Raw genomic sequence first — 115,343 nt, forward strand, 5'->3', positions numbered from 1 at the left:
TTTACGCTGGGCAAGCTTGGTGAGCGCTTCCGACCCGTCAGCCGCGTCGTCCACATCCTGAAAGCCAAGCTGCTTTAACAGGTTTCTTATGATTCTGATCATCGTTTTATAGTCGTCGACAACAAGTATGGGCATTGATAGGTCAAGAGACATCGATCGCTCCAGCAAAAACGCGGTTGCAGCATTTCGCCTGACAGAAGTTATTAGACATATATTTCTCGACAAACTAAATGACAGTTATCGCTTGCGTGAAGCTTGCATCCAGTGCTTTGCGAATATTGCAGCATGGAGATATATCGTCTATTAGAATGCTCGTAGGAAGCCACATTTTATGGAGTGATGCCGATGCCGGTTGATCGTCGGCCGTTCCGGATCGAAAAGGGCCATGTGCCCGGTGACGGGGAGCGGGAGTTGCGTGCGGCGGATGAGCCGGGAGACTACGGGCCCCTGTTCGCGAAGGTGTTTGACGAACTCGCGGACATCCGAAGTCTCCTTCAGCAGGGGGGCGGTGTCAGCCGGTTCCCGCAAGGCGGGGACGAGGACGCCGAAGCTCTGCGGAGTGCCGATGTCATGGCCGAGATCGAATCGATCCATCAGGCCATTTCACAGACAAAGCGGGAAATCCTCAGCATTCAGGTGAAGGGCCTGAGGGGCGGGGAGGCATCCAGCCGGGCTTTCGACGAGCTGGATGCTGTCGTGAACGGCACCGAAGCCGCTACCGATACGATCCTCTCGTCCGTCGAAAACATCGAGGACGTGACGGCCAAGTTGCTGCCGCGCCTGCAGGGCAGCGAAAGCGCGATGGTGCTTGATATCCATCGCAATGCCGTCAAGATTTTCGAGGCCTGCAACTTTCAGGATCTGACCGGCCAGCGCATCAGCAAGGTCGTGGAAGTGCTGCATTTCATCGAGGACCGCGTCAATATCATGATGGCCATCTGGGGTGGCGAGGACGGTTTTTCGTCCATCCCCGTGACGGACGACAAGGTTCCGGACCAGAAGACCGGCGATGCCGCGCTTCTCAACGGGCCGCCGTTGCAAACGGATGAAAACGTCGTGTCGCAGGATGACATCGATTCGTTGTTCGCTTGATAAAGCCCCTGTCGATCCGGCTATACTGGACGGATCGACAGGATTTTCATCAAAATAAACAGCTTACGGCTTATTTTCCTTCAATGAAGCAGGGGCGCGCTCCGCTGAGGGCCGTATCAACGATGTGCGCATGCCGATATAGGGTGTGACTGCACAAAATTATTCAAAGAAATTTTTGTGATGACAGTAATTAGTATTGGTACTGGCTGGAATAGCGCTGCTATTCCGGCTGCTGCCGATATGGCTGCGCCTGTGTTGATGCAGCGCATATTCATTTAGCCGTTACGTCTGCCTATTATGGTGCCATGCAGCGAAGGGTGTTCTTCGCTTTCCGGTGATCGTTCTGGAGGCTTCCATGGCAGAGCAGTTCGCGACAGCGCTTCCCCCCGGCATTCCCGGCGCAGGAGGGATAGGCGTTGACGACGACGCGATCCTGCTGGCGCGCTTCGTTCAGGGAAATCGCTCCACCATCGAGAAGCGCGCGCTTCAGCTGCGGTCCCAGCTTTCGGATTATTCGCTGCTTGGCGACCTGACGACCCAGTCCTCCAGCCATTACGCCAACAGCATGGCCTCCGACCACAGCGCCCGCGCGCGCAATGCCGTGGATCGTCTGGATTCCATTACGCGGCAGGCTCTGGGCGGCCCGGACGGGTGGCTCAACCTTGCGCGCGCCGCGGCCGCTTATGGCATCGACCGCGCCCAGCGGATGGTGCTCTACGCCGATACGATGCGCGAGCGCGGCGATATCTTTGTGACTCACGAGGCGGCAGGCTGCCCGCCGGTGCTGGTCTACGATTACGAGTTGGAACTGGACGGTGCGGACCAGCCACGCCCCACCAACTATGTGTTGCTGAAGGTATTGCCGCCGCCCGGCGTGTCGACATTCGCGTGGAAGCGCCCGTATATCATTATCGATCCGCGTGCCGGGCAGGGCGCTGGCATCGGCGGCTCCCAGCTCGACAGCCAGGTTGGCGTGGCGCTGCGCGACGGGCACCCGGTGTATTTCGTCAGCTTCCGCCGTGATCCCGAGCCGGGTCAGACGCTGGCTGATGTGACGCGCACCGAGGCAGCTTTCGTGCGCCACGTGCAGGCGAAGCATCCCGACTCGGCCAAGCCAGTCGTCATCGGCAATTGCCAGGGCGGCTGGGCGACCTTGCTGCTGGGGGCGAGCAACCCGGATATCACCGGCCCGCTGGTGCTCAATGGCGCGCCGGTGGAAACGTGGTCGGGCGAGATCGGCCGCAACGTCATCCGCTACAACGCCGGTCTGATCGGCGGGCAAATCATGCCGATGATGCTGTCCGACCTCGGTTATGGCGTGTTCGACGGCGCATGGCTGGTGCTGAACTTTGAGCTGCTCAACCCGGCGCGGAATTACTTCCGCAAGTATTATGACTACTTCAATGAAGTCGATACCGGCCGCCAGCGCTTTCTGGATTTCGAAAAGTGGTGGGGCGGCTTCTTCTTGATGAACGAGGAAGAAATCGTCTGGATCGTGCGCGATCTGTTCATCGGCAACCGGCTGGCCCGCAACGAGGCGCGGCTGGAGCATGGCCGTAACCTCGATGTGAAGCAGATCCGCTCGCCGGTGATCGTGTTCACCAGCCTCGGCGACACCATCACGCCGCCGCAACAGGCGCTCAACTGGATCAGCGACACCTACGCCGACGAAACGGAAATCAAGATCCGCGGTCAGCGCATCGTCTATATGGTGCACGACAAAGTGGGGCATCTCGGCATTTTCGTTTCCTCGTCCATTGCCCGGCGCGAGCATACCGAAGTGGCCTCGACGATGAAGACCATCGAGGCGCTGGCGCCCGGTCTTTACGAGATGGTGATCGAGGACGTCGTTGGCGTCGGGGCCGAGCAGCGGTTTCAGGTGTCGTTCGTCGAGCGCAAGACGTCGGATCTTCCCAGCGCCGCTGGCGGCCGGCGTGAGGAAACCGCCTTCGCGGCAGTGGCGCGGTTGTCGGAATTGCAGGGCGATTTTTATGACATCGCGGTGCGGCCTTACGTGCAGATGGCGGTGACGCAGGCGACGGCGGAGTTGTCCCGCACATTGCACCCGCTGCGCTTGCAGCGCAGCCTGTTTTCGTCCCGCAACCCGGTGTTGCAGCAGTTGCGCCCGGTAGCGGAGCAGGTGGTGGAGAACCGCGCCGCCGCCGCTGCCGACAACCCGTTCGTGCAGCTGGAAAATCTGTGGGCCGACACCTTCGAGCAATCCGTCGACATCATGCGCGACCTGCGTAACGCGTGGTACGAGCGGATGTTCTTCTCGATTTACGCAACGCCCTACATGCGCTGGTTCGGCCGCCGCTATGCCTATGAGCGCACGCGCAAATCCAAGGACGAACTGTTCGCGCTGCCGGAAGTCCAATCCGCGTTGAGCCACATCAGCCGGGGTGGATATGCCGATGCGGTGATCCGCATGCTGATCCTGCTGGCGGAATCGCGCGGCAACGTGCGCAAGGACAGGCTGGAGCGTTCAACCCATCTGCTCAACAAGACGGAACCGTTCAGCGCGCTCGGCGCAACCCAGCGCGCTGCGATCATTCACGAGCAGGGGCTGAACGTTCAATTTGCGCGTGAGCAGGCGCTGGAAACCTTGCCGGATCTGCTGCACACGCAGGAAGAGCGCCAGCAGGCTGTCGAGGCCGTGCACTATGTGCTGGGGCCGCTGGAAGACGCCGACCCGAAGGCGGCTGCGACTTTCGAGGCTTTCCGGCGGGTGCTGGGTCTGGATACTCCCGTCACGCGCGACGATGACACGCGGGAAGTCGCTCACTGATCGACTTTTTGGCTGTCGACCCGGATGAAGACAAGATCGCCATAGAGCATGATCTTGTCTTCTCCCGGCTGAGTGCCGGTAAACACCACCGCGCGCGCAGGCGTGGGGCCGCCGCATGTGTTGCTGCCGCGTTTGCCCACACCGCCATCTGACCACCGGCCGATAGTCATCGGTGGCAGGTTCGCCAGCGTATCCTGCCACGAAGGCGGCTGCTCGCCGCAGTCGCCGCGATTGCCGTGAACAATCAGCGATTCTCCAACCGCTACCCGCACCGTGCTGCGCATGTAAAACAACGTTCCGTCAACGTCGACGGCATCAGGCATGGATGCCAGCTGAGAGCTGTCAGGTTGTGACAGATAGTGGTGCACTGCCGGAGCGATCAGGGCGGCGGCAATTGTCACCGCGAGTCCAGCGGCAAGCAGGCCGGTGCCGCGCCAGCGCGGAAAAGTTTCCGGCAAGGGTTCCTCCGGAAGCTGAAGCATCTCGGCCTCCGTCGCCGGCTTGCGGCGCTGTGTCTTCTGATAAAGCGCGTTCCAGTCGTCCCATGCTTCATCGCGCTCCTGAATGCCGAGAATCTGCGTCAGGATGCGGAAATTGCGCCGGCTGGGCGCATGACTGCCGGAACGCCAGTTTTCCAGATTCTTGAGCGCAGATGCGTAATCGCCTGCCGTCTCTTTTTTTGCGGCGGCACAATAGGTGCTCGCCAGCGATCTGTTGTCGGCATGGCCTTTTTCAACGCACAATCTGTCCAGCAAAAGTGACCACTGTTCGTACCTGGCGGGGGCATCGGCGCCTGATTCATCCGGCGGCGAGACATCTCTCATTATCATGGACGGTCCATCTGGTCGCAATTCAACGTATTGATATGAAAGGAATATTATCTTGTTTTTCTAATTTTTCCTGAAGTTTTCACATTTCCTTCTATCATTCCAAGTTCATAGAATGTAACAAGCCGGATCTGACGAATAAAGAAAATTTTATTATGTAATAATTTGATATATATAATGACTAACTCAATTATATACAAATATAATATAATAATTTTTAGATAAAATTATTTGATTATAGTATATCTTTCGTCATCATGTGGAGATTATTAATGGGACTGCGCGGTTATTTGGCTCTAAGTGGGCTGATTTTTGCGGTGTCGTGCGGCGGCGTTTCCGCCGAGGGTATTCCCTATCGGCGCAATGTCACGCTCAAGGTTGGGGAAACGGTTGTTCTGAAGGGCGTTCGGGGAGACTGCGGTGCGCCGCCACCTTCCTGGAGCCAGTTGAGTTCCAGTCTGCCGCCAACGGCGCTCGGGCGATTTTCGGATGGAGGGCCGGGCGAGGTCAGCAGCAAAAGCTGCAAGGGCATAACGCCAGCCAGAGCCGTTCGCTTCACAGCAACGCAGAAGGGCAGTGAAACCCTGCTCATCTTCGAGGACAAGGTGTCTGTAACAGTTCAGTGATCATCGGAGCTATGAAAATATGACGACCATCAGATTATGTATGTTTGCCGCTGTGGCGCTTGCGCTGGCTGGCTGTAATGCTAATCAAGCCGGCTCTGCCGGCAGCGCGGCTCCGCAGGAACTGTCCGTCGCATTCAACTGGTGCGGAGCAGCCTCGCCGTCGTTCCGGATCGGCAACATTCCGGAAGGGGCAAGCAAATTGCGCCTGCGCATGACCGACAGGCACGTTCCGTCTTATAATCACGGCGGAGGAGAGGTTCCGGTTGCTGGCGGCAGCACCGCGTCCATTCCCTGCGGGAGGCTCGTTGGCAGCTATAACGGTCCCAACCCGCCTGCGCCGCAAGTCCATGATTATGAGTGGACTGTCACCGCGCTTGACGCCAACGGGAAAGTCATCGCGCGCGGATCGGCGCTGCGCAAATTCCCGGAATAGGTTTGCCCTGCGCGCCATAAACCGGAGAGCGCTCGGACTGCATGCCTAGAGCATTTCGGCATTTCGTTGAAACGCAGAAATGCTCTATCTTATTGGTTTTACGCGTTTTCTTCACGCAAAGCGGTATCCGCTTTGCTTAAAAACGCTTTAAGGCATTGCAACATTTATTGAAATGCCCTGCGCCGGAACCGTTTGTTCAGGCGCAGGGCATTGATGTGTTTTCAGCGCTGGGCGAGGAAGAAGTCGATACCGGCCTGGGCACAGTCCTGATCCTGCCCCGGCGTGCCGGAGCTGATGCCGATGCCGGCCACCACTTCACCGTCGACCACGACAGGCAGGCCGCCCGGCACGACCATCAGCCGCCCGTGAATGGCGGAGTTGATGCCGTAGGCGGGGCTGCCGGGCTGGCTGGCGGCGCTGTATTCGTGCGTGGCCTTCTTGGCGGCGGCGGCGGTGAACGCCTTGTCGATGGCGATGGTGATGCTGGTGATCTTGCCGCCGTCCATGCGCTCGAAAGCGACGAGGTTACCCGATTCATCGGTAATGGCGATGCACATCGGCACGCCGATGGCTTTGGCGCGCTCGCGCGCACCTTCGATCAGCAGGCGTGCGTCCGCCTGATCGATCCTGCGAAATGTCAGCATGGTTTTCTCTCCCGGAATGATCGCGTCGCCTCCCTATAGCCTACCCATGCCGAAAGTGAATGCCGCTTTTCGGAAAAGGTCATGTGCTGAAAGGGAAGCAAATCCAGAGCGCCGGATGTTCTGACTCAGTCGGAACAAGCGCTCAAAACTCTATCTTTTACCGCAACTTGCGCTCAATCCGATGGGTCGGCTTGAGCGCAAACTGCTCTGGACGGCTGCCCGCTACTTCACCGGATAATCGGCGGCGACCTGATCTGCGATGAGCTGCGAGGTGGCGGCGGAAAGCGTCCAGCCCAGGTGGCCGTGGCCGGTGTGGTAGAAGATGCCCTTCTGCTTGCCCCGGCGCACGCGGGGCATCATGTCCGGCATCATCGGGCGCAGGCCCGTCCAGGGCACGACGCGATCGGTCTCGATGCCGGGGAACTCGCGGCGCACCCAGTCGATCAGCGGCTGGATGCGATCCGAGCGGATGTCGCGGTTGAAGCCGTTGTATTCCGCCGTGCCGGCCACGCGCAGGCGGCCGACGCCGAGCCGGCTGGTGACGATCTTCGCGGCTTCGTCGAGCAGGCTGACGGTGGGTGTCGCGGCCTGCGACTCCGGCAGGTCGGAATTGACGGTGATTGAATATCCCTTCACCGGATAGATGTTGACGCGGTCGCCCAGCTGTTTTGCCAGATCACGGCTGGCGGAGCCGGCGGAAATCACCACCGCGTCCACCCGCACCGTTTGCTCGGCCGGGGTGGGGAACTCCGCAAGGCCGGCATCCGGCAGCGAAGGCTCGAAGCGGATAACAAGGCCGGAGGCTTCGCCTTCGCCATCCCGCGTGACGCTGGTGACGATAGCATCCTGAATGAAGCGCACGCCATGCCGCTGTGCTGCTTCGGCGAGGCCGCGCGTGAACTTGTGGATGTCGCCGGTGGAATCCGAGGGTGTGAAGAAGCCGCCCACGTAGTCGCCGCGCAATGCCGGCTCGATGGAGCGCATTTCCTCGTTCGTCACCGCGTGGCGCTCAAGGCCGCCTTCCGCCAGCAGCTTGTTGACGCGCGCGCTGGCGTCGTAGGTTTTCTTGTCGCGGAAGATGTGCAGGATGCCGCGCTGTTCGAGATCGAAGTCGATCCCCTCTGCTTCCGCGATGGAGAACAGGTATTGGCGGGCGGCGATGGCAAGGCGCGTCGTTTCGATGGTGTTGGCGCGATAGTGCGGAATGGCGGCGACGAACTCGGCCATCCACGAATACTTGTGCCAGCTTGGCGACGGGTTGACGAGCAGCGGCGCATCCTTGCGCAGCATCCACTTCAGACCCTTGATGATCGTGCCGATGCTGTTCCACACCTCGGCATTGCAGGCCGAAAGCTGGCCGCCGTTGGCGAAGGACGTGTCCATGGCGGGGTAGCGGCCACGGTCGATGACGGTGACATCATAACCGCGTTGGGCAAGGGCGTAGGCGGCGGTCACGCCGGAAATACCGGCTCCGATGACGGCGATACGGGGCATGGCCCGGGCTCCTGTACGAAATAAGGCAGCACGACAGGCGAACGGCCTGTCTCGCGCCCCATCTGTACATGGACCTGAGAGCTTGAGCCGCGCTCACACCAACGTCGCGCGCTGGCATGAATGCGTCATCCCCTTCGGTGGGCCAGTCCGGTTGCCCGGCGGGCCTCTCTCCAGATTGTCCTGACGGAATGGTCCCTTGTGCCTGAGAGTTTCCGGGGCGGTTGCTCCATCGGCGCCGGCTTGAAGCCGGTCTCTCCCGATCCATCATTCGGACGTTACAAATGTAACAGAAGGAGCCGCCTCCGGCAACGGTCAAGATCGCATATCGTCGCACCATCCGCGAAAGTCAGCTCCAGCCCTTACGGCCAGCCGAGGAAATGGATCGCGACGATATAGAGTATCACCAGCAGCTCATAGGTCTGTGCGTTGCCGTTGTAGATGAGCCGCAAACGCCCTGCGGCCGCAACTGTCACCCCGGCGACGCCGGTCCACGCGGCTGTTGCCGTGGGCAGGCGGTGGACGAGAGGGATAGTCCGGGCGAGAGCGGCAAGGCTGGCAACCACATCACGCCCATCGCCAGCCGGCTTGGGGGCCTGCGCGCGCAGGACAAGTGCCAGCACCCCGGCAGCAAGGAGCGACAGCACCACGGCTGCGCCCATCACGGGCAGCGGATCGAGCGAATCATAGATCTCCCGCAGCGGCATGCCTTGCCACACCAGCGACGACGCGAAAGCTGGATCGATGGCCTGCGACAATGGTCCGAACAGGGGCGAGGGATACAGCGTCAGCACCAGAATGCCGACCACCAGCAAAAGCTGCGGCACGAGCAGCGCGGCGGGTGCTTCCCGGACGTGGTGGTTGGCATTCTTCTGCTCGCGCGGCCCGAGGAACACGCTCCACGCCAGCCGGATCATATAAAGAAAGCCGACGAAGGTGGCCAGAAAACCGGCGGCGGCGAGCAGATACCATTGCTTGTCGAGCAGGGTGCCGATCAGCAGCCATTTCGAGCCGAAGCCCGTCAGCGGCGGCAGACCAGCCATGGCGACGAGCGCCACGAGAACGGCGGCGAAAGTCACCGGCATTCGCGCGCCGAGCCCGCCCAGACTGGTGAAGACGCCGGTGCCAGCCCGAAGAATGACCCCGGCAACAGCCAGAAACAGCACGCCCTTCACCAGCAGATGGCTGGCGGTGAGATACAGCGCAGTTACCCAGCCGATATGGTCCATCAGCGCGATGGCCGTCACGATATAGCCGAGCTGGCTGATGCTGGAATAAGCCAGCAGCCGCTTGGCATCACGCTGGAAAAGCGCCTGCACGCCGCAAACCAGCGTCGTCGCCATGCCGATCCACGCCAGCAGGATTGACAGATCCGGCCCCGATTGTGAGCGAATGGCGAGATAGGCGGCGGTCAGGAGGCCGAAGATCGCCACTTTGCTGATGACGGCGGAAAGCAGGGCGGACAGATCGTCGTCGGCGAGCGCGTAGGTGCCGGGCACCCACACATGCACGCCCAGCGCCCCGGCCTTGATGAGACAGCCGATGGCGATCAGCACGAAGGCCGCCGTTGCCTGCACGCTCCCGCCATCAAGGACGGAGCGCAGCGTCGCCAGATCGACGCCGCCGCCGGTCGCGTTGAACTGGCCAAAGCCTGCCAACAGGAAGAAGGCCGCCGCCAGCGAGAACAGCAGATAGCGCAGCGTCTGCGAGCCGGTCTGCCGCCCATGCGCGAGGAGGAAATAGGAACCGAGGGTGACAAACTCCCACGCGACGAAGAATTCAAGAGTTGTGCTCGCGCCGGCCAGCGCGGGCAGCGCCAGCAGCATGGCCGCCAGCAGCGGGTAATAGCCGGTGCGCGTCTCGGAGCGGTAGAGCGCGCCAAGACCCACCACGAACCCGCCGGCGATGAACAGAACGCCGAACAGCAGCGGCAGACCCTGCATCTCAGGCAGCAGGAAAGGCCCGATGGCAGGCAGTGCGATGAGCGCCAGCGCGGCTTTCGCCCGCCCCGGCAAGCCGGGCCAGAGCGCTTCCACGAGGGCGAGCATACCTCCCGCGATCAACGGTGTGACGATCCACAGCGATCCCGGCGCGGCGATGAAGGCAGCCAGCAGCCCCGCCAGCGCCAGCAGAACCACGATGGTCGTCACCGGCGCGATAGCGCGCCAGTCCAAACGTGGCAGGTCCACACCTGAAAGGCCATTATTCGCCGGTGCATGGACGGAGCGGCCGAACCAGCGGAACATGTAGGCCGCTTCCAACAGCGATCCGATAGCGATGGCGGCGATGGTCCAGACATATCCGGCGGAGGACAAGTGCAGCACCAGCGTCCACTTGGCCCAGAAGCCGGGGAAGGGCGGCAGCCCTGAGATCGCCACCACAAGCGCCCCAAAGAGGAACAGCAGCAGGCGGCTGCGCGCGATGGGCGACCATCCGGAAATCGATTGGCGGTCCACGAGATCCGCCAGCCAGAAAAGCCCCGCCTTGGCCAGCAGATGGTTGAGGATGAGGCCGCCCACAACCAACGGCATCAGCTGGGGCGCGCCGGTTTTTTCGAGCAAGGCCAGCGCCAGAGTCGCAAGGCCGAGCTGGCCCACAGACGAGTAGCCCAGCATGCGGCGCACGCGAATCTGCCGCAGGCCGATGAGGTTCGACGCCACGAAGGTCAGCCCGCCGGACAAGGCGATGAGATCCAGCCACGGCCCGAACAGCGGCAGCAGCTTGTAGAGCGAGAAGAATACGCCTGCCGAAACGCCGACCGACACGAAGGCGGCAATGCCGCCCGGCGCTGTCTCATAGACATCGAGGCCCCAGCCGTTGGCGGGAAAAGGTTTCAACTCGATAAGGATGGCGGCCAGCAGCAACAGCAACGCGGTGGTGGCGATGGGGCCGGAAAGCGGTTGCGGCAGTTGCAGCAGCTCATCGATGAACAGCGTGCCGGTGACAAAGTAAACCAGTGCCGTGGCCAGCAGGAAGAAGGTGGAGGCGATAACGGTGGCGACAATATATTTGAACGTCGCTGACAGCGACCGCGTCGTGCCGGCCAGCCCGAGCAGGCCATAGGTGGCGATGGAGACGATCTCCAGAAACACGAACAGGTTGAACAGGTCGCGCGTCATGATCATGCCGTTGATGCCCATGACGCCGATGAGATAAAGCAGCAGCGCGCCATAATGCTCGCGCAGGCGCGGCCACAGATGAAGCGCACCCAGCAGCGACACCACATTGACGGATACGCAGAAGAATCCTTCCGCCACGCCCAGCCGCAGGCTGATGGATACCGGCGGCGCGATGCCTGCGGTTATCACCTCGAAGGGGGGAGCGCCGCCAAGCACCCGGATGAATGCAACGGCGCTGATGAGGGTGATGCCGGTGAGCGCGAGGAAGAACACCGGCGCGAGCCAGCGCTTGGCGACCCTGTATAGCAGCGGGATGAGGAAGCCGCCTCCCAGCCCGAGGATATAGATGTTGAGGGGGTGGAAAAGCGCGCTCACCCTTTCGACTCCGTGAATGCGTCGATGTCGAGCGTGCCCTTGGCCCGGTAAAGGCGGATGGCGTAGGCCAGCATGACGGCGGTGACGGAAAAGCCGATGACGATGGCGGTGACGACCAGCGCCGAGGGAATGGGATCGACCGAATGCAGCGCCGCCGCGCCCGGCCCGAGCGCCTCATCGAGGATGGGAGCGGTTGCGCCGGTGATGTAGCCGGTGGCGACCAGCACGATATGGACGCCCGTGTCCAGCAGGGAGAAGCTGATGATGATGCGCAGGATATGCCGGTTGGACAGCAGGCCCCAAACACCGATGAGGCACAGCAGGAAGCCGGTCACCAGCGCAAGGTGCGATACGGAAATTCCCATGACCTCTCCCGATTAGCGGCGGAACCTGTCGACGACGACGGATAGCTCCGCACCAACCTTGATGCCGAGCAGGATGGAAATGGCCGGAATGGCTCCCGCGCTGATGAACGCGCCGAATTGGCCCGCCGGCAGGAAGCGGCTGTCGAGAAAGCCCCCGGCGAACACAATGCCGGCGATGCCCAGCAGCACATAAAACACGCCCGCCAGCGATTCCGTGATCGCCAGAAAGCCGAGCGGCAATTCGGCGCGTGGACGCGCCAGAAGCAGCAGCACCACGCCGGACGCCACGATCGCACCGCCCTGAAAACCGCCGCCCGCCGACAAGTGGCCGTTGGCGATGACGTAAGCGCCGAACAGGAAGATCGGCGGCAGCAGCGTCGCGGCGCCGGAGGTGACGATCTCGCCTGCCGGACGGGTCTGTGGATTGGAGTGCGTTTGCGTTTCGCCGGTCTCTCGCAGCAGCAGGCCGACGCTGGCGGCGACCATGAACAGCACGGCGACCTCGCCCAGCGTGTCGAAACCGCGCCAGGTGATGAGAATGCCGGTGACGATGTTGGGAAGCCCCAGCATCGTCGGAGTCTGGGTGACGTAGAACTCCGCCAGCGGACGCAGGAACTGGCGCTCCTGATACGCCAGCGCGATAGTGGCGAACACGGCGCCCAGCAGCAGCACGGCCAGTGCATTGACGATCTTGCGCCTCATGCCCGGCCTCCATCGGCGCGCGTGTCTGTGTCAGTGCCCGAGCTCGCGTCGGCTGAATCGTTGCGCCGCTCCGCCTCGCGCTGCTCGTCGTCGCGCAGGGCATCGGTGACAGTGCTGCGCGCCATGGGGATGCCGATGCGGTGCGCGGCGCGGGAAAGGGCGTGCGACGACACCGGGTTCGTCATCAGCACGAAGCCAGCGATCAGCAGCAGTTTCAGCGCCCAGTCGGGATTATGGATGCCCAGCCCCAGCAGCACCAGCAGGTTGCCGAGCGTCGTCGCCTTGGTGCCGGCCTGAATGCGCGTATAGGCATCCGGCATGCGCAACACGCCAAGCCCCGCCGAAAACAGAAAGAACGCCCCCAGCAGCACCACGAGGCTGCCGATGATTTCGCGGATGGCGATGTCGGTCATGGTTCAGACCTTCCCCGCCCCGGTCTTGTGGATGGTATAGAGCAGGATGAAGGTCGCCAGTCCCGATCCGATGGCGGCTTCCGCCATGGCCACGTCCGGGGCCGCAAGCAGGATGAACACCACCGAGGCCGACAGGCTCGCCAACCCGGCGCTGACGGCGGCGGCGAGAATATTGTTCAGCGTCACCGCCAGCACACCGCTGACCAGAATGCTGATCGATATAAGGATCGTGAGCAGGTCGAGCATGGTTACAACCCCCGTTCCAGATAGCGGGCGATTGCCAGCACGGCCAGAAAGCTGAGCAGGCCGTACACCAGCGCCACGTCGACATAGATGAAGCGGCCGGAGATATGCGCATAGAGCGCAATCAGCGCGATGGTGATGACGGTGAGCATATCGACCGCGACGACGCGATCGACGACCGTGGGGCCGATGGCGAGCCGCGCCACCGAAAACAGGATGCCGAAAAAGATCAGCACCCCGGAAAGCGTGAGAAGCGCGTCAGCCAAAGGCCTCCTCCAGATGGTTCTCGAAGGGGCCGGCAATGATGCGCGATGCTTCGGCACGGTCCGTGGTTTTGACGTCCAGCCAGTGGATGTAGAGCGTATCGCCGTCGAGCCCCAGCACCAGCGAGCCGGGTGTGAGGGCGATGGAGTTGGCCAGCGCCAGGCGGCCCATGGGCGAGGACAGGCGCGTCGTCACCCGCACGACGCCGGGGTGAATGTCGATCCGGCGCGCATAAACGTATCGCAGCATGGAGATATTGGCCCGCACAAGCTCGACGACGAAGACGCCCAGATAGGCGATGAAATGCCATAGCGCCCGCGGCGTTACGCGGATTGAACGCCATATGGCGCCCGTCCATGAAGTGTTGTCGCCGGAGGCAAGGTGCGTGACCGCCAGAGCCACCGCGACACCCGCTAGCAGGAGGATCGGCGCGAGCGAGTCATTGATGACGCACCAGAGCGCGACCAGAAAGAAAAACAGAACAGGAGATCCAGCGTTCGTGAAATATTTCACGTTCAATATTACGGGTTTCGGCATGGTCCTGATCCGTTTTGCGACAGAAACAAATATACATATTGTGATTCAAGATCAATAAAACTGATGCAATCATCATCAATCAACCGTTGAAGAATGACTTCGGCCGCGCTGTGAAATGGCCGTTGACGGCTGTTCAAGGGCCTGCCATAAGCGAGAATGAACGATCATTCTCACATGGATTCAGTCTTGCCTGCCCGACCCGCTTCTTCCGATGACGCAGGCCGTTCCCTGCCACGTGGCGAGCGTCACGAAGCCATTCTGCACGCCGCAGGGCGTTGTTTCGTCCGTTACGGTTTTCATCGCACCACGATGCAGCTCGTCGCCAGGGAAGCAGGCATGAGCCCCGGCAACATCTACCGATACTTCCCCTCCAAGAATGCCATTGTGGCAGGCATGGTCGAGGCCGACCGCGACGAAGCGCGCAGGCGCTTCGACCGCATCGACAGGACGCGCCCTTTCTGGGAGCAGTTCAGGCAGCTCGGTGAGGAGTATTTCGTCGGCGATGCCCACAGCCGGGCCGTGCTGTGTCTGGAAATCTGGGCTGAGGCCACCCGCAATCCGGAGATCGACGCCATCAACCGCCCGTTCGAGGCGGAAATCGTCGATCAACTGGCCGAGCTGCTCGAAAACGCGCGCCAGCGGGGCGAGATCGCCGCCGATGTCGATGCGGTGGCCGCGGCGCATATCATCCTGACGCTGACGAATGGCCTGTACGTGAGCACTGGCCTGCATCGCGACGATGACAGCCGTCAGACTTTCCAATGGGCCTTGCAGGCCGTTTACGGCCTTCTCTCCGGCATGCCCGTACTGCGCAAGCGGGCGGACGACGACACTTCTTTCCCGATACCGAGTTCCCCGCAGGAGCCTTCAGCATGAAAGCCAGCCAGCTTATCGCCGGCCTGATCGTCGTTTCCGCCGCTGTCTGGATTGGCTCCGGCCTGCTGGGCCGTGATGAAGACGCCGCCGCGACCGCCGCGCAGCCCGTGGCGGAGCAGCGCCTGTTCCGGGTGGGCGTTCAGGATGTCGCGGCGGAAGATCACGCCCGGCGTGTCATCCTGTCCGGTCGCACCGAGGCGGATCGGCGGGTGAGTGTCGTCGCGCGCACCAGCGGTATTGTGGAAGAACTGCCGATCCGGCGCGGTTCGGTGGTGAAGCAGGGCGAGGAACTGGCCCGCCTCTCCGATGAGGCGCGCGAGGCGCTTGTGGAGCAGGCCAAGGCGCGGTTGGAACAGCGGCGCGCGGAACTCAAGGCCCGGCTGCGGCTGATCGAGACCGGCAATCTGCCCACGTTGCAGAAGCCGGCACTCGAAGCGGAACTCAGCGCCGCCGAAGCAGGCTTCGCCCAGGCCGAGGCCGAGCGGGACCGCAACGTCATCCGCGCACCCTTCGATGGCGTGGTGAACGCGCTGCATGTGCGTGAGGGGCAGGCGTTGCAGGTGGGGTCCGCCATTGCGGACGTCGTGGCGCTGGAGCCGATGCTGGCGGTGGTGGAGATCGCCGAGCGTGAGCTGGGCGGTGTGAATGTCGGCGACCCCGCCGATGTGGCCATCGCCAACGGCAGCAGGGTGCGCGGCCAGGTGCGCTTTGTGTCCGCCGTCGCCAGCCCGGAGACGCGGACCTACCGCGTCGACATCGAGCTGGACAGCAACGGCATCGCCGTTCCGGACGGCGTGACCAGCGAGGTGACGCTGACGCTGGCGCGTGTGCAGGCGACATCCGTGCCCCGCTCGGCGCTGGTGTTTTCGGCTGCGGGGCAACTCGGGCTGCGCTCTGTGGATGCTGATGGCGTCGTCGGCTTCCTGCCGGCGCGGATCGTCGAGGATGGGCTGGAGCGCGTCTGGGTCGCCGGGTTGCCGGAGACCGCGCGCATCATCGTGCAGGGGCAGGATTTCGTTTCCGAGGGGCAGAAGGTCGCCCCTGTTAACACCGTGACCGGGCAGGCGAGCTGACAATCATGGCCAATCCTGTCGACTACGCCATTTCCCACGCCCGGCTGACGCTGGCGATCCTCATCTTCCTCATGATTGCGGGCGCCATGGCCTATGTCTCCATACCCAAGGAGGCGGAGCCGGACGTCAAGGTGCCGATCATCTACGTCAACGTCACCCAGCGCGGCATCAGCCCGGAGGACGCCGAGCGCCTGATCCTGCGTCCGATGGAAACGCAGCTCAAGACGGTCAACAACGTCAAGGAGATGCGTGCTTCCGCCTATGAGGGCGGCGGCTATGTCATTGTCGAGTTCGAGGCCGGTTTCGACTCGGATGTCGCAATGGCGGACGTGCGCGCCAAGGTGGATACGGCCCGCAGCGACCTGCCGCGCGACGCGGACGAGCCGATGGTGCATGAGGTCAACCTGTCGCTGTTCCCCGTGATCGTCGTGGCGCTGGGTGGCGATGTTCCCGAGCGCACCCTGCTGCGGCTGGCGCGTGACACCCAGACCGCGCTGGAGCAGATCCCCGGCGTGCTGTCCGCCGATCTGCGCGGCGCGCGCGACGAGGCGGTGGAGGTCATCGCCGAACCGATGCTGCTGCGCAGCTACGGCATTTCGCCCGGCCAGCTTGTGGAATTGTTCGCTGCCGGTAACAGCCTCATCGCCGCCGGCGCGCTGGAAGGTTCGGCCGGGCGTTTTGCCGTCAAGGTGCCCTCGCTCATCGAACGGCCGGAGGATGTGTTCACCTTCCCCATCGCTGCCTCGCCCTCGGCGGCGGTGACGCTGGGGGACATCGCGGAGGTGCGGCCGACATTCAAGGATCCGACCTCCATCACGCGCATCAACGGCCAGTCGGCGATCACGCTGGAGGTGGTCAAGCGCACGGGCGCGAACCTCATCGAAACCGTGGATGCGGTGAAGAAGGTGGTGACGGAGTTGCAGCGCGGCTGGCCCGAAACGGTGCAGGTGACCTTCACGCAGGACAAGTCCGTCGAGATCCGCTCGCTGCTGCATGAGTTGCAGAACAGCGTCATCACGGCAGTGCTGCTGGTGCTCATCATCATGCTGCTGGCGCTGGGCGTGCGCGCCTCGCTGTTCATCGGCATCGCCATTCCGGCGTCGTTCCTCGCCGGTATTCTCGGGCTGCAACTGGCAGGGCTCACGGTCAATATCGTTGTGCTGTTCTCGCTCATTCTTGCGGTGGGCATGCTGGTGGACGACGCCATCATCGTCTCAGAATTCGCCGAGCGGCGGATGGCGGAGGGCATGCCGGCCAAGGCCGCCTATTCGCTGGCGGCGCGGCGCATGGCAGGGCCGGTGATCTCGGCCACGCTGACGCGCATCGCGGCGTTCTCGCCGCTGATGTTCTGGCCCGGCATCGTCGGCGAGTTCATGAAGTACATGCCGCTGACACTCATCGCGACGCTGACGGCCTCCCTCGTGGTGGCGATGTTCTTCACGCCGACATTGGGCGCTCTGCTGGGCGCGGCCTCGCACGTGAAAGACGAGCACGCGACGGCGCGCATGGAGGATCGCGGCTTTTACATGCGCGTGGTCAAGCTCGCGCTGCACCATCCCGGCGCGACGCTGCTGCTGGCGGTGGCGCTGCTGGTCAGCGTGGTGTTTTCCTATGGCCGGTTCGGCAACGGCGTTGAGTTTTTCCCCGCGGTTGAGCCGGAATATGGGCTGGTGCAGGTGCGGGCGCGTGGCAATCTGTCCATCACGGAGAAGGACAGGCTGGTGCGGCAGGTGGAGGAGCGACTGGCCGGGATGCCGGAGTTGGAAACCATCTATGCCCGCGCCGGCGAGGGACAGCGCGGCTCGGACGAGGTGACCGAAGACACCATCGGCACCGTGCAGTTCGAGTTCGTGGACTGGCGCAAGCGGCGCAAGGCGCATGAAATCCTCGCGGAGATCCGCCAGAAGACCAGCGATATTCCCGGCGTCATCATCGAGGTCAACGAACCGCGCGCCGGCCCGCCCACGGGCAAGCCGATCACCCTGGAAATTTCAGGCACCGATCCGGACGCCATCTTCGCCACCGCGCGCAAGGCCGCCACCGCCCTGCGGGCGCGTGGCGACACGCGTGACGTGGATGACGGCCTGCCGCTGCCGGGCATCGACTGGCGGCTGACGGTCAACAAGGCCGAGGCGGCGAAGTTCGAGATCAACCCGCTGATCGTCGGGACGGCGGTGCAGCTTGTCACCAACGGCGTCAAGATCGCCGAATACCGCCCTTCGGACACCGACAAGTCGGTGGACATTCTGGTGCGTTTCCCGGAGGCGCGGCGAAATCTCGATGAGCTGGACAACCTGCGCATCAACACCGCGCGCGGCTCGGTGCCGGTGGGCAATTTCGTCACCCGTGAGCCGGAGCCGCGCGTGGGCATGATCAACCGCGTCAACAGCCGGCGCGTCGTGACCGTCACGGCCAACGTGGCCGAGGGCGTGCAGACGGCTGCGGTGCAGAAGGCGGTGATGGACGAGATGGCGGCGTCCGGCCTGCCGCCGGGCATCACCTATCGCATGAAGGGTGAGGACGAGGAACGCGAGAAGGCCGGGGCATTCCTTGTCAGCGCGTTCGGCGCGGCGATCTTCCTGATCTTCGCCATCCTGCTGGCGCAGTTCAACAAGTTCTCCAGCGTGTTCCTCGTGCTGACTGCGGTGGTGCTCTCCACCATCGGCGTGCTCATCGGCCTCATGGTCATGGGGCAGGCGTTCGGCGTGGTGATGACCGGCATCGGCATCATCGCCAACGCCGGCGTCATCGTGAACAACAATATCGTGCTGATCGATACCTACGAGCGGTTGCGGGACGAGGGTGTCGCCGCCTATGACGCCATTCTGGAAACCTGCCGCGAGCGCGCCCGCCCGGTGGTGCTTACGGCGGTGACCGCGCTGCTCGGCGTGCTTGCCATCGCGTTCGGCATCAATCTGGATTTCGTCGCCCGCACAGTGGATGTCGGTGCGCCATCGACGCAATGGTGGACGCACCTTGCCACCGCCATCGTCTTCGGCCTCGGCTTCGCGACCATCCTGACGCTGGTGGTGACGCCCGCAGCGCTGATGGCGATTGCCAACCTCGGTGCCCGGAGAGACAGGGCACGCTCCAGAAGGATGGCCTGACGGGAACAACCGGACGGAAACTGCCGGACGCAGGGTGCCGGGGAGGCAGCAGCCTCACCGGCACCGGATGATGGCATCAGACCTTCGTAACGTTGCCGAGGAAGCTGGTGATGGCTGTGTCCAGCGCATTGGCGTCATCGGCCAGCTTGTGGGCGTGGACCTCGACGGACCGCGACACGCTGCCGGTGGCGGCCAGCGACGCCTCGACACGGTTCATGGCATCCGCGCCTACCTGCGACTCGTTGGAGGAATGCGCGACGCTCGCGGCGATGGATTGCACGGCGGCCGCCTGTTCCTCGATGGCCGTGGCAACCGCCAGCGCGATGGCGGACATATCGCTGATCGTGGCGTTGATGTGCTCGATGGCGCCGACGGCGTGGCCCGATGCGTTCTGAATCGCCGTGATCTGGCTGACGATTTCCTGCGTCGCCTGAGCGGTGCGCGTGGCAAGGTTCTTGACCTCGCTGGCTACCACGGTGAAACCGCGTCCGGCCTCGCCGGCGCGTGCGGCCTCGATGGTGGCGTTCAGCGCCAGCAGGTTGGTCTGCTCGGAAATGGTGCGGATCAGGTTGACGATTTCGCCGATCTGGGCCGCTGCCGCCGCAAGCCCCTCCATGGTGTTGACGGTCTGTGTGGCTTCCTCAACCGCCCGTCCCGCCACCGCATGCGAGCGGCTGGCCTGCGAGGAGACCTCCTGAATGGATGCCGCCAACTCTTCCGCCGCACCGGCGGCCACGACGACGCTTTGCGACGCATTGCCGGTGGCCGAGGCGGCGCGCCGGGTTTCGCTCGCCATGTCGTCCGATGCCTCGGATAGCTGAGAGGACGCGTCATGCAGATCGCGGGCGGCGGCATGGACATTGCCGATAGCGTCCTTGCTCTGCCGCTCGAAAGCAGCCACCAGCGTTCTGATGCGCTCGGCCCGCTCGACATCGCGCCGGATCGCCTGCTCCTGCTGCCCGGCCAACTGCGCCCGCTCGACGGCGTTGTCCCGGAAGATGCTGACCGCGCGCGCCATGGTGCCCACCTCATCGCGCTGATTGATGGCGGGGATGTCGACCGCGTTGTTGCCGCTGGCGAGCTTGTTCATCGTCTGCACAAGCCGGCCAATGGGGCGGGTGATGGACGCGCCGATGCGTGAAACCAGAATGACGCCGATCAGCGCACCCGCGACCTGCGCGCTCACCGCCCAGCCGAAAAACCCGCTGGCGGCGGCTTTGACATCGGCGCTGATCTCCTGATTGAGATGCTCCACGTAGTCGATGTAAGCGTTGATGGATGCAAGCCAGTCGATGAACAATTGCGCGACGGGATCGGCGATCAACCGGGTCGCCTCGTCGATGCTCGCGATATCATAACGGTTTTCGGTGAGCGCGATGATGCGGCTGATATAGGCATCGGTATCGGTGCGGATCTTGATGATCTCCGCGATGATTTCCTGCTCCTTCTCCGTGCCGCCGCCCTGCTGGCTGACCATATCCAGCAGTTGCTTGCCGTTCAGAACGTAATCGTTCCGCAGCTTCTCGATGCGGGCGATATTCTCCTGCCGCGCCTGCGGGCTATCCAGCAAAACGATATCGCGAATGCCGATGGACCTGTCATGGACGCTGCCGCGCAGATTGATGACATAGCGCTGCTTAACTGTATTGATGTCATTGATGACACTGATGTTGTCATTAAGTTTTGCTATCTCGATGGCGGATATACCGACGATCATTGCTGATATCGCCAGATTAAGGAAAAACGAGAGATATATTCTGTATGGTATGCTGTAATTACTGAAGTAAAACATTTCACGGAAATTCGTGAAAAACATGAATTTCTTGAACATAATAATGATCCTGAATGCAGTATAATTGTATGTTTTATAATTACGTTTTTTAAAAAAATTATGATGCAATTTTATTTTATATATATGAAAAAATACAAATAACTATTTAATTTATTTTACGTATTAATCATATTTAACATGAAAAATTATTAGTTTATTATTATTTTGAGCGCGATATAAAAAATAAATATATCGGAATTCAGTATATTGTGATTTTTTTCAGCAGAAAAAGGATATGATACTTCGTCGACTGACCTGCATTGAAAATCTCCATAATTTTGATAGAAATTATGATCTAATGACCGATCACAGAGGCCGTATCGTGAGATCCGGCTGTCGAAGTCGGTGCCAGAAACAGGAAGCAATCATGTCAGACCAGCCCGCGTCCCTTCATCCTCAGACGCTTGTCCTGCACGGCGGCAGCTACCGCTCCGACCCCGCCACAGGTGCCGTCGCGGTGCCGATCTATCAGACGACATCCTATCAGTTTCAGGATACCGGCCATGCGGAGCGCCTGTTCGCGCTGGATGAGCTTGGGTTCATCTATTCGCGCGTGGCCAATCCCACGACGGACGCATTCGAAACCCGCATTGCTGCTGTGGAAGGCGGCGCGGCAGCGCTGGCCCTTGCATCGGGACAGGCGGCATCGGCCTATTCGGTGCTGAACGTTGCGGGCGCAGGCGATAACATCGTCAGCTCGACGGATCTTTATGGCGGCACATGGGCGCTGTTCGCGGCTACGCTCAAGCACTTTGGCGTCGAAGTGCGTTTTGTCGATCCCGCCGATCCGGAGAACTTCCGCCGCGCGACAGACGCGCGGACGCGCGCCTATTATGCGGAATCGCTGCCGAATCCGAAGCTGGAGGTATTTCCCATCGGCGAGGTCGCGGCTATCGGGCGGGAGCTTGGCGTGCCGCTGATCGTCGACAACACGGCCGCCCCGCTCACCATCCGGCCCTTCGAGCATGGCGCGGCGGTGGTCGTCTATTCGGCCACCAAGTATATCGGCGGCCACGGCACTTCGATCGGCGGCGTCATCATCGACGGCGGTAACTTCCCGTGGGCGGAGCATGCCGACCGTTTCCCGACGCTGACCCAGCCGGACCCCAGCTATCACGGTGCGACATGGCTGGAAAAGGCGGCTCCGCTCGGGCCGGTGGCTTACGTGTTGCGTGCCCGCGCCGTGCTGTTGCGCGATATTGGCGCGGCTGTGGCGCCGCAGAACGTCTTCCAGTTCATTCAGGGGCTGGAAACGTTGCCGCTGCGCGTGCGCCAGCATAACGAAAACGCCATCGCGGTGGCGAATTTCCTCAAGGATCGCCCGGAAGTGTCGCACGTCATCTTCCCCGCGTTCCAGACCGGGGAAAACGCCCGCCGCGCGCAGGCTTATCTGCATGGCGGCTATGGCGCGCTGGTCGGCTTCGAGCTGAAGGGTGGCAAGGAAGCGGGGCGCAAGTTCATCAACGCGCTCAAGCTGCTGTATCACGTGGCCAATATCGGCGATGCCCGCTCGCTGGCCATCCACCCGGCAACCACAACCCACTCGCAGCTTTCCGAGGCAGATCAGTTGCTGACCGGCGTCACCCCGGGCTACGTGCGGTTGTCGGTCGGCATCGAATATATCGACGACATCGTCAACGATCTGACACAGGCGCTGGAAGCCAGCGGGGCATAAAGCCAGGCACACGATTTTTCCGTCACGCATTACCCCCGGCGAGCAATTGCCGGGGGTTCTCAGTCTGATCCATCAAAATTTGCTCAAGATCACAAATCAGGATCATTCGCAGGTTTCCATCGCAGGTTTCCATCGACCTGGCGAACAGTCCGCAGCACGTCATCGATTGACAGTATCCATCAGCGGATGTCATGATTGCGGGGCGGGGGTCGTGTCTATCCGGCCACTGTGAAAGGATGAAAAATGGCGGCAAATCGGCAATTGAAGCTTGGCGCTTTCATGCGTCCGGTCAGCATTCACACCGGCGCATGGCGTTATCCGGGCGCGCGGCGGGACGCGAATTTCAGCCTTGAGGCGCTGACGGAATACATCCGCAAGCTTGAGGCGGCGAAGTTCGATGCGTTCTTCATGGCCGATCATCTGGCCGTTCTGAACATGCCGATCGAGGCGCTGCGGCGAAGCCACACCGTGACCTCGTTCGAGCCCTTCACGCTGCTATCCGCGCTGGCCATGGTGACGAGCCATATCGGGTTGGTGGCGACGGCATCGACCACTTTCGAGCAGCCGTTCAATCTGGCGCGGCGGTTCGCCTCGCTGGATCATATCAGCAGCGGCCGCGCGGGCTGGAACATCGTCACCACCTCGAATCCCGACGCGGCGCTCAACTTCGGTCTCGATGAACATGTCTCTCACGCCGACCGTTATGCACGGGCGCGGGAGTTCTACGATGTCGTCACCGGGCTGTGGGACAGCTTCGCCGACGACGCTTTCATCCGCGATGTGGAAAGCGGCATCTATTTCGACCCGGACAGGATGCGCCCGTTGAACCACAAGGGGCCGCATTACAGCGTGCGCGGACCGCTGCATATCGCCCGCCCGGTACAGGGCTGGCCGGTGATCGTGCAGGCGGGGGCGTCGGAGCCCGGACGCCAGCTCGCAGCAGAAACCGCTGAGGTAGTGTTCGTCGCGCCCAACACGCTCGACGATGGCCGGCGGTTCTATGCCGATGTCAAAGGCCGCCTTGCGGCGCTTGGGCGCGAGCGCGACCACCTCAAGATTCTCCCCGGCGCGTTCGTCGTGGTCGGCGATACTGTCGAGGAAGCACGCGCCATCCGCGCCCGGCTCGATTCGCTGGTTCATGCCGAGAGCGCCATTGCCTCGCTGTCGATTGCGCTTGGCCATGATGTTTCGGGATATGATCCCGATGGATATTTGCCGGATATTCCCGACACCGAGCACAGCAAATCCAGCCGCGAGCGCGCATTGGCCATCGCTGAACGTGAAAAACTCACCATCCGCCAGTTGGCCCAGCGGCTCGGCGGCTATGCGGGGCTGGCCATTGTCGGCTCGCCGCAGAGTATCGCCGATGACATGCAGGAATGGCTCGAAACCGAGGGGTCTGATGGCTTCAACCTGATGTTCCCCTATCTGCCCGGCGGCCTCGATGCCTTCGTGGGCAAGGTCGTGCCGGAATTGCAGCGGCGCGGCATCTTCCGCACCGAATACGAGGGCACCACCCTGCGCGAAAACCTCGGGCTGCCGAGGCCGGGCAACAGGTTCTTCCCGGATTGAAATCGAAAGTTCCGGTTTTTTAGCCGCAATACTATAGATTATGTAGCTTTGTCGGGGTGTGTGATATAGACTGTGCTTTATGACAAAGGGGTCTCGTCACCGGGTCGCATGGGGGCGAGGCTATCCGCAATATGCGGCAGGGGGGCTTTCGGGGCTCGCCGCCGCCAACCCGGAGATTGAAGGCATGTCGGTTCAGCTTGGCCAGATCGCGCCGGACTTCGTGCAGAAGAGCACCGAAGGCGAAATCCATTTCCATGAGTGGCTTGGCGATTCATGGGGAATCCTGCTCAGCCACCCGCGCAACTTCACGCCCGTCTGCACCACGGAGCTGGGCGAAGTGGCCCGGCTCGCGGATGAGTGGAAGAAGCGCAACGTCAAGGTGATCGGCCTCTCGGTCGATCCGCTCGATGCCCACGAAAAGTGGGGCGAGGACATTGCCGAGACGCAAGGACACGCGCTCAATTTTCCGCTGCTTGCCGATGACGACAAGAAGGTGTCGGAGCTTTACGGTCTCATTCACCCGGATGCCGATCCCAATATCACCGTGCGCGCGGTGTACATCATCGATCCGAACAAGAAGGTGCGCCTCACGCTCACCTATCCGCCGAGCGCCGGACGTAACTTCTCCGAAATTCTGCGCGTCGTCGACAGCCTGCAACTGACCGACGGGCAGAAGGTGTCGACGCCGGTGAACTGGAACCCCGGCGATCCGGTCATCATCGTGCCGTCGGTTTCGGATGAAGAGGCCAAGGAGCGGTTCCCGCAGGGCTTCAAGACCCTCAAGCCCTACCTGCGCGTGGTCGAACTGGATAAGCAACCCGGCAGCTAAAACGCATGCTGGCGTGATCGGCAGCGCTTCCCGGGTTATAAAGGCCGGCGAGGCGTTAAAGAGTGGATGACGGCGGCCGGTTCGTCTTCATCCAGTTTGAGTTTTCTATAGAATTAGTTAGTGTCCAGCAGTGAGCCGGGCAGGGGGCGGTCGACTGTGCGGATGATGGAAATCGAGGCAGGCCAGCCGTCCGAAACGGACGCGGTGCGGTTTAGCGGACGCCTGCAGGCGGGTATTGGAGTCGAGCAAGTGACTGATACAGTGAGCGTTGTTCCGTTTCCGGGCGAGCGTCGGGCGAACGCCGTCGAGAATGGAACCATCCATGAAGCCGTGGAGCCGGCGCTTTTCAAGCAGGGCATGCGGCGTCTGGCCTCGGGGGTGTCTATCATCGCCACCGATTTCGAGGGAACGCGCCACGGCCTTGTCGCCACGGCTGTCAGTTCGGTTTCGGCGGACCCGCCCACGCTGCTGATCGGTGTTTCGCAGACGGCTTCCGCTCACGATTACATCGTTCGCTCGCGCCGGTTCAGCGTCAATGTGCTGGGTGCGCATGATCGCGGGCTGGCGGAGAAGTTTTCCGTGCCGGCCTTCCGTGCCCGCCGTTTCGAGTTCGGCGAGTGGACGACCCTCGGCACCGGCGCTCCCGTGCTGAAAACCGCGCTTGTCGGTTTCGACTGCATCCTGACGGAAGAGGCCCGGATCGCCAGCCATACGGTGTTCTTCGGCCGCGTGGTGAGCGTGCATGTTCCGGAAGGGGAGATCGATCCGCTGTTGTTCTGGAACGGCGCTTATCGCAGTGGGCAGCCGGGAGAGTCCTGACGGGTTTCGTCAGCAAGCGTATTTCATCCGGCTTCGGCAGTGTGCTGGATGCCGTTCAGCAGTCAATGATTGATGGGGGTCTCCATGGGGTTGGTTGATAGTGTGAAACCGGCGAGCGTCAAGCAGCGCGTGTCCCGCGTGCTGGCTGCCTCTCTCGTTGCGGCGGGGGCTCTGATGGCGACGGCGGCTTATGCCGGCCCCACGCTCGACAAGATCACGTCGCGCGGTTCGATCAAGGCAGGTGTCGGCACGACGCCCGGTTTCTTCTCTCCGGACAGCAGCGGCCGCTGGCAGGGGTTCTTCGTCGATATCGGCCGGGCGCTCGCGATTACCGCGCTGGGCGATCCGGAAAAGATCGAGTTCACCTCGTCGTCGCCGCAGCAGCGTTTGCCGGCGCTTCAGGCGGGCGAGTTCGATATCCTGCTTTCCGGCGTCACCATCACGCCGACACGCGCGCTGCAACTTGGCTTCCACTTTGGCCCGACGGTGTTTTATGACGGGCAGGGGCTTTTGGTGCGCAAGGATCTGGGCGTAACGAGCGCTGCCGAGCTGGATGGCGCGACCATCGGCGTGCAGAGCGGTACCACGGGCGAGTTGAACCTCGCGGACTTCTTCCGCAAGCAGGGCAAAAGCTTCAAGCCGCTGACCATCGAAGATACGCGCCAGTTCAATGCCGCGCTTGAGGAAGGCCGCGTCGACGCCATCACGCAGGACAGCGCCGATCTCGTCGGCAAGCAGAGGCAGCTCAAAAACCCCGAGAACTACGTGCTGCTGCCGGAGCGTCTCTCCAAGGAGCCGCTGGCGCCCGCCATCGCAGGCGGTGACGATCGCTGGCTGGAGCTGGTGAACTGGACGGTGTACGCGCTCATTCAGGCAGAAGAGCTTGGCATCACCTCCGAGAATGTCGACACGTTCCTCGATTCGCAGGATCCCTCCATCCGCCGCTTCCTTGGTGCCGATCCGTCTCTGGCGCAGGCCATCGGCCTCGATCCCAAGTGGGCGTACAACATCATCAAGAACGTCGGTAACTACGGCGAAGTGTTCGAGCGGCACCTGAAGCCCCTCGGCTGGGAGCGTGGTTACAACAATATCTGGACGAACGGCGGCCTGCTGTATTCGCCTCCCTTCCGCTGATCGCGGCAGGTATCGATGACGGCCACTGCCGATAGTCCACCGACCGGGGCCGTGCGCCCCGGTTTTGCCGCGCGCATCAGGCTGTGGCTGGGGCCGCGTATCGGCACGCAGATCGGTATTCTCGCCGGCGTCGGCCTGTTGCTCTACATCCTTGGCGCCAACACCGTCGCCACCATGGACCGGATCGGCATCAATCCCGGTTTCGGCTTCCTGACCCGCTCCGCCAATTTTGAGATCGGCGAAACGCTGATTACCTTCAAGGCTGGCGACACGTATCTTTATGCGATGTTCGTTGGCCTGCTCAATACGTTGCGGGTGGCGTTTCTCGGCTGTCTGCTGGCAACCCTTTTGGGCGTCTCGGTGGGCATTGCCGGTTTATCGCGCAACCTGCTGCTCGCGGGGCTGGTGCGCTGGTATATCGAAATTATCCGCAACACACCGACGCTGTTGCAGCTTTTCTTCTGGGTGTCCCTCAGCAAGGCATTTGCGTCACCGCGACAGGCGCAGCCTGTGCTGGAATCAATTTTCCTCACCAATCGCGGCATCTATCTGCCCGGCGTAACGTTGGCAGGCGGATCATGGCTGACGCTTGTCCTCGTCGGTGTGTCGATTGCGGTGTTCGTGGCCTTCATCCTGATCGCCCGCCGCCGTGCGACGTTGACCTTCCTGCGCGGTCTCGCGGCCTTTGCTTTGCTGGCGGCGGCGGTTACCCTCGCGGGCTGGTTGACTGGCGTCCAGACAGCTCTCGATATTCCTGAACTGCGGGGCTTTAACATTCAGGGCGGCATGGTGCTGTCGCCGGAGTTCGCAGCGCTGCTCGTTGGCCTGACGGTGAAGTTTTCGGCGATCATCGCTGAAATCGTTCGCGCGGGCGTGGAATCGGTGGGGCAGGGGCAGTGGGAGGCCGCGCGGTCGCTAGGGCTGCGGCGCAGTCAGATCATGAATCTCATTGTGGTGCCGCAAGCGCTGCGGGTGATCACGCCACTCATCACGTCGTCGTATCTCGATCTTACCAAGGATTCGAGTCTGGCTGTGGCAATCGGCTATCCAGATCTGGTCAGCGTCATCAACACCACTGCTAACACAACTGGGCAGTCGCTCGAAGCCCTCATCATCCTCATCGCGGTGTTTCTCACCATCAACCTGTCGGTTGCGGCGCTGATGAACATCTACAATGAGCGCGTCGCGCTGCGCGGGAGTGGGGGACGATGACCACTGTCGATGACGCACTGGCCTCGATTCGTCGCGAGCGTGAGGCGGAGCGCCGGCCCGCAGCGGGCGAAAAGGGTGTGGCGGCAGGGCTGGCGCGTCTTCGCAAACTGCGGAATGGTTTGTTCGGAACGTGGGTGAACACCCTCATCACCCTGCTGACGGTGCTGGCACTCTGGCTCATTGTTCCCCCGTTTGTGCGGTGGGCGATCATCGATGCCGTCTGGACCGGCACTTCCGAGGATTGCGCGCAGGCGGCGGGGGCTTGCTGGGCGTTTATCGGCGCGAAGTTCAACTTCATCATGTTCGCGTTCTATCCGCCGTCTCTGCACTGGCGGCCGTTCATGGTGCTCGTCGTCATCGCAGCCCTGCTGGTCGCAACCGCCACGCCGCGCCTGTGGCGGCGAGAGCTGCTGCTGGCGTGGTTCGTCGGCATCGTCGGTTCATGGTTGCTGATGGCCGGAACGTTCTCGCCGCCCACCGTTGCGTCGAACCAGTGGGGCGGCCTGCCCGTGACCATGCTGGTGTGGACGGTTTGCTTCGGGCTGGGCACGCCGCTCGCCATCGGGCTGGCGCTGGCGCGGCGGTCAAACATGCGCGGCGTCCGCGTGCTGGCTATCCTGTTTATCGAACTGATGCGCGCGATTCCGTTTATCGCGATTCTGTATGTCGCAATGCTGATCCTGCCGATGGCCGTGCCCGGCGGCGCGCTGATCGACAAGACGATCCGCGCCATGATCATGATAACGTTGTTCTGGTCAGCCTACATCGCGGAGGTTGTGCGCGGCGGCTTGCAAACCATCCCCGCAGGGCAGGAAGATGCTGCCAAGGCGTTGGGGCTCGGCTACTGGCGCACCACGCAACTCATCATCCTGCCGCAGGCGCTGCGGACTGTCGTGCCCGCTCTGGTCAATCAGGCAATCGGCTTCCTGCTGGCCACGTCGCTGCTGGCCACCATCGGCATTTTCGATCTGCTGAATGCAGCAAGAGCATCCGCGACCGATCCCAAGTGGCTGGGCTATTATGATGAAGCCTATATGCTGGTGGCCTTTATCTATTTCATCCTGTGCTACGGCGGCTCGCGTTACAGCATATGGCTGGAGCGGCGGCTGAACGTATCACATCGGCGATAAACCAGCTTCAGCGGATGAGCGCGCATCATAACATGCGGCGCTCTCAACGCATTTCAGGCAGGATTTATTGTACGGGGAATTGAATGGTACAGCTGGCCCGGTTCGAACGGGCGACCTCTTGATCCACAATCAAGCGCTCTAACCAACTGAGCTACAGCTGCAAAACCATGACGGAAGTCGAACGTTTCCGCCGACCGATTCACGTCGTGAGATGCTTTGGAAGAATCGGATGATGTCCAATAGCAAGCACACGCCCATGACGCAAGTGAAACAATCGCTGCAACCGCGATATTAATAACAAACCCGTGCATCGCAGGCGTTGCAGGGCTAAAGGATGCGGCTCTAGCATACAGCGTCGTAAAAAAACTGCCGCCGGACATAATCCGGCGGCGGGATGTAACCTCTTGCGGTGTAACGCAGACTCACAGCGTCAGTGACGCGTGTCCTTGTCGTCCTGGCGGGACGGGGAGAGGACATCCGTCAGCAGGCGGTTCGAGGTCTGGGCGATATCCTTGAGCTGGGTGGAGGTCGTCTCAAACTGGCGGCGCAGCTCACGGGTATGCAGCTCAACGGCTTCGGCCAGCGAGCCGGCGCTCAGCAGACGACGCCACAGATCGATAGCGCCATCGGTCTGGGTGCGGACAAGATCGAAAAGCTTGGTGTTGAGTTCGGTCACGCCGCGCGTCGCGATGGAGACGTTCCGCGTCCAGATCTCGCTCTGATCGTTGATCGTCTTGTAGCCTGCCCGCTGGCGCTGAGCGGCAGCCGGGTGGGTGCGAAGCTGGGCGACAGCTGCCAGCCCAAGGCTCACGGCAGCCTTCTCCACAGCCTCGGCCGCAACGGCGGCGCTTGCTGCGATGGCCGGCTTTTCGATTTCAGCCTGCTTCGGCTCAACCGGCGCGGCCGTATCGCGGGCGATGCCGGTGACGGGCGTGCGCTCGTCGAACAGGCCGCTGGAATGGGCATGCTTGTCGGTGGAAGGGGCCACAGTTCCCGCAGCAGGAGCAGCCTTGGCCCTCGTATGAGCAGGAGCGGGCTTGGCAGTCGCAGCCTTCACGCCTTCCGCCTTGCCAGCCTCGGTGTGGGCAGCTTCGGCAACGGGCGCAGGGGAAGCAGGCGGATTGGCCGCCGCAGCAGGTTTCGCAGCTTCAACAGGCTTGGGGGCCTCGACGGGCTTTGCAGCCTCGACGGGCTTGGGTGCCTCAACAGGCTTGGCGGCCTCAACGGGCTTCGGAGCTTCAACAAGCTTCGGGGCTTCGGCAGCCTTTGTTTCGGAAACTTCAGCTTTGTGTGCTTCAGCCTTGGGAGCTTCCTTTTCGGAATGCTCGACCTTGGGGGCGCTGGCTACGGACGTTTCAGCCTTGGCTTCGTCGGTTTTCAGCTGGCTGGATGTCGGCGGCGTTTCGGTCACCTTGGCGGCCTGTGCCAGCGCACGGGTGGAGGTGGCTGCTGCGCGGGGTTTCGCTGCTGCCGGGGCAGCGGCTGCGGCGGGAGCAGGGACAGGAGCGGCAGCAGGGGATGCGGCTGCGGCGGAGGTCGTGTCCGGCGTAGCGGCGGCAACGACCGGGGCCTCTTTATTTGCCGTGGTCGTCGTTGCGGTTTTTACCGGGCTCGTCCTCTTCCTGCCGCCAGTTGCGGGGGGCCCACCTGCCTTGCGCGTCGTCATGGAAATCCTGCTCCGTCTAATAAATGCCAACCCTAGTATCGCCATGAACCGGGAGGGCCGTCAGGGATCTAACGCGGCCGATCACTGGAGAGCCGCGACACGGCCGGCGAACATCCCGTCGATATGCCAGCGTCGCGTGACGCCGCGATGTCCCTATGGGACATATCGAACTTGCCGTTCCGTTCCTGCTTCAGGGCAGGTCCGGTTTCGGCTGAAAGATTTGCGGACAGATCCCACTATTGAGCCACATGCCCGCCGTCATTCATACGGGGTCGTCGCAAAACTTCTGGACGATCCGGCCTGACATCCGTCATTCACAGGATATCCCCGGAATTGAAAGATGAAATGATGCATTTGTCCATAGCTGTGATGGATAAATGCAAAAAACAGTCGCATTCATGTCCGCGCGTTGCTCAATCGATACGGTCACGCGGACTGTGCATGATCGGCCCGGCTGCGTCCGGAGCTGTCGCCCCGGCGCAGCCGGCTCACGATCACGCGTGGGAGTTGATCAAGCGTGGGACTTCGTCGCGTCCTTGGCGGCATCGGTCACAGCCTGCGTGGCTTCCGTTGCCTTGTTGGTCGCTTCCTTCACGGCGTTCTGCACGTGCTGGGTAGCTTCGCTGGCGGACTTCTGGACAACCGAACCGAAGTCACGAGCCTGTTCCTGCAGAGCAGCGAACTGGTTCTTCAGGTACTCGTTCTGGTACTGCGAAACTTCGCGCAGATCCTTGGCGCGCACCAGCTTCTCAGCCAGGTCGAATGCAGCGCCAACGTTCGTCTCGGCGTAGGAGAGCGTGCGGCGAGCAACTTCGTGCGTGTTGAAAGGAACCGGCGTGGACTGGTTCTCGAACGCGGCGACAGCCTTGTGAGCGGCGCTGAGGTAGCCGTCGAAAGCCTTGCGAGCCTGCTCGACGCTCTTTTCTGCGAACTCGCGCAGTTCTGCGGGGATTTCGTAGTTCGGGGTGGTGTTGGTCATCGTAGGGCTCCTAGGAAAATACTGGATACACTCGATACAGGATTTGCGACACAAGACTTGTGCATCGCAATGCTTATATGTTGCGGCGCAACATTGCAAGAGCAACGTCTTGAAGAAACGTTGCTCTGTCAACTTTTCCGGCCTGTCCGTCAGAAGGGTGACAGCCCTTCCGGCAGGGCCGGGGTTGACGCCGATGACAGGCTGACGGGCGATGGACATACCCCGCCCGGCATCGGGATGCAGACCAGCCGCGATCGCTGCTCCACGATGGCGCACGAAACATCGCCCCCGGGAAGCAGTTGCCCAAGAAGCTCCTGCCGCAGCATTAACGCTGATTCCAGCTTGCGCCCGACAGGATACGCAGTTTTCGTGACGTTCTGCGTACAAGGGTATATTAACGTTTCGTTAGTCATATGTCGCGTCGCTTGTTCAATAATCTGACGGGCGATTTGCAAGCGGGTGATTCGTATGTCCCGAGGTTCGGATACGGCCGGTCAAAAGCTATGGAACGATCCGGCGCTGGCAGAGCTTGTCGAGCGGGAGACCGCCGCTGTGCTCTGGTCGCTTGACGGGAGCCGCGTGATCGGCGCCTCCGTGGGCACTGCTGGCCTTGCCCCCGCATTGCGCGCGGCAGGGGGTGAAAATCTGCGCGGCCGCCTTCGGCGCGTCGCGGCGGCCCTGTCCGCTGGAAGTGGTGTGCGGCTGGAGCGCGTCACTTTGCCGCAGGGTTACGGCATCACCCGCCTCCTGCTGGAATGCCACCGCGTCGCCACGGGCGATGGCGAGTTTCTGCTCACCATCCTGCGTGGCCCGTTGCCGCGCCTTCCGCGTGTCGTCGTCGAGCAGGAGCCGATCTCCGGCGATGCTGCGCCCGTTGCTGCTGAGGCTGTTGCGGTTCGTCCGCATGATGATGTGCCGGATGCGGCAGCGGGGCGCGCGGATCAGTTCGGGCGGCTGTTTGCGTTTGCCGGCAGCAGGCCGACAGTTCGTTTCATCTGGGAAAGCGACACGGACGGATGCCTGACGCGTGTATCCACAGAGCTTGCAGCGCTTGTCGGCCATGAAGCCGGCGCGATTGGCGGGCGCACCTGGCCCTCGCTTGTAGACGCGGGGATCGTTGTCGATCCCGGCGACGGCGTTGCGGCCGCCTTGGCGCGCCAAGCCACATGGAGCGGCAAAGAAGTGCAATGGCGCGTCGGCGACGATGCCGACATGCCGCGCCTTATCGTGGAAATGGCCGGGATTCCCGTGCACGATGGCCGCCGGCGGTTTCGGGGCTATCGCGGTTTCGGCATCGCGCGGGTGGCGCGTCTTCGTGATAGCATGCAGGACGTCGACATTCAGGAGGCTCTGACCGCGTCTCGTCGGGACGAGCCACGCGAAACGCCTGACACACGACCGCGTGACGAAGGACATCGCGCCGGATTGAGCGATAACGAGAAGCAGGCGTTTCGCGATATTGCCAAGGCGCTTGGCGTTCTGCGTTCTTCTGCGGCTGCTGAGGCGCAGGAGCCAGCCCGTTCCGAGGCAAGCGCGCCAGCAAAGGCGGATAAACCCCAGAAGCCAACCGGACGTGGCGCGGCTGGCCTGCGGCTCGTGCCCGATGAGACGGAAAAAGCGCAGCCCGAGGTTAAGCTCCCGCCTGCACCCGCTGCGGAGGCAGAGCAGCCCGTCGTCGCGGAACGCGATGCATCCATGAGTGCTGTCAGCGATTCTGAAGTATCGCATGCAAAGTCGAATGATGCCGCGCCCGCGCCTTTCGGGACGTTGAGCGATCATATGTCGCATCGCAAAAGGCTGCTGCTGCGTCCGGTCGATGACTTCGATGAGACAGAGACGGAAACGGCTGCTCCGCCAGAGGAGGAGATGCTCCCCCCGCTGGCCGATACGGGCTCGCCGGACCCGCTTCCCGAAAAGCCGGAACCTCGACCTGCAATCGCCGGTCTGGAGCCGGTCTCTGCGGAGCTGGACACAGAAGGCCCCTTGGCTGCAATGCGCCCTGATCCGGTCGACGACGAGCCGGAGCCGGTGGAAACGCCCGCCGTTGCATCTATCGCTGTTCCGCCGCCCGACGTGGTGGTTCTTCGGGAGGTGACTGCTGCTGACACGGTGGTTCCGGACACTGTGGTCCCGGATGTCATGCCGGCAGTCGCCCGGTTGCCTGTCTCTGCTCTGCCACCTGCGGCAGAAGCGCATGAAGCTGCATCGTCCGACGCGCGTGTCGATGTTGGTCTCGATGTGAGTGATTCCGTTGCCCTCATCGCCAACCGGCTTCCCATCGGCATGATTGTCAGCCGCGATACCGAAACCTTGTTCGTCAATCGCGCGCTGCTGGACCTGCTCGGTTACGAGGATGCTGCGGCCTTCCGCAGCGCTGGCGGGTTGCGCTCGCTGTTCGTGAGCACGCCCGGCGGCGGCGATGCCCCGCTGGCGCTGCGCACGGCTTATGGCGCGCCGGTGTCTGTCGATGCGCGCATGACGACCATTCCGTGGGCGGATCAGGACCGGCCTGCGACGCTGATTTCCTTCCGCCGTGCCATTGAGCCGCGAACGGAAGCGCATCTGCGCGCGCTGGAGCGGGAGTTGCGCCATCAGGAAGCGCGTGTGCGGGCGCTTGACACAATTCTGGACACGGCCACCGATGGCGTCGTCACGCTGGACGGTCTCGGGCGGTTGCTGTCGATGAACCGTTCCGCCGAGGCTCTGTTTGGCTGCGAGGAAACTGACGTTGTCGGCGGCACCTTCTGGCATCTGCTATCGCCGGAGAGCCGCTCGGTCGCCACCGCTTACTTCGAAGGTTTGCGCGCTGGCGGTCTTGCCAGCGTGCTCAATGACGGGCTGGCGGTGCGGGCGCGTGCGCCGGCGGCGGCAGGGCCGGGGGCGGACGAAATCCCGCTGACGATGATCATGGGCCGTCTCGCGCCGGATCCCGGCGATGGCGCACCCGGCACGGGGCGTGGGCATGCCGGGCGTTCGCAACGCTTCTTCGCCATCCTGCGGGATGTGAGCGGGAGTGCGCCGGCCGCGGGCCATATCGCCGCGCCGGCGCGGCTGGAATCGGGCGATCAGGCCCAGTTCCTGGCGCGGGTGAGCCACGAGATCCGCACGCCGCTCAACGCCATCATCGGCTTTGCCGAGGTGATGCTGGAAGAGCGCTTCGGGCCCATCGGCACCGAACGTTACCGCGAGTACCTGCGCGACATCCACAGTTCCGGCGGGCAGGTCATCAGCCTCGTCAACGACCTGCTCGACCTTGCCCGCATCGAGGCCGGGCGTCTGGAGCTTGCACCTGCCGATGTGCTGTTGAACCATGTCGTTTCGGCCTGCGTCGGCCTGATGATGCCGCAGGCCGAGCGTCAGCAGGTGGTGCTGCGCACGAGCCTGCCGCAGGGCCTGCCGAGCGTGAACATCGACGAACGGGCGTTGCAGCAGATCGTGCTCAACCTGCTGTCGAATGCGGTGAAGTTCACCGACGCGGGCGGGCAGGTGATCGTGTCGACGGCGCGGACCGATGACGGTGGAGCGGCTCTGCGGATTCGCGATACCGGCATCGGCATGACGCGCTCGCAGGTGACGGCGGCGCTGACACCGTTCGCGCAGCTCAACACGACGCATCTTGGCCGGGCAGATGGGGCAGGACTCGGTCTGCCATTGACGCGTGCACTCGTTGAGGCAAGCGGCGGTCGGTTTTCCATCACCAGCACACCGACGGAGGGAACGCTGGTGGAAATCGTGTTCCCGCGCACCGCTGCCGCGCAGGGCAAGACGCCTTCGGCCGGCGTTCAGGAAAGGGCTAATCCCTCATCCCAATAAGGGGTTGGCCCGAAAATCTCGGCGAGATAGTCCACGAACACGCGCACCTTCTGTTCCAGATGGCGGCGGCTGGGATAAACGGCGTAGACCGCCACCCGGCGCGATGCGCCATAGCCGGGCAGAACCGCCCGCAGGCTGCCGTCGCGCAGTTCCGGGCCGATATCCCATGTCGAGCGCAGCGCGACCCCCATGCCGGCGATTACCGCCTCGCGCACCACCTCGCTGGAATTGGTGCGCAGCGGGGCGTTGATGCGCACCACGTGCTGCCCGTCCGGCCCCTCCAGCCGCCAGTGGTCGGTGTTGTGGGCCAACAGCGTATGGTGGGGCAGGTCGTCGATGTGCGCAGGCGTGCCGGCGCGTTCGAGATAGGCCGGCGCGGCGACCAGCAGGCGGTGGTTGGGCGCCAGTCGACGCGCAACGAGGCTTGAATCCGCCAGATCGGCGATGCGCACGGCAACGTCGAATCCCTGCCCGACGACATCGACGAATTCGTCCGTAAGGTTGAAATCCACGGTCAGGCCCGGATGCCGTTGCAGAAATGTCAGCAGGCGCGGTGCAACGTGCATCCGGCCAAAAGATGTCGGGGCCGATACTTTGAGGACGCCGCGCACCTCGGCGCTGCCGCGCGCCACCCAGGCCTCCGCTTCCTCGACGCTGGCGAGGATGGCGACGGCGCGCTCATAAAGGCCATGGCCAGCTTCCGTGAGAGTGATCTGCCGCGTTGTGCGTTGCAGCAGACGCACGCCAAGCCGCTCCTCAAGACGCCGGATGCGCTTGGAAATAACCGCCGTTGACAGGCCCATGTCGCGCCCGGCCGCCGACATGCTGCCCGCCGCAACGACCTGCGCGAATGTATCGAGATCACCCATTCTATCCATGGCGGCAGAATGGGCGATTATCAGCTTTCAGGCAACAGTGGCGATCAACTTGCGGCGCTTTATCGCCGTTCGCGAAAAAAATCCTTCAGCAAAGCCGCTGATTCGCCCGCGCGCAAACCACCATAGACGTCCGGGGCGTGGTGGCAGGTGGGGGCGCTGAACAGCCGCACGCCATTGTCGACCGCGCCGCCCTTGGGGTCTTCCGCGCCGTAATAGAGCCGCCGGATGCGGGCGAACGAAATCGTCGCCGCGCACATGGGGCAGGGCTCCAGCGTGACGTAGAGATCGCAGTCGGGCAGGCGCTCGCTCGCCAGTTCACGGCACGCGGCGCGGATCGCCAGCACTTCGGCGTGGGCTGTGGGGTCGTTGTCGCGGCGGGTGCGGTTGTGGGCGCGCGCGATGATGACGCCGGCCCGCACCACCACCGCGCCGACGGGCACCTCGCCCGCCGAAGCCGCCAGCCGTGCCTCGTGAAAGGCAACGGACATCGGGTCCGTATCCCCGCGATCATCGGGCGCACGGTCAGCGGGAAACCGGCTATCGGAGGGGCATTGCGGTGACATCAGGATGCAAAGGTTGTCCGGCATGAAATAAAAGCGAGCGTGCCGCCCGTTATTGTGCCTTGATGCTCTCGCGTCAATGCGATCACTCTGCTATGAGCAGCCAATGACCGACAAATCGAAGAACGAGCGCGGCCCCGCTCGACGGCCCGGCGGCGATGCCGCGGGCCCGTCCAAGGGCAGAATCAGCCGTGGCGGACCTGCAAAGGGTGCGCCAAAATTCGGTGCCCCGAAGTTCGGAGGCCCGCGTCCGTTTGCCGGCGGCAAGGACGGCGATGCGAGATCCTCCGGGCGCAAGTTCGGTGAGCGGAAATTCAGCGAACGCAGCTCTGGCGAAGGCAGGTCCGACGGCGGCAAGTCGTTTGCTGGCAAATCCTTTGGCGGCAAGTCGTTCGGTAGCAAGTCGTTCGGCGGCAAATCCTTTTCCGAAAAGTCTTTCGGGAGCAAGCCCGCAGGCGACCGGTCCTTCGACAGGAAGAAGGAAGGCGGCAAGCCCTTCTCTGATAGACAGTTCTCCGGCAAATCATCGTCCGGGAAGTTCGGTGATGAGCGCCCCGCTCGTGCTGGCCGTCCGCGCGATGCCCGCGATGCCGAAGCTGGTGTGCGTCAGGATGCCGGCGCGATCAGCCGTTCGAATGCGCCGGAGCGTATTGCCAAGGCCATGTCCCGCGCCGGCATCGCCTCACGGCGCGATGCCGAGGTGATGATCGCCGAGGGCCGGGTTGCGGTGAACGGCAAGGTGATCGACACCCCTGTCACCCTCGTCTCGCCCCAAGACCGCATCGTGATCGACGGTGCCCCGATGCCCTCGCGTGACCGCACGCGGCTATGGCTCTACCACAAGCCGCGCGGCCTCGTGACCACAGCCCGCGATCCCGAGCGGCGGCCGACGGTGTTCGATGCGCTGCCGGAAGAGCTGCCCCGCGTGGTGGCGGTGGGCCGGTTGGACATCAACACCGAAGGGCTGCTGCTGCTCACCAACGATGGTGGCCTCTCCGGCGTGCTGGAGCACCCCGAAACCGGCTGGCTGCGGCGCTACCGCGTGCGCGCCTACGGCGACACCGATCAGGCCCAGCTTGACGCCTTGCGCGATGGCATCACCATCGACGGCATGCATTACGGCCCGGTGGAGGCCCTGATCCAGCGCCGGCAGGGCGACAATATCTGGCTGACGCTGGGCTTGCGCGAAGGCAAGAACCGTGAGGTCAAGCGCATCCTCGAACATCTCGGCCTGCGCGTGAACCGGCTGATCCGTATCTCGTTCGGCCCGTTTCAGCTCGGCGATCTGCATGAGGGCGAGGTTGAGGAAGTGCGCACGCGCGTTCTTCGCGACCAGCTTGGCGAGACACTGGCTGCCGAGGCCGGCGCCGATTTCGACGCCGGTTCCTTCGAGCCGAACGCGGCGGTGCGGTCACAGCGCGCGGGGGGCGAAAACCCGCCGGCCCGGCGCGAGGAAGCTTTCGAGGAGCGCTCGCGGCAGCGCGCTGTGTGGCGCGACGACCAAACGGAAGGCGAGCGCCCGCGCGGCAAGCGCATTCCCCGTCGCGGTGCAGATGCGCAGGTTGCCCGTCAGCACAGCGGCGAGCGTGTGCACGCTCGCGTCGGCGTCGTGACCGATCCCGGTGGGCGTAAGGTGAAGGTTGAGCGTATCGTCAACCCGCCCAGGCTGGCGGAACGAACCGTTCGCCCGGAGCGTGACGAACAGGATCGCGGCGGCTTCGCACCGCGCGGCGAGCGCCCGGCGCGCCGCTTCAGTGATGGTCCGCAGCAGCAGCGGCAGAGCTTCGGGGATCGCCCCCGCCGCTTCTCGGATCGCTCCGAAGGTTTTTCGGATCGCAGCGATGACCGCCGCCCCCGTCGCCCCGAAGGCGGTGCGGACGGCGAGCGCCGTTTCGAGAGGCGCGGCGAGCGTCCTGCGGGCGGCCGTGGTTTTGGTGACCGGAGCCGTCCCGAGGGTGATCGTTCATTCGGCGGCAAGCGGTTTGCCGATCGTTCCGAGGGCTTTTCGGGTCGCGGCGATGACCGCCGCCCCCGTCGTCCTGAGGGCGGTGCGGACGGCGAGCGTCGTTTTGAAAAGCGTGGTGAGCGTCCTGCGGGTGGCCGTGGTTTTGGTGATCGGAGCCGTCCGGAGGGTGATCGTTCGTTTGGCGGCAAGCGCTTTGCCGATCGCTCTGAGGGCTTTTCAGGTCGCGGCGATGACCGGCGCCCCCGTCGCCCTGAGGGCGGCGCGGAAGGTGAGCGTCGCTTTGAGAAGCGCGGCGAGCGTCCTGCGGGCGGTCGTGGTTTTGGTGACCGGAGCCGTCCCGAGGGTGATCGCTCATTCGGCGGCAAGCGGTTTGCGGATCGTTCCGAGGGCTTCTCGGGTCGCGGCGATGACCGCCGCCCTCGTCGCCCCGAGGGCGGTGCGGACGGCGAGCGCCGTTTCGAAAAGCGCGGCGAGCGTCCGACGGGTGGTCGCGGTTTTGGTGACCGGAGCAGGCCAGAAGGCGGTCGGTCTTTCGCTGGCAAATCGGAGGGCCGTCCTTCCGGTGGTAGGCCATTCGGCGGCAAACCATCTGGCGATAGGCCATCAGGTGGTCGCCCATCTTCCGACCGGCCGCGTGGCGGGTCGCGTCCGCCGCGTAAGTCCTGACGGTTCATCCCGTGCGTATCGTTGCCGGTCGTTTCAAGGGCCACGCGTTGGCTACCCCGAAGTCGGATGCCATTCGTCCGACTTCGGATCGCCTGCGCGAGGCCATCTTCAACGTTCTCGCCCATGCCTACGACGATCCCGTAGCGGATGCCCGCGTGCTCGACCTGTTCGCGGGTACGGGGGCGTTTTCGCTGGAAGCGCTGTCGCGTGGTGCTGCATTCGCACTGTTGGTTGACGAAGGTGCGGAGGCACGCGGCCTCATTCGCACCAATACAGATGCGCTGGGTGTCGGCGGCCTGACACGTATTTTTCGGCGGGATGCCACGAAGCTCGGTCCCGCAAAGCCGATCGAACCGTTTTCACTGGTTTTTTGCGATCCGCCTTATGGCAAGCAACTGGCTGAAAAAGCCCTTGCCTCTGCTATCGAGGGGGGATGGCTCACGGCCGATGCCCTCATTCTGGTGGAGGAGGCCGCGACGGCGGATTTTGCCTTTCCAGCCGGCATCGATGAAATCGAGCGGCGCGATTATGGCGATACGCGGCTTTACATTGGCCAGCGCAACATCGGCTGACGCAATTCAGCTTCGGCCAAATAGCCTCTCGATGTCGGACAGTTTCAGTTCGACATAGGTCGGGCGGCCGTGGTTGCACTGGCCGGAGAACGGGGTCGCTTCCATCTCGCGCAGCAACGCATTCATCTCGTCCGGGCGCAGCCTGCGCCCGGAGCGCACCGAACCGTGACAGGCCATGGTGGCCAGCACATGGTCGAGGCGTTCTTCAAGCGCCCGGGCATCGCCCCATTCCGTCAGCGTGTCCGCAACATCGCGCACAAGGCCCCGGATATCGCCGCCGGCCAATGCTGCGGGCACTTCCTGCACCGCAATCGCACCCGCGCCGAAACCGTCCACCACCAGCCCGAGTGACGCGAGCGTTTCCGCGTGCGCCAGCAGCCTGTCTGCTTCCGAAGGGTCGAGTTCCACCACCTCCGGAAGCAGCATGAGTTGCCGGGCAATGCCATTCGCCGCGCGCTCGCGCTTCAGCCGTTCGTAAACCAGGCGCTCATGTGCCGCATGCTGATCGATGATGACGATGCCATCCGCCGTCTGGCTGATAATATAGTTGCCATGCACTTGCGCACGCGCTGCTCCGAGCGGCTGGACTTCATCTTCAGGGGCAACAGGCGCGGCGTCAGCCCGTGTATCCGCCGCCACCGGGGCAAACGCGGGGTTTGCGGAGGGCGCGGAATCGGATGGGCCAGCTTCGGCAAAACCAGCGGCTCTAGGGGATACAGGCGTGCGATCAAAAGGCGCTTGCCAGCCGGCAAAATCAGGTGCGACCGGGGCGGGGCGGGGCGGCGGTTCGAATGGCGCGGTGTGCAGGCCCGTATGCAGTCGAAGCTGCGTTTCCGGCACGCTTGCCTGTGCCCGTAGTGCTGCAAGCGTGCGCGCCCCGCCGGTTGAGGACGCCAGATGCCCCGCCCCGGAAATGGTCTGCTTCAATGCTCCGACGATCAGCCCCCGCACCAGCCCCGGATCGCGAAAGCGCACTTCGGATTTTGCCGGATGCACGTTGACGTCGACAAGGCGCGGATCGCACGTGATGGCCAGTACCAGCGCCGGATGACGGCCGGCAGGGAGGAAATCCATATAAGCCGCGCGCACTGCGCCCGAAACCAGCTTGTCGCGCACCGGCCGTCCGTTGACTGTGGCATGAACATGCGCCGCCGTGCCGCGATGATAGGTAGGAAGGCCAGCAAATCCCCCCAGCGCAACACCTTCGCGCATTGCGTCGACGGGAAGTGCGTTGGGCGCGAAGTCATCGCCCAGAAGGCGCACCAGCCGACGCAGCAGCGCCGCATCGTCAGCGCCCTCGGCGGGCAGGTCGATGGTGGAAAGATGCTCGCCCGCAACGGTGAAGCGCACGGCAGGATGCGCCAGCGCCAGCCGCTTCACCGTTTCCGCCACGGCCTGCGCTTCGGCGCGATCGGTCTTGAGAAACTTCAGCCGTGCCGGCGTGGCTGAGAAGAGGTCCGTGACCTCGATTCGCGTGCCCCGCGCTGCCGGGGCGGGACGCACAGGCTCCCGGCGGCCGCCGTCAACGATAATAGACCAGCCGTTATCGTCCTCGCTGTTGCGGGTGACGATGGACAGCCGCGCCACGGCCCCGATGGAGGGCAGGGCCTCGCCGCGAAACCCCAATGTACGGATGTCGAAAAGATCGCCGTCGGGAAGCTTCGAGGTGGCGTGACGCTCGACGGCCAGTTCAAGATCCTGCGCGGACATGCCGTGGCCGTCGTCGGTGACGCGGATCAGCCGCTTGCCGCCGCCTTCGATCACCACTTCAATGGTGCGCGCGCCGGCGTCGAGAGCATTCTCAACCAGCTCCTTGATCGCAGCCGCCGGACGCTCGATAACCTCACCCGCGGCGATCCTGTCGATCAGCACGGGTTCGAGGCGGCGCACGGCGGCGGTGCGGCCGGTCATGGTTCAGCCCTTGCCTTCGGCAAGATATTGCTTGGCAAGGATCTTGGCTTCCTCGACGGCCGGCTGGTCGAAGGGGTCGACGCCGAGCGCGTAACCCGCCAGCACCGTTTCCAGCAGGAAGTGCGCCAGCAGCGCGCCGACACTGAACTCATCGAGGCGGGAAAGGCGGATCTGCCGCACAGGCCGGCCATTGCTGGCGAATGTGTCGATCATCGCCAGCCCCTGCGCCGCGACGAGATCGCCGACATGTTTGCCGCCGAAGCCCGCTTGCCCGGCGCGCGCGGCAAGGTCAGCGTCGATAGCCGGCCCTGCGCCCTTTACGTCGAGGGTGATGACGCTGAAAAGCTTGTCATCCGGCCCATCGAGATAAAGCTGCTGCTGGCTGTGCTGGTCCACGGGGCCGAGCGCGCCCACTGGCTGCGAGCCCCTGCCATCCTTGCCAAGGCTTTCCGCCCAGAGCTGGATCCACCACTTGGTGAAGCGCTCCAGCCGGTCCGTGTAGGCCATCAGCACCGTGATGCCTTTGCCCTCAAGCGCCGCCGCGACATTGACCGCCGCACCGGTCGCAGCCGGGATCTCACGCACGTCCTCAGCCGCGAGCGTGTCGATGACGCTTTTTGCCCCGGCACGAATCGCCGCGATGTCCAGCCCGGCAATGGCGGCCGGCAGCAGGCCGACATTGCTCAGCACGGAATAGCGCCCGCCGATGCCAGTGTCGTGATCGAGGAAGCTGACGCCCTCCGGCTCCAGCAGGTCACGCAGACCGTTCGCCTTGCCCTCGCGGCGCGGTTCGGAAATGCCGAGCACCAGCTCACTGATGCGCGGCCGCAGCCCCGCCTTGTCCAGCGCCGTGATAACAGCAATGGTCTGCACCAACGTCTCGCCCGTGCCACCGGATTTCGACACCGCGAGCACGCGCGTCGTGGCGAGAGGAAGGCGCGCCAGCGTCACATCGAAGGTGAACGGATCGAGGTTATCGAAGAAATGCAGGCGCGGTGCGTCCACCCGTCCCAGCCCCGCAACCTGGTTGAAGCCAATCTGCGCCAGCGCCTGCGCGCCGAGGCTGGAGCCGCCGGTGCCGAGGAAAACGATATCCGTGACAGGCCCGTTGCCGAGAAAACGCGCCGCCGCTTCGCGGATGGCGGGCAGGTCATCAGCGCCCGCGGCCACGGTGATGAACGGCAGCCCGCCGGCGGCGACCTCCTTGTTGACCCGCCCCAGCGCCGTGCCGACCGCCGCGAAGGCAGCGTCGATGGCCGTGTCCGGCAGGCCCTTGCCGCCGACGCGGGAAGCCAGAGCCAGCTCGATAGATTGATCGTATGCCTTGTGATCCTTACCGGAATGACCGTGCGCCATGGGATCTCTCCGTCATCTCTTCGAGGAATGGGGTAGTCAGGCAAGCCCTTCCGGCCGTCCGGCCGCGACAACAAGCAACTGGCTTTCGCCAAACAGCCTGTTGCCCACGCGCCGGATGTCAGCCAGCGTCACGGCCTCGATCAGGCCGTTGCGGCGGTCGATGTAGTCGATGCCGAGATCGTCGAGCGCGATCTGCAACAATTGCCGGGCGATCTTGGAGGAGCTGTCGAACTGAAGCGGGTAGGAGCCGACAAGATATTGCCGGGCGCGCGCCAGTTCATCCTCGTCCGGGCCTTTGTCGACGAGCTTTGCGATTTCCTCGCGGATGACCGTCAGCGATTCGGCGGCGCGTTCGTTCTTCGTCGCGGTGCCGCCCACTACGAGGCCGGCGGCGCGGAACGTCGCCAGCGAGGTGGAGACGCCATAGGCGAGGCCGCGCTTCTCGCGCACTTCCTGAAACAGCCGCGACGTGAACGCGCCGCCGCCAAGGATGTGGTTGAACACGATGGCGGCAATGAAATCCGGATCGTTGCGCAGCAGTCCCGGCACCGCGAACCGCAGCGAGGTCTGGGGCACGTCGACATCGATGATGTCGAGGCCGCCCGTGGCCAGCGGTGTTGCGGGCGCGATCGGCTGCAGATTCGACGTTGCCGGCAGGTCACCGAAGACGGCATCGAGGTGGGCAGCAAGCGTATCCGCATCGATGGCGCCGACGACGCTGATGACCAGATTGCCGCGTGTCAGCGCCTGTGCCTTGATGCCGGCAATGATGTCGCGCGAAATGCCCGGAACTGTCTCGACCGTGCCCTTGACCGGAAGACCGTAGGGATGGTCGCCGAAAGTCGTCGCGAACAGAGCCTTGGCTGCCAACGCGTCAGGGTCGTTCGCTTCATGGCGCAAGCCTGCCAGCACCTGCTCGCGCACGCGCTCCACGGCGGAGTCGTCGAAGCGTGGCTCGACGACCGCGAGCCGCAGCAACTCGAACGCGCGGTCCTTGTTGCGCGCCAGCGTCTTGAGCGAACCGCGCCATGCATCGCGGTCGGCGTTGAAGCTCAGTTCAATGGCGTGCTCGGCCAGTTGCTCCTGAAACGCTTCGGAATCGTAGGGGCCGGCGCCTTCGTCCAGCAAGCTGGCGAAAATCCGCGACGCCCCGGCATGCTGCGCCTTGTCATGCGCCGCGCCGCCGCGAAAAGCGAACTCCACCGCGATGAGCGGCACGGCATATTCTTCCACCAGCCATGCCTCGATGCCGCCTTTGGTAACGACGCGCTGCACCTTGCGCGGGGCGGCGTCCTTGCCCGAAATGGAAGCCTTGAGCGGGGTCTGGGAACCTGGATCGACAAGCGACATGCGATAACCTCAAAAACTTGAAACAGACGGCCTGGACGATCCAGAGTATCAGGCAGGCAACAGGTAGCCCGACGTGTGCGGCCGGGTGAGGAAACGGCGCGCCGCTTCCTGCACGGCGGCGGCGTCCACGGCCTCGATGCGATCCGTCCATTGCTGCACATCCGCCACGGTTTCGCCGATTGCCAGCGCCGAGCCATAGATATGCGCCATATGCACCTGGCTATCCTGAGCATAGATCATTTCGGCGATGAAACGGGTGCGCGCGCGCTCCAGTTCCGCCTGCGATACGCCGGTGTCGATCAACTGCCTGATGACGCCGCTCACCGCCTCGTCAAGGGCATCGAGCGTGATGCCCGGTGCGGGAACGGCATAAACGTCGAAGCGCGAATCGTTGAGCATGCTGGCGTGGTAGCCAGAGCCAGCGCCGACCGCGACGCGCTGGTCGAGCACAAGGTGACGGTAGAGCAGGGACGTCTGGCCGCCGCCGAGAATCTCCGACAGCAGCTCAAGTGCATAAGCTTCCGAGCCGGTTTGCGTCCGTGCGGAAGGCACCACCCAGCTTCGCTGAAGGTAGGGCTGTTCCACGCGTGCGTCCGATACCGACACGCGCTTTTCCGCAACCGCGGCAGGCTCCACGGCCCGCTCACGCACAGGGCGTGCGCCGCGCGGCGCGATCAGGCCATAAGTGCTCTCGGCCAGCCGGATCACGTCATCCGCCTCAACGTCGCCGGCCACCACCAGAATGGCGTTTTCCGGCGTGTAGAAACGCTCATAATAGGCGACGGCGTCATGCCGATCGAGCGTCTCGATCTCATGGTTCCAGCCGATGATCGGCGTGCCGTAAGGGTTGTGGGTGTAGAGCGTCGCCGCCACGGCCTCATGCAGCTGGGCGGCGGGGTCGCTGTCCGTACGCAGGCGGCGCTCTTCCAGCACCACGAGCCGCTCCGGATCGACAACGTCGTCGGACAGCACAAGGCCGGTCATGCGGTCGGCCTCATAGTGCATCATCGTGCCCAGGTGTTCCTTGGCGATGCGCTGATAATAGGCGGTGTAATCGTAGGAGGTGAAGGCGTTTTCCTGCCCGCCGAGGCTGGCGACGAGGTGCGAGAACTCCCCGGTGGGGTGGGTCTTCGTGCCCTTGAACATCAGGTGTTCGAGAAAATGCGCGATGCCCGACTTGCGGGCCGGATCGTCGCCAGAGCCGTTGCGATACCACACCATATGCGTCACCACGGGGACGCGCCTGTCCGGAATGACGACGATGTCGAGACCGTTGGCGAGGGTATGGGTGACCACTTCCGCTCCCGCCCCGGCTGTTCCAGCCGCTCCGGTGTCAGCCACCGTGGATGCAAAACGCTTGAGGGAAAGGCTCTTGCTCGCAACTGAACTGGTCATACACAACTCACAATGATGAAGGCGCATACTCAAGGCCGTGCAGCCTCTGGAGAACGATGCCGCCTCACGAGCGGAAGACAGGGCACCCCGGCCCGGCGCTGGAGTTGGCCGGTGTCCGGGGTGCCGTCAAGGTTATCAACTCTATATAGTCACGAATGCCCGGCCGTGTCGCGTGCGGCGGAAATTACTTTTGCCGATTGAGGAAGAAGTACGGGCTGGACGGATCGATCCGCTCGATCGGCGACACTTCCTTTTCCGGAATCGGCGCGTTCGCGGCCGGCATGCGGTAGCCGGTCGGCGGCTGTGTCAGCGTCTGGCGCTCCGGCTCCTGACCGTGTGCGATGACGGGCTGCTGCGAACGGATCGGCCCGGTGTTGCGCAGTTCGCGCGGATCCAGCGGGCGTGCGCTGCACGAATCGCCGTAGCAGGTGTCGAAAGACGGTGCCTGCGGCCCAGCACCCGCGCGGCGTCCGGCGCGAAGCTCATCCGGTGACAGCAAGCGCCCCGTTTCCCGATTGACAGGCACAGGTTCGTTCGCGGCGTCGATGGCGCGCTGACGCGCGGCGACGTCCGGATCGTTCGGCCAGTTGGCCTGCCCTGCCTGAGCACCGCCGGCGCGCGGCGCTGGCAATGCGCCCCCGCCGGGGGGCAATACGAGATTGGGGCGCTCGCGATAATCGATCTGCGGCGCTTCCTTCTCGACGATGCCCAGCGAGCCCAGCACGTCCCTCATGAAAATGCCGCTGTTGTCCGCCGGCTGCTGCGCCATTGCGCCGGATGCTCCGGCAACCAATGCCGAAACCGCGAAACCGGCAGCGATGCCGGCGTTCCTCAGACCGCTGCGTGCGAAATCGATGCGTGCCATATCAAAGCGTGCCATGCCTCATCCCGTTCTCTCGCCGCCCTTCTGGCGGGCCGGAATTATTCTTGCCCGTCTATGCGGCTATTTCCGGGCCGGATATCCGCAACCGGAAGCGGCCTGTTGTGGCGGTCGGTGCCGATCATTGATCGCCACATCTTCAGTTGCCGTCACCTGCGGCCCCGCCCGAATCGTTGCCGGGCGCACCTCGCCGCCGCTCGACGACAAGCGAATCATACAGAAGTCCGACGACTCCGGCAACAATAGCGGCATCGGCGATATTGAACACGTACCAGTTGAACCCGGCGACGTGGAAGTGGAGGAAGTCCAGCACCGCGCCATAGACGCTGCGGTCGATGGCGTTGCCCGCCGCGCCGCCGACGATAAGCCCCAGCGACACGCCGACGAGCACGGTTTTCGCCCGTAAAGCCCATATCGCCAAGGCAATGGCCGCCACGATGGAGACGCCGACGAGCAGCCAGCGTCCCAGCTCCGTGTCCTGTTGCAGCAGGCCGTAGGAGACGCCCCTGTTCCACACCAGCACGATGTTGAAGAACGGCGTCACCTCCACGACACCGCGCGAGGCGATGTCGAAGATGTGATAGACCCACAGCTTGCTTGCCTGATCTAGCACCAGCGTTACCAGAGCGGCGATGATGCCTGCCTGCTGCGGCGATAGCCGTGCCGGCCTGTCTGCCGGGGGAGGGGTCACAGGCGGACTGGCGGACGGGGGAGGCGGCACCGCGCCGGTGTGCATGTTCATGGGTTGCCGTTACCGTTCACTCTTTCACCGTTCACTTGCCGTCCCCGTTCGCGTCGCGCTTGTGCGCGGCATCCCACTCCCGCAGTGCCTCGGCGTCACGGGGGGTGACATCGGGGTAATCGGGGTCGGTGCCGACTTCCGGCAGGATTTTCCACGAGCGCGCGCATTTGCGGCCTTCCGCCCGCGCGAAGACGACGGCCACGCCGGGAACCTCCGGCAGCCTGAACGCATCCTCCGGCCCTTCGCCCGCCTCGACGGTGATGGCGGACGTGATGCAGATGTCGGCGAAGTTCAAACCTTCCAGCGCCTCGCGCAGCTTGTCGTCGGCGATGAAGACGCGCGGCGCGGCCTCAAGGCTCGATCCGATGGTCTTGGCTGCGCGCTGCACTTCCAGCGCGCCCGTGACGACGCGGCGCACGTCGCGCACCTTGTCCCACTTCGCTTTCAGCTTCTCGTTGCGCCATGTCGGCGGGATGATCGGCAGCGTTTCCAGATGCACCGAGCCGGTATCGGACGGGAAGCGTGACAGCCAGGCCTCTTCCGCGGTGAAGGCGAGGATGGGCGCCAGCCATACCGTAACCGTGCGGAACACCTGATCGATGACCGTGAGCGCCGCGAGCCGCGTCTTGCTCGTCCGGGGATCGCAGTAGAGCGTGTCCTTGCGGATGTCGAAATAGAACGCCGACAGATCGGTGTTGAGGAAGGCCGACAGCAGCGAGACCACGCGCTTGTAATCGTAGGTTTCGTAGGCCTTGCGCACCTCCTCGTCCAGCTCCGCGAGGCGGTGCAGGATGAGCTGCTCCAGCTCCGGCAGCGCCTCGTAGACGACGACGCGGCCGGGGTCGAAGTGATGCAGGGAACCCAGCATCCAGCGCAGCGTGTTGCGCAGCTTGCGGTAGGTTTCGGCGAAGGTCTTGACGATCTCCGGGCCGATGCGCAGGTCGTCCGAATAATCGGACGCCGCGATCCACAGCCGCAGGATGTCCGCGCCGGAGGTCTTGATGACGTCCTGCGGGGCAGTGACGTTGCCCTTCGATTTCGACATTTTCTCGCCGCGCTCGTCGAGCACGAAGCCGTGGGTCAGCACCACGTCATAAGGCGCGCGCCCGCGCGTGCCGCAGCTTTCCAGCAGCGAGGAATGGAACCAGCCGCGATGCTGGTCCGAGCCTTCCAGATACATCACGCGGTCCGGCCCGCCGTCGATGACGCGCTTCGTGGCCAGATCCTTGCGCACCTCCAGCGTGAAGGCATGGGTCGAGCCCGAATCGAACCACACGTCGAGAATGTCGCTGATCGGTGTCCATGTAGCCGGATCATCCACCAGCCCGTCGAGGAAGCGGCGCGGGTCGGCGCTGAACCACGCGTCAGCGCCCTCGGCCTCGAAGGCGTCGGCGATGCGCTTCGCCAGTTCCTCGCTGTGGGGAAAATCCGGGCCGGGCGCGAGTTCCGCGACGTTGCCTGCTGCGTCCTCACGCACGAACACGGTGATCGGCACGCCCCAGGCACGCTGGCGCGAGACCACCCAGTCCGGCCGGTTGGCGATCATGCCGGTGATGCGGTTCTCGCCCGAGGCAGGCACCCACTGCGTCTGGGTGATGGCGGTCAACGCCCGCTCGCGCAGGGTCGATCCGTTGCCGCCGCCGATGGGCTTGTCCATGGCGATGAACCATTGCGGCGTGTTGCGATAGATGACGGGCGCCTTGGAGCGCCACGAATGCGGATACTGGTGCTTCAGCCGGTTGCGGGCGATGAGCGCATCGGCCTCGCGCAGCGCGGCGATGACGCGCTCGTTGGCGTCGCCGTCCTTGCCCTTGTCGTCGAGGACGCGCGCGCCCGCGAACAGCGGCACGTGCGGATAATAGGCGCCGTCCGGGCCAACGGTGTGCGGCAGCTCTTCCGTGCCGGCGGCGGCGAACAGCGCCCGGTTGGCGAGGAAGGCGTTGTAGTCGTCCGCGCCGTGTCCGGGCGCGGTATGGACGAAGCCCGTACCGGCGTCGTCGGTGACGTAATCCGTCGCCACCAGCACCACGTCGAAATCATAGCCCTTGCCGCGCAGCGGGTGCGCCGCCGTGCGGATCGCTTTGGGATCGACGGCACGCACCTTGCGGTACCCTTCGACGCGCGCGGCCTTGAACAGGTTCTCGGCCAGCGCGTCGGCGACGACGAGCTTCGCGCCCGTGCGCACCCAGTTGTCCTCGGGCGCGTCCGTCACTTCATAGAGGCTATAGGCGATGTCCGTGGAATAGGCGATGGCGCGGTTGGCCGGGATGGTCCACGGCGTCGTCGTCCAGATCACAATCCGCGCGTCCGCCAGATCCGCATCGTCGGTATCCACCACCGGGAAGGCGACGAAGATGCTCTGCGACGTGTGCTCGTGATACTCGACCTCAGCCTCGGCCAGCGCTGTGCGTTCCACCACGGACCACATGACCGGCTTCGAGCCACGATAAAGTTGGCCGGAGGCGGCGAATTTCATGATCTCACGGGCGATCTGCGCCTCGGCGGGCAGGGCCATGGTGAGATAAGGGGCGTCCCAATCGCCGACGACACCGAGTCGCTTGAATTCCTCGCGCTGCACATCCACCCAATGGTCGGCGAAGGCGCGGCACTCGCGCCGGAACTCCACTACCGGAACGGCGTCCTTGTCCTGCCCCTTGGCGCGATACTGCTCCTCGATCTTCCATTCGATCGGCAGGCCGTGACAGTCCCATCCGGGCACGTAGTTGGCGTCATGGCCCAGCATGCTCTGGGCGCGGACGATCATATCCTTCAGCACCTTGTTGAGCGCATGGCCGATGTGGATGTTGCCGTTGGCATAGGGCGGGCCATCATGCAGCACGAATTTCTTGCGGCCTTCGCCGGCCTTGCGCAACTGCCTGTAAAGGTCGTTTTTGCGCCAGCGTTCGAGGATCTCCGGTTCGCGCTGCGGCAGGCCGGCGCGCATGGGAAACTCGGTCTTCGGCAGGAACAGCGTTTCCGCGTAATCGCGGCCTGTGGCGGTGTCTGTGGAGGTCGTGTCGTTTTTGGTCGTCATGGATGAGGCAACGTTTCTGTGTGCCGCCGCTTCAGGGACGGGCGTTGTCATAAAACAAGGGCGAACGGACCGCGCCGGGCATGTCGCCGTCTCACGCGGTCATCTGTTCCCGACCCCGGTTCATATCGCCGGGGCGGGCGACATGGCGGCCGGAGCCGGGCCGTTAATTCGCCCTGCGCCTGTGGGGCGGGGCTTCCATCCGGCGATGGATGCGTCAGATCCATGGTGCATCATGGCGAGCCTTCTATCAGCCGGAAGGCGGCGACGTAAAGGAGGAATGCGCGCCGTTCGCCGCGCCCGTCATTTCAGCAGCGAAACCGTGCCGTCACCGCGGGCGGCGGCGGCGCGGGCCTGACGGCTGTCATCGTCCATGCGCGCGATCAGCGCATCGATGCTGTCGAATTTCAGCTCCGGCCTGATCCATTCGATAAACTCGACTTCCGGATGCTTGCCGTAAAGATCGCCGGCGAAGTCGAACAGATGCACCTCAAGCAGCGGCGCGCCGTCGTCGAATGTGGGCCGGCGGCCGAAACTGGCAACACCGTTGCGGACGATGCCATCGATGCGCGCCCGCACGGCATAGATGCCGTGCCGCAGCACGATATCCGGCGACAGCTTCATGTTGGCCGTCGGGTAACCAAGCGTCCGCCCGCGCGCGTCGCCGTGGATGATCTCGGCCTGCACAATCCAGCGATAACCCAGCAACGCGTTGGCGGTGGCGATATCGCCCTCGGCCAGCGCCGCGCGGATGGCGGAGGATGACACCGGCAGGTCGCCGTCCGAAACCGGATGGATCACATCCACCGGGAGATCGAGCCCCGCGGTGTGCTGCTTCAAAAAGGCTGGAGAGCCCTGGCGGCCCTTGCCGAAATGGAAATCGTGCCCCACCACGATCCCGGAGGCGCCATAGCGGCCGATGAGGATATCGTCCACGAATTGCGTGGCTGTCAGGGCGGCGAAGGTTTCGTCAAAGGCGAAGACGATGGCTGCATCGATGCCGAACCCCTGCGCGATAGCCGTCTTCAGCGGCGGCGGCGTGATGCGCGCCACGGGACGATCCGGCGTGAAGAACACGCGCGGATGCGGCTCGAAGGTGAGTATGGCGGTGGGGCGTTGCAGTTTGCGGGCCAGCGACCGCGTGGCTGCGATCACTGCCTGATGGCCCCGATGCACACCATCGAAGTTGCCGATGGCGATGACGGGCCGCGACAGGGGCGCGGGCAGCCTTTCGAACCCGTGCACCGCCGGCGCGGGATGCAGTGGCAGATGGGGGGCCGGAAACGGTCCTGACGGAGTATGCGTTTGCGGGGGATGCGCGGCCATGATTCCCGTATCGTACACTGTTAAGTTTGTGCCTGCGGTATGGTCTCTACCATGCCAGACGTTCAATCGCCATCGTGGGGGCGTAGGCTTGCTGCTTCACCCAGCCGGGCAGGTGATCGCGGTTGATGCGGCCAGCCGCATCGAGCGTTTCGCCCGCGTGGATGCCGCGTGCGACGAACAGCGTATCCAGCCCCGCCCGCGCGCCGCCGGCAATGTCCGTGCGGATGGCGTCGCCCACGGCGAGGATCTTGCGCGGTTCAGTCCCTTGCCCGCTGCGGATTGTCGCAGCCGTGGCGATGGCGCGCTCGTAAATGGGACCATGCGGTTTGCCGGCATAAACCGCCTCGCCGCCGCGCCGCTCATAGGCATCCGCAAGGGCGCCAGCGCAATACAGCAGCTCGCTGCCGCGCTCCACCACCAGATCCGGGTTGGCGCATATCATCGTCAGCTCGCGTGCGCGCAGCTTGTCCAGCAGGGTTGCGTAATCTTCCGGCGTTTCCGTGTTGTCGTCGAACAGGCCGGTGCACACGACGTAATCGGCTTCCTCCGGCGTGGTCAGCGACACGTCGAGGCCCGAAAAAACAGGCAGGTCACGCTCCGGCCCCAGATGAAATGCCGGGCGGCCGGTGCGATCGGCGATCTCTCCCCGCGTCACATCCCCGGAGGTGACGATGGCGTCCCACGCATCGGTGCGGGCGTTGAGCCCTTCCAGCATGGCCTGCACGATGCCGTGCGGACGGGGCGCGTTGGTGATGAGGACGACCGTGCCGCCCGCCTCACGAAACCGCGCCAGAGCGTCGCCGGCTTCGGGAAACGCCGAGATGCCGTTGTGCAGCACGCCCCACACATCGCAGAGGATGGTGTCGTATCTGTCGGCGACCGACGCGAGACCGGAAACGATCTCCGTGGGTTTGACGCTGGCTGCTGGCATGCCGGACAACTCCTTGTGGCCGTGTGTGGCTGCGGCTCGCAAATCGCTTCTGGCGCTACAGGCCAATGCCCCGGTCTGTCAAGGGCCGTATGGCACCGACCGGAAACCGGGTGGCGGGCACGGCGCGATATTTTGGCGCTCACGCATATGTTATTGCCCGTTCCCCATTGGCGTGGGCACGTGGAGTTCCTACTTTCCCGCGAGACTGCAGGCGCAACGCCGCGCTGGGTCAATTGAGGAGGATAGCGACGTGAACCCGCAGGAACGTGATGTCATCAACCAGATTTTCGACCGGCTTCAGCAGGCTGAAAACCAGCCGCGCGATCCGGAAGCGGAGGCCCTTATCCGCGAGCGTCTCGCTGCCCAGCCCGGCGCGGCTTATCTGCTGGCGCAGATCGTGCACGTTCAGGAGCAGGCGCTGACCAACCTCAACGACCGCGTCAATGCACTGGAAGCAGAGGCCGAGCAGGCAAGGGCCGCTCCCCAGTCCGGCGGCGGTGGTTTCCTGTCCAGTCTGTTCGGTGGCTCCACGCCGCCCGCCGCGCAGGCGCGTCCCGCACAAGGCTCGGCGCAGCGGCCCGGCCAGCGTCCGGCGGGCGCTCATCCCGCTGCTGGTCGCCCCGGGCCTGCTGCTGGTCCGTGGGGTGGGCAGCAGGGCGCGCAACCTGGCGCGCAGCAGCCCGGTCCATGGGGCAATCGCGCGGCAGGTGGCGGCGGCTTCCTCGCATCGGCCATGACCACGGCTGCAGGTGTCGCCGGTGGTCTGGTGCTCGGTAACGTGCTGATGAACGCTTTCAGCGGTGGCACGGATGCAGCGACGCCTGCGGCCGATCAGTCTGCCGCCGCAGACCAGACAGCCGGGCAGGAAGACGTGGCGCAGGATGCCGGTTATGACGACGCGACCTATCAGGACGCCAGCTATGACGAAGGTCTTGATGGCGGCTTCGATGATTTCGGCGGCGGTGACGACTGGGCCTGATGCTGCATGAACCCGTTTCGATGAGCCATTGAGAAGGGTTCTCTCCACAAACGAAAAAAACCGCCGGATCGATCATACGATCCGGCGGTTTTTGTTTAGAGCATTTCGGCATTTCGTTGAAACGCCGAAATGCTCTATATTCTTGGTTTGAGGCGTTTTCTTCACGCAAAGCGGTATCCACTTTGCTTGAAAACGCTTTAATGGCGATTTCAGTTGCTGTTCAGGGCGATGTCGCTGCCAATGCCTGTTTCCGTCAGTTCGATGCGCCTGTCGTGGAAGGCATTGAGCGTCGAACGGTGGCCGATCGAAACAACCGTTGTGTCCGGAAGCCTGTCGCGGATCAGGGTGTAGATCGCCGCTTCCACCGGCTCATCCAGCGCGGCTGTTGCTTCATCCAGCAGCAGCCAGTCAGGCTTTGCCAGCAATGCGCGCGCAATCGCCACACGTTGCTGCTCGCCCAGTGACAGCGTCAATCCCCACCATTCCTCCTGATCGAGGTAAGGCACGAGATAGCCGAGGAAAACAGCCTCCAGCGCATCGACCACCGCTTCGCGGGAATAGGCGTCAGAGGCAGAGGGATATGTCACCGCCGTCAGCAATGTGCCGATGGGGATATAGGGCCGCTGCGGCAGCAGCATCACGCTCTGGCCTTCCGGCAGGTCGATCCGCCCGGTGGCGAAGGGCCAGATACCGGCGATGGCGCGGAACAGCGTCGATTTACCAACGCCAGAGCGCCCGGCGACAAGTGCGCGCTCGCCGCGATTCAGCGTCAGCTCAGGCAAGGACAGAATCTGCCTGCCGGAAGGCCGGGTCAGATCCACACCGGAGATGACGAGGCCCCCGGCATCCAGAGGCTTATCCGCAGCATCTTGACTCGCGGCGACGGGGCCTTGCGGCAACTGGCGCGCGTTCTCAATTGCATGCTCGAAGCTGGAGAGACGGTCGACCACGGCCTTGTAGCCCGCCACGGTGGAATAGGCCCCGACGAAGAACGTCAGCGCGCCATTGACGCGCGAGAACGAGTCCACCGTCTGCATCATCTGCCCCAGCGTCACCTTTTTCAAAAACAGATACGGCGCTGTGAACAGGTAAGGAATGACGACGCTGGCCTGAAAGAATGAGGCCGTGAACAGGGTCAGTTTCTTTTCCCGGCTCAAGATCGCCATGAAGTTGTCGACGACATGGCGGAACTTGCCGCGCAACTGCTGCTTCTCGCTGGCTTCGCCAGACAACAGCGCGACCTGCTCGCCGTATTCGCGCAGGCGTGCGAGCGAGAAGCGGAAATCCGCTTCATATTGTTGCTGGGCGAAGTTGAGCGGAATGAGCTGCCGGCCGATGATATGCGTCAGCCACGTTCCCAGCACCGCGTAGACCAGCGCCACCCACAGCAGCAACCCCGGCACCGCGATTTCCGTGCCCGGCACGGTGAAGTTCTCGGAGAGGGACCACAGGATCACCGCAAACGACAACAGCGTCGCCACCTGGCTCAGAAGGCCAAGGCTCAACACGCGCGTATTGGAGATGAAGAGGTTGATATCCTCAGCGATACGCTGGTCCGGGTTATCGGCAGCCACGCCCGCCAGCCGCATCTTGTAGTGGATGTTACCGGCCAGCCAGTTGTCGATGTAGCGGAGCGTCATCCACTTTCGCCAGCGGATATGGAAAATGTACTGAATGACGATTTCCAGAATGGCAACGGCGACCCAGATCGTCGCCAGCGGTACGAACACCAGCAGCAGTTGATGCCAGAAGGCATCGGCGTTCATCTCCTGCAAGGCGTTGTAAAGGTCGCGCGAGAAGTAGCTGAGGCGAACGCTCAGCCCAACCTGAAACAGGTTAATGGCTGCCAGAAGAAGAAAAAAGCCGATGCCGATGAAGCGTTCCTGCATCCGGACCTTGCCGATGAGCGGGATTGTCAGTTCGCCCATGTCGCGCGTCGTTGCATAAGGCCGGATCAGTTGCCATATGGTCAGCAGGGCGTGCTTCAGCCCCTGCCGTGAGGTGTCTGCCATGGAGGTCGATGCTTCCCGGTTACGGCGCGTGGTTCAGAACGCCTTGAACGCGATGATTGTCCGTGTATCCGCGATACCGGCGATCGTCTGCACTTTTTCACCGACGAAGTGCCCGATGTCCACATCCGATTCGACGTGGAACTTGGCCAGGATGTCGTAGTTGCCGGCAATGGAATAGATTTCGGAGGCGATCTCCCGGTCTGCGAGGGCGCTGGCGACGGCATAAGTCTGGCCCAGTACGCATTTTATCTCAACAAAGAACGTTTTCATGCTGCCCTCCACGATGTGCGTTTTGTGTATGAAATTCCCCGGCTTTTGACAAGTTGGATAGTTTACTCAAACATGTCCGATATTTAACACCTTCTGCCATATAATCGTTATATAAGGGCGCGGGATCGGCCTCTTCCGGCCAGTTCCATCTGCGAAGATTTCATGCCTGTGCGGCCCGTCCGGCCTGCGCCGTCGGACTGGTATGAGGCAGGGCTGTGACATTATGCCGTGAGGCTGGCGAATAGAAATAGTGTCGCAAGTTCTGCCCCGCTATCGTCATAGTGTGCTTCGCTGGTTAGAGTAATCGAATTAGGGGGCACGCTTCGGCTTGCGGGGGTTCAGGATGATCGGTGGTATTTATGTTCCAAGCCGGCTTGCCAGCCGCCTTGCAGCCCGGCGGGACAAAATTGAAAAACAGAAGGATGCCGCTGGCATCCATGCAGCATGGCGACAAACTTACATCATGCCGGAGAAAGAGGCGCGTTCAAGGGCGAGGGAATGGATGGAGCGTCGCCGCCGTTCCGCCTACGTGACCGAAATGGAAAACTGGCGCGACCTTGGGGACGGGCGCATCGAGTGCACTGTCCGGCGCGTTCCGGCCGACTGAGGCGGCCACCGGGTCTCTCCAGCGCTCTGCCCGCTTACCACAACCGACAAAAAATAACCGGCGCAGACCGAGGTCTTGCCGGTGGGGTATTCTGATTTCCACGCTTCGCCATCACCTGCCACGCATGGCGGCCTGTGATGGCGGAGACATGATCATGCGAACGATCAATCGCCTTACGCGATGTCGTCCTCTTCGTCGTCTTCATCTTCTTCTTCGTCGAGGTCGAGATCGTCCTCGTCGTCGAACAGGATGAGCGTTTCGGGCGGAAGCTGGGTGGTGCGGAAGTTGTCCTCAGCATCGGCATACCACACAACGGATATGCTTTCGCTGCCAACTTCGGTAACGGTGAGGGCAGGGCCGCCCGACTTGAGCATGACGACATCGCCGACGCTGAAGCTCATGTGTTTCTCCTCCACAGGATTGCTTGTCGAACAATCGATAGCAGCGGCATATGACAGCTTTACGGCTCTTGCCGCAAGCGGTAGCCGGTAACATCGTCTGCATGATGGTTATTGACGTTATTCATTAAGATTAATGCATATTATAGTGCGCGTGGCCGCCGGGGTTTTCCACCGCGAGGCTGAATGTCATCTGTGACACCCATGATTTTCCGCGACGACAGACTTTTCCGTAACGCCAAAATTTTCTGTAACGTAAGGGGACGTGCATGAGCCAGAGTACGACGGGCGACATCAGATCGGCGATCCGCTCGATTCCCGATTATCCGCGTCCCGGTGTGGTGTTCCGCGATATCACCACGCTGCTCGGCAATGCGCGCGCCTTTCGCCGCACGGTGGACGAAATGGTTCAGCCCTGGCCGGGCGCCAAGATCGACAAGGTGGCGGGCATCGAGGCACGCGGCTTTATTCTCGGGGGGGCGGTGGCCCATCAACTTGGGGCCGGGTTCGTGCCGATCCGCAAGAAGGGCAAGCTGCCTCACGATACCGTGTCCATCGCCTATTCGCTGGAATACGGACTGGATGAGATCGAAATGCACCGGGATGCCATCGCCGCGGGCGAGCGGGTGATTCTGGTCGATGATCTGATCGCCACCGGCGGCACGGCGACGGCTGCGGTCGATCTGTTGCACAGGATCGGCGCGGAGGTGGTGGCCGCCGTTTTCGTCATTGATCTTCCGGACCTCGGCGGCGCGGAAAAGTTGCGCCGCAAGGGTGTTACCGTCCGCACGCTCGTACAGTTCGAGGGCGAATGACCGCTCCGTTTCCCGATGTTGTCGAGGACAGGCTGCTGGGGGAGCGGCTGCGGCTGCTCCAGCCGCGGCGCGGCCATCGCGCGGGAACCGACGCGCTGCTGCTGGCGGCTGTCGTGCCTTCGGATTTCAACGGTCATATCGCCGATCTCGGGGCCGGTGTGGGCACTGTGGGGCTCGTGGCGGCGGTGCGCGCGCCGGGAGCGCGCGTCACATTGGCGGAACGCCATGCCGGGGCGCTTGATCTGGCCGAGCGCAATATCACCCTCAACGGGTTGGGCGAGCGGGTTTGTGCGGCATCGGTCGATCTCTTTTCAGCCACGTCCCGGCGTGAGGCGGGATTGCGCGACAACGTCGATCTCGTCCTGACCAATCCGCCGTTCCATGACGATTCGCACGTCCGTCGCTCGCCGGATGAAGCACGCCGCGCCGCGCATGTTCTCGCCGGCGGAACGCTTGATGACTGGCTGCGAGCTTGTGCCGATGTTCTGCGGCCTGGCGGAGTTGTGGTCGTCGTGCACCGTTCGGATATTTTGGCTGACTTGCTTGCATGCATGACAGGCCGGTTCGGTGGATTGACCGTGCGCTCCGTGCATCCGCGCGCGCAGGCTCCGGCTGTGCGGGTTCTGCTGGCGGGTGTAAAAGGCTCGCGAGCGCCGCTGCAAGTGCTTCCACCCATTGTGGCGCATGAAGAGGACGGGCGTTTTACACCGGCGCTCGCGGCAATCGGCCGTGGCGAGGGGCAGGTCGCGATCAGCGGCTGAGGCCGCGCGTCGATCCGTCCTGGCGGCGCTTTAGATGCGCCCCTCTCCCACAGCGAACAGAGCCGTCAGGCCCTCGCGATAGGTCGGGTAGGTCAATGAGAAGGCCGGCAGGGCTTTCAGTTTTGCATTGTCCACGCGGCGGTTTTCGAGATGGAAACTGCGCGCCATCGCAGACAACTCCGCCGACTCGAAGGGAATGGGCGTCGGCGGGGCAACGCCCATCAACCTCGCCCCGAACGTCACGACATCGCCTTGCGTCGCCGGCTCGTCGTCAGTCACATTATAGATGCCGCCGGCCACGTCTGCCGGGAATGTAGCAGCCAGCGCCACCGCGATATCGGTGACGTGGGCGCGGTTGAACACCTGCCCGTGCTTGATAACGATGCGGGCATTGCCTTCAGCGAGATCGCGCAGGCTGTTGCGGCCAGGGCCGTAAATCCCCGGCAGGCGGAAAACGAAACCGCGCGCGCCGTGTGCCCGCGCATGATTCAGCCATGCTGCCTCCGCGATGATACGCCTCCGCGAACGGTCGATCCGCGTCAGGGTGGGGGCCGTTTCGTCAACCCACGCGCCATCATGATCGCCGTAGACGCCGATGGTGGAGAGATAACCGATCCAGCCAGCCGACAGTTGCGCACCCGCATCGTTCAGCCATGCCAGCGCCGGGTCGACGGCTTCCGGCGTCTCGTGTGCGGTGGGCGGGATGCTGGCAAGGATGGCGTCTGCCCCTTCCAGCGCCGCGAGGGCGGATGGGCTGCCGAACTCATGCGCATCGATGCCGCGTGCGCGTAATATCCCCGCCTTTTCGGCATCGCGAACCGTGCCTGCAACGTGTGAAAAGCGCCCGGCATGCTGCTCGATAAGGGTTAGCGCGGTGTAGCCAAGGCCAAATGCGAACAGCTTCATGGGTGGTCAAGCTTCATGGGCGGTCAAAAGTCCAGATCGGCATAATTGGCCGCTGGCGGCATGCCGGGAACCCGGTCGGCCAGCAGGGTGCGGAAGGAAGGCCGCGACTTTACTCGCGCATACCAGCTCTTGGCGGTTTCATCCTCATCCCACGGCACGTCGCCGAGGTAATCGACGCAGGAGAGATGCGCCGCTGCCGCCAGATCGGCATAAGTCAGGTCCGGCCCGGTCAGCCAGTTCCGCCGCGCGATGAGAAAACCGATGTATTTCAGGTGGTAGCGCACGTTGACCCGCGCCGCGCGAATGGCGCTCATATCGGGCGGGCCGCCGCCGGCGGCAACGCCGATGAAGCGTTTGTAGATTTTCTCCGTGACGAGATAGCTGGAAACTTCCTCGTGGAACTTGGTCAAAAACCAGTCCATCAGCCGGCGCACCTCGACGCGGGCGGCGGGATTGTCCGGCAGCAATCTGCGGCCGTCGAGGCCCAGTCCGCGCGTTTCGTCCAGATATTCAGCGATAACGGCCGGGCCGGGCACCGCGAACCCCTGTTCCTCCAGAAACACGGGCAGGGTGCCGGCGGGGTTCATGATGAGGAACTCCTGCCGCCGCTCCCATGGTTTTTCCTCCACAAGAGCCGATTCGAGACCCATCTCCGCCATCACCAGACGGATGAAGCGGGAGTGCGGGCAGAAAGGATAGTGAAACAGAGTCGCCATGAATTCAGCCGTGCATGCCGATGGGGCGGGAATGTGGCGCAGCGGTGCGCATGTGGAGGGGGCAGTGGTCAGGTGTGGATAGAACCTTGACAAATCATGGCCCGTCCGCACCGCCTGCATTCATAGAGGCCGCCCGCCATGCGAACAACTGGTTTTGTACAGGGTGCAAGACCAAAACGCTGATGTCATTAAAGGTTCGCTAACGCTACACGCGCACAAGTGCAGCAGGCAGGCCGAATGGCGGCTGGGAGAGGGTTCCCGGGAGAGGTGATCATGATGCAGGTTTTTGCTGGCGGCGATCTGTTCGAAGCAGCCATCCTTGGTGTGGTGGAAGGGCTGACCGAGTTCATTCCCGTGTCGTCCACAGGCCACCTGCTGCTGCTCGGCCACTTCATGGGATTCGAATCCAACGGCAAAACGTTCGAGGTGCTGGTTCAGCTCGGCGCAATTCTGGCCATCGTGCTGGTCTACTTCCACCGGCTCGTCAGCATGGCGCGCAATTTCCGCACCGATCCCGCCGTGCGGCGCTTCGTGCTCGGTGTTTTCGTGGCGTTTCTGCCGGCCGTAGCCATCGGCGCATTCGCGCATGGCTTTATCAAGAACGTCCTTTTCAACCCGTGGATTGTCTGCGTGTCGCTGATCGTCGGTGGGTTCGTGCTCTTCGTCATCGATAATCTGCGCTTGCAACCGAAGTATCACGACGCGACGCACTTTCCGCTGCGCAACTGCGTCATCATCGGCCTTGCCCAGTGTGTCGCCATGATCCCCGGCGTCTCCCGCTCCGGTGCGACCATCGTGGGCGCGCTCCTGACGGGGGCGGACAAGCGCTCTGCGACGGAGTTCTCGTTCTTCCTCGCCATGCCGACCATGGCGGCGGCTTTTTCCTACGATCTGCTGAAAAACTATCAAAACCTCGATGCCAACGATGTCGCCCTCATCAGCATCGGTTTCGTCACGGCGTTCATCGCCGGTCTGGTGGTCGTGCGTTCGCTTCTGTCCTTCGTTTCGCACTACGGCTTTGGTCTGTTCGCGTGGTGGCGCATCATTGTCGGCTCTGCCGGGCTGGCAGGTCTGCTGGTTTTTGGCTGAGCGCCTGAAAGATCTGCCAAAATAGCGCCAGCAGCCTCAAGCTCCGTCCAAGGTAGACGCAAAGTGATTATTGATGTATTTTCAATGTTCATAAGAATGCGAACCGTCAAATTTTTGTGACTTTTGAAATTTGAATGGACGTGTCGGGGAACACATCGCGGCTCTTGCGACATTCTTTTGCTGCAATGGGTCAGCATTGATGCGCGACGGTCCGATACAGACCGCCGGAAATATGGGTAATACAGGAATATAAGACGGCGTCTCGTTTTTTCTCATCGTCTTTTCTGTGTCGCCCCCGGGGTGTGAAAACAAGAAAGATGGAATAGAATGACGGGCATTGCGTCGACGACAGCCAATCTCGCCCTGTGGCGGTTGCAATGGGAGACATTGTTCTCCCTGCCGCACCTGCTCGACGAAAGCGAAATGGACGACGATGAAGGCTGTAGGTTGTCCGAAGTCGAGAGTTTTGGCGGTAATCCCGGTAATTTGCGGATGTTCCGGTATGTCCCGGACAATCTGCCGTCCAATGCGCCGCTGGTCGTCGTGCTCCACGGCTGCACCCAGACGGCGGCGGGCTACGATCGCTCGTCCGGCTGGTCATGGCTTGCGGAACAGAACGGATTTGCGGTGCTGTTCGCCCAGCAGCGTGGCGAAAACAACCCTCGCCGCTGCTTCAACTGGTTCCGGCCCGGCGATATCGCCCGCGATAGCGGCGAGGCGGCGTCGATCCGCAACATGGTCGCTTTCATGGCGGATAACTACGATCTGGATCGCCATCGGATCTTCGTGACCGGCCTTTCCGCCGGCGGCGCCATGTCCAACGCCATGCTGGCGGCCTATCCCGATGTGTTCGCGGCTGGCGCTATCCTCGCCGGTCTGCCTTATCGCTCCGCCAAGACCGTTCATGAGGCCCTGCAAGTGATGCTTGAAGGCGTCGTGCGCTCACGCGAGGCATGGGGGGATGAGGTGCGTGGGGCGTCGCCGCTGGGCGATCTCGCCGGCAGCCGCATCGCTATGCCGTGGCCGCGTGTGGCGGTGTGGCAGGGGCTCACCGACGACGTGGTGAAACCGATCAATGCGGGTGAGATCGTCAAGCAGTGGACGAATGTGCACGGGTTGACCGAATACGCCACCGAAGAAACCGTGCAGGGCGGCATGAAGAAAATGCGCTGGCGCAACGCTGACGGGGAAGTCCTCGTCGAAGCGATCGCCATCGATCATCTTGGTCATGCCGTGCCGATCGACACGTCACGCGCGGATCTGCATGAACAAACCGGGCAGCATTTCGCCGATATCAGGTTTTCGTCTACCTTCGAGATCGCTCGATTCTTCGGCGTGCTGAAAAGCGATCCTCCGCCGCGCGGTGACATCGAGGATGACGAGGTCGTGGTGGAAGAGGTTATCGAACCTGCGGCGACAACAGCCGAGCTTCCCGTATCAATCACACCTGCCTTCGCCGCCCTGCCGGCCAGCACCCGCCGTGCACGGGGGCGGACGCGCGAGAGCGGTGTACGCTCGCGCACCGGCACGCCGACGGTACCTGTGACACCGGACGTTAGCACGCAGGCCGTTCCTGCTCCGGAGCCCGTCACATCGTTCGATGTGCCTGCCACTGTGTCAGATGTATCAGAGCCGGATAACCTGCGTGAGGAGCGCCCTCCGGTTTCTGATGCGTCGCCAACTGCGGAGGCAGTGACAATACAGGCAGCAGCGCGGGAATCTGCGCCGCTTGACGAGCCTGTTTCGGGTGAGACCGAGCCGGTTGCTGAAAGTGAAATCAAGGCCGAGCCGACCGCTGCCCGGCCTGTGCTGCCGTCTATAGCGCGGCCTTTCCGGCGCGCTATGCGCCGCGCCGCCAGGTGGATGAACCTGTTTCGCAAGAATTGATCATCGATTTCATTCTTCCGCCGAAGAAGGCGATGATATAATAATATCGGAATATCAGGCTGAGAGCAGCATAGTCTGCGAGCCGGACGAAATGCCAGACGATCTGGCCTTTTTATTTAAGTAACATGCAACCGGCAGTATCGTGTCATAGAACTGCTGATGGTGCTTTCGTCTTACCAATCAACATAAATCCAGCGTGTAACCGGCCCTGGGACCGGCAGGCACCCGCTCGTCGTCGCCGCCCGATGCGCGCCGGGCGGCACATGCCGGCTATTCAGCCGGCCAGGCGTTCTTCCGTGCTGCCGGGTTCGCGCAACACGTAGCCGCGGCCCCAGACAGTCTCGATGTAGTTTGTGCCCGAAGAGGCATTCGACAGCTTCTTGCGCAGTTTGCAGATGAAGACGTCGATGATCTTCAGTTCCGGCTCGTCCATGCCGCCGTAGAGGTGGTTGAGGAACATCTCTTTCGTCAGCGTCGTGCCCTTGCGCAGCGAGAGCAGTTCGAGCATCTGATATTCCTTGCCCGTCAGATGAACGCGCGCGCCGCTGACTTCGACCGTCTTGGCGTCGAGGTTCACCACGAGGTCGCCGGTGGTGATGACCGACTGCGCATGCCCCTTGGAGCGGCGGACGATGGCGTGGATGCGGGCGACCAGCTCATCCTTGTGGAAGGGCTTGGTCAGATAATCGTCCGCGCCGAAGCCGAGACCCTTGACCTTGTCCTCGATGCCGGCAAGGCCCGAGAGGATCAGGATCGGCGTTTTGACCTTGGCAACGCGAAGGCTGCGCAAAACCTCGTAGCCCGACATGTCGGGAAGGTTCAGGTCAAGCAGAATGATATCGTAGTCATAGAGCTTGCCGAGGTCGACGCCTTCCTCGCCAAGATCAGTTGTATAGGCATTGAAATTTTCGGACTTGAGCATCAGTTCGATGCTTTGCGCGGTGGCGCTGTCGTCCTCTATGAGCAATACGCGCATGGCCTCGTCCCCAACCTCGTTTTCCGAGGCTCCCTGTGCTGTTGGTCCGAAACGGTCAAGCTTTCGGATAGTTTAACCGCCCGGACGGCCGCTCCGCTTACCAATGAAGCTTGCGCGACCCCCAGCATCCGGGCTGGCAGAGTCCAGAGATAACGATCACCGCGTGGCTTAATGCCGGTGCACCGCTTTATCCGAACGTCTTCAATCCGGAACGCTATGTCCTAATGGTTAACAAACCGTGATTCGCACTGGCAAGTTATTTACGCAGAAAGGTTGCCCTCCCGGTGTAAAACTCTGTGCAGTGCGAACCGCACTGGATTCAGCTTGGATTCGTCACTGGACCAAAACTCAGCCTAACCGATTCTATTGACTCAATACTTTTGGATGCCCCAGCCGGCGGTCTTGCTGCCGGTGTGCCTGGGGATGATTGTTAACGAGAGCGGTAAACGAATGGTTGATGACGGCCAAGATTCCCAAATCATCTGGCCATTGGGCGAATCATTCAGCCGGGTGTGGATATCCGACCACATACGCACGTGTTGACGCGCACAGGGCAGGAGCGTCGCCAAACCACGTGTTGCTGCAAAGGGAGGGGGGCTTTCAGCCCTTGATGCCGCCAAGATATGCGGCATAGGCAGTGGCGTCGAACAAGCGCGCCAGTTCTGCCGGATCGGCAAGTTCCATCGCGAAGAACCAGCCCGCGCCCGTTGGATCGCTGTTTACGATGGCCGGATCGGCGACAAGCGAATCGTTAATGGCTGTGACGACGCCGGAGGCAGGCGCGAAGACCTCGCAGGCGGCCTTGACGCTCTCAAATACGGCAATGCACTCACCGGCTCGTGCGACTTGTCCGACGACGGGCAACGTGACGGCAATGATGCCGCCGAGCGCCTCAATGGCATAGGGCGCGATGCCGACGCGGGCGATCTTGCCCGACATCAGGCGGATATATTCATGATCCGGGGTGTAGCGAAGGCCATCGGTCATCGTTTGATCCGTGCCCTGTCCGCGCGGGGCCTGGTCGTGTCCGATCGCACCGGGCGCGGATCAGCGCCGGGTGCTGCGGGCAGGGGCACCGCCAAGGCCGATCTCGATCAGCACGCCCGACGTGGCTTCCGGCAAGCGCAGACCGTCTTCGACGATGCGAACGATCTCCTGCGCCGTCCCGGCGGGGATGGGCACCGAGACCTGCCGTGTGCGGCTGTCGATGACCCTGTCGCCCTGCTTGACGGCAATCCTGAGCGGAGCCGAATACGTGCCCGGTGACCCTGCCGGTCCGAGCAACCCGAGCACTTCCACACCGACATTGACCGTGCGCGATCCATCACCGCCGGTGACGCACTCGCGCGCCGTGTTGCGGATGGAGAGCTGGTAGCGCAGTCCCGCTCCCTCGCCGACGCGCACCGCCGAGCCGCCATCGAAAATATCGAAGCGCGGGCAGTAGAGATCGTCGGTGGGCAGGGGAGCTTCCGGCGGCACGGTCGCGCCGCCATAGAGCGCATAGTTCTTCAACGTCGTTCCCGTGCTTTGCCCTTCCGGCGACTGGCAGCCGGCCAGCAACGATGCGATGCCGACGACCACCGCCGCCAACAATCCGGCCCTGCGCCCTGCACTGTTGCGGGCGGCAGAAACAGAAGCCGGAATGGAGGGCGAAGCGGTTCGGTAGCCGATGCTCGTCATGTCTGGTCTCTCTCAGCTCGCTTTCGTGCAACTCGCCGGCGATCATAACGGCAGGATGGCCGAACAGGAATGCCGCACAGCACAAAAATATCCCGACTGGAATGCAAACTGCTCCGGCGGGCAGGGTTATGGCAGGGTTATGGAAGGGCGTCGAAGCCTGGCGAGAAGCCGTCCAGCGTCACCGGGATGCCGATGCCTTCCTCAGGCGTCTGGAATACGATGAAGGTCGCGGTCTGGCCCTGCTTGAGCCGGTCGAGCAAGGTGTCGTCCATAACGACCTCGGCGATGCAGCCTGTGTTGAGGCAGCGCACGAAACCGGCGCGGCCGACATCCGTCTGGTCGATCTTGAGGCCGAGGCCCGCCGGCAGCAGCACGCCGAGCGGTGCGACCACACGCAGAAGGCGGCTCTTGTTATCCGCCGTCTTGAGCACGATCACGAGCAGCGTGATGTTGGGTCGATCCTCGGCCGCGACGTTCTGCACCAGCGCGCATTGTTCGGCGGAGGCGCCGGGCGGGGTTTCGCAGCGCATCTGCCACTCACCGTGGGTGGCGCGCACAACCCCTTGCGCGGCAGCCGGTGCCGCGCCCGTCATAATGGTGCCGAAGGAAACACCGACAATCGTGGCGGCAAGCGCGGTGCAACGAGCGAGACGGCGGAACATAGGTTTCACTTCCCCGAAATCCACTTTAACATCAACAGGAAACCGGCTTCGCCCGTGGCAGGACGGCCCGTCAGGAAACACGCCTCTGAATTTCGCGGCGGGCACCCGCCTGCCTTTACAGAAAACATCGATCCCGGTTCATTCCTTCCGGATCATGCTCTAAACCATGCCACGCGCCGAGAGTAAAGACGATCCCGTGGAAAGGCGGCGGATTTCCGGCTGTAGACCACTCCAGCATGGGCGGGATGACACCCTGCGGCAGACGTGACGCTTTGTTCTGTTGCTTTGCGCGCGCGGTCATGATCTGTGACGGCGATCTTTCCGGTGACGAATTTGCCAGACCACGCGGCAGCGGGAACGGGAGTATCTGACGGACGATGGAAAAAGCGGTGTATGGCCCGGTGGCGTCTTATGTGCGCCTGCTCCCCCTGCGCGCCGGTGCGGCCGCTCGCGGAGCGCTTCGGGTGTTGTCGTCATGGTTTTGCAGGGCGATCTGGCTTTGCATATCGGTCTTGCTGTTGACCGGGGCCGGCGCTCGCGCGCAGCAAGCCTCACAACAAGTGACAGGCCAACCTGTGACGGGACAACCTGTTCCTTGGCAAATCGGCCTCCAGCCGCCCGTCACCGATGTCGCGCGCTCCGCTCAGGATTTCCACAACCTGCTGTTGTGGATAACCGGCGGTGTGGTCGTGCTGGTCACCGTGCTGCTGATCGTCGTCATCGTCCGCTTCAATGAGAGGGCGAACCCGTCACCGGCGCGTTTCACGCACAACACATGGCTGGAGGTGACGTGGACGGTGGTGCCGATTCTGGTGCTGGCCGTCATCGCTGTGCCGTCTTTTCGGCTTTTGCGCGCACAGCTCATCATTCCGCCAAGCGATATAACCGTGAAGGTCACCGGGCATCAGTGGTACTGGAACTATGAATATCCGGCGGAGCAGGGTGGTTTTACCTTCGATTCCGTCTATGTCCCGGATGACGATCTGACCGGAGAGCAGCCGCGCCTTCTGGCAGTGGATAACGAGGTCGTCCTGCCAGTCGACAGCACGGTGCGCCTGCAGGTCACCGCCGCCGACGTGATCCACGGTTTCGCGGTGCCGTCCTTCGGAATCAAGATCGATGCGATACCGGGACGGCTCAACGAGACATGGTTCAGGGCAGACAGGGAAGGTATCTACTATGGCCAGTGCTCATTGATCTGTGGCCAGAACCACGCCTATATGCCCATCGCCATCCGGATCGTCAGCGCGGAACAATATGCTGCGTGGCGTGAGGAGGCGAAGGCGCGTTTTACGGCGGCAGGCGATTGAGCATGGCAAGGAAAGGCTCGATGAAAGGGATAGACAGGGCATGGCTTCTGCAATGAAGGCGCAGCCGGGCGGCGGGGATGCATCCCCTCGGGATTCCTACCCGAAAGGCTGGCGGCGCTGGTTGCTCTCCACCAACCACAAGGACATCGGAACGCTCTACCTGCTGTTCTCGCTGTGTGCGGGGCTCGTGGGCGGCGGCCTTTCGCTGCTGATGCGCATCGAGTTGCAGTACCCGGACTTGCAGATCTTCGCCAATGGCCAGATCTTCAACGTCGTGGTCACGGCGCATGGCCTCATCATGCTGTTCTTCGTGGTCATGCCCGCGCTCATCGGCGGTTTCGGCAACTGGTTCGTGCCGATCATGATCGGCGCGCCGGAGATGGCGTTTCCGCGGCTCAACAGTATCTCTTTCTGGCTGTTGGTGGTGGCCTTCTGGCTGCTCATCATCTCGTTGTTCGTGCCCGGTGCGCCCGGATCGCTCGGTTTCGGCGGCGGTTGGGCGGCCTATCCGCCGCTTTCGGTGGCCGGCCATCCGGGGCCTGCGTTCGATTTCGCCATCTTCGCCCTGCACCTTGCCGGCGCATCGTCCATCATCGGCGCGATCAACTTCATCACCACGATTTTGAACATGCGCGCGCCCGGCATGACGCTGCACAAGATGCCGCTGTTCGCGTGGAGCATGCTGGTGACGGCGTTTCTGCTGCTGATCTCGCTGCCCGTGCTGGCGGGGGCCATCACCATGCTGCTGACGGACCGGAACTTCGGCACCGCGTTCTTCGATCCGTCAGGCGGAGGCGATCCGGTGCTTTATCAGCACCTGTTCTGGTTCTTCGGCCACCCCGAAGTCTACATCATGATCCTGCCGGCCTTCGGCATCATCTCGCATATCGTCTCCACCTTCGCCCGCAAGCCGATCTTCGGCTATCTGGGCATGGCCTATGCCATGGTGGCCATCGGCGCCGTCGGCTTCGTGGTCTGGGCGCACCATATGTATACCGTGGGGCTGTCGCTCGACACGCAGCGCTATTTCGTGTTCGCGACGATGGTCATCGCGGTGCCCACCGGCATCAAGGTGTTCTCGTGGATCGCGACGATGTGGGGTGGTTCCATCCGCTTTACCGCGCCGATGATCTGGGCGCTCGGGTTCATCTTTCTGTTCGTGGTCGGCGGGGTGACGGGCGTGGTGCTGGCGAACGCCGGCATCGACCGCGAGCTGCACAACACCTATTACGTGGTGGCGCATTTTCACTACGTGCTGTCGCTGGGCGCGGTGTTCGCCATTTTCGCGGCATGGTACTACTGGTTTCCGAAAATGTTCGGCTACATGGTGCCGGAGTGGATCGGCAAGCTGCATTTCTGGCTGGCTTTCGTCAGCGCCAACGTGCTGTTCTTTCCGATGCACTTTCTGGGATTGGCCGGCATGCCGCGCCATTATGTCGATTATCCGGACGCTTACTGGGGGTGGCATTTTGTCGCGTCACTGGGCTCGTATGCCTTTGCATGCAGCCTGCTGGTGTTCTTTTACGGCATATGGGTCGCCTATGCGCGCAAGGCGCGCGCGCCGGATAACCCATGGGGCGAAGGGGCGACGACACTGGAATGGACGCTGTCGTCTCCGCCGCCGTATCATCAGTTTCAGAAGCTGCCGCGCATTCCCGCTGCGGGTTCCTGAGCGCACGGCTGCATTGATGGCCGGGTCGATGCCTGATATGCAACCGAATTCAATGTCTGTGGTTTTCGCAGCTTGCCGTTTGTGGGGCCATTCCCTTATCTGGCCCTCCCATTGGGGCGAGAGCTGTTTCAGAGAGCTGAGAGTATGACGGCGGTTACGGAAGAATGGGCTGAACGGGAGCGCACCGCGCAGGCGGAAGCGCCACCGCTTGTCTCCACCGGCAGCGTGCGGGATTTTATCTCGCTGCTCAAGCCGCGCGTCATGTCGCTTGTGGTGTTCACCGCGCTCGTCGGCATGCTCGTTGCGCCGGGCGCCATCAATCCGGTCGTCGGCGCCATCGCGCTGCTGTCGATCGCGGTAGGGGCGGGCGCATCCGGCTGCCTCAACATGTGGTGGGATGCCGACATCGACAAGGTGATGACGCGCACCCGAAACCGGCCGATTCCGGGCGGGCGCATCACGGGGGCCGAGGCGCTGACCTTCGGCCTGACCCTGTCCTTCTGGGCGGTGTTCGTGCTGGGTGTGGCGACCAACTGGTTCGCGGCGGCCTTTCTGGCGTTTACGATCTTTTTCTACGTCGGCATCTATTCCATCTGGCTGAAGCGCTCGACGCCGCAGAATATCGTTATCGGCGGTGCCGCCGGTGCGTTCCCGCCCATGGTCGGCGAGGCGGCTGTGACCGGCTCCGTCAGCATCGACGGCTTCGTGCTGTTCCTGATCATCTTTCTCTGGACACCGCCGCACTTCTGGGCGCTGGCACTGGTGAAATCCGAGGACTACGCCCGCGCCGGCGTGCCGATGATGCCAATCGTGGCGGGGCAGGCATCCACGCGATTGCAGATTTTGCTCTACACGCTGGTTGTGGTGCCGGTGGCGACCATTCCGCTATGGCGTGACGCCGGCGGCCCGCTTTACGCGTTCGCCTCCATCGCCGGCGGGGCCGGGATGCTGTGGCTGGCGTTCACGCTCTGGCGTTCCGGCGGCGACCGCGTTGCGCTCAATCCCTATGGCGTGCGCACGGCATGGCGGCTGTTCGGTTTCTCGATCATGTATCTGTTCGCGCTGTTCGCCGCGCTGCTGGTGGAGCATGTGACGGGGCTTGGGCCAATCGGCAACTTCCTGCCGGCAAGGGGCCTCTGGTGATGGAAAACCCTGTGGCGAACGGCGGCAGGCGCGACGATGCCGAAGGCGTGAGCCTGACACCGGCTGAAAGCCATCGCCGGCATACGCGGAATGTCGCAATCGGGGTCGCGCTGGGTTTTCTGTTCCTGCTGTTCTACGTGCTGACCATCGCCCGGCTTGGTTCGAATGTTCTGAACCGGCCGCTGTGAGGACCGATGAGCGACGATGCGCCCCATCTTCCTGCGCCGGATGAACGGGTCGCCCGCCGCGCCCGGAACACCGCGCTGATCTGTGTGGGCGTTGTCGCTGGCATGCTGGGCCTCGCCTTCGCATCGGTGCCGCTTTATCGCCTCTTCTGTCAGGTCACGGGGTTTGCCGGCACGCCGCTTGCCGGCGTGGTGGAGAGCGCCTCAGTCTCCGACCGGCGCATCGTGGTGCGTTTCGATACCAATGTCGCGCCGTCGATCCAGTGGCGCATCGTGCCGGAAACGCCAGCAGTCGAAACGCGGCTTGGCGAGACGCAGACGGTTTTCTTCGAGCTGACCAATATGAGCGACACGCCGGTCACCGGCGTTGCGACCTATAACGTGCAGCCGGACCAGCTCGGCGCGTATTTCGTCAAGCTGCAATGCTTCTGCTATGAGGAGAAGACGTTGGGGCCGGGGGAGAGCATGTTCGCGCCGGTGGTGTTCTACATCGATCCTTCTTTCGACGACGAGCGCGATTTCAAGACGCTGGATTCCCTGACGCTGTCCTACACGATGTTTCCAGCAAAAGACGTGCTGCCCTCCAGCGAACTGGCTGGCATCTCCGGGCGAGACGGGCTCTAAAGCGTTTTCAAGCAAAGTGGATACCGCTTTGTGTGAAGAAAACGCGTCAAACCAAAAAGATAGAGCCTTTCGGCGTTTCAACGAAATGCCGAAAGGCTCTAGCGGCTGACGGTGACCATGCAATCCACCGCGAAACAGCACGATTACCATATTGTCGATCCCAGCCCGTGGCCGCTGGTGCTGGCGGTCAGCCTTTTCGTGCTGTCCGTCGGCGCGGTCCTGACGATGACCGACATCCGCATGGGCGAGTTCGCACCGGGGCCATATGTTCTGGGTGTCGGTGTCATCGGGCTGCTCGGAGCGCTGTCGGTCTGGTGGATCGACGTGATCCGCGAGGGCCAGCGCGGCGCGCATACCCGCGTGGTGGCGTTGCACCATCGCTACGGCATGATCCTGTTCATTATCACCGAGGTCATGTTTTTCGTCGCGTGGTTCTGGGCATTTTTCGATGCCAGCCTGTTTCCGGGAGAGGCGATTCAGTTCGAGCGGGTGGAGGCAACCGGTGGGCAATGGCCTCCCGCCGGCATCGAGACCTTCGATCCGTGGCATCTGCCGCTGTTCAACACGCTGGTTTTGCTGACATCGGGTACGATGGTGACCCTCGCCTATGAGGCGCTGCTGAAGGGCGACCGGCGCGGCATCAAGCTCGGGCTCTGGGCAACGCTGGTGCTGGCCGCGCTGTTCATCGTGGTGCAGGCCTATGAATACAGCCACGCGACATTCGCCTTCTCCGGCAACATTTACGGCTCGACATTTTTCATGACAACGGGCGTGCACGGTGTTCATGTCATCGTGGGCACGGTGTTTCTGGCCATTTGCCTGCTGCGGGTCTATCTGGGCCACTTCACGGCCGAGCGACACCTCGGGTTCGAGCTTGCGGCTTGGTACTGGCATTTCGTCGATGTGGTCTGGCTGTTCCTGTTCGCCGCCATCTATGTGTGGGGCGCAGGTGGCTGAAGCGCGCCCCTCCTGGCGGGGCCTGTTCTGGCCGGGGCTGTTCACGCTTCTCGGGCTCATCCTGCTGGTGTCGCTGGGAATGTGGCAGTTGCAGCGGCTGGCCTGGAAGGAAGACCTCATCGCCCGCATTGAATCCCGCACTCACGCCGAACCTGTCGCCGCGCCCGCACAAGGCGAATGGGCTGCGCTGGCGGGGGAGCCGGCAGCGCTGAAAGCACTGGAGTACAGCCCCGTTCGCGTGTCCGGCATCTATCTGCGAGATCGTGAAGTGCTCGTGCATGGCAACGCTACGCTTGGCCGGGGCGGCGTGCGCATGGGCTACTTCGTGCTGACACCGCTTGCGATGGACGGCGGCGGCATCGTATTCGTCAACCGTGGTTTCATTCCCATGGAGCTGCGGCAGGATGCCGACGCCTATGCCGCGTGGCGTCGCGGCGACAGTGTGGCGGGCAATGAAACTGTGAGGGTTGCCGGGCTCTTGCGTGCGCCGGAAAGGCGCGGCTGGTTCGTACCATCCGATGCGCCGGAAAAGGGCGACTGGTTCGTGCGTGACCCCGCTGTTTTCGCCGCGTCGCTCGGGTTGGAACGCGTGGCCCCGTTCACCATCGATACATTCCGCGATTCCACGCGAGAGGGATGGCCGGTTGCGGGGCTTACCGTGGTGCGCTTCCCCAACAACCACCTCGATTATGCCTTTACGTGGTTTGGGCTTGCCATCGTTCTTGTCGTCGTCTTCGTGCTGTTTGCCCGCCGCAGACTGCGGGGGTGATCGCCAAATGGATTGGCAGCTGTGCAAGCAACTTGTGCGAGCAACTTGTGCGAGTGACTTGTTAAAGCCACTGGTTGGGGGTGGAGGTTGCGGCGGGGAAATGCTATCCCCTGCGCCGGAGAACAGGCAGCCGCCGGGTTGGACAACGATGTCATCCCCGTGTGTGGCCGCCGAAACCGGGAGATTTCACATGCGTCGTCTGATCCTTGCGGCTGGTATTGCCGCATCACTCGCCTGTGCGTTTTCGCTGCCCGCGACTGCCCGGTCGCAGTCTTCCGCTCCGGCGGTGGAGCAGCCGCTGGTCGTGGCGCAGGCTGCCCAGCTTGATCCCAAGGACGTTGTGTTGCTCGACACGCCGCACGGCCGCGTCACCATCGGCCTGCGGCCGGACCTCGCCCCCAAGCACGCTGAGCGAATCAGAACGCTGGCCAGCCGGGGCTTTTACGATAACGTGCCCTTCCACCGCGTCATTCCCGGCTTCATGGCCCAGACGGGCGATCCCACCGGCACCGGCACGGGCAGCTCGGATCTGCCGAACCTGCCGGCAGAGTTCTCCAGTGCGCCCTTCAAGCGCGGCACCGTGGGCATGGCTCGCGCCGGCTCGCCCAATTCGGCCAACTCGCAGTTCTTCATCTGCTTTGACGACGCGCCGTTCCTCGAAGGTCAATATACGGTCATCGGCGAGGTGATCTCGGGCATGGAAGCGGTCGACAAGATCAAGGCCGGCTCGCAGGCCAACAACGGCACGGTGTCGAATCCCGATAAAATCGTCCGCATGCGCCTTGCCAGCGACGGGAAATAAAGGCATTCGACCGCCTGAACCGTCCTCTGGAGCGTTTTCCGGTCGGATGGCGCCATCTGATCGACAAGAGTTCGCTCGAAATCAAACAACGGGATCGTTTCTGCGTTTCTAACGAAACGCGGAAATGATCCGGACCCGAAGAATCGGAGATGATGCATCATGAGCACTGATAACGTCGCCACCAACGATCCCGAAAACACGCTTATCCTGGAAACCACGAAGGGCCGCGTCGTTATCGCGCTGCGTCCCGACCTCGCGCCGCTGCACGTTGCGCGGATCAAGGAGCTGGCGCGGAAGAAATTCTACGACGGCATCGTCTTTCACCGCGTGATCGAAGGCTTCATGGCCCAGACCGGCTGCCCGCATGGCACCGGCACCGGCGGTTCCGACCTGCCGGATCTGAAGGCCGAGTTCAACACCGAGCCGCATGTGCGTGGCACGGTCTCCATGGCGCGGGCGCAGAACCCCAACTCGGCCAACTCGCAGTTCTTCATCTGCTTTGATGACGCACGCTTCCTCGACCGCCAGTACACGGCGTGGGGCAAGGTCATCGAAGGCATGGAGAACGTCGACAAGATCAAGCGCGGCGAGCCTGTGCGCGATCCCGACAGCATCATCACGATGCGCGTTGCCGCCGACGCGGCGGAATAAGACAGACAGGACCAAGACAGGCAGCGATGGACGTTTCCCTGTTCGATTTCGACTTGCCGGAAGCCTCCATTGCCCTGCGCCCGGCGCATCCGCGCGATAGCGCGCGGATGCTGGTTGTCGCGCCGGACGGTCTGGCTGACCGGCGCGTGACCGATCTTGCGTCGCTGCTGCGGCCCGGCGACGTGCTGGTGCACAACGACACGCGTGTCATCCCGGCCCGGCTCGACGGCATCCGCGTGCGCGGCGAAGCGGTGACGCGGGTGGAAGCCATGCTGCACAAGCGCGAATCCGCTGACACCTGGCGGGCGTTCGCGCGTCCCGGCAAGCGTTTGCGGGTGGGGGAGCGCATCCGTTTCGGCGGAGAACAGGCAAGTCCTGCTTGCGATCTGGCCGCGTTCGAGGCCGAAATCCTCGAAAAAGGTGATGGCGGCGAGGTGCTGCTGCGCTTCGCGCTGAGCGGCCCGGCGCTGGATGAGGCCATCGCGCGGCTCGGACACATGCCGCTGCCGCCTTATATCGCATCGAAGCGGGCGGAAGACGCTGCCGACCTCGCCGATTATCAGACTATCTACGCCCGCCATGACGGCGCTGTCGCAGCGCCGACCGCAGGACTGCATTTCACGGACGATCTGGTGGAAAAGCTCGCTGCCGCCGGGATCGAGCGCCGTTTCGTCACCCTGCATGTGGGTGCAGGCACCTTCCTGCCCGTCAAGGCGGACGATACACGCGACCACCGTATGCACGCGGAATGGGGCGTGATCGATGCCGCCACGGCCGATGCCCTCAATGCGGCGCGGGCGCGCGGCGGACGCATCATCGCCACCGGCACCACGGCCTTGCGCCTGCTGGAAAGCGCCGCACGTGATGACGGCACGATTGCGCCTTTCGAGGGCGATACCGCAATTTTCATCACACCCGGTTACCGTTTCAAGGCTGTCGATATATTGATGACCAACTTCCACCTGCCTCGCTCCACCCTGTTCATGCTGGTGAGCGCGTTTGCCGGGCTCGACACGATGCAGGCTGCATATGCGCATGCCATCGGCGGCGGCTATCGCTTCTATTCCTACGGCGACTCCAGTCTGCTGTTCCGCAATGACGGGGCGGCGGCATGAGCGCGCCTTTCACCTTCGAGATTGCCGCGCGTGACGGCACGGCCCGCACCGGACGCATCGTGCTGCCGCGCGGTGAGATCCGCACTCCGGCCTTCATGCCCGTGGGCACGGCGGCAACCGTCAAGGCCATGCACACGCATGAGGTGCGTGCGCTCGGAGCCGATATTCTGCTCGGCAACACCTATCACCTGATGTTGCGCCCCGGCGCGGAGCGGGTGGCGCGGCTCGGCGGGCTGCACAAGATGATGCACTGGCCGCATCCGATCCTCACCGATTCGGGCGGTTTTCAGGTTATGTCACTGGCCAAGCTGCGCAAGATCAGCGAGAAGGGCGTCACGTTCCAGTCTCACATCGACGGGGCGCGCTACGAGTTGACGCCGGAACGAGCCATCGAGATTCAGGGGCTGCTGGGCTCGGACATCCAGATGCAGCTCGATGAATGCGTCCGGCTGCCGTGCCCGGATGTTGAGGCAGCCCGCGCCATGCGGCTGAGCCTGCGTTGGGCGGAACGTTGCCGCAAGACCTTTCTCGTGCAGCCGGGCCGGGAGGAATGGGGCAGGGCGCTGTTCGGCATCGTGCAGGGCGCCGCCGATCGGGCATTGCGTGTGGAAAGCGCGCGCGAACTGTCGGACATGGATTTCGAGGGTTACTCCATCGGCGGGCTTGCGGTCGGCGAGCCGCAGGACGTCATGCTGGAGATGATCGAAACCGTAATGCCGCACCTGCCGGACGCCAAGCCGCATTACCTGATGGGCGTCGGCACGCCGGATGACATCGTGGAGGCTGTGCGCCGGGGCGTGGACATGTTCGATTGCGTCATGCCAACCCGCGCCGGCCGGCATGGGCAAGTGTTTTCGCGGTTCGGCAAGCTCAACCTCAAGAACGCGCGCCATGCCGACGATCCGCGTCCCATCGACGAAGCATCAGCCTGGGAGCCAACGCGGACGTATTCGCGCGCCTACTTGCACCATCTGGTGAAGTCCGGCGAAATCCTCGGCATGATGCTGCTGACCGGCATCAACCTTGCCTATTATCAGGAGCTGATGGCCGGGTTGCGTTTGGCCATCGCGGAAAGCCGCCTCGACGACTTCATTGCCCAGACGAAGGAAGGCTGGGCACGGGGCGACTGATAATGTCGTAAAAATCGCTGCCGGGTTGCGGAGCGGCCAGTGCCTCGGCGATCCGGCTTGCGAACGGCAGGCGGTAGTGCAGCGGATCCCAGAAGTTCTCGTCGTTGCGTGTCACTTCCGAGGGCTTGCGGAAATCCAGCACGGTCGCATCGTGCCGTGCGCCGATGTCGGCAAGGGCTGCCTTGCAGGCGCGATCCGTCGCCGCTTCCAGTGCGCCGGGGCGTGGCTGGGCGCTGACGTGTGCGGGTGGAAACACCAGATAAGTGCGCGTGGTCGCGGGCACGGTGCGCAGCAGATCGTCGAGCCAGCCGCCAGCCGGGAATGTCCATGCGGCGCGCTCGGCGTCGGATACGGCCGCCGGTGGATCTTGCGGCACGACGGCCGCCGGCAGGCCCTTCGAGGTGTGCTCGAACCAGATATGGGCGTGCGCCCGCGCCGCGTCATAGGTCTCATCCGGCGGCACGAACACATCGAAGCCATCGCTGCGAATAGATGTTTCGCGCAGGCCTAGCTCATACGACACCAGGCGGATGGCGATTTCCAGCGATTTGAGGTTGAACGTGTCGAGCCAGTCGTTCCAGCGGTTGGCATCGTAAAACCGCTCTGGAAAGGCGCGGAACGTCAGGCGCTTTTCCGGCGCATCCGCCGCCATATCGCACCATGAGCGATCCAGCCCGAAGACCAGCACTTTGGGCGCGGGCTGCGTGCGCAGGAAAAGCTGCGCGAGTTGCATCTGCTCCCACGGGGTGGCGGCGTTCATGGCCAGATTGGCGAATCGCGCCGGCTTTTCCGCCGTGCCGAACAGCCGGTTCAGTTCCTCCGGGTCGAGCAGGCGCAGCGATGACGTGCCCACCACGGCGCTGTCGTAACGGCCGGAGCGCGCCAGCTGTGGATACATGAAGCGTTGGTTGATATCGACGATGGGCCGGGGCGCACCGCCCGCTCCAACGCGGATTCCGTAGGGGTCGACAACGGCTGTGAAAGCCGCCAGCAAACCGACACAGGCGACGAGCGCGACAATGAACGCGATGACGAAACGGCGCCACAGACGCGGCGCGGGATCAGGACCGGGCGGAATGTCGCCACCCGCAGGTATCTCAGGCTTGTCGGTGGAATTCATCGATACCAGTCAGTTGTTTCCGGCCGTCCGACGCCCCCCGGCCGTGACGCGTGTTTCCGGGCAACGTTTGTCCATGACATGTTGATCATGGCGCGTCTATTAAGGCTTTCGCCACCAACTGTCGATGACCGGGCCGAACAAAGGCGTGGTTTCCGGGCGGCCGATGTCGGTCCGGCGGGCCATCCACTGGCCGTCGGCATGGAACAGCGGCACGACATGGAAGCCGGACAGCAGCGCCCTGTCGAGCGTGCGAACGGAATCCGTGAATGCTTCCTCCGATTCCGCTGCCAGCAGGGCATCGATGGCCGCATCGACAGCCGGCGACTTTACGCCCGTGATGTTGAGGGAGCCGGGCCGGTCGGCGGCGGCGGACGACCAGCGGTTGATCTGTTCCGAGCCGGGGGAGGCGGAGACGTTCCAGCGGTAAAGGATGATATCGAAATCGAAGGCCAGCAGCCGCTTCCAGTATTGCGCCTCGTCGACGAGGCGGACATTGGCGGTGATGCCTGCCGGCTTCAGCGACTGGGCGAAGTTGAGCGCCAGCCGCTCCTCATCACGCGATTTCACCATGATCTCGAAGGTCAGCGGCGTGCCCTCGGCATCGCGCAGCGCACCGTCGCGCAGGGTATAGCCGGCGCTTTTCAGCAGGGCCAGACCCTTGCGCGCCTGTGTGCGGTCGCGTCCCGAACCATCCGCTTCGGGCGGTGACCACTCGCCTTCGAGAATATCCTCCCGCACCGCGTCAGGAAATGCGGCGAGCAGTTCCCGCTCCCGCTCCGATGCCGGCACGCCCGCAGCCGACAGCGCCGAGCCGCTGAAATAGCTCCCCGTGCGTTTGTAGAGGCCATGAAACAGCTGGCGGTTGACCCAGGGGGCATCGAAAAAGTAGCCCAGCGCCTCGCGCACGCGCACATCCGCCAGCGGCCCACGGCGGCCGTTGAGCGCAAAACCTTCCATGGGGCGCGGCGTGCCCACCGGCAGCGTTTCGGCCACGATGCGCCCGTCCGCTATCGCCGGGAAATCGTAACCGATGGCCCAGCGCGCCGCGCTTTGCTCGGGCCGGATGTCGTAAAGCCCCGCCTTGAAAGCCTCGAACTGGGTGTTGACGTCACGGTAATAATCGAACCGGATCTCGTCGAAGTTGTAGAGGCCCTGCGTGATCGGCAGATCCTTCGCCCAGAAATCCGGATCGCGGCGGAACGTGATGCTGCGTCCCGGGTCCACCGCCGCCACCTCATAGGGGCCGGAGCCAACCGGCGTCTGGAACGTGGTCTGGTCGAAAGTCTCCGCGTCGATCAGATGCGCGGGCAGCACCGGCATCTGTGCCAGAATGAGCGGGGTTTCGCGGTTGTCGCCATCGAGATCGAAACGCACCGTCAACGGGTTGATCTCGGTCACACCCGTCACCTGCCGGTAGTTGCTGCGGAAGAACGGGCTGCCCTTCTCGCGCAGCAGGTTGAAGGTGAAGACCACATCCTCGGCTGATATGGCATGGCCATCCGAGAAGCGGGCCCGGGGATTAATGTGGAAAACGATGAAGCTGCGATCCGGCGGCATGCGGGCCGAATGAGCGACGAGACCATAGACCGAGAAGGGTTCGTCGGCGGAGCGCGCCATCAGCGGCTGAAACGCCAGCGTATTGATGCCCTGCGCGGCGATTCCCTTGAGCACGAAGGGATTGAGGTTGTCGAAAGTGCCGATCACACTCTGAACCAGCCGTCCGCCCTTGGGGGCATCCGGGTTGACATAGGGCAGGGCGGTAAAGTCCTGCGGCATGTCGGGCTCGCCATGCATAGCCAGGCCATCGCGGAGCGGCAGCTCGCGCCATGCTTCTTCGGGCGCAAGGGCGCGCGGGCTTCTGGCCTCGGAATCAGCGACGAGAAGATGCTCCTCCACTGGCACGTCATGGATGACCGGGCGGGAACTGGCCTGATGGTTGGCGGCAACGAGCAGCAACAGGATCAGCATGCCGTAAAGTTTCACGTGCCGTGGCCGCACGCCGGCTGTGTGCAGTACGCTCATGAAAATGGCGGCCATCAGAAGGGCAATCGCAAAAAAGACAATTACCGAAAACATGCTCATGGAAACGCGGACCCTGTTGCATTGATTCGCGTGCAAGTTTATGCGGTCGCGAACTGTGTTGTGGAAACACTATCGCGACATAAACGTACCAATTGGTGAACGGTGCTGGAAAGCGGCGATGAGACGGGTTAAACACGCATGTCTTTTCCAGCGCGGTCCCGTCGCCCGACGTTCCGCCAACTGAAGGGACTGACGGCACGGAAGATGGGACTTGCTGCCGTGGTAACCAGAATCAAAGAGGATCGGTCGATGACCAGCTTGAAACAATCGGCGTTGAAGCGGGCCGCCAGCGGAGGAATCCTGGCGCTGGTCGCGGCAGTGAGCGCCCTGTCGCCGATTGCGGCTCATGCCCAGCAGGCACAGCAGCCCGCCGCGCAGCAGCCTGCGGCCCCCGCGGCACCTGCCGGCCCTACCGTTGTGCAGTTGAAGCCCGACCAGTCGCAGCCGGACTGGGTGAAGGTTTGCGGCAAGGACGAAGGCGCCAACAAGGAAGTTTGCTACACGACCCGCGACTTCGTGACCGAGCAGGGCAACCCCGTGCTGGCCGTTGCCGTTTATGACGTCGAAGGCGAAGCCACGCGCATCGTTCGCTTCCTGATGCCGCTCGGCATGCTCCTGCGCCCGGGCCTGCGCTTTGGCGCGGACAAGAACGATCCCGTTGCCGGCCAGTACGCGATCTGCTTCCCCAATGGCTGCTTCGCCGAAGCACCTGTGCCCGAGGCATTCATCACGCAGCTCAAGCGCGGCAACGTCCTGAACGTCAGCGCCCAGAACCAGATGGCGCAGGAAGTGACCTTCGCCGTCCCGCTCGCCGGCTTCACGAAGGGCTTCGACGGCAAGCCGATCGATCCGGAAGTGTTGGCGCAGCAGCAGCGTGAGCAGGTTGAGCAGGCTCGGCGCATGGAAGAAGCACTGCAGAAGCGCGCTGAAGAAGCCCGCCAGCGTGGCCAGCAGGGTGGCGCAGCACCGGCCGCTCCGGCAGCGCCCGCCGCACCCGCACAGTAATCAATGGCACGGGCCGGGTGAGCCAGTCTCACCGGCCTTGCCATCGAACTAGCCAGATAATTCCGGCCCCGGCTTTGCAGCCGGGGCTTTTCTTATCCCGAGTGCAGAATTTTGATTTTAACGGGATTTTTCTCAGCCAGACGCACGCTCAAAAATCTATATTCCACGGCAACTTGGGTTCAGCACGATGGATTGACCTGAACGTAAACTGCTCAGGGGCTTGAAGTTGCAGCCGGTGTCTGGTGCCTGTTTTCATCGAGCCGCAGGGGGGCGATCGCATCGGATCTGTCGATGAGGGCGCGGATATCCGGCGTGACGATGGGATAATCCCACGATCCCGTAATTTCTATCGGGAAGCCGATGGCATCAGCCGCTGCATTGGCATCGCCGGGCTGCGAATCGGCAGCTACACGCCGAATGGAGGCGCGCATATCCAGCGTTCGATCCACGAAGCTGATGCCGCCACCGATCCTGCCCGCAATTCCACTCGCGGCCATTGCCCCTTCAAGCTGTCCGTAGCCTCTGGTCACGACGAGTAACGCCTGGGCGGTGTCGAAAGGCGTGCGTCCTCCCTGCCAGTCGAGGGCTGTGGCCAGCGGGCTGCGCGCGGCGCGGTCGATGACATCGACAAGATCGACGCCGATCAGGTTGCCCTTGTCGATGCGCGCCGACACGTTGCCGTCCAGACTCGCAGTCAGTTGGTGCCATGTCGTGCCGTTAGCTGTGAGTGCGATATTGCCGGTGGCGGGGCCGGACAGCAGCGTGAGGCCGAAAAGTTGCTGCACCGTTTTCTGGGCGTCGATTCCCTCGAACACACCGTTGAGGCGGGTCTCGGTATGACCGTTCCCGGGGGCGACCTGTAGGCGTCCCCGAACGGTGCCCCGGCCCAGTTGCGCCTGATTGAGTGCGAATTCCGTACGATCGCTCGATACCAGAATTGCCGCTGCTACGTCCTGCATTTCAAGAGGGCCAACTGTCGCGCGGGAAATCGACAGCCGCACATCCACATCGTTCGGGGCAGGCTCGCCGCTTTTTTCCCTGTGCATGGCGGAGAAACCCGCGCTGCGTTCCATGCTGTGCGACAACGGCGTGAGAACTCGGTTGAGATCCAGCGCGGCCGAGTCGAGCGTGGCGGAAATCAGGATGCGGCCGCTGTCATTGTATCGCGCGGCCATCGCCCCCTCCAGCGTGCCGCCTGCAGCCTCGATTCGCACATCCGGCATGGAGAGCGCACCGGACTTGAGGCTGGCGCTGCTCTTGATACTGACAGGCCCGGCGCTGCGCGCAAAAGTGAGTGGTGTATCCAGCCAGGATGCCGCACGGGACAACGAGCCGGTGCGGAAATTCACCAGCCCGTCGAAAGTCGGCAAAGGCTCCGGATTGATTCGGCCGGCAAACGACAACGACATCGGCTGAGCCGAAACACGCAGAACCAGCTGCGAAGGCAGCCCGGCGGCCAATGCTGCCGGATGCAGCTTGTCGACGCGCAGGTCTACGAGTTCGCCTCGCCAGAGCGCGGTGGCCGTGATATCCAGTTGCCGGCCGGCCGATGGCCATTTGACGGTGGCATCGATCTTCTGCACCCGTGAACGTGATTTTCCGGGCACTGTAATCGTGCCGTCGACGATCATCATTCGTCCCGGCAGGCGCGGAGCCGAGCCATCAGCGGTTGTCGCAAGCGCCATGGTGCGTCGATAGGCCTCGCTCCACAACTCCTGAACCCGAACAGGGCCGTTCCACGTCATGCGCGGGCGCGTCAGCACCACCTGTCCGACCTTGATCCTGCCGAGCAGCAGCGACCATGGCGAGAGCATCACCGAAACCTCGTCGGCCCGTCCAATTGCGGCATCCGGCCCGACAGCGACCTCGACGAAATCGATCCGCGGCACGGGCAGAAACGTGATGAAACTGTCCTCGCCGGAGACTTCATATCCCAACAACTGTTTCATCTGCCGTTCAATTTCCGCATGCACGGAAAGGCTGCCTGCCGGCCATGGAATGGACCCGGCCGCAACAACCGCGATGCCGGCAAACAGCAGGAAGAGATAACGTCGACGCAAAGTCATTGACACCGCATGGTTCGGTCGCCTCGTCGTGACAGGCGATATGCACCATATAGCACGATCGGGGCAAGATCATGCAGTGAACGTGAATATCGCGCAGTGGGGATACGGTGGTCATTGATCCGGTGAATAGGGATGAAGCCGGGATAATGCCCGCATCATGTATCGCCCTGGCAAGTTTGAAGGGGGGAGTCATGCCGTTTTCGTGGCGGTGACGCCCGAATGGGCTTGTATTTCCGGCTGTGGACAATTAATCAGTGATCTTCATGTTCGCGCCGTAGCTGGCACGGGCATTATTTTTGCTGGGCGAGCGACTGCCCTGACGCCGAATCATGGCATCAGTGCAAGGGCAAGCGGTATGCATGTCCGGTGGGGCGTGCGGATCAGGCAAGGCTGCGGGCGCACAGGCCCCGAGAACGAATGACCCGTTAGCGGGCAGGTGGAGAGATATGGCGAAGACAAGTCCGATCCAGTTCATTCAGCAGGTCCGCGCCGAAACCCGGAAGGTAACCTGGCCGACGCGTAAGGAAACCATGGTTACAACGGCGATGGTGTTCGTCATGGTCTTTCTGGCCTGCGTGTTCTTCTTTGCGGTCGATCAGATCATTCAGTTCGGTATCGGCCTGATTCTGCAGATAGGCTGACCCTTTACGGGGTTTCATCGCGCCCATATGAGATTTTAGGGGCTTGCCCGCCACGCCGTCAGAGACGCGAGGGCTTGGCCCATTGATGCCGGAGAGTCTTTGAATGACCAAGCGTTGGTACATTGTCCACGCCTATTCGAATTTCGAGAACAAGGTGGCCCAGTCGCTGCGCGATCAGGCGGAGCAGCGCGGGCTGGAGGACAAGTTCGACGAAATCCTCGTGCCGACGGAAAAGGTCGTCGAAGTGCGCCGTGGCCGCAAGGTGGATACCGAGCGCAAGTTTTTCCCCGGCTACGTTCTGGTCCGCTGCGATCTCACCGACGAAGTTTATCACCTGATCAAGAACACGCCCAAGGTGACCGGCTTTCTGGGCGCGGATAAATCCAACCCGCTGCCGATTCCCGATCACGAGGCCGAGCGGATCAAGGGGCAGGTTGCCGAGGGCGTCGATCACCCTCGTCCGTCCGTCACCTTCGAGGTCGGCGAACAGGTTCGTGTGTCCGATGGGCCGTTTGCCTCGTTCAATGGCGTTGTCGAGGAAGTCGACGACACGCGTTCGCGGCTCAAGGTGGCGGTATCCATTTTCGGTCGCGCTACCCCGGTCGAACTGGAGTTCGGCCAGGTGACGAAGATCTGATCGCGACGATCCATAAAGTCCCGCTGCCATTCTCATTGTAAGGCGCGACTGGCCGAAAGCCGGTTTGCGCTTGCATTCGGCGGTGAATCGGCGTATGGGACGCCCTTCACCGTCATATGACGTTCACCAACGCGGAAGATCCGCCCGGTTTGCCATCCGGGAGTTCGGGTCGCACCGCGGACTGCAACCCCGGCAATCGTGCTTCGATTGCCGGTTTCATCAGGAGCAGCCATCATGGCAAAGAAGATCACGGGCTACGTGAAGCTTCAGGTTCCGGCGGGCGCGGCCAATCCGTCGCCGCCGATCGGTCCTGCGCTGGGTCAGCGCGGCCTCAACATCATGGAATTCTGCAAGGCGTTCAACGCCAAGACCGCGCAGATCGAGAAGGGTACTCCGATTCCGGTGGTCATCACCGCGTATCAGGATCGTTCCTTCACGTTCGAGACGCGTCAGCCGCCGGTTTCCTTCTATCTGAAGAAGGCAGCGGGCCTGAAGAGCGCTTCGAAGACGCCGGGCAAGGGCGGTTTCGTTGGCAAGGTGACCCGCGCGCAGGTGCTGGAGATCGCGAAGGAAAAGCTCGCCGATCTGAACACCGACAACATCGAGGCTGCCGCCGCGATGATCGAGGGGTCTGCCCGCTCGCTGGGTCTTGAGGTTGTGGGCTGAGGAGGCACGCATGGCACATGTTGGAAAGCGCGTCATCGCCTCCCGCGAGGGTATCGACCGCAATAAGCTCTACCCGCTCATCGAAGCTGTGAAGGCTATTAAGGAGCGTTCGACCGCCAAGTTCGACGAAACCGTCGAGATTGCGCTGAATCTGGGCGTCGATCCGCGTCATGCGGACCAGATGGTCCGTGGCGTCTGCCAGCTTCCCAACGGCTCGGGCCGTTCGGTGCGCGTTGCGGTCTTCGCTCGCGGCCCTAAGGCTGACGAAGCTCGCAATGCCGGCGCGGAAGTTGTCGGCGCCGAGGACCTGCTTGAGCAGATCCAGGCCGGCAACATCAACTTCGACCGTTGCATCGCAACGCCGGATCTGATGCCGCTCGTTGGCCGTCTCGGTAAGATCCTCGGCCCGCGCGGCCTGATGCCGAACCCGAAGGTTGGGACGGTCACGATGGATGTCGCCGGCGCTGTCGGCGCTGCCAAGGGTGGCGCTGTCGAGTTCCGCGTCGAAAAGGCGGGCATCGTGCACGCTGGCATCGGTAAGGTGTCGTTCGACGAAGACAAGCTGATCGAGAACATTCGTGCGTTCACGGATGCGGTCGTCAAGGCGAAGCCCTCGGGCGCAAAGGGCACCTACGTCCAGCGCGTGGCGGTCTCGTCGACGATGGGTCCGGGCGTCAAGGTCGATCCGTCCTCCGTTCTGTCGGCATAAGACGGATAAGCTCCTGTCCGGGCGATATGGCTGTTTTTTGACGGTTGCCCGGACAAAAGCTAAATTTTTCGTATAATCCCCGTGTGTGTCCTTGCGTTTTGTGCGCAAGAATAATACATGGACTGATTGACTCGGCTTGCCGGGTCATTCTCGTTAAAGAATCCGGTCATTGACCGGTAGGATGGCGGGCAAAGTGCTTCCTTAGGAGGTTGTTTGCCTGTCAGGTCCTGTCCAAGACTGCAGGTGTGACGCGCTTGTCGCGTAACCTAATCCCGCTTGGGGCCTGCACAGACGGGTAAGGCTGATGTCAGTTGTCGCCGGTGTTGCCGGTGAAGATATGGATCGGTTCGTACCTTTTATATCCGTGCCGCGGCGTCAGCCACGGTTCGGGGACAGGGCTCGCAAACGCCGTTTTCCGGTGTCGGGCCTTTAAACGGGTACCGCACGTCGCGAGGGCGGCATGTGTAGCTGGCGGGGAGGTTTCCGACCCGTCGATTGATAAAGAGAGAGCCCCGTGGATAGAGCGGCAAAAGCAGAGCTCGCGGCATCGCTTGGCGAGGTGTTCACCTCCTCCGGCGTCGTTGTCGTTGCTCATTACGCTGGTCTGAGGGTTTCGGAACTGCAGAAGCTTCGTCATGAAGCGCGGCAGGCCGGCGCTCAGGTGCAGGTTGCAAAGAACCGTATCGCCAAGATCGCTCTCGAAGGCAAGGACGTTGCCGGAATTGCGCCGCTGCTCAAGGGTCCGACCCTGCTGGCCTATTCCGACGATCCCATTGCTGCTGCCAAGGTCGTTTCGGACTTCGCCAAGACGAATGACAAGCTTGTCATTCTCGGTGGGGCAACCGGCTCGACCACGCTTGACGTGGACGGTGTGAAGGCTCTGGCCTCGCTGCCGTCTCTCGACGAGTTGCGCGCAAAGCTTGTGGGCCTTGTCCAGGCTCCGGCGACCAAGATCGCCCAGGTCGTCAATGCGCCCGCCGCCAAGGTGGCTCGCGTTTTTGGCGCCTATGCCAATCGAGATGCGGCCTGAAGGCCGATAACCCATATAAACTGACGAACCGATACAGGAATTATTATCATGGCTGATTTGACCAAGCTTGTCGACGAACTGTCGAGCCTGACCGTGCTTGAGGCTGCCGAGCTGGCAAAGCTTCTGGAAGAGAAGTGGGGCGTTTCCGCTGCTGCTGCTGTTGCTGTTGCTGCAGCTCCGGCTGCTGGTGGCGGTGCTGCTGCTGCTGAAGAGCAGACCGAGTTCACGGTCGTTCTGGCTGCTGCCGGCGACAAGAAGATCGAAGTCATCAAGGAAGTCCGTGCAATCACCGGCCTGGGCCTCAAGGAAGCTAAGGACCTCGTTGAAGGCGCTCCCAAGCCCGTCAAGGAAGGTATTGCCAAGGACGAGGCCAACAAGCTCAAGGAACAGCTTGAGAAGGCTGGCGCCAAGGTCGAGCTCAAGTAATACGGTCGGATGCATCGGCCTTTTATGGTCGAGCGATGACGGTATTGCTTTTCGGGGTGCTTTTTATCCTGCTTGTGCTGGTAGATCTTTGAGAATTGACACCGTTATCCGAATCGAAAACTTTGCGGTTCCGGGAGGGCTCTCCCGGGACCGCGTCGTCGTCCGAGAGGCTGGCATCATAGTGCCGTCTTCTTGGCCGCTGAGCGGCGGAACCGTTCATTGACCTTGCCGCGGAGTTGCGGCCCGGCTGACCAGGCGGCCCCGTTGTCGGCTGCCCTTTTGCCACCTGTGCGGAATTCGCGCCGGTATTGAAGAGACAGACAGAGAGACCGCCTGGTCAGGCGTGCGTTGAGGAGCAAGAGTCCACATGGCCCAGACGATCACCAGCCGGAAGCGTATCCGCAAGTTCTTCGGAAAGATCCGGGAAGTTGTCGAGATGCCGAACCTCATCGAGGTTCAGAAGGTATCCTATGACCAGTTTCTGTTGATCGACGAGCCGGAAGGCGGACGGCCCGATGAGGGCCTTCAATCCGTTTTCAAGTCCGTGTTCCCGATTTCCGACTTTGCCAATACGTCTTTGCTGGAATTCGTGAAGTACACGTTCGAGCCGCCGAAGTACGATGTTGACGAGTGCCGCCAGCGCGGCATGACCTATGCTGCGCCACTCAAGGTGACGCTGCGCCTCATCGTGTTCGATGTGGATGAAGATACAGGCGCGCGTTCCGTCAAGGACATCAAGGAGCAGGATGTTTACATGGGCGATATTCCGCTCATGACGGACAACGGCACCTTCATCGTCAATGGCACCGAGCGCGTGATCGTGTCTCAGATGCACCGTTCGCCGGGCGTGTTTTTCGACCACGATCGCGGAAAAACGCATTCGTCCGGTAAAATCCTGTTCGCTGCCCGCATCATTCCCTACCGTGGCTCATGGCTCGATATCGAGTTCGATGCCAAGGACATCGTCTATGCGCGTATCGACCGCCGCCGCAAGCTGCCGGTGACGACGCTGCTTTATGCGCTCGGGCTCGATGGTGAGGAAATTCTCGATACGTTCTATGAGAAGCTCCCCTACACCCGCGACGAGAGCGGCTGGCGTGTGCCATTCGATCCCAATCGTTACAAGGGTTTCAAGGCGACCGTCGATGTGATTGACGCCGACACGGGCGAGGTCGTGCTCGAAGCTGGCAAGAAGCTCACGGTGCGTGCCGCGCGTCAGCTCGTGGAAGGCGGCCTCAAAGCCCTACGTGCGACCGATGAAGATCTCTACGGTCAGTATATCGGCGAGGATATTGTCAATCCGTCAACCGGCGAAATTTATGCCGAAGCGGGCGACGAGATCACCGAAAAGGTGTTGAAAGAGTTCGATGATGCCGGGATCACCGAGATTCCAGTGCTCGACATCAACCACGTCAACATCGGCCCCTATATCCGCAATACGCTGACGCTCGACAAGAATACGTCGCGCGAGACGGCTTTGTTTGACATCTACCGTGTCATGCGTCCCGGCGAGCCGCCGACGATTGACGCGGCGGAGGCGATGTTCCACTCGCTGTTCTTCGATCCGGAGCGTTACGATCTCTCGGCCGTCGGCCGAGTGAAGATGAACATGCGCCTTGACCTCGATGCCGCCGACACCGTGCGAACCTTGCGCCGCGAGGACATGCTTGCGGTTGTCAAGGCGCTGGTGGGGCTTCGTGATGGTCGTGGCGAGATCGACGATATCGACCATCTCGGCAACCGTCGCGTGCGCTCTGTAGGCGAGTTGATGGAGAACCAGTATCGTCTAGGTCTCCTGCGCATGGAGCGCGCCATCAAGGAGCGTATGTCCTCGGTCGATATCGACACGGTGATGCCGCAGGACTTGATCAATGCCAAGCCCGCAGCGGCTGCCGTGCGCGAGTTCTTCGGCTCGTCCCAGCTTTCGCAGTTCATGGACCAGACCAACCCGCTGTCGGAAGTCACCCACAAGCGTCGTCTGTCGGCGCTTGGCCCGGGTGGTCTGACGCGCGAGCGTGCCGGCTTCGAGGTGCGCGACGTCCATCCGACTCACTATGGCCGCATCTGCCCGATCGAAACGCCGGAAGGCCCGAATATCGGTCTTATCAACTCGCTGGCGACTTTCGCCCGTGTGAACAAATACGGCTTCATCGAAGCGCCTTACCGCCGCGTGCGCGATGGCAAGGTGACGAACGAGGTGAACTACCTCTCCGCCACCGAGGAAATGAAGTACGCAGTCGCTCAGGCAAATGCCGAGGTCGATGGTGAAGGTCGTCTGATCGAGGATCTGGTCGTTTGCCGTCAGGCTGGCGATGTGGTCGTTGTGCCGCCGGACCGTGTTGATTACATGGACGTGTCGCCCAAGCAGCTCGTCTCTGTCGCCGCGGCGCTCATTCCGTTCCTTGAAAACGATGACGCCAACCGCGCACTCATGGGCTCGAACATGCAGCGTCAGGCCGTGCCGCTCGTGAAGGCGGATGCGCCTTTTGTCGGCACTGGCATGGAGGCCGTTGTGGCGCGCGATTCCGGCGCCGCGATTGCCGCGCGCCGCACCGGCATCGTCGATCAGGTGGATGCGACCCGTATCGTTATTCGCGCGACCGAGGATCTCGACCCGACCAAATCGGGCGTGGATATCTATCGGCTGCAGAAGTTCCAGCGCTCGAACCAGTCCACGTGTATTAACCAGCGTCCGCTGGTGAAGGTGGGCGATCAGATTCGCAAGGGTGACATCGTTGCCGATGGTCCGTCGACCGAATACGGCGAACTGGCACTGGGACGTAACGTACTCGTCGCGTTCATGCCCTGGAACGGCTACAATTATGAAGACTCCATCCTGCTTTCCGAGCGGATCGCCAAGGAGGACGTCTTTACGTCGATTCACATCGAAGAATTTGAGGTAGCCGCTCGCGATACAAAGCTTGGTCCAGAAGAAATCACGCGCGATATTCCGAACGTATCGGAAGAAGCACTGAAGAATCTCGATGAAGCCGGCATCGTCTATATCGGCGCTGAAGTGCAGGCTGGGGATATTCTGGTCGGCAAGATCACGCCGAAGGGCGAGAGCCCGATGACGCCGGAAGAAAAGCTTCTGCGTGCGATCTTCGGTGAGAAAGCTTCGGACGTGCGCGATACGTCATTGCGTGTGCCACCGGGCGTGACGGGTACGATTGTCGAAGTTCGCGTGTTCAACCGTCATGGCGTCGACAAGGACGAACGTGCGCAGGCAATCGAGCGCGAGGAAATCGAGCGTCTTGCAAAGGACCGCGACGACGAGCAGGCTATCCTCGATCGCAGCGCCTACAAGCGTCTTGCCGATGTTCTGGTGGGGCAAACGGCCATTGCCGGTCCGAAGAGCTTCCGCAAGGATACTGAAATTACTCGCCAGGCTTTGGCCGACATTCCGCGTTCGCAGTGGTGGCAGTTCGCCGTCGCTGATGACGCGGTGACGACCGAACTGGAGGCAATGCGCAAGCAATACGACGAGTCGAAGAAGCGTCTCGAACAGCGCTTCCTTGATAAGGTCGAGAAGCTCCAGCGCGGCGACGAGTTGCCGCCCGGCGTGATGAAGATGGTCAAGGTCTTCGTCGCGGTGAAGCGCAAGATTCAGCCGGGCGACAAGATGGCCGGCCGCCATGGCAACAAGGGTGTGGTGTCGCGCATCGTTCCGATTGAGGACATGCCGTTCCTTGAGGATGGCACGCATGCGGATATCGTTCTTAACCCGCTCGGCGTGCCGAGCCGCATGAATGTCGGACAGATTCTCGAAACGCACCTTGGTTGGGCATGCGCCAACATTGGTCAGCAGATCGGTCGGGCCGTCGATGCCTATCGTAGGGCACAGGATCTGTCTGTGCTCAAGGATGCGCTAAACGAGGTTTACGGCGATAACGCTGTGTCGGATGATGTGCTGCCGGAAGACCTTGTCGATCTGGGCGAAAGCCTGCGTCGTGGTGTGCCGATTGCAACGCCGGTGTTCGATGGCGCCAAGGAAAGTGATATCGAGATCTTGCTTGAGAGAGCCGGTCTGGATGTCTCCGGTCAGTCCACGCTTTATGACGGGCGCACGGGCGAGGCGTTCGACCGCAAGGTGACGGTGGGCATTATTTATATGCTCAAGCTGCACCATCTGGTTGACGACAAGATCCACGCACGGTCGATCGGCCCTTACTCGCTTGTTACCCAGCAGCCGCTGGGTGGTAAGGCGCAGTTCGGTGGACAGCGTTTCGGTGAGATGGAGGTGTGGGCGCTCGAAGCTTATGGCGCAGCTTACACCTTGCAGGAAATGCTGACGGTCAAATCGGACGACGTTGCTGGCCGCACCAAGGTTTACGAGGCCATCGTGCGTGGCGATGATACGTTTGAGTCCGGCGTTCCGGAAAGCTTCAACGTGCTTGTCAAGGAAATGCGGTCGCTTGGTCTTAACGTCGAGCTTCTGTCGTCCAAGCAGGCACCAGAGGATGACTTCCCGGCGGAGGCTGCCGAGTGAGGCGGTGCTTGACGACAGACAGCCGGACGTGTTGAGCGGCGGTAAAATAAACTTGAAGCGGCATCCGGTCATAAAATGGCCGGGTGTCGCTGCTGTGTTTGGATTTTCAGGCATCGCGCCGCGGGCGGCGGGGCAGGTGCCGGCGGGAGTGACCCGGGGCGGGACTCACGCAGACTTGAGGAGACGGCGATGAATCAAGAGGTGATGAATCTCTTCAATACTCAGGCTCCCGCGCAGACTTTCGATCAGATCAAGATCTCGATCGCGAGCCCTGAGAAAATCTTGTCGTGGTCCTACGGTGAGATCAAGAAGCCGGAGACCATCAACTACCGGACATTCAAGCCGGAGCGTGACGGTCTTTTCTGTGCCCGCATCTTCGGTCCGATCAAGGATTACGAGTGCTTGTGCGGTAAGTACAAGCGCATGAAATACAAGGGCGTCATCTGCGAGAAGTGCGGCGTCGAGGTCACGCTGGCGCGCGTGCGGCGCGAGCGCATGGGCCATATCGAACTGGCGGCTCCGGTCGCGCATATCTGGTTCCTGAAGTCGCTGCCGTCTCGCATCGGCCTCCTGCTCGACATGACGCTGAAGGATCTTGAGCGGATTCTCTACTTTGAAGCTTACGTTGTGCTTGAGCCGGGCCTGACGCCGCTCAAGATGCATCAGCTTCTGACTGAGGAGGAATTTATCCGCGCTCAGGAGGAGTATGGCGACGACAGCTTCACGGCCCAGATCGGCGCGGAGGCCATTCGCGAGATCCTGCGCGCTCTCGATCTTGAGAAAACGGCTGTCGAGATCAAGGAAGAGATCGCGACGACGACTTCCGAGCTGAAGCCCAAGAAGCTGATGAAGCGCCTCAAGATCATCGAGGCGTTCCAGCAGTCGGGCAACAAGCCGGAATGGATGATCATGACGGTTATTCCGGTCATCCCGCCGGATCTGCGTCCGCTGGTTCCGCTGGATGGTGGCCGGTTTGCGACGTCTGACCTCAACGATCTGTATCGCCGCGTCATCAATCGTAACAACCGTCTGAAGCGGCTGATCGAACTGCGTGCGCCGGATATCATCATCCGCAACGAAAAGCGCATGCTGCAGGAAGCTGTGGATGCGCTGTTCGACAACGGCCGCCGCGGCCGCGTCATCACGGGCGCCAACAAGCGGCCGCTGAAGTCGCTCGCCGATATGCTGAAAGGCAAGCAGGGCCGCTTCCGGCAGAACCTGCTCGGCAAGCGCGTCGATTATTCGGGGCGTTCGGTGATCGTGGTCGGTCCCGAGATGAAGCTGCATCAGTGCGGTCTGCCGAAGAAGATGGCGCTTGAGTTGTTCAAGCCCTTCATCTACGCACGCCTGGACGCCAAGGGTCTTTCGGCGACGGTCAAGCAGGCGAAGAAGCTGGTCGAAAAGGAAAAGCCCGAGGTTTGGGACATCCTTGACGAGGTCATCCGCGAGCATCCCGTGATGCTGAACCGCGCGCCGACACTGCACCGCCTCGGTATTCAGGCGTTTGAGCCGGTGTTGATCGAAGGCAAGGCGATCCAGCTTCACCCACTCGTCTGCTCGGCGTTCAACGCCGACTTCGACGGTGACCAGATGGCCGTGCATGTGCCGTTGTCACTTGAGGCGCAGCTTGAAGCGCGCGTGCTCATGATGTCGACGAACAACATCCTGCACCCGGCCAACGGGCAGCCGATCATCGTTCCGTCGCAGGATATGGTTCTGGGGCTTTATTACCTGTCGCTGATGGCCGATGGTGAGCCGGGGCAGGGCAAGGCCTATGCCGACCATGATGAGATCGAACACGCGCTGAATGCCGGTGTGATTACATATCACTCCAAGATTCGTTATCGCTGGATCGGTGTGAACGAGAACGGCGAGACGTATTCGAAGATCTACGAAACGACTCCCGGACGCGTCTTCCTGTCGCGTCAGCTGCCCAAGCACCCGAAGATTACCTTTGACGTTGTCAACAAGTTGATGACCAAAAAGGAAATCTCGAACATGATTGATACCGTCTACCGAAACTGCGGTCAGAAGGAATCGGTCATTTTCTGCGATCGCATCATGTCGCTCGGCTTCTATCATGCGTTCAAGGCCGGTATTTCGTTCGGTAAGGACGACATGGTCGTGCCGGAGAACAAGTGGCAGATCGTCGATCAGACCCGCCATCTCGTAAAGGATTACGAGCAGCAGTATAACGACGGTCTGATCACGCAAGGCGAGAAGTACAACAAGGTCGTCGATGCCTGGGCCAAATGCTCGGACAAGCTTGCCAGCGAGATGATGGCGCGCATTTCTGCCGTGCACAAGGATGAGAACGGCCGCGATAAGCAGGTGAACTCCATCTACATGATGGCGCACTCCGGCGCTCGTGGTTCGCCCGCGCAGATGAAGCAGCTCGCCGCCATGCGCGGCCTGATGGCCAAGCCCTCGGGCGAGATCATCGAGAGCCCCATCATCTCGAACTTCAAGGAAGGCCTTGACGTTCTGGAGTACTTCAACTCCACCCACGGTGCGCGTAAGGGCCTTGCCGATACGGCATTGAAGACGGCGAACTCGGGTTACCTGACCCGCCGCCTCGTCGACGTCGCGCAGGACGCTGTTATCCGCGAAACGGATTGCGGTACCGAGCGCGGTATCTCGATGCGTGCCATCGTCGATGCCGGTCAGATCGTTGCGACGCTTGCATCGCGCATTCTGGGCCGTACGGCGGCGGAAGATCTGGTGGATCAGGCCGGAAATGTCATCGTGCCGACCGGCATCATGATCGAGGAAAAGGATATTCCTGCGATCACGGCTGCTGGCATCCAGCAGGTGAAAATCCGTTCGGTGCTGACCTGCGAGTCGCGCAACGGCGTTTGTGCCACCTGCTACGGACGCGACCTTGCGCGCGGCACGCCGGTTAACCATGGTGAGGCCGTGGGCGTTATCGCCGCGCAGTCCATCGGTGAGCCGGGTACGCAGTTGACGATGCGCACGTTCCACATCGGCGGCGCGGCGACCATTGCTGACCAGTCGTTCCTTGAGACCAACTTCGAAGGTGAGGTCAAGCTGCGTAACCGCAACGTGGCCCGCAACTCCGATGGTGATCTCGTGGTCATGGGCCGCAATGTCGGCGTCATGATCCTCGGGCCGGATGGCAAGGAGCGCGCGGTGCACCGTGTGCAGTACGGCTCCAAGCTGAAGGTCGACGATGGCGACCAGATCAAGCGCGGCCAGCGTGTGGCGGAGTGGGATCCCTATACCCGCCCCGTGCTGACCGAGGTGGACGGCATTATCGGCTTCGAAGATCTGATCGAGAACATGTCGATGTCCGAAACCGTCGATGAGGCGACCGGCATTGCCAAGCGTGTTGTCATTGACTGGCGCGGTTCGGCCCGTACGGCTGATCTGCGTCCGGCGATCGTCATCCTCGATGCTGATGGCAAGGTTGCGAAGTTGCCGCGCGGCGGCGACGCGCGCTATCTTCTGCCGGTCGATGGCATCATCGCTGCCGATCCTGGCTCCAAGGTGAAGGCTGGCGACGCGCTGGCGCGTATCCCGCTGGAAAGCGCCAAGACGCGTGACATCACGGGCGGTCTGCCGCGCGTGGCGGAACTGTTCGAGGCGCGCCGTCCCAAGGATGCGGCGATCATCGCCGAGAAGTCGGGCACGATCCAGTTCGGGCGCGACTACAAGAACAAGCGCCGCCTCACGTTGACACCGCACGACGGTTCGGAGCCGGTGGAGTACCTGATCCCGAAGGGCAAGCACATCCATCTACAGGATGGCGACGTCATCGAGGTTGGCGACTTCATCGTCGACGGCAACCCGGCCCCGCACGACATCCTCGCCATCAAGGGCGTGGAGGAGCTTGCTGCTTATCTCGTCAACGAGATTCAGGAAGTTTACCGTTTGCAGGGCGTGCATATCAACGACAAGCACATCGAGGTGATCGTTCGCCAGATGCTGCAGAAGGTTGATATCACGGATCCGGGTGACAGCCAGTTCCTCTCCGGGGAGCAGGTGGACCGCACGGATCTGCGCGACGAAAACGAGCGTCTGATTGCCGAAAACAAGAAGCCGGCGGAAGGTACGCCTGTGCTGCTTGGTATCACCAAGGCGAGCTTGCAGACGAAGTCGTTCATCTCGGCGGCCTCGTTCCAGGAGACGACGCGCGTTTTGACCGAGGCTGCGGTCAACGGCAAGTCGGACAAGCTGGAAGGGCTCAAGGAGAACGTCATCGTCGGTAGCCTGATCCCGGCTGGTACGGGCGCAATTGCGTCCAAGCTGCGCGAAATCGCCCAGCGCCGCGATGAGCTTATTCTCGGTCAGCGCGCGCGTGAGAACCGCGTTGCCGCTGAAACGGCAGTCGAGCAGGTGACGGCTGAGCGGGTGTTCGAGGCAGCGCCCGTTCCCGTCGAGCCGCAGACGGACGTGTAATCGTCCAACGGCTTCGTAGTGCAATATCAAACCCGCAGCTTCACGGCTGCGGGTTTTTCTTTTTGATCAGTCGCTTGGTGTGAAAGAAGGCTTCAAACTGGATCGCGTCCGTCACCACGCTTCGCAGTGCGCAGGATGACGTAGCCTAAGCAGCCAGCAACCAGTGAGCCAAATAGAATGCCCATCTTGGCCTGATTTTGCAGGGCGGCATCGTCGAATGCGAGCAGGGAGATGAACAGGCTCATGGTGAAGCCGATGCCGCATAGAAATGCGACACCGAGCACCTGCATCCAACCTGCTCCTGCCGGCAGGCTGGTATAACCACAACGGACCAAGATGGCCACAATACCGAAAATTCCCAAAACCTTGCCTATTGCAAGCCCGGAAGCGACACCCAGCGTGACTGGTCCCGTAAGGGCATCGACTCCAAGCTGGGAAAAATTGACGCCCGCATTTGCAAAGCCAAAAATCGGAATGATTATAAAAGCGACCGGCTTGATGAGAGCGCCTTCCAGTCTGTGGAGGGGGCTTTCGTCCGGATGCGCCTCGGGGGTGGCGGGTGTGCGCTTGATCGGAATGCTCAACGCCAGAAGAACTCCGGCGATGGTGGCATGCACTCCCGATCTATATGTAAAAATCCAGAGCGCCACACCCAACAGGAGATATACCAAAAGGTGTTGCACACCGGCCCGGTTGACAACCAGGAGAACGGCAAAAATCAGCCCTGCGAGCGCGAGGTCTGTAACAGACACCCCTGCGGTGTAGAAAATGGCGATCACGATGACCGCGCCAAGATCGTCGATGATGGCGAGTGCCGCCAGAAAAACCTTGAGAGACGTTGGCACGCGTTGCCCCAGCAAGGAGATCACGGCGAGTGCAAACGCGATGTCGGTCGCTGACGGAATGGCCCAGCCATGGGTAGCGCCACTGCCGCGTGTAAACAGCAGATAAATTGCGGCTGGCACCACCATACCGGCGACTGCGGCCGCTCCGGGAAGGACGCGCCGCGACCATGACGCAAGGTGGCCGTCGACCATTTCGCGCTTGATCTCAAGCCCGACCATCAAGAAGAACACCGTCATCAACGCGTCGTTGACCCAATGCTGAAGCGAAAGAGGGCCCAGATAAAGGTGGAGCGCATCGAAATAGGCGGCAGAAAAAGGGGAATTGGCCACGACAAGCGCCAAGGCGGCAGCTGCGATCAGAAGCAGACCGCCGGTGGAGCTGTTGTCGAGAAACGCACGGATAATGTTGTGAATGCGGCCAGCCACGGCAGCCTCCCGGAAATTGGTTGAACCATTCTCCGTATTCGGGCTGTCCCCGGGCGCACGCAGCACACGCCGTTCCGGCATTTAACCACAGGCGATCAGGGGCTTCAATATCTGTACTTGGTTAAGTGCCGCGTGGTTTTGCCCGGGTGGTGGCGGCTGCGCCTGCGGGGTCTTCCGGCCAGACGTGGCGGGGGTAACGGCCGCGCATTTCTGCGCGGACCGCCGTCCATGAGCCGCGCCAGAAACCGGGCAGATCTCGGGTGATCTGGATGGGGCGATGCGCCGGTGAGAGCAGTTCGAGCGTCAGTGGCAGGCGGCCATTCGCGATGGAGGGATGCGTGTCGAGGCCGAACAGCTCTTGCACGCGCACGGCGATGCAGGGCGTGTCGCCGCTGTAGTCGACGGCGATGCGCGAGCCGGTTGGGGCGGTGAAATGGGTTGGGGCCTCTCGCTCAAGCCGCTGCTGCAAATCCCACGGGATCAGCGATTTCAGAGCGGCGTCGAGCAATGTAGCGTCGATACGGGAAAGGCTCGTGATGCCGATGAGATGCGGGGCGAACCAGTCTTCTATCGTCATGGCGAGCGCCTCGTCGGTCGTGGCAGGCCAGACGCTGTCGTCACCTTCCGCGCGGCGCAGGAACGCGATGCGGTTGCGCCATTGATCGAGAGCCTTCGTCCACGGCAGGCACGCCACGCCGATGTCCGCTATGCCACGCGCGAGAATCATGGCCGCTTCTTCAGTTGCGGGTGCGGGCAGGGGCTTTCGATCAAGCACGATTGCGTCCAGTCGTCTGGCGCGGCGGGCGCGCAGTGCGCGTGCTTCCTTGTCGAAGCTGATATCCGTGGTCTCGCGGATGCGTTCGCTGGCGATTGTCTCTACGTCGTCCCGGGTCAAAGAGGCGGCGGAGACGATACGCGAGGAAGCGGCGGAGCCGATGATTTCCGCGACGGCGAGAAACTCCTCTCGCGCCAGCGTAGAGGCGCTGTCGAGGGTTGCACCGCGCCCGTTGGCGAGCAGAAAGGCCGTATCGCGCGAATCGCCGTTTCCCGAAGCGCCACTCTGTCTGGCCTTCGCGATCCTGTCCGGGAAAGCCAGCGCCAGCAGGGGGCCGACAGGGGTCGTGTGAGTGGTGGGCTGGCCGCCCCATTGGCGCGCCAAACGCCGCATATCGGCAGCGCGCGGGGAGCGGTCGCGCCGGAATGCCTGAACGCGCTCGGATAGATCGACCGCATTGCCGCCGAGACCGCGCTCCACCAGAACGGCGGCGATGTCAGCCGCCGTGCCACCTTCTCCGATGCGCCGCGCCTCGATCACCATGCGTGCAAGGCGCGGCGGCAGCGGCAAAGCCTGCAATGCCCGGCCCGTATCCGTGAGCCGGTTGCTTGCGTCCAGTGCGCCCAACGATTGCAGAAGGTTGCGTGCTTCAAGCAGGGCAGGCGCGGGGGGCGGGTCGAGAAACGCGAGGCTTGTCGGATCTTCCACGCCCCACCGGGCGCAATCGAGAACCAGCGGCGCGAGATCGGCGGTGAGAATTTCGGGCGTCGAGAAAGCCGGAAGCGCGCCGGTGGCGGCCTCTTCCCACAGGCGATAGCATATGCCGGGTTCTGTGCGGCCCGCGCGGCCACGGCGTTGATCGGCGGCGGCGCGTGAGGCGCGGACAGTTTCAAGCCGGGTGATGCCGATATCGGGCTCGAAACGCGGCACACGCGCCAGGCCCGAATCGATGACCACGCGAACGCCCTCGATGGTGAGTGAGGTTTCGGCAATCGAGGTGGCCAGCACCACCTTGCGGCGTCCTGGGTGACTTGGGCGAATGGCGAGATTTTGGGCTGACCGCTCCATCTGGCCGTAAAGGGGGGCGATGTCGACGGCCTGCATGGCCGACAATCGCTCGGTCAGCAGGTTTTCAACGCGGCGGATTTCGGCCTGTCCCGGCAGAAAGACGAGGATAGAGCCGGTTTCCTCCGCGAGGGCCTTGCGGATGGCGGCGGCGACATCGTCTTCGATCCGGCGGGCGGGATCGCGGCCGATGTAGCGCGTTTCCACGGGAAAGCTGCGTCCCTGCGATTCGATCACAGGCACCAGCGCATCGCCGGAGCCGAGCAGGCGTGCGACGCGGGCGCCATCCAGCGTGGCTGACATCACGAGAATGCGCAGGTCCTCCCGCAGCGCCGACTGAACATCGAGTGCAAGCGCGAGGCTGAAATCGGCGTCGAGAGACCGCTCGTGGAACTCGTCGAAGATGACGGCGGCGATACCCGACAGCTCGGGATCGTCAACGATCATGCGGGCAAAAACGCCCTCCGTCACCACCTCGATGCGGGTGCGCGGCCCCACTTTCGTATCGAGGCGAGCGCGCAGGCCGACCGTGTCACCGATGCTCTCGCCCAGCGTTTCCGCCATGCGGGCCGCTGCACCGCGGGCTGCGAGGCGGCGGGGTTCCAGCATGACGATGCGACCGTCCCCGCGCCATGTCTCGCCCAGCAGGGCAAGCGGCACGCGGGTCGTCTTGCCCGCGCCGGGGGGCGCGACAAGAACAGCGCTGGTATGCTCCGCCAGCGATGCCAGAAGCGCAGGCATCGTGTCGTCGATGGGAAGGTGAACTGGTGTGTCGCTCATGCAGGAATATCGCAATTTGTTCCATCGATATCACGCGCAGCGGTAACAGGCACGTGCCCATTGTCATTCAACTGTCGAAAGCCTATGCTCTCTTGGCAGGATAGAGCAGTTCCGAATCCGTAACGGCCCGCAATACAATGGCGCCGACGGGGCTGGAGGGGGTTCCGGTATATCCGGGAACGGGCAAGGCAGGATGTCGCACAATTCGTTTTTCCAGACCATCATCCGGCAGGACGCCAACGGGGCTCAAGTCGCGCGGGCAGGGCGCATGCCGGCATTCCTGCAGCCCAAAGTGTGGGGCAATCCCCGCGCTTGGAATTGGGTGCAGAACGGTAAAATGGGCGGCGGGCTGAAACTCGGCGGCATGAAGTCCGGTGGGCTGGACGCCGGCGGCCTCGATCCCGTGCTCGGGCGCATCGGCTCGCTGGAGGTTCGCCTCGCGACCACGAAACGCGAGATTCGCCGTGCCCAGCGGTTGCGCTACCGCATTTTCTATAACGAGATGTCCGCCGTGCCCAATGCCGCCTGCATGCTGGCGCAGCGCGACATGGACGATTACGATCCGATCTGCGATCACCTGCTGGTGCTCGATCACGACGCGCCGCGCAAGCCGTTCCGCGCCCACAAGCCGCGTGTCGTCGGCACCTATCGCCTGCTGCGGCAGGAGGTCGCGAACCGTTATTTCGGTTTTTACACGGCCAGCGAATTCAACGTGCAGCCCGTCATCGATGCCAATCCCGAGCTGAACTTTCTTGAGCTTGGCCGCTCCTGCGTGATGAAGCCCTATCGCAACAAGCGCACTGTGGAGCTGTTGTGGCACGGCATCTGGACCTATGTGCTGCATCACCGCATCGATGTGATGTTCGGTTGCGCCAGCCTTGAGGGCGTGGATCCGGCGAAGCTGGCGCTGCCGCTGAGCTTCCTGCATCACTTTGCGCGCGCGCCGGAGGAATGGAACGTCAAGGCGCTGCCAGAGCGTTTCGTTTCCATGGATCTGCAGGCCAAGGAGAGCATCGACGCCAAGGCGGCGCTGCATAGCCTGCCGCCGCTGATCAAGGGTTATCTGCGGCTTGGCGGCACCATCGGCGAAGGTGCTGTCGTGGATCGGCAGTTCGGCACGACCGACGTGCTGGTGATGCTGCCCGTGAAGGCGATCAATCCGCGCTACATCGGCCATTTCGGCGCAACCGCCAACCGCCACGCGGCGTGAGGCGCACTGATGCGAGGCGAGGGCGTCAGCGCCCCCGCTCCAGCATGCGCGACACGACTCGGGCGGTGTAGTCCACCATGGGCACGATGCGTGCGTAGTTGAGGCGCGTGGGGCCGATGACGCCGACGACGCCGAGAATCGCCTGATTGGAATCATGGAACGGCGCTGCGATCATCGATGAGCCGGAGAGCGAAAACAGCTTGTTTTCCGAGCCGATGAAGATACGCACACCCTCGCCGTTTTCCGCCCGCGACAGCAGATCGATGACGTCCTTCTGCGTTTCCAGATCCGCGAAAAGCAGCCGGATTCGATCCAGATCCTCCGCCGCCCGCAGGTCGTCGAGCAGGTTGGCCTGTCCGCGCACGATAAGCTGACGTCCCTCGCTGGCCCCGACGCTGACCGCAAGACCTGCGTCGATAAGACCGGACACGAGCGAATCAAGTTCACTTTCCATGCTGGCCCGCCGCTCTTCCACCTCGGCCCGTAACTCGGCAAGGGTGAGGCCGCGAATGCGCGCGTTGAGGAAGTTCCCCGCCTCGATGAGGGCACTGGACGGCAAGCCGGGAGGCAGATCGAGCAGGCGATTCTCAACGTGTCCGTCTTCTCCTACCAGCACGACGAGCGCGCGCGCGGGATCGAGACGGACGAACTCGATATGCTTGAGCTGCGGGTTCTGCTTGCCCGTGACGACGACGCCCGCGCCGCGCGTGAGGCCGGATAGCATCACGGTGGCTTCGGCAAGCAGGCTGTCGAGGGACGTACCCGTGGCGGCGGCAGCGACCTGCGCCTCGATGCGGGTGGTCTCTTCCGAATCGAGATCGCCGATTTCCAGCATGGCGTCGACGAAAAATCGCAAGCCGCGCTCGGTCGGCATGCGCCCGGCGCTGGTATGCGGGGCATAGAGCAGGCCGGCAAGTTCGAGATCCGACATCACGTTGCGCACGGAAGCCGGCGACAACTGCATGGGCAATATGCGCGCCAGATTACGCGAGCCGACCGGGTCGCCGCTGGAGAGATAACTCTCAACGACATAACGGAAAATCTCGCGCGATCGCTCGTCGAGTTCGGTCAGCAGCCGGGCGCTGTCGGAGTTATGGATTGTGTGAAACGATCTGCTCATCATGGCCTCGCCATTGTTATTTCATGGCGTGCCGTGACGGTATCACAAGCGGCTTGCCCTGCACAACAAACCGCCGTGGACCGGCGGTGGACGACGCATCGCCCGGCATCATCCGGCATTTGTGGTCGCGGCATGAGGTGTTACAAGCTGCGGCAGTATCGATCATTATCGCAAGGACAGCATCGTGAGTATCGCCACCCGTCCCTCAAAGCGCGCGCCCGACGAGCTGCGCAATGTTACGCTCGAACGCGCCGTCGCCCGCTATGCCGAGGGCTCCTGCCTCGTCCGGTTCGGCGAAACGCATGTGCTGTGCACCGCCTCGCTCGAAGAACGCGCCCCGCCGTGGCTGCGCGGGCAGGGACGCGGATGGGTCACGGCGGAGTACGCCATGCTGCCGCGTGCAACGCTGGAGCGCACGCGCCGCGAGGTCACCTCCGGTAAGCCATCCGGGCGAACGCAGGAAATCCAGCGCCTCATTGGCCGCAGCCTGCGGGCGGTCGTGGATTTGCAGGCCATCGGCGAGCGCCAGATCGTGATCGACTGCGACGTGCTGCAGGCGGACGGCGGCACGCGCACGGCGGCCATCACCGGCGCATGGGTGGCGCTGCACGATTGCCTGGCATGGATGCAGGCGCGCGCCATGCTGTCGAAGAAGGCGCTGAAGGATCACGTCGCGGCGGTTTCGTGCGGCATCTATCAGGGCATGCCTGTACTCGATCTCGATTACGCTGAGGACTCAACGGCCGAGACCGATGCCAATTTCGTGCTCACCGGCTCAGGCGGCATCATCGAGGTGCAGGGCACCGCAGAGGGCGCACCTTTTTCGGAAGATGAACTGCTGCGCCTTCTCACGCTGGCCCGCAACGGGATCTCGCAGCTCGTCGACTTGCAGAAACAGGCGGTGGCATCATGACGCGCGAACGTGCAGGACGAAAGCTTGAGGGCAAACTTGTCGTTGCCTCTCATAATCCCGGCAAACTGCGGGAAATGCGCGAGCTGCTCGCGCCTTATTCCGTGGAAGCCGTTTCGGCGGGTGAACTGGGCCTACCGGAGCCGGACGAAACCGGGACCACCTTCGCGGAGAACGCGGCGCTGAAGGCGCATGCGGCGGCAAAGGCCTCCGGCCTCCCGGCGTTTGCGGACGATTCCGGGCTGTGCGTCGATGCGCTCGATGGCGCGCCGGGCATTTTTTCCGCCCGTTGGGGTGGTCCAGGCAGGGATTTTGCCAGCGCCATGGCGCGTGTCGAGCGCGAGCTGGTTTTGCGCGGCGCGCTGGATGACGAATCGCGCAAGGCACATTTCGTATCGGCGCTGGTCGTCGCCTGGCCGGACGGGCATGAAGAGCTGTTCGAGGGCCGCGTATTCGGCACGCTGGTTTTCCCGCCGCGCGGCGACAAAGGCTTCGGCTACGATCCCATCTTCCGCCCGGACAGACACACCGTGACGTTCGGCGAAATGACGGCGGAAGAAAAACATGGCCAGCAGACCGGCGACGGCCTGTCGCACCGGGCCCGCGCCTTTGCCGAACTCAAGCGGGCGCTGCTCTAAATCCCGCTACTATGATGGGGTCTTGCGTTCAATTCGATACGTCGGTTTGAACGCAAGCCGCTTCAGAGTATCGAGCGTTTTGTGGCCTTATGATTGATTGTCACGTAAAAATGCGGCCACCGCATCGGCAAAGATCTGGCCATAGCGGTTCAGCTTCGCCTCGCCGACACCCTGCACCATGCGCATGGCATAGAGATCGGCGGGTTTGAGGCGCGCCATGTCGATCAGTGTACGATCGGGGAAGATGATGTAGGCAGCGACATCTTCCGCACGCGCCAGTTCGAGCCGCACCGCGCGAAGATGCTGAAAGAGCGCGTTTTCCTCGGGCGATAGATCGCTGGCTGCTTCGGCACGCGGGGTCTCGCGCCGGCGCTTGGGCTCTTCCGCGATGGTGCGCAAGGTCAGCCGCTCGCGACCGAACAAAATATCCTCGCCCTTTTCCGTCAGGCGATAACCGCTGTATTGATCGCCGGTTTCAGCGACCGCGCCCGCCGCGAACAACTGGCGGATGACCGTGTTCCACGCGCGTTTGGTTTTGTCGCGGCCGACGCCGAAGGTCTTGAGCTGATCGTGGCCAAGGCGCGATATCGCCTCGTTTGCAGTGCCCGTGAGAATATCGGCGATATGCGCGGCGCCAAAGCGCTGCCCCGTGCGGGCGACGGCGGACAGCACTTTTTGCGCGTCGATGGTGGCATCGTAGAGGCTGACGCCACCCCGGCACAGATCGCAACCGCCGCAGGGCTCGATTGTTTCACCGAAATAAGCCAGCAGGGACTGGCGGCGGCAGGTGGCGGTTTCGCACAGCTCGATCATGGCGTTGAGCTTGCGCTGCTCCACGCGGCGGCGCTCGTCGTCCACGTCTTTTTCATCGATCTGGCGGCGGCGCAACGCCATGTCGGATGCGCCGTAAAGCGTCAGCGTCCATGCGGGCAAACCGTCGCGCCCCGCGCGGCCGATCTCCTGATAATAACCTTCGACGGTGCCGGGCATGTCCGCGTGCGCGACAAAGCGCACGTCAGGCTTGTTGATGCCCATGCCAAATGCCACCGTCGCCACCATGACGATGTCGTTCTCCTGCAGGAAAAGATCCTGCCGCTTGCTGCGCAGGGCCTGATCGAGCCCGGCATGGTAGGCCAGCGCCCGGATGCCGCGCTGCGAAAGGCTTTCAGCGATCTCTTCAGTGCGTTTGCGTGCCGCCGCATAGACAATGCCGCTTGCGCCGCCGTGGGAGCTGACGAACTCCGCGATCTGGCTCGCCGGGCGGTCTTTCACCGCAAAGCGCAGATCTAGATTGGGCCGGTCGAAGCTATGAACGACGACGCGCGGCTCACGCGGAAACAGTTGCTGCACGATGTCCGCACGCGTGGCGCGGTCTGCTGTTGCTGTGAGAGCGATGGTTTGCGGCGCGCCCAGTTGCTCCCGCACGGTCTTGAGGTTGCGATAATCGGGGCGGAAATCATGCCCCCATTGCGACACGCAATGCGCCTCATCGATGGCGAGCCGGCGGATGCCGCTATCGCGCAGCGCCGCCAGCAGGTTATCGCTCGCGAGCTTTTCGGGCGATACGAACAGCAATCGCAATTCGCCGCGGCGCATCGCCCGCCATGCATTGCGGTTTTCCTCCTCGCCATTGGCGGAATTGATCGTGGCGGCTGCCGCGCCCAGCGCGCGTAACTGCCCCACCTGATCGCGCATCAGCGCCACCAGGGGCGACACGACGAGCGTCAGCCCACCATCGTCGGTGAGCGCCGGCAACTGGTAACACATCGACTTGCCGCTGCCCGTCGGCATAACGGCGAACACATCCTCGCCGTTCAGGACGGCGGCGATAACTTCATCCTGGCCGGTGCGAAAGTCGTCATAACCGAAAACGGACTTCAACACCTCGCGGGCACGTTTCGCCACCTGTGGGTCTACGGGCCGAATCGGTGCCGCCGCAGCGCTTGCCAGCGCGGAAACCGTCATGAGCGCGCTGCCACCGTGACCGCCGCACCCGCCATGATTGCTGCGGTGCCCCGGTTAACGAGTGCCAGCGCTCGCGGGCTTGACAGCAGCCGCCGCGCCCGCGCCGCTGCCAGGACATAAGCCGAAAAGATCATGCCAAGCACCGCGAAGGTTACGCCGGCCAGTTCCGCGAAGGTGAGGGGCGTGACGCTGGCGAGGGGGATAAAGCCCGGCAGCAGCGCCAGATAGAACATCATGGCCTTCGGGTTGGCGAGGCCGACAAACAGCCCGCCAAGCAGCGCCGCGATGCCGCCCTCGCGCACGTCCAACGGAGCGGCGATGATGGAGGTTACGGGTGCGGTCCAGAATTGCCACGCCAGCCACATCAAATAAGCAGCGCCCAGATATTTGATGATCAGAAATACCTCGTGGAATGTCTGCGCCAGCACCGCAAGGCCGGTGACGGCCAGCGTGAGCCAGATAATATCGCTGACAATGATGCCGAGGATGAACGGCGCGAGCCCGCGCGTGCCCCGCGCCAGCACCCGTGCGACAATGGCCGCAACCGCCGGGCCGGGAACAGCCGCCGCGATGGCAAGCGCGCCGGCGAAAAGGATGAGGGCAGCGATATCGATGCCGGGCACGGCAAACTCCTGCGGCATGGCGGATAACGCACGGTTGCGCGTTTCCGCAAATCAGCCGGTTATTGACAGACCCCTTGCATAACGTGTCCCGGCGTGACGAAGCAAGTGAGTGCGGTAACGGGCAGGTCGGCAAATAGTGCAGGGTCCGCGCCGGTCATGAAAATCTGGCTGCCGATGGTTTCCAATGCCGAGAACAGCGCCTCGCGGCGGCGGGGGTCGAGGTGCGCGGCCACCTCGTCCAGCAGCACCAGCGGCGCAATGGCGCTCATCGCTGCGACAAGGCGTGCGTGCGCCAGTACAAGGCCGATCAATAGAGCTTTCTGCTCGCCCGTGGAACAGCGCGCGGCCGGGATGTTCTTGTCTGCATGATCTACGGAGAGATCGCTCGTCTGCGGGCCGTTGAGCGCGCGCCCGGCGGCACGGTCGCGTGCGCGTGACTCGCGCAGCACCCGGCGAAAACGATCCTCGACATCGACCGCGGCATCCAACGCCAACTCCCGCTCCAGCGCACCCTCCAGCCGGATGCTTGCGGCAGGGAAGGGGGAGGCGGGGTCTCGGCTTGCTTCGATCAATGCTTGCAACTGCGCCACGGCGTCGAGCCGTGCCGCGGACACGGCGACGCCAAGCTCCGCGACTTCCTGCTCGATCGAATCCAGCCAACGCGAATCGGACGACTGCTCTTGCAGTACGCGATTGCGCGATGCCAACGCGCGCTCAAACGCGTTCGTGCGCGAGCCATGCGCCGGATCGATGGTGAGCACCATTCTGTCGAGAAACCGCCGCCTGTCACCAGCCGGCCCGGTGAACAGCCCATCAAGGGCAGGCGTCAACCAGACCACGCGCAGATAATCGGCAAAGGCGGAAGGTGAGGGGACTGCGGCACCGTCGATGCGACATTTTCGCGCCGTCGCTGCCGGGTCGAGCCCGGTGCCGAGGCGCGCATCGTCGGTTGTCGCATCAAGCGTGATTGCGATGGCAAAACCGCCATTGCCGCCAGTGCGCGCCATATCGGTGAACGGTGAGCGACGCAGGCCACGCCCTGGCGTGAACAGTGACAGCGCTTCGAGCAAGTTCGTTTTGCCAGCGCCGTTATCGCCGACGAAGGCGACCATGCCGGCGTCGAGCCCGATATCGAGATCGCTGTAACTGCGGAAATCGCTCAGCGTGAGGCGCGAAACCCGTCGCGCGGCGGCACGGACGTCAGACACCCGGCACGCATCAGACCCGCATGGGCATCAGCACGTAGAGAGCGTTACCGCCTTCATGGTCCTGAACAAGCGTGGGCGAACCGGGATCGGCAAGCAGCAGGATAGCGGTGTCACCATCGAGCTGACTGGCGATATCGAGCAGATAACGCGCGTTGAAGCCGATATCGAGCGCTTCCGATTCGTACTCGACTTCGATTTCCTCGGTCGCGCTGCCCGAATCGGGATTGGTGACAGACAACGTCAGCCGGCCTTCGGTCAGCGACAGTTTCACCGCCCGCCCGCGCTCGGACGAGATCGTTGACACACGATCGACGGCGGTCGCGAACTCAGCCCGATCAACGATAAGGCGCTTGTCGTTATTCTGCGGAATCACCCGCTGATAATCCGGGAAAGTCCCGTCGATCAGCTTCGACGTCAGAACCACCGTGCCGGCGGTGAGGCGGATCTTGCTGGACGACAGCTCGACTTGCACCTCGTCGTCGATACCGTCAACGAGCTTCTGGATTTCGGCGACGGCCTTGCGCGGCACGATGATGCCGGGAATATCGCCGGCGCCTGCCGGTGCTTCCGTCTCAACACGCGCCAGCCGATGGCCATCCGTTGCGACAGCCCGCAGCTTTTTCGTACCGTCTACATCAAAAGCGTGGAAGAAAATGCCGTTCAGATAATAACGCGTCTCTTCCGTTGAGATGGCGAACTGCGTCTTGTCGATCAGCTTCTTCAGTTCCGACGCCTTGATGGCGAAGGTGTGCGGCAACTCATCGGCAGCCAGATCGGGGAAGTCGCTTTCAGGCAGCGCTTGCAAGGTAAAGCGGGAACGGCCGGCGCGGATCACAACCTGCGCCCCCTCCTGCACGCTCTCAAGCGAAATCTGCGCGCCGTCCGGCAGCTTGCGGATGATGTCGTAGATCACGTAAGCCGGCACCGTCGTTGCGCCGTCCAGCGCCACTTCGGCGGGGAGCGTTTCGGTCACTTCGAGATCGAGATCGGTCGCCCGCAGCCGCAAGGCGCCGCCTTCGGCGCGCAGCAGCACATTCGACAGAATCGGGATCGTATTACGCCGCTCCACGACGCGGTGGACATGGCCGAGCGACTTGAGGAGCGCGGCCCGCTCGACAGTGACCTTCATCGACACTTCCATTCAACTTGTACGCCAGACAAACCGCCATTCAGGTCAGCTCCGGGCGCGTCTGACGCGCCGCATGACACCAACCAGGCAGGCGGGGAGGGAACAATGGCTTTTCCCGCGCCCGGACGCAAGAGGCGAACGGCCCAGAGGCCGTTTTTCACGAATTATTCAGGGCAATATCCCCAAAGCACACGCTCCGGTAGCCGCATTATTCCTGCAGCATGCGCTTCAGCAGCTCGATTTCTTCTTTCAGTGCCGCATCGTCGCCAATCGTCTTCTCGATCTTGCGCACTGCATGCAAAACGGTCGTGTGATCGCGCCCACCGAAGCGGCGGCCGATTTCCGGCAGCGAACGCAGCGTCAGGATCTTCGACAGATACATCGCGATCTGACGCGGCTTTACCACTGCCGCCGTGCGTCGCTCCGAAAGAATATCGGCACGGGACACATTGTAACGGCTCGCCACGAGCTTCTGGATATCCTCGATCTTGACCCGGCGCGGCTCACGCGTGCGGACGAGATCGCGGATCGCGGATTCGGCCGTCTCCATCGTCAGCGGCGTGCCGGTGAGCGTCGTATGGGCCAGAAGACGGTTGACCGCTCCGTCAAGGTCGCGCCCGTTGGTGGTGATGACGCGCGCTACATAAGCGACAACCGCCTGCGGCACCTGGAACGTCGGGTTGACGGCCTGCACGGCCTCAATGCGCGCCGAGAGGATGCGCGTGCGCAGATCCTCGTCAAGTGCGCTCACCTCCACCACGAGTCCGCCGGCGAGGCGGGAGGACACGCGTTCGTCCAGCGCATCGAGATCGGACGGGGGCCTGTCAGCGGCAACGACGATCTGCCGTCCGGCATCGATCAGCGCGTTGATGGTGTGTCCAAACTCCTGCTGAATGGATTTGCCTTGCAGGAACTGCACATCGTCGATGATCAACAGATCGATGCCGCGCAGCTTTTCCTTGAATGCCAGCGCTGTCTGCGCTTTGAGCGCCGAGACGAAGCCGTACATGAAGCGGTCGGCGGTCAGATAGATGATTCGCTTGCCCTGAAGCTGTGCCTCATGGGCAATGCCCTGAAGCAGATGCGTTTTGCCGAGCCCCACACCCGCATGGATATAAAGCGGGTTGTAAAGCGCCGGGCCGTTCGCGTGCTTGGCCACGCGTTCCGCCGCTGCGTGGGCAAGGGCATTGGAGCTGCCGATAATGAAGCTGTCGAATGTCAGGCGTGCGTCGAGCGGATTGCCACCCAGATCCGCAGTTGATGCAGCCGTAGCCGGAGTGGGGGCCTGAGCCGCAGCGGCGGCCGTGGTCCGCTGGGCAGATTGCCGCGGGCTGGAAGCGCGAGCGGGAGCGGTCGTGCTGTGCGCGGTCTCGGTGTTGCGGGGCTGAGGCGCGGCGGCTGGGGCGGTGTCACGGTTCGCGCCGTTGCGCACGCCGAAAGTGACGCGCGCGATGCCCGGATATTCGGCCTTGTAAAGCTGAAGAACGCGGTCGGCGTAGTTCGATTCGATCCAGCTTTTCAGGAAGCGAGTCGGCACGGTCAGATACGCAACCTGATGGCTGACGGATTCCAGCTCAAGTCGGCCGAACCAGCTTGCGAAAACATCCTCGCCCAGCTCCGCACGCAAGCGCCGCTTGACGCGCGGCCATGCCGCTTCAGGAGTCAGATCCACGTCGGGGATGTCCTCTTCGTCCGCGCATGACAGTCCGTCCAAAGCGCCAATCGGGACGATATCATCGCCATCGACATGGGCCTTAGCATATTTCGCGCTGTCATCCACCTTGAACATGTCCTGATGCTCCGCCTGTACCTGTCGGGGCGCATGCCACGGCTGCGGCGCGCCCATTATCTTTAGTGTTCAATTTAAACAGCCTCGCGCAAGCAGGGCCGTTCAAGCTCAGGCCACTGCAAGAACAGCGACCACTTTTACCTTCATCCATGAGCACTCTCGTGCCGAATGTCGTTAGCAGACGATAACAACTCCGCTCTCTGCCCGAGGCGGCCTGTCAACGTGCCGATCTGTAGCTACCCTTGCCTCATCCGTTCCGGAATGTCCGGAAAAGAGAAGCAAGCGGCGTCCCGCGATAACCCGGGGCTGCCCGTGTTGTGTTTACGCAAACACAATATGAACATCCGTTTGCCCCCACTTGAGGAGGGCGGCGAACGTCCGCAATACTCAAACTGGCCCTCGGCCAAAACAAGGCATCCGGGAACTCCGGCAATAAAATATACGTCCGATCCATTCCGATCGGTCGGGTCAATCACCTGCCTGTGGAGAACCAAGACGAATACACGCGACTTGTAGCGTATTGCAGGGGTCTATATGAAAGTACTTTTGTTCGAAATGATGCTAATCAGAGCCTCATACTCAAAATACGCATACGCTACATGTTATGTTCCCGAATAGATTTAAAAATTACGACAGTTCTATTCGATCTTATATTTCGGGTTGGCTTGCTTCCACTTTTGCGTGTGCAAAAGCTTTAGCTACCAATCTCCCAAGTGGGAGAGACAAAGCTGTCCCGAAGGCAAGCTAACCTTACTGCATTTCCGCCGTCGCATGCAACTGTGTAAAAGCGAAACACCCTTCCGAATTCCTATCCTGTCCGATTCGCTTGCGGCTCTTTTTGCCGGCAGTGCGCTACAACGTCTTGTTGAATCGGTGTGATTTTCCTTTGGATGTTTTTTGCCAGCGTATTTCATCGGGCGTATTTTTAACTATGCGGAGGGGTCTGCCGGCCCTGCGGAGGGAGAGAGATTCGGGTATGGTGAGACCTTTGCCCCCTAAGGTTCTGTTTTGGCGATGGTTTATTTGCGCGGTCCGGCGCCCGGTTCGAGCGGGTGTTGCAAGATGATGGTATGCCTCTGTCAAGCCCGTTTTTAGCGGTCCGTGTTCCCAAAAAAGCAAGAATCACCAGCGGCATCGGTCAAAAACAGCAAATGGATCGCTCGGATTTTTTCGGTGTTGTCAACCTGCCTGATCCGCAAAATACTGTCGCTTCTGCCATGCCTCAAGATGTCGCGCATCAGCTTATCAGATGCGAACAGCCAACGAAAAAGCCCGGCCTGGGGCCGGGCTCCTGAAGCGTGCATGCAAGTAAAAATCAGGCCTGCAGTGCCTTCACGCGGATCGCCAGACGCGACACCTTGCGGGAGGCTGTGTTCTTGTGCAGCACGCCCTTCTGGGCGGCGCGGATCAACTCAGGCTCGGCCTGACGCAGGGCGGCCAGCGCGGTGGTGTGATCGCCAGCGCCGATAGCGGCCTCGACCTTGCGCACGAACGTCCGCACGCGGCTCTTGCGCGACTTGTTGATGGCGGTCCTGAGAGCGATTTTACGGACCGCCTTCTTTGCGGACGCAGTATTTGCCATGGTGTCCTCTTGTCATTCCGATCTGCGCGCCACACGGAAAGCAACCGCGAGACCGGCATCGGCTGGTTTATAAACCGGGTTAAGATGTTTGAGCATCATGAAGGCCGGATCCCTGATTGCGGGAATCTTGACCTTGCAGAGCGCTTATGAAAGCGCGCTTATAGTGCTTAACCCGCCCGCCGTCAATGCCCTATAAGCCGCGCAATGGTGGCGTGGAGCGGGTTTGCCGGATCGAGCAGAAGCCGTATCGCCATGGCGCAGCAAACCACCACCAGCAGCGGGCGGATGATGCGGGCGCCATTCTGCATGGCCACGCGCGCACCGACCTGCGCGCCAAGGTATTGCCCGACTCCCATGGCGATTCCGATCACGACGTTGATGCCGCCGGTGATGGCGAAGAACAGCAGTCCGCCCACGTTGCTGGCAAAGTTCAGCAGCTTCGTGTGGGCCGTCGCGCGCATGATCGGAAAACCCAGCAGCGTGACGAATCCCACCATGAAGAACGAGCCTGTGCCTGGTCCGAAGCAGCCATCATAAAAGCCGATCCCCACTGCTGCGGTGCATGCAAACAGACACTTGGAGATTCGGGCCGGGCGCTCCTCACTGCCAAGGCGCGGCGAGAAGGCGAAGTAAAGCGCCACCACGATGAGCATGATCGGCATCACCGCCGCGAGCACCTGCGTAGGCAAAACCGTGATCAGCGCCGCTCCGCCGATGGCGCCGGCAAAAGCCATGAGCGCCATGGGCCATGCGCTGCGCCAATCGATGAGGCGCGCGCGCCCATAGGCAGCAACGGCGGAGAAGGAACCGAAGCTGCTTTGCAATTTGTTGGTGGCGAGTGCGGTGATCGGGTCAAGGCCCGCCGACAGCAAAGCCGGCACGGATACCAGCCCGCCGCCGCCCGCGATCGAATCGATAAAGCCGGCGACGAGAGCGACGCCGGCAAGGATTGCGACCGTCGCCAGATGGGTATCGCCCAGAAAGTCCATGACAAGCGTCCGGGGGCTGAACAGACCGGCGCGACCCGCCGGCAGGACTCAGTATGCGCGCGCGATGCAGAAGGCGACGGTATCGACGAGGGCATCCTTCATCGCGCCGTCGGGGAAAGCATCGAGCGCGGCGATGGCGCTGTCGCCATAGCGGCGCGCCTGCTGCACGGTGGCTTCGAGCGTATTGTGCGACCGCAGGATGCCGATGGCTTTTTCCAGATCGCCATCGACGATCTCGCCCTGTTCCAGCGTGCGGGTCCAGAATGCCCGCTCGTCCGCATCCGCGTTGCGCAGCGCCAGCACGATGGGAAGCGTAATCTTGCCCTCGCGAAAATCATCGCCAACGTTTTTGCCGAGCAGCTCCGCCGCCCCGCCGTAATCCAGCGCATCATCGATAAGCTGGAAGGCGATGCCGAGCGAGTCGCCATAGGTCCGCGCGGCCTTGCGCTCCCGCTCGCCCAATCCCGCGATGATGGGGCCAACTTCCGCCGCCGCCGCGAACAAGGCCGCCGTCTTTGCTTGCACAACGCCGAGGTATGCCTCCTCGGTGGTGGAGAGATCCTTGGCGGCGGACAACTGCCACACCTCGCCCTCGGCGATGACGGCGGCTGCGTTGGCAAGCACTTCCAGCGCCGCAAGCGAACCGACTTCGACCATCATCTTGAATGCCTGCCCCAGCAGGAAGTCGCCGACAAGGACGCTGGCCTCGTTGCCCCACAGCATGCGCGCTGCCAGTTTGCCCCGGCGCATGTCGCTCTCGTCCACGACATCATCGTGCAGCAGCGTTGCAGTATGCATGAACTCGACGCTGGCGGCGAGGCGGATGCCGCCGTCGCCCTCATAGCCGGATAACTGCGCGAAAGCGAGGGTCAGCATCGGCCGCAGGCGCTTGCCGCCGGACGATATCAAATGGCTGGCGACTTCGGGAATCAGCGTCACGTCCGAGCCGGTGCGCGACAGGATGAAGCTGTTCACCCGCTCCATGTCACCGGCAACGAGCGACACGAGGCCGTCGATTCCACCGGCACGCGCTTGTTCCTTCGCGCAAGGCGCCGCCATGACCACGATATCGACCTCCGTTACTCGCCCCTGCGGGCCCATCGACTGCGAGGCAGGCATGACAATTCCCGCCCGCACGCGGTGCGACACACCGGATGCCTCAAGTGCCCGATGATCGCAAGAGGGGGTATATCCCCTTTCGGTAAAAAATCAAAAGGCGTGTCCCTGCGGTCGGTCCTCGTGCGTATCTCCGAACTGGAGCCGGGCGAGTCTGGCATAAAGCCCGCCGCGCGCCACCAGCGCCGTATGGGTGCCTTCTTCCACGATGCGGCCCTGCTCCATGACCAGTATTCTATCGGCGGATAAGACCGTCGCCAGCCGGTGCGCAATGACAAGCGTTGTGCGGCCCTGCATCAGCCCGCCGAGGGCCGCCTGCACGAGCCTTTCGCTTTCCGCGTCCAGCGCCGATGTCGCCTCGTCGAGCAGCAGCACAGGCGCATCCCTCAGAATGGCGCGGGCAATGGCCAGGCGCTGCCGCTGTCCTCCCGATAATGTGACGCCGCGCTCGCCGATCTGCGTGTCGTATCCATGCGGCAGGGCGCTGATGAAATCATGCGCCGCCGCCTGCCGTGCCGCCGCTTCCACGCTGGCTGGGCTCGCATCCGGTGCGCCGTAACGAATATTG

Annotated in this window: 97 protein-coding genes, 1 tRNA gene and 2 riboswitches (2 of these 100 only partly in view); of the genes, 47 read left to right on the top strand and 51 right to left on the bottom strand. The window is 62.6% G+C overall.

What is annotated here, in order from left to right; translation table 11 throughout:
* On the bottom strand, positions 1 to 153 hold the 5' portion of the coding sequence (locus FHS81_RS07550) for a response regulator (protein ID WP_183751557.1). It extends 231 nt beyond the left edge of the window; the window shows 153 of its 384 coding nt (coding positions 1-153); its start codon is at positions 151 to 153; the stop codon falls past the left edge of the window.
* Positions 154 to 345: 192 nt separating this feature from the next.
* On the opposite strand from FHS81_RS07550, the gene FHS81_RS07555 reads away from it, so the two are divergent.
* Positions 346 to 1,092 carry a protein phosphatase CheZ gene (locus tag FHS81_RS07555; RefSeq protein ID WP_183751559.1) on the top strand — a complete coding sequence of 249 codons (747 nt, stop codon included), beginning with the start codon at positions 346 to 348 and terminating at the stop codon, positions 1,090 to 1,092.
* 355 nt (positions 1,093 to 1,447) lie between these two features.
* On the top strand, positions 1,448 to 3,880 hold the full coding sequence (locus FHS81_RS07560) for a DUF3141 domain-containing protein (protein WP_183751561.1): 2,433 nt from the start codon (positions 1,448 to 1,450) through the stop codon (positions 3,878 to 3,880).
* On the opposite strand, the gene FHS81_RS07565 is transcribed toward FHS81_RS07560, so the two are convergent.
* A complete protein-coding gene (locus tag FHS81_RS07565) occupies positions 3,874 to 4,710 on the bottom strand; it encodes a hypothetical protein (protein ID WP_183751562.1) in 837 nt (278 codons plus the stop codon). The two genes, FHS81_RS07560 and FHS81_RS07565, sit on opposite strands and share 7 nt — an antisense overlap.
* Before the next feature lie 269 nt (positions 4,711 to 4,979).
* Here FHS81_RS07565 and FHS81_RS07570 point away from each other — a divergent pair, with 269 nt between their 5' ends.
* Both FHS81_RS07570 and FHS81_RS07575 read left to right on the top strand, forming a co-directional pair.
* The gene (locus FHS81_RS07570; protein ID WP_183751563.1) at positions 4,980 to 5,333 is read left to right on the top strand and encodes a hypothetical protein; all 354 of its coding nucleotides are present in this window, start codon (positions 4,980 to 4,982) and stop codon (positions 5,331 to 5,333) included.
* Between the two features lie 19 nt (positions 5,334 to 5,352).
* Positions 5,353 to 5,766, top strand: a complete 414-nt coding sequence (locus tag FHS81_RS07575) for a YbhB/YbcL family Raf kinase inhibitor-like protein (protein WP_183751565.1) — start codon at positions 5,353 to 5,355, stop codon at positions 5,764 to 5,766.
* Positions 5,767 to 5,987: 221 nt separating this feature from the next.
* Here the strand turns inward: FHS81_RS07575 and FHS81_RS07580 are convergent, their stop codons facing one another.
* From FHS81_RS07580 to FHS81_RS07620, 9 genes are all read right to left on the bottom strand, one after another.
* Entirely contained in the window at positions 5,988 to 6,410 is a 423-nt protein-coding gene (locus FHS81_RS07580) for a GlcG/HbpS family heme-binding protein (RefSeq protein WP_183751567.1), read from the bottom strand.
* A 222-nt stretch (positions 6,411 to 6,632) separates the two neighbouring features.
* The gene (locus FHS81_RS07585; protein ID WP_183751569.1) at positions 6,633 to 7,904 is read right to left on the bottom strand and encodes a D-amino acid dehydrogenase; all 1,272 of its coding nucleotides are present in this window, start codon (positions 7,902 to 7,904) and stop codon (positions 6,633 to 6,635) included.
* 58 nt (positions 7,905 to 7,962) lie between these two features.
* A riboswitch (glycine riboswitch) is annotated at positions 7,963 to 8,082 on the bottom strand.
* 1 nt (position 8,083) lies between these two features.
* A riboswitch (glycine riboswitch) is annotated at positions 8,084 to 8,173 on the bottom strand.
* A 90-nt stretch (positions 8,174 to 8,263) separates the two neighbouring features.
* Complete coding sequence (locus FHS81_RS07590) at positions 8,264 to 11,395, bottom strand: proton-conducting transporter transmembrane domain-containing protein (RefSeq protein WP_183751571.1); 3,132 nt, start codon at positions 11,393 to 11,395, stop codon at positions 8,264 to 8,266.
* A complete protein-coding gene (locus FHS81_RS07595) occupies positions 11,392 to 11,760 on the bottom strand; it encodes a sodium:proton antiporter (RefSeq protein WP_183751573.1) in 369 nt (122 codons plus the stop codon). The genes FHS81_RS07590 and FHS81_RS07595 overlap by 4 nt, the downstream gene beginning before the upstream one ends.
* A 12-nt stretch (positions 11,761 to 11,772) precedes the next feature.
* The gene (gene mbhE, locus FHS81_RS07600; protein WP_183751575.1) at positions 11,773 to 12,462 is read right to left on the bottom strand and encodes a hydrogen gas-evolving membrane-bound hydrogenase subunit E; all 690 of its coding nucleotides are present in this window, start codon (positions 12,460 to 12,462) and stop codon (positions 11,773 to 11,775) included.
* Positions 12,459 to 12,875, bottom strand: coding sequence for a monovalent cation/H(+) antiporter subunit G (mnhG, locus tag FHS81_RS07605; RefSeq protein WP_210281588.1), 417 nt, complete (start codon positions 12,873 to 12,875; stop codon positions 12,459 to 12,461). Before mnhG ends, mbhE begins: the two co-directional genes overlap by 4 nt.
* Positions 12,876 to 12,878: 3 nt before the next feature.
* The gene (locus FHS81_RS07610; protein ID WP_183751577.1) at positions 12,879 to 13,121 is read right to left on the bottom strand and encodes a hydrogenase subunit MbhD domain-containing protein; all 243 of its coding nucleotides are present in this window, start codon (positions 13,119 to 13,121) and stop codon (positions 12,879 to 12,881) included.
* 2 nt (positions 13,122 to 13,123) lie between these two features.
* A complete protein-coding gene (locus tag FHS81_RS07615) occupies positions 13,124 to 13,384 on the bottom strand; it encodes an MrpF/PhaF family protein (protein WP_183751579.1) in 261 nt (86 codons plus the stop codon).
* The gene (locus tag FHS81_RS07620) at positions 13,377 to 13,919 is read right to left on the bottom strand and encodes a Na+/H+ antiporter subunit E (protein ID WP_183751581.1); all 543 of its coding nucleotides are present in this window, start codon (positions 13,917 to 13,919) and stop codon (positions 13,377 to 13,379) included. The genes FHS81_RS07615 and FHS81_RS07620 overlap by 8 nt, the downstream gene beginning before the upstream one ends.
* A gap of 186 nt (positions 13,920 to 14,105) precedes the next feature.
* On the opposite strand from FHS81_RS07620, the gene FHS81_RS07625 reads away from it, so the two are divergent.
* The 3 genes from FHS81_RS07625 to FHS81_RS07635 are packed head-to-tail and all read left to right on the top strand — an operon-like array spanning position 14,106 to position 18,975.
* Positions 14,106 to 14,795, top strand: a complete 690-nt coding sequence (locus FHS81_RS07625; protein ID WP_183751583.1) for a TetR/AcrR family transcriptional regulator — start codon at positions 14,106 to 14,108, stop codon at positions 14,793 to 14,795.
* The gene (locus FHS81_RS07630; protein WP_183751585.1) at positions 14,792 to 15,868 is read left to right on the top strand and encodes an efflux RND transporter periplasmic adaptor subunit; all 1,077 of its coding nucleotides are present in this window, start codon (positions 14,792 to 14,794) and stop codon (positions 15,866 to 15,868) included. The genes FHS81_RS07625 and FHS81_RS07630 overlap by 4 nt, the downstream gene beginning before the upstream one ends.
* A 5-nt stretch (positions 15,869 to 15,873) precedes the next feature.
* Positions 15,874 to 18,975, top strand: a complete 3,102-nt coding sequence (locus FHS81_RS07635; RefSeq protein WP_183751587.1) for an efflux RND transporter permease subunit — start codon at positions 15,874 to 15,876, stop codon at positions 18,973 to 18,975.
* Positions 18,976 to 19,051: 76 nt separating this feature from the next.
* Here the strand turns inward: FHS81_RS07635 and FHS81_RS07640 are convergent, their stop codons facing one another.
* Positions 19,052 to 20,806: a methyl-accepting chemotaxis protein gene (locus tag FHS81_RS07640; protein WP_343052449.1), complete on the bottom strand. Its 1,755-nt coding sequence runs from the start codon at positions 20,804 to 20,806 to the stop codon at positions 19,052 to 19,054.
* Positions 20,807 to 21,173: 367 nt separating this feature from the next.
* Between FHS81_RS07640 and FHS81_RS07645 the strand changes: the two genes are divergently transcribed.
* The 7 genes from FHS81_RS07645 to FHS81_RS07675 all read left to right on the top strand — a co-directional run bounded on the left by FHS81_RS07645 (position 21,174) and on the right by FHS81_RS07675 (position 29,177).
* Positions 21,174 to 22,481: an O-acetylhomoserine aminocarboxypropyltransferase/cysteine synthase family protein gene (locus tag FHS81_RS07645; RefSeq protein ID WP_183751591.1), complete on the top strand. Its 1,308-nt coding sequence runs from the start codon at positions 21,174 to 21,176 to the stop codon at positions 22,479 to 22,481.
* 243 nt (positions 22,482 to 22,724) lie between these two features.
* Positions 22,725 to 24,053 (top strand): LLM class flavin-dependent oxidoreductase, encoded by a 1,329-nt coding sequence (locus tag FHS81_RS07650; RefSeq protein ID WP_183751593.1) that lies wholly within the window; start codon positions 22,725 to 22,727, stop codon positions 24,051 to 24,053.
* 184 nt (positions 24,054 to 24,237) lie between these two features.
* The gene (locus FHS81_RS07655; RefSeq protein WP_183751998.1) at positions 24,238 to 24,882 is read left to right on the top strand and encodes a peroxiredoxin; all 645 of its coding nucleotides are present in this window, start codon (positions 24,238 to 24,240) and stop codon (positions 24,880 to 24,882) included.
* Positions 24,883 to 25,131: 249 nt separating this feature from the next.
* Positions 25,132 to 25,701, top strand: coding sequence for a flavin reductase family protein (locus tag FHS81_RS07660; protein WP_343052450.1), 570 nt, complete (start codon positions 25,132 to 25,134; stop codon positions 25,699 to 25,701).
* 174 nt (positions 25,702 to 25,875) lie between these two features.
* Positions 25,876 to 26,835, top strand: coding sequence for an amino acid ABC transporter substrate-binding protein (locus FHS81_RS07665; protein ID WP_428982444.1), 960 nt, complete (start codon positions 25,876 to 25,878; stop codon positions 26,833 to 26,835).
* A gap of 15 nt (positions 26,836 to 26,850) precedes the next feature.
* Entirely contained in the window at positions 26,851 to 28,047 is a 1,197-nt protein-coding gene (locus FHS81_RS07670) for an amino acid ABC transporter permease (RefSeq protein ID WP_246374906.1), read from the top strand.
* On the top strand, positions 28,044 to 29,177 hold the full coding sequence (locus FHS81_RS07675; protein WP_183751597.1) for an amino acid ABC transporter permease: 1,134 nt from the start codon (positions 28,044 to 28,046) through the stop codon (positions 29,175 to 29,177). The genes FHS81_RS07670 and FHS81_RS07675 overlap by 4 nt, the downstream gene beginning before the upstream one ends.
* Positions 29,178 to 29,261: 84 nt before the next feature.
* Here the strand turns inward: FHS81_RS07675 and FHS81_RS07680 are convergent.
* The 3 genes from FHS81_RS07680 to FHS81_RS07690 form a co-directional block, all read right to left on the bottom strand.
* A tRNA-His gene (locus FHS81_RS07680) sits at positions 29,262 to 29,338 on the bottom strand.
* 269 nt (positions 29,339 to 29,607) lie between these two features.
* Positions 29,608 to 30,843 (bottom strand): phasin family protein, encoded by a 1,236-nt coding sequence (locus FHS81_RS19170; protein ID WP_183751599.1) that lies wholly within the window; start codon positions 30,841 to 30,843, stop codon positions 29,608 to 29,610.
* Between the two features lie 511 nt (positions 30,844 to 31,354).
* Positions 31,355 to 31,822 carry a phasin gene (locus FHS81_RS07690; RefSeq protein ID WP_183751601.1) on the bottom strand — a complete coding sequence of 156 codons (468 nt, stop codon included), beginning with the start codon at positions 31,820 to 31,822 and terminating at the stop codon, positions 31,355 to 31,357.
* A gap of 468 nt (positions 31,823 to 32,290) precedes the next feature.
* On the opposite strand from FHS81_RS07690, the gene FHS81_RS07695 reads away from it, so the two are divergent.
* Positions 32,291 to 35,635, top strand: coding sequence for an ATP-binding protein (locus tag FHS81_RS07695; RefSeq protein ID WP_183751603.1), 3,345 nt, complete (start codon positions 32,291 to 32,293; stop codon positions 35,633 to 35,635).
* Here FHS81_RS07695 and FHS81_RS07700 read toward each other — a convergent pair.
* Both FHS81_RS07700 and FHS81_RS07705 read right to left on the bottom strand, forming a co-directional pair.
* Entirely contained in the window at positions 35,605 to 36,513 is a 909-nt protein-coding gene (locus tag FHS81_RS07700; protein ID WP_183751605.1) for a LysR family transcriptional regulator, read from the bottom strand. The genes FHS81_RS07695 and FHS81_RS07700 overlap by 31 nt on opposite strands.
* A gap of 59 nt (positions 36,514 to 36,572) precedes the next feature.
* A complete protein-coding gene (locus FHS81_RS07705; protein WP_183752004.1) occupies positions 36,573 to 37,001 on the bottom strand; it encodes a nucleoside deaminase in 429 nt (142 codons plus the stop codon).
* A gap of 178 nt (positions 37,002 to 37,179) precedes the next feature.
* On the opposite strand from FHS81_RS07705, the gene FHS81_RS07710 reads away from it, so the two are divergent.
* Positions 37,180 to 39,705, top strand: coding sequence for a pseudouridine synthase (locus FHS81_RS07710; RefSeq protein WP_183751607.1), 2,526 nt, complete (start codon positions 37,180 to 37,182; stop codon positions 39,703 to 39,705).
* Positions 39,706 to 39,716: 11 nt separating this feature from the next.
* Positions 39,717 to 40,277 carry a 16S rRNA (guanine(966)-N(2))-methyltransferase RsmD gene (gene rsmD, locus FHS81_RS07715; protein ID WP_183751609.1) on the top strand — a complete coding sequence of 187 codons (561 nt, stop codon included), beginning with the start codon at positions 39,717 to 39,719 and terminating at the stop codon, positions 40,275 to 40,277.
* Positions 40,278 to 40,283: 6 nt separating this feature from the next.
* Here the strand turns inward: rsmD and mutL are convergent, their stop codons facing one another.
* The 9 genes from mutL to FHS81_RS07760 form a co-directional block, all read right to left on the bottom strand.
* On the bottom strand, positions 40,284 to 42,188 hold the full coding sequence (gene mutL, locus FHS81_RS07720) for a DNA mismatch repair endonuclease MutL (RefSeq protein WP_183751611.1): 1,905 nt from the start codon (positions 42,186 to 42,188) through the stop codon (positions 40,284 to 40,286).
* Between the two features lie 3 nt (positions 42,189 to 42,191).
* On the bottom strand, positions 42,192 to 43,544 hold the full coding sequence (locus FHS81_RS07725; protein WP_183751613.1) for a glucose-6-phosphate isomerase: 1,353 nt from the start codon (positions 43,542 to 43,544) through the stop codon (positions 42,192 to 42,194).
* Positions 43,545 to 43,580: 36 nt separating this feature from the next.
* A complete protein-coding gene (locus tag FHS81_RS07730) occupies positions 43,581 to 44,894 on the bottom strand; it encodes a M16 family metallopeptidase (RefSeq protein ID WP_183751615.1) in 1,314 nt (437 codons plus the stop codon).
* 48 nt (positions 44,895 to 44,942) lie between these two features.
* Complete coding sequence (locus tag FHS81_RS07735; protein WP_183751617.1) at positions 44,943 to 46,289, bottom strand: M16 family metallopeptidase; 1,347 nt, start codon at positions 46,287 to 46,289, stop codon at positions 44,943 to 44,945.
* A gap of 184 nt (positions 46,290 to 46,473) precedes the next feature.
* Positions 46,474 to 47,169 (bottom strand): hypothetical protein, encoded by a 696-nt coding sequence (locus FHS81_RS07740; protein WP_183751619.1) that lies wholly within the window; start codon positions 47,167 to 47,169, stop codon positions 46,474 to 46,476.
* 139 nt (positions 47,170 to 47,308) lie between these two features.
* A complete protein-coding gene (gene lspA, locus FHS81_RS07745) occupies positions 47,309 to 47,911 on the bottom strand; it encodes a signal peptidase II (RefSeq protein ID WP_246374907.1) in 603 nt (200 codons plus the stop codon).
* A gap of 31 nt (positions 47,912 to 47,942) precedes the next feature.
* Positions 47,943 to 50,945, bottom strand: a complete 3,003-nt coding sequence (gene ileS / locus FHS81_RS07750; protein ID WP_183751621.1) for an isoleucine--tRNA ligase — start codon at positions 50,943 to 50,945, stop codon at positions 47,943 to 47,945.
* 300 nt (positions 50,946 to 51,245) lie between these two features.
* Positions 51,246 to 52,268 (bottom strand): bifunctional riboflavin kinase/FAD synthetase, encoded by a 1,023-nt coding sequence (locus FHS81_RS07755; protein WP_183751623.1) that lies wholly within the window; start codon positions 52,266 to 52,268, stop codon positions 51,246 to 51,248.
* 46 nt (positions 52,269 to 52,314) lie between these two features.
* Positions 52,315 to 53,199, bottom strand: a complete 885-nt coding sequence (locus tag FHS81_RS07760; protein WP_183751625.1) for a TIGR01459 family HAD-type hydrolase — start codon at positions 53,197 to 53,199, stop codon at positions 52,315 to 52,317.
* A gap of 250 nt (positions 53,200 to 53,449) precedes the next feature.
* Between FHS81_RS07760 and FHS81_RS07765 the strand changes: the two genes are divergently transcribed.
* Positions 53,450 to 54,178 carry a DUF2076 family protein gene (locus tag FHS81_RS07765; protein ID WP_183751627.1) on the top strand — a complete coding sequence of 243 codons (729 nt, stop codon included), beginning with the start codon at positions 53,450 to 53,452 and terminating at the stop codon, positions 54,176 to 54,178.
* A 209-nt stretch (positions 54,179 to 54,387) separates the two neighbouring features.
* Here FHS81_RS07765 and FHS81_RS07770 read toward each other — a convergent pair whose 3' ends face one another.
* A complete protein-coding gene (locus FHS81_RS07770; protein ID WP_183751629.1) occupies positions 54,388 to 56,190 on the bottom strand; it encodes an ABC transporter ATP-binding protein/permease in 1,803 nt (600 codons plus the stop codon).
* 33 nt (positions 56,191 to 56,223) lie between these two features.
* Positions 56,224 to 56,460 carry an Lrp/AsnC ligand binding domain-containing protein gene (locus FHS81_RS07775; protein WP_183751631.1) on the bottom strand — a complete coding sequence of 79 codons (237 nt, stop codon included), beginning with the start codon at positions 56,458 to 56,460 and terminating at the stop codon, positions 56,224 to 56,226.
* 463 nt (positions 56,461 to 56,923) lie between these two features.
* Here FHS81_RS07775 and FHS81_RS18930 point away from each other — a divergent pair, with 463 nt between their 5' ends.
* Complete coding sequence (locus tag FHS81_RS18930) at positions 56,924 to 57,067, top strand: hypothetical protein (protein ID WP_246374908.1); 144 nt, start codon at positions 56,924 to 56,926, stop codon at positions 57,065 to 57,067.
* Positions 57,068 to 57,240: 173 nt separating this feature from the next.
* On the opposite strand, the gene FHS81_RS07785 is transcribed toward FHS81_RS18930, so the two are convergent.
* The gene (locus FHS81_RS07785; protein ID WP_183751635.1) at positions 57,241 to 57,468 is read right to left on the bottom strand and encodes a YodC family protein; all 228 of its coding nucleotides are present in this window, start codon (positions 57,466 to 57,468) and stop codon (positions 57,241 to 57,243) included.
* Positions 57,469 to 57,734: 266 nt separating this feature from the next.
* On the opposite strand from FHS81_RS07785, the gene FHS81_RS07790 reads away from it, so the two are divergent.
* Complete coding sequence (locus FHS81_RS07790; protein ID WP_183751637.1) at positions 57,735 to 58,280, top strand: adenine phosphoribosyltransferase; 546 nt, start codon at positions 57,735 to 57,737, stop codon at positions 58,278 to 58,280.
* Complete coding sequence (locus FHS81_RS07795; RefSeq protein ID WP_183751639.1) at positions 58,277 to 59,041, top strand: tRNA1(Val) (adenine(37)-N6)-methyltransferase; 765 nt, start codon at positions 58,277 to 58,279, stop codon at positions 59,039 to 59,041. The genes FHS81_RS07790 and FHS81_RS07795 overlap by 4 nt, the downstream gene beginning before the upstream one ends.
* Positions 59,042 to 59,071: 30 nt before the next feature.
* Here FHS81_RS07795 and FHS81_RS07800 read toward each other — a convergent pair whose 3' ends face one another.
* Positions 59,072 to 59,947 (bottom strand): Rossmann-fold NAD(P)-binding domain-containing protein, encoded by an 876-nt coding sequence (locus FHS81_RS07800; protein WP_183751641.1) that lies wholly within the window; start codon positions 59,945 to 59,947, stop codon positions 59,072 to 59,074.
* 23 nt (positions 59,948 to 59,970) lie between these two features.
* Complete coding sequence (locus FHS81_RS07805) at positions 59,971 to 60,663, bottom strand: glutathione S-transferase family protein (RefSeq protein ID WP_183751643.1); 693 nt, start codon at positions 60,661 to 60,663, stop codon at positions 59,971 to 59,973.
* Between the two features lie 276 nt (positions 60,664 to 60,939).
* Here FHS81_RS07805 and FHS81_RS07810 point away from each other — a divergent pair, with 276 nt between their 5' ends.
* Together FHS81_RS07810 and FHS81_RS07815 are read left to right on the top strand one after the other, a co-directional pair.
* Complete coding sequence (locus FHS81_RS07810) at positions 60,940 to 61,752, top strand: undecaprenyl-diphosphate phosphatase (RefSeq protein ID WP_183752008.1); 813 nt, start codon at positions 60,940 to 60,942, stop codon at positions 61,750 to 61,752.
* 327 nt (positions 61,753 to 62,079) lie between these two features.
* Positions 62,080 to 63,639, top strand: coding sequence for an extracellular catalytic domain type 1 short-chain-length polyhydroxyalkanoate depolymerase (locus FHS81_RS07815; RefSeq protein WP_183751645.1), 1,560 nt, complete (start codon positions 62,080 to 62,082; stop codon positions 63,637 to 63,639).
* A gap of 274 nt (positions 63,640 to 63,913) precedes the next feature.
* Here FHS81_RS07815 and ctrA read toward each other — a convergent pair whose 3' ends face one another.
* The 5 genes from ctrA to FHS81_RS07840 form a co-directional block, all read right to left on the bottom strand.
* The gene (gene ctrA, locus FHS81_RS07820; RefSeq protein ID WP_183751647.1) at positions 63,914 to 64,615 is read right to left on the bottom strand and encodes a response regulator transcription factor CtrA; all 702 of its coding nucleotides are present in this window, start codon (positions 64,613 to 64,615) and stop codon (positions 63,914 to 63,916) included.
* Between the two features lie 600 nt (positions 64,616 to 65,215).
* Positions 65,216 to 65,602, bottom strand: a complete 387-nt coding sequence (locus FHS81_RS07825; RefSeq protein ID WP_183751649.1) for a glycine cleavage system protein H — start codon at positions 65,600 to 65,602, stop codon at positions 65,216 to 65,218.
* Between the two features lie 60 nt (positions 65,603 to 65,662).
* The gene (locus tag FHS81_RS07830; protein ID WP_183751651.1) at positions 65,663 to 66,295 is read right to left on the bottom strand and encodes a hypothetical protein; all 633 of its coding nucleotides are present in this window, start codon (positions 66,293 to 66,295) and stop codon (positions 65,663 to 65,665) included.
* Positions 66,296 to 66,432: 137 nt separating this feature from the next.
* The gene (locus FHS81_RS07835) at positions 66,433 to 66,957 is read right to left on the bottom strand and encodes an invasion associated locus B family protein (protein WP_183751653.1); all 525 of its coding nucleotides are present in this window, start codon (positions 66,955 to 66,957) and stop codon (positions 66,433 to 66,435) included.
* Between the two features lie 115 nt (positions 66,958 to 67,072).
* A complete protein-coding gene (locus FHS81_RS07840; protein WP_183751655.1) occupies positions 67,073 to 67,258 on the bottom strand; it encodes a hypothetical protein in 186 nt (61 codons plus the stop codon).
* Positions 67,259 to 67,334: 76 nt separating this feature from the next.
* On the opposite strand from FHS81_RS07840, the gene coxB reads away from it, so the two are divergent.
* The 11 genes from coxB to tgt all read left to right on the top strand — a co-directional run bounded on the left by coxB (position 67,335) and on the right by tgt (position 77,315).
* On the top strand, positions 67,335 to 68,267 hold the full coding sequence (gene coxB / locus FHS81_RS07845) for a cytochrome c oxidase subunit II (RefSeq protein WP_183751657.1): 933 nt from the start codon (positions 67,335 to 67,337) through the stop codon (positions 68,265 to 68,267).
* 40 nt (positions 68,268 to 68,307) lie between these two features.
* A complete protein-coding gene (gene ctaD, locus FHS81_RS07850; RefSeq protein ID WP_183751659.1) occupies positions 68,308 to 69,939 on the top strand; it encodes a cytochrome c oxidase subunit I in 1,632 nt (543 codons plus the stop codon).
* A gap of 144 nt (positions 69,940 to 70,083) precedes the next feature.
* Positions 70,084 to 71,082: a heme o synthase gene (locus tag FHS81_RS07855; RefSeq protein WP_183751662.1), complete on the top strand. Its 999-nt coding sequence runs from the start codon at positions 70,084 to 70,086 to the stop codon at positions 71,080 to 71,082.
* Positions 71,082 to 71,270 (top strand): hypothetical protein, encoded by a 189-nt coding sequence (locus tag FHS81_RS07860; RefSeq protein WP_183751664.1) that lies wholly within the window; start codon positions 71,082 to 71,084, stop codon positions 71,268 to 71,270. The genes FHS81_RS07855 and FHS81_RS07860 overlap by 1 nt, the downstream gene beginning before the upstream one ends.
* Positions 71,271 to 71,276: 6 nt before the next feature.
* Positions 71,277 to 71,891 carry a cytochrome c oxidase assembly protein gene (locus tag FHS81_RS07865; RefSeq protein WP_183751666.1) on the top strand — a complete coding sequence of 205 codons (615 nt, stop codon included), beginning with the start codon at positions 71,277 to 71,279 and terminating at the stop codon, positions 71,889 to 71,891.
* 117 nt (positions 71,892 to 72,008) lie between these two features.
* Positions 72,009 to 72,848 (top strand): cytochrome c oxidase subunit 3, encoded by an 840-nt coding sequence (locus tag FHS81_RS07870; RefSeq protein ID WP_183752010.1) that lies wholly within the window; start codon positions 72,009 to 72,011, stop codon positions 72,846 to 72,848.
* The gene (locus FHS81_RS07875) at positions 72,841 to 73,617 is read left to right on the top strand and encodes an SURF1 family protein (protein ID WP_343052451.1); all 777 of its coding nucleotides are present in this window, start codon (positions 72,841 to 72,843) and stop codon (positions 73,615 to 73,617) included. Before FHS81_RS07870 ends, FHS81_RS07875 begins: the two co-directional genes overlap by 8 nt.
* A 190-nt stretch (positions 73,618 to 73,807) precedes the next feature.
* Positions 73,808 to 74,419, top strand: a complete 612-nt coding sequence (locus FHS81_RS07880) for a peptidylprolyl isomerase (RefSeq protein ID WP_183751670.1) — start codon at positions 73,808 to 73,810, stop codon at positions 74,417 to 74,419.
* Between the two features lie 159 nt (positions 74,420 to 74,578).
* Entirely contained in the window at positions 74,579 to 75,070 is a 492-nt protein-coding gene (locus tag FHS81_RS07885; protein ID WP_183751672.1) for a peptidylprolyl isomerase, read from the top strand.
* Positions 75,071 to 75,096: 26 nt separating this feature from the next.
* Positions 75,097 to 76,185 carry a tRNA preQ1(34) S-adenosylmethionine ribosyltransferase-isomerase QueA gene (gene queA / locus FHS81_RS07890; RefSeq protein WP_183751674.1) on the top strand — a complete coding sequence of 363 codons (1,089 nt, stop codon included), beginning with the start codon at positions 75,097 to 75,099 and terminating at the stop codon, positions 76,183 to 76,185.
* Complete coding sequence (gene tgt, locus FHS81_RS07895) at positions 76,182 to 77,315, top strand: tRNA guanosine(34) transglycosylase Tgt (RefSeq protein WP_183751676.1); 1,134 nt, start codon at positions 76,182 to 76,184, stop codon at positions 77,313 to 77,315. Before queA ends, tgt begins: the two co-directional genes overlap by 4 nt.
* Here the strand turns inward: tgt and FHS81_RS07900 are convergent.
* Together FHS81_RS07900 and FHS81_RS07905 are read right to left on the bottom strand one after the other, a co-directional pair.
* Complete coding sequence (locus tag FHS81_RS07900; protein WP_246374909.1) at positions 77,275 to 78,435, bottom strand: hypothetical protein; 1,161 nt, start codon at positions 78,433 to 78,435, stop codon at positions 77,275 to 77,277. The two genes, tgt and FHS81_RS07900, sit on opposite strands and share 41 nt — an antisense overlap.
* A gap of 99 nt (positions 78,436 to 78,534) precedes the next feature.
* Positions 78,535 to 80,457 carry an extracellular solute-binding protein gene (locus FHS81_RS07905; RefSeq protein ID WP_183751678.1) on the bottom strand — a complete coding sequence of 641 codons (1,923 nt, stop codon included), beginning with the start codon at positions 80,455 to 80,457 and terminating at the stop codon, positions 78,535 to 78,537.
* A 309-nt stretch (positions 80,458 to 80,766) separates the two neighbouring features.
* Between FHS81_RS07905 and FHS81_RS07910 the strand changes: the two genes are divergently transcribed.
* Entirely contained in the window at positions 80,767 to 81,522 is a 756-nt protein-coding gene (locus FHS81_RS07910) for an invasion associated locus B family protein (RefSeq protein WP_183751680.1), read from the top strand.
* 212 nt (positions 81,523 to 81,734) lie between these two features.
* On the opposite strand, the gene FHS81_RS07915 is transcribed toward FHS81_RS07910, so the two are convergent.
* Entirely contained in the window at positions 81,735 to 83,588 is a 1,854-nt protein-coding gene (locus tag FHS81_RS07915; RefSeq protein ID WP_183751682.1) for an AsmA family protein, read from the bottom strand.
* A 446-nt stretch (positions 83,589 to 84,034) separates the two neighbouring features.
* Here FHS81_RS07915 and secE point away from each other — a divergent pair, with 446 nt between their 5' ends.
* The 8 genes from secE (at position 84,035) to rpoC (ending at position 96,605) form a co-directional block, all read left to right on the top strand.
* A complete protein-coding gene (secE, locus tag FHS81_RS07920; protein WP_183751684.1) occupies positions 84,035 to 84,229 on the top strand; it encodes a preprotein translocase subunit SecE in 195 nt (64 codons plus the stop codon).
* A gap of 103 nt (positions 84,230 to 84,332) precedes the next feature.
* Positions 84,333 to 84,866, top strand: a complete 534-nt coding sequence (gene nusG, locus FHS81_RS07925; RefSeq protein ID WP_183751686.1) for a transcription termination/antitermination protein NusG — start codon at positions 84,333 to 84,335, stop codon at positions 84,864 to 84,866.
* Positions 84,867 to 85,100: 234 nt separating this feature from the next.
* The gene (gene rplK / locus FHS81_RS07930; protein WP_183751688.1) at positions 85,101 to 85,532 is read left to right on the top strand and encodes a 50S ribosomal protein L11; all 432 of its coding nucleotides are present in this window, start codon (positions 85,101 to 85,103) and stop codon (positions 85,530 to 85,532) included.
* A gap of 10 nt (positions 85,533 to 85,542) precedes the next feature.
* Positions 85,543 to 86,241 carry a 50S ribosomal protein L1 gene (rplA, locus tag FHS81_RS07935; protein ID WP_183751690.1) on the top strand — a complete coding sequence of 233 codons (699 nt, stop codon included), beginning with the start codon at positions 85,543 to 85,545 and terminating at the stop codon, positions 86,239 to 86,241.
* A 514-nt stretch (positions 86,242 to 86,755) separates the two neighbouring features.
* The gene (gene rplJ / locus FHS81_RS07940; RefSeq protein ID WP_183751692.1) at positions 86,756 to 87,271 is read left to right on the top strand and encodes a 50S ribosomal protein L10; all 516 of its coding nucleotides are present in this window, start codon (positions 86,756 to 86,758) and stop codon (positions 87,269 to 87,271) included.
* A gap of 48 nt (positions 87,272 to 87,319) precedes the next feature.
* Entirely contained in the window at positions 87,320 to 87,697 is a 378-nt protein-coding gene (gene rplL / locus FHS81_RS07945; RefSeq protein ID WP_183751694.1) for a 50S ribosomal protein L7/L12, read from the top strand.
* A gap of 367 nt (positions 87,698 to 88,064) precedes the next feature.
* Positions 88,065 to 92,186, top strand: a complete 4,122-nt coding sequence (gene rpoB / locus FHS81_RS07950) for a DNA-directed RNA polymerase subunit beta (RefSeq protein ID WP_183751695.1) — start codon at positions 88,065 to 88,067, stop codon at positions 92,184 to 92,186.
* Between the two features lie 189 nt (positions 92,187 to 92,375).
* The gene (rpoC, locus tag FHS81_RS07955) at positions 92,376 to 96,605 is read left to right on the top strand and encodes a DNA-directed RNA polymerase subunit beta' (protein WP_183751696.1); all 4,230 of its coding nucleotides are present in this window, start codon (positions 92,376 to 92,378) and stop codon (positions 96,603 to 96,605) included.
* A 92-nt stretch (positions 96,606 to 96,697) separates the two neighbouring features.
* On the opposite strand, the gene nhaA is transcribed toward rpoC, so the two are convergent.
* Both nhaA and hrpB read right to left on the bottom strand, forming a co-directional pair.
* On the bottom strand, positions 96,698 to 97,876 hold the full coding sequence (gene nhaA / locus FHS81_RS07960; RefSeq protein WP_343052452.1) for a Na+/H+ antiporter NhaA: 1,179 nt from the start codon (positions 97,874 to 97,876) through the stop codon (positions 96,698 to 96,700).
* Positions 97,877 to 97,997: 121 nt separating this feature from the next.
* Positions 97,998 to 100,496 (bottom strand): ATP-dependent helicase HrpB, encoded by a 2,499-nt coding sequence (gene hrpB, locus FHS81_RS07965; protein ID WP_183751698.1) that lies wholly within the window; start codon positions 100,494 to 100,496, stop codon positions 97,998 to 98,000.
* A gap of 337 nt (positions 100,497 to 100,833) precedes the next feature.
* Between hrpB and olsB the strand changes: the two genes are divergently transcribed.
* On the top strand, positions 100,834 to 101,706 hold the full coding sequence (olsB, locus tag FHS81_RS07970) for a l-ornithine N(alpha)-acyltransferase (RefSeq protein ID WP_343052457.1): 873 nt from the start codon (positions 100,834 to 100,836) through the stop codon (positions 101,704 to 101,706).
* Between the two features lie 25 nt (positions 101,707 to 101,731).
* Here the strand turns inward: olsB and hrcA are convergent, their stop codons facing one another.
* Entirely contained in the window at positions 101,732 to 102,829 is a 1,098-nt protein-coding gene (gene hrcA, locus FHS81_RS07975; RefSeq protein WP_210281589.1) for a heat-inducible transcriptional repressor HrcA, read from the bottom strand.
* Between the two features lie 187 nt (positions 102,830 to 103,016).
* Here hrcA and rph point away from each other — a divergent pair, with 187 nt between their 5' ends.
* Together rph and rdgB are read left to right on the top strand one after the other, a co-directional pair.
* Positions 103,017 to 103,739, top strand: coding sequence for a ribonuclease PH (gene rph / locus FHS81_RS07980; RefSeq protein WP_183752016.1), 723 nt, complete (start codon positions 103,017 to 103,019; stop codon positions 103,737 to 103,739).
* Positions 103,736 to 104,374, top strand: a complete 639-nt coding sequence (rdgB, locus tag FHS81_RS07985) for an RdgB/HAM1 family non-canonical purine NTP pyrophosphatase (protein ID WP_183751700.1) — start codon at positions 103,736 to 103,738, stop codon at positions 104,372 to 104,374. Before rph ends, rdgB begins: the two co-directional genes overlap by 4 nt.
* Positions 104,375 to 104,461: 87 nt before the next feature.
* Here the strand turns inward: rdgB and recQ are convergent, their stop codons facing one another.
* The 5 genes from recQ to dnaA all read right to left on the bottom strand — a co-directional run bounded on the left by recQ (position 104,462) and on the right by dnaA (position 111,088).
* Complete coding sequence (gene recQ / locus FHS81_RS07990; protein ID WP_183751701.1) at positions 104,462 to 106,339, bottom strand: DNA helicase RecQ; 1,878 nt, start codon at positions 106,337 to 106,339, stop codon at positions 104,462 to 104,464.
* Positions 106,336 to 106,980, bottom strand: coding sequence for a LysE family translocator (locus tag FHS81_RS07995; protein ID WP_210281590.1), 645 nt, complete (start codon positions 106,978 to 106,980; stop codon positions 106,336 to 106,338). Before FHS81_RS07995 ends, recQ begins: the two co-directional genes overlap by 4 nt.
* 41 nt (positions 106,981 to 107,021) lie before the next feature.
* Entirely contained in the window at positions 107,022 to 108,170 is a 1,149-nt protein-coding gene (gene recF, locus FHS81_RS08000) for a DNA replication/repair protein RecF (protein ID WP_183751703.1), read from the bottom strand.
* 10 nt (positions 108,171 to 108,180) lie between these two features.
* Entirely contained in the window at positions 108,181 to 109,299 is a 1,119-nt protein-coding gene (gene dnaN / locus FHS81_RS08005) for a DNA polymerase III subunit beta (protein ID WP_183751705.1), read from the bottom strand.
* Between the two features lie 208 nt (positions 109,300 to 109,507).
* On the bottom strand, positions 109,508 to 111,088 hold the full coding sequence (gene dnaA / locus FHS81_RS08010; protein ID WP_183752019.1) for a chromosomal replication initiator protein DnaA: 1,581 nt from the start codon (positions 111,086 to 111,088) through the stop codon (positions 109,508 to 109,510).
* Between the two features lie 1,070 nt (positions 111,089 to 112,158).
* Between dnaA and FHS81_RS08015 the strand changes: the two genes are divergently transcribed.
* Positions 112,159 to 112,383: a hypothetical protein gene (locus FHS81_RS08015; protein WP_183751707.1), complete on the top strand. Its 225-nt coding sequence runs from the start codon at positions 112,159 to 112,161 to the stop codon at positions 112,381 to 112,383.
* 20 nt (positions 112,384 to 112,403) lie between these two features.
* On the opposite strand, the gene rpsT is transcribed toward FHS81_RS08015, so the two are convergent.
* The 4 genes from rpsT to FHS81_RS08035 form a co-directional block, all read right to left on the bottom strand.
* On the bottom strand, positions 112,404 to 112,670 hold the full coding sequence (gene rpsT / locus FHS81_RS08020; RefSeq protein ID WP_183751709.1) for a 30S ribosomal protein S20: 267 nt from the start codon (positions 112,668 to 112,670) through the stop codon (positions 112,404 to 112,406).
* A gap of 182 nt (positions 112,671 to 112,852) precedes the next feature.
* Complete coding sequence (locus FHS81_RS08025; RefSeq protein ID WP_183751711.1) at positions 112,853 to 113,659, bottom strand: TSUP family transporter; 807 nt, start codon at positions 113,657 to 113,659, stop codon at positions 112,853 to 112,855.
* 48 nt (positions 113,660 to 113,707) lie between these two features.
* Positions 113,708 to 114,718, bottom strand: coding sequence for a polyprenyl synthetase family protein (locus FHS81_RS08030; RefSeq protein ID WP_183752023.1), 1,011 nt, complete (start codon positions 114,716 to 114,718; stop codon positions 113,708 to 113,710).
* A 150-nt stretch (positions 114,719 to 114,868) separates the two neighbouring features.
* Positions 114,869 to 115,343 carry the end of an ABC transporter transmembrane domain-containing protein gene (locus tag FHS81_RS08035; protein ID WP_183752025.1) on the bottom strand. 1,280 nt of this gene lie beyond the right edge of the window, so 475 of the gene's 1,755 nt are visible here — the last part of the coding sequence; its start codon lies off the right edge, out of view; the stop codon is at positions 114,869 to 114,871.

It is taken from the genome of Pseudochelatococcus contaminans, assembly GCF_014195635.1.
GTDB lineage: Bacteria > Pseudomonadota > Alphaproteobacteria > Rhizobiales > Beijerinckiaceae > Pseudochelatococcus > Pseudochelatococcus contaminans.

Coding starts and splice junctions, on each gene's coding strand:
- FHS81_RS07555 (WP_183751559.1), top strand. CDS start 346: ATGCCGGTTGATCGTCGGCCGTTCCGGATCGAAAAGGGCCATGTGCCC.
- FHS81_RS07560 (WP_183751561.1), top strand. CDS start 1,448: ATGGCAGAGCAGTTCGCGACAGCGCTTCCCCCCGGCATTCCCGGCGCA.
- FHS81_RS07565 (WP_183751562.1), bottom strand. CDS start 4,710: ATGATAATGAGAGATGTCTCGCCGCCGGATGAATCAGGCGCCGATGCC.
- FHS81_RS07570 (WP_183751563.1), top strand. CDS start 4,980: ATGGGACTGCGCGGTTATTTGGCTCTAAGTGGGCTGATTTTTGCGGTG.
- FHS81_RS07575 (WP_183751565.1), top strand. CDS start 5,353: ATGACGACCATCAGATTATGTATGTTTGCCGCTGTGGCGCTTGCGCTG.
- FHS81_RS07580 (WP_183751567.1), bottom strand. CDS start 6,410: ATGCTGACATTTCGCAGGATCGATCAGGCGGACGCACGCCTGCTGATC.
- FHS81_RS07585 (WP_183751569.1), bottom strand. CDS start 7,904: ATGCCCCGTATCGCCGTCATCGGAGCCGGTATTTCCGGCGTGACCGCC.
- FHS81_RS07595 (WP_183751573.1), bottom strand. CDS start 11,760: ATGGGAATTTCCGTATCGCACCTTGCGCTGGTGACCGGCTTCCTGCTG.
- mbhE (WP_183751575.1), bottom strand. CDS start 12,462: ATGAGGCGCAAGATCGTCAATGCACTGGCCGTGCTGCTGCTGGGCGCC.
- mnhG (WP_210281588.1), bottom strand. CDS start 12,875: ATGACCGACATCGCCATCCGCGAAATCATCGGCAGCCTCGTGGTGCTG.
- FHS81_RS07610 (WP_183751577.1), bottom strand. CDS start 13,121: ATGCTCGACCTGCTCACGATCCTTATATCGATCAGCATTCTGGTCAGC.
- FHS81_RS07620 (WP_183751581.1), bottom strand. CDS start 13,919: ATGCCGAAACCCGTAATATTGAACGTGAAATATTTCACGAACGCTGGA.
- FHS81_RS07630 (WP_183751585.1), top strand. CDS start 14,792: ATGAAAGCCAGCCAGCTTATCGCCGGCCTGATCGTCGTTTCCGCCGCT.
- FHS81_RS07635 (WP_183751587.1), top strand. CDS start 15,874: ATGGCCAATCCTGTCGACTACGCCATTTCCCACGCCCGGCTGACGCTG.
- FHS81_RS07640 (WP_343052449.1), bottom strand. CDS start 20,806: ATGTTCAAGAAATTCATGTTTTTCACGAATTTCCGTGAAATGTTTTAC.
- FHS81_RS07645 (WP_183751591.1), top strand. CDS start 21,174: ATGTCAGACCAGCCCGCGTCCCTTCATCCTCAGACGCTTGTCCTGCAC.
- FHS81_RS07650 (WP_183751593.1), top strand. CDS start 22,725: ATGGCGGCAAATCGGCAATTGAAGCTTGGCGCTTTCATGCGTCCGGTC.
- FHS81_RS07655 (WP_183751998.1), top strand. CDS start 24,238: ATGTCGGTTCAGCTTGGCCAGATCGCGCCGGACTTCGTGCAGAAGAGC.
- FHS81_RS07665 (WP_428982444.1), top strand. CDS start 25,876: ATGGCGACGGCGGCTTATGCCGGCCCCACGCTCGACAAGATCACGTCG.
- FHS81_RS07670 (WP_246374906.1), top strand. CDS start 26,851: ATGACGGCCACTGCCGATAGTCCACCGACCGGGGCCGTGCGCCCCGGT.
- FHS81_RS07675 (WP_183751597.1), top strand. CDS start 28,044: ATGACCACTGTCGATGACGCACTGGCCTCGATTCGTCGCGAGCGTGAG.
- FHS81_RS19170 (WP_183751599.1), bottom strand. CDS start 30,843: ATGACGACGCGCAAGGCAGGTGGGCCCCCCGCAACTGGCGGCAGGAAG.
- FHS81_RS07690 (WP_183751601.1), bottom strand. CDS start 31,822: ATGACCAACACCACCCCGAACTACGAAATCCCCGCAGAACTGCGCGAG.
- FHS81_RS07695 (WP_183751603.1), top strand. CDS start 32,291: ATGTCCCGAGGTTCGGATACGGCCGGTCAAAAGCTATGGAACGATCCG.
- FHS81_RS07700 (WP_183751605.1), bottom strand. CDS start 36,513: ATGGATAGAATGGGTGATCTCGATACATTCGCGCAGGTCGTTGCGGCG.
- FHS81_RS07705 (WP_183752004.1), bottom strand. CDS start 37,001: ATGTCCGTTGCCTTTCACGAGGCACGGCTGGCGGCTTCGGCGGGCGAG.
- FHS81_RS07710 (WP_183751607.1), top strand. CDS start 37,180: ATGACCGACAAATCGAAGAACGAGCGCGGCCCCGCTCGACGGCCCGGC.
- mutL (WP_183751611.1), bottom strand. CDS start 42,188: ATGACCGGCCGCACCGCCGCCGTGCGCCGCCTCGAACCCGTGCTGATC.
- FHS81_RS07725 (WP_183751613.1), bottom strand. CDS start 43,544: ATGGCGCACGGTCATTCCGGTAAGGATCACAAGGCATACGATCAATCT.
- FHS81_RS07730 (WP_183751615.1), bottom strand. CDS start 44,894: ATGTCGCTTGTCGATCCAGGTTCCCAGACCCCGCTCAAGGCTTCCATT.
- FHS81_RS07735 (WP_183751617.1), bottom strand. CDS start 46,289: ATGACCAGTTCAGTTGCGAGCAAGAGCCTTTCCCTCAAGCGTTTTGCA.
- FHS81_RS07740 (WP_183751619.1), bottom strand. CDS start 47,169: ATGGCACGCTTTGATATGGCACGCATCGATTTCGCACGCAGCGGTCTG.
- lspA (WP_246374907.1), bottom strand. CDS start 47,911: ATGAACATGCACACCGGCGCGGTGCCGCCTCCCCCGTCCGCCAGTCCG.
- ileS (WP_183751621.1), bottom strand. CDS start 50,945: ATGACGACCAAAAACGACACGACCTCCACAGACACCGCCACAGGCCGC.
- FHS81_RS07755 (WP_183751623.1), bottom strand. CDS start 52,268: ATGGCCGCGCATCCCCCGCAAACGCATACTCCGTCAGGACCGTTTCCG.
- FHS81_RS07760 (WP_183751625.1), bottom strand. CDS start 53,199: ATGCCAGCAGCCAGCGTCAAACCCACGGAGATCGTTTCCGGTCTCGCG.
- FHS81_RS07770 (WP_183751629.1), bottom strand. CDS start 56,190: ATGGCAGACACCTCACGGCAGGGGCTGAAGCACGCCCTGCTGACCATA.
- FHS81_RS07775 (WP_183751631.1), bottom strand. CDS start 56,460: ATGAAAACGTTCTTTGTTGAGATAAAATGCGTACTGGGCCAGACTTAT.
- FHS81_RS18930 (WP_246374908.1), top strand. CDS start 56,924: ATGCCGGAGAAAGAGGCGCGTTCAAGGGCGAGGGAATGGATGGAGCGT.
- FHS81_RS07785 (WP_183751635.1), bottom strand. CDS start 57,468: ATGAGCTTCAGCGTCGGCGATGTCGTCATGCTCAAGTCGGGCGGCCCT.
- FHS81_RS07790 (WP_183751637.1), top strand. CDS start 57,735: ATGAGCCAGAGTACGACGGGCGACATCAGATCGGCGATCCGCTCGATT.
- FHS81_RS07795 (WP_183751639.1), top strand. CDS start 58,277: ATGACCGCTCCGTTTCCCGATGTTGTCGAGGACAGGCTGCTGGGGGAG.
- FHS81_RS07800 (WP_183751641.1), bottom strand. CDS start 59,947: ATGAAGCTGTTCGCATTTGGCCTTGGCTACACCGCGCTAACCCTTATC.
- FHS81_RS07805 (WP_183751643.1), bottom strand. CDS start 60,663: ATGGCGACTCTGTTTCACTATCCTTTCTGCCCGCACTCCCGCTTCATC.
- FHS81_RS07810 (WP_183752008.1), top strand. CDS start 60,940: ATGCAGGTTTTTGCTGGCGGCGATCTGTTCGAAGCAGCCATCCTTGGT.
- FHS81_RS07815 (WP_183751645.1), top strand. CDS start 62,080: ATGACGGGCATTGCGTCGACGACAGCCAATCTCGCCCTGTGGCGGTTG.
- ctrA (WP_183751647.1), bottom strand. CDS start 64,615: ATGCGCGTATTGCTCATAGAGGACGACAGCGCCACCGCGCAAAGCATC.
- FHS81_RS07825 (WP_183751649.1), bottom strand. CDS start 65,602: ATGACCGATGGCCTTCGCTACACCCCGGATCATGAATATATCCGCCTG.
- FHS81_RS07830 (WP_183751651.1), bottom strand. CDS start 66,295: ATGACGAGCATCGGCTACCGAACCGCTTCGCCCTCCATTCCGGCTTCT.
- FHS81_RS07835 (WP_183751653.1), bottom strand. CDS start 66,957: ATGTTCCGCCGTCTCGCTCGTTGCACCGCGCTTGCCGCCACGATTGTC.
- FHS81_RS07840 (WP_183751655.1), bottom strand. CDS start 67,258: ATGACCGCGCGCGCAAAGCAACAGAACAAAGCGTCACGTCTGCCGCAG.
- coxB (WP_183751657.1), top strand. CDS start 67,335: ATGGAAAAAGCGGTGTATGGCCCGGTGGCGTCTTATGTGCGCCTGCTC.
- ctaD (WP_183751659.1), top strand. CDS start 68,308: ATGGCTTCTGCAATGAAGGCGCAGCCGGGCGGCGGGGATGCATCCCCT.
- FHS81_RS07855 (WP_183751662.1), top strand. CDS start 70,084: ATGACGGCGGTTACGGAAGAATGGGCTGAACGGGAGCGCACCGCGCAG.
- FHS81_RS07860 (WP_183751664.1), top strand. CDS start 71,082: ATGGAAAACCCTGTGGCGAACGGCGGCAGGCGCGACGATGCCGAAGGC.
- FHS81_RS07865 (WP_183751666.1), top strand. CDS start 71,277: ATGAGCGACGATGCGCCCCATCTTCCTGCGCCGGATGAACGGGTCGCC.
- FHS81_RS07870 (WP_183752010.1), top strand. CDS start 72,009: ATGCAATCCACCGCGAAACAGCACGATTACCATATTGTCGATCCCAGC.
- FHS81_RS07880 (WP_183751670.1), top strand. CDS start 73,808: ATGCGTCGTCTGATCCTTGCGGCTGGTATTGCCGCATCACTCGCCTGT.
- FHS81_RS07885 (WP_183751672.1), top strand. CDS start 74,579: ATGAGCACTGATAACGTCGCCACCAACGATCCCGAAAACACGCTTATC.
- queA (WP_183751674.1), top strand. CDS start 75,097: ATGGACGTTTCCCTGTTCGATTTCGACTTGCCGGAAGCCTCCATTGCC.
- tgt (WP_183751676.1), top strand. CDS start 76,182: ATGAGCGCGCCTTTCACCTTCGAGATTGCCGCGCGTGACGGCACGGCC.
- FHS81_RS07900 (WP_246374909.1), bottom strand. CDS start 78,435: ATGAATTCCACCGACAAGCCTGAGATACCTGCGGGTGGCGACATTCCG.
- FHS81_RS07905 (WP_183751678.1), bottom strand. CDS start 80,457: ATGAGCGTACTGCACACAGCCGGCGTGCGGCCACGGCACGTGAAACTT.
- FHS81_RS07910 (WP_183751680.1), top strand. CDS start 80,767: ATGACCAGCTTGAAACAATCGGCGTTGAAGCGGGCCGCCAGCGGAGGA.
- FHS81_RS07915 (WP_183751682.1), bottom strand. CDS start 83,588: ATGACTTTGCGTCGACGTTATCTCTTCCTGCTGTTTGCCGGCATCGCG.
- secE (WP_183751684.1), top strand. CDS start 84,035: ATGGCGAAGACAAGTCCGATCCAGTTCATTCAGCAGGTCCGCGCCGAA.
- nusG (WP_183751686.1), top strand. CDS start 84,333: ATGACCAAGCGTTGGTACATTGTCCACGCCTATTCGAATTTCGAGAAC.
- rplK (WP_183751688.1), top strand. CDS start 85,101: ATGGCAAAGAAGATCACGGGCTACGTGAAGCTTCAGGTTCCGGCGGGC.
- rplA (WP_183751690.1), top strand. CDS start 85,543: ATGGCACATGTTGGAAAGCGCGTCATCGCCTCCCGCGAGGGTATCGAC.
- rplL (WP_183751694.1), top strand. CDS start 87,320: ATGGCTGATTTGACCAAGCTTGTCGACGAACTGTCGAGCCTGACCGTG.
- rpoB (WP_183751695.1), top strand. CDS start 88,065: ATGGCCCAGACGATCACCAGCCGGAAGCGTATCCGCAAGTTCTTCGGA.
- rpoC (WP_183751696.1), top strand. CDS start 92,376: ATGAATCAAGAGGTGATGAATCTCTTCAATACTCAGGCTCCCGCGCAG.
- hrpB (WP_183751698.1), bottom strand. CDS start 100,496: ATGAGCGACACACCAGTTCACCTTCCCATCGACGACACGATGCCTGCG.
- olsB (WP_343052457.1), top strand. CDS start 100,834: ATGGGCGGCGGGCTGAAACTCGGCGGCATGAAGTCCGGTGGGCTGGAC.
- hrcA (WP_210281589.1), bottom strand. CDS start 102,829: ATGATGAGCAGATCGTTTCACACAATCCATAACTCCGACAGCGCCCGG.
- rdgB (WP_183751700.1), top strand. CDS start 103,736: ATGACGCGCGAACGTGCAGGACGAAAGCTTGAGGGCAAACTTGTCGTT.
- recQ (WP_183751701.1), bottom strand. CDS start 106,339: ATGACGGTTTCCGCGCTGGCAAGCGCTGCGGCGGCACCGATTCGGCCC.
- FHS81_RS07995 (WP_210281590.1), bottom strand. CDS start 106,980: ATGCCGCAGGAGTTTGCCGTGCCCGGCATCGATATCGCTGCCCTCATC.
- dnaN (WP_183751705.1), bottom strand. CDS start 109,299: ATGAAGGTCACTGTCGAGCGGGCCGCGCTCCTCAAGTCGCTCGGCCAT.
- dnaA (WP_183752019.1), bottom strand. CDS start 111,088: ATGTTCAAGGTGGATGACAGCGCGAAATATGCTAAGGCCCATGTCGAT.
- FHS81_RS08015 (WP_183751707.1), top strand. CDS start 112,159: ATGCCTCTGTCAAGCCCGTTTTTAGCGGTCCGTGTTCCCAAAAAAGCA.
- rpsT (WP_183751709.1), bottom strand. CDS start 112,670: ATGGCAAATACTGCGTCCGCAAAGAAGGCGGTCCGTAAAATCGCTCTC.
- FHS81_RS08025 (WP_183751711.1), bottom strand. CDS start 113,659: ATGGACTTTCTGGGCGATACCCATCTGGCGACGGTCGCAATCCTTGCC.
- FHS81_RS08030 (WP_183752023.1), bottom strand. CDS start 114,718: ATGGCGGCGCCTTGCGCGAAGGAACAAGCGCGTGCCGGTGGAATCGAC.